This is a genomic window from Enterococcus sp. C46 (assembly GCF_040887565.1).
Taxonomy (GTDB): Bacteria; Bacillota; Bacilli; order Lactobacillales; family Enterococcaceae; genus Enterococcus_B; species Enterococcus_B lactis.
On the sequence record NZ_JBFOGA010000001.1, the window covers coordinates 517,156 to 632,498 of the forward strand.

Annotated in this window: 103 protein-coding genes, 1 tRNA gene, 2 pseudogenes and 2 riboswitches (1 of these 108 running past the window's edge); of the genes and pseudogenes, 16 read left to right on the top strand and 90 right to left on the bottom strand. The window is 38.9% G+C overall.

The features are described from left to right. The first annotated feature begins 101 nt into the window (after positions 1-101). Positions 102-371 (top strand): hypothetical protein, encoded by a 270-nt coding sequence (locus AB3I27_RS02565; protein ID WP_002289125.1) that lies wholly within the window; start codon positions 102-104, stop codon positions 369-371. A 399-nt stretch (positions 372-770) separates the two neighbouring features. Further along, positions 771-1,025, top strand: a complete 255-nt coding sequence (gene rpsT, locus AB3I27_RS02570; protein ID WP_104760414.1) for a 30S ribosomal protein S20 — start codon at positions 771-773, stop codon at positions 1,023-1,025. Positions 1,026-1,112: 87 nt separating this feature from the next. Here rpsT and holA read toward each other — a convergent pair whose 3' ends face one another. The 27 genes and pseudogenes from holA to chvE all read right to left on the bottom strand — a co-directional run bounded on the left by holA (position 1,113) and on the right by chvE (position 33,671). After that, complete coding sequence (gene holA / locus AB3I27_RS02575; protein ID WP_104760413.1) at positions 1,113-2,159, bottom strand: DNA polymerase III subunit delta; 1,047 nt, start codon at positions 2,157-2,159, stop codon at positions 1,113-1,115. A 36-nt stretch (positions 2,160-2,195) separates the two neighbouring features. Continuing rightward, a pseudogene (locus tag AB3I27_RS02580) lies at positions 2,196-4,468 on the bottom strand (DNA internalization-related competence protein ComEC/Rec2). After that, entirely contained in the window at positions 4,461-5,000 is a 540-nt protein-coding gene (locus AB3I27_RS02585; protein WP_002309439.1) for a ComE operon protein 2, read from the bottom strand. The pseudogene AB3I27_RS02580 and the gene AB3I27_RS02585 overlap by 8 nt, the downstream one beginning before the upstream one ends. A 179-nt stretch (positions 5,001-5,179) precedes the next feature. Beyond that, positions 5,180-5,758, bottom strand: coding sequence for a helix-hairpin-helix domain-containing protein (locus tag AB3I27_RS02590; protein WP_225479099.1), 579 nt, complete (start codon positions 5,756-5,758; stop codon positions 5,180-5,182). Positions 5,759-6,186: 428 nt separating this feature from the next. After that, the gene (locus AB3I27_RS02595; RefSeq protein ID WP_002309443.1) at positions 6,187-7,230 is read right to left on the bottom strand and encodes a SepM family pheromone-processing serine protease; all 1,044 of its coding nucleotides are present in this window, start codon (positions 7,228-7,230) and stop codon (positions 6,187-6,189) included. Further along, entirely contained in the window at positions 7,220-7,711 is a 492-nt protein-coding gene (coaD, locus tag AB3I27_RS02600) for a pantetheine-phosphate adenylyltransferase (RefSeq protein ID WP_002309444.1), read from the bottom strand. The genes AB3I27_RS02595 and coaD overlap by 11 nt, the downstream gene beginning before the upstream one ends. Beyond that, positions 7,711-8,268: a 16S rRNA (guanine(966)-N(2))-methyltransferase RsmD gene (gene rsmD, locus AB3I27_RS02605; protein ID WP_002309445.1), complete on the bottom strand. Its 558-nt coding sequence runs from the start codon at positions 8,266-8,268 to the stop codon at positions 7,711-7,713. The genes coaD and rsmD overlap by 1 nt, the downstream gene beginning before the upstream one ends. Before the next feature lie 130 nt (positions 8,269-8,398). After that, positions 8,399-8,737 (bottom strand): YlbG family protein, encoded by a 339-nt coding sequence (locus tag AB3I27_RS02610; RefSeq protein WP_002309446.1) that lies wholly within the window; start codon positions 8,735-8,737, stop codon positions 8,399-8,401. Further along, on the bottom strand, positions 8,727-9,167 hold the full coding sequence (locus AB3I27_RS02615) for a YlbF family regulator (RefSeq protein WP_002313826.1): 441 nt from the start codon (positions 9,165-9,167) through the stop codon (positions 8,727-8,729). Before AB3I27_RS02615 ends, AB3I27_RS02610 begins: the two co-directional genes overlap by 11 nt. Next, on the bottom strand, positions 9,148-10,272 hold the full coding sequence (locus AB3I27_RS02620) for a CAP-associated domain-containing protein (RefSeq protein WP_002309448.1): 1,125 nt from the start codon (positions 10,270-10,272) through the stop codon (positions 9,148-9,150). The genes AB3I27_RS02615 and AB3I27_RS02620 overlap by 20 nt, the downstream gene beginning before the upstream one ends. Before the next feature lie 20 nt (positions 10,273-10,292). Next, positions 10,293-13,721: a pyruvate carboxylase gene (locus AB3I27_RS02625; protein ID WP_104771526.1), complete on the bottom strand. Its 3,429-nt coding sequence runs from the start codon at positions 13,719-13,721 to the stop codon at positions 10,293-10,295. 25 nt (positions 13,722-13,746) lie between these two features. Then, positions 13,747-14,910, bottom strand: coding sequence for an FtsW/RodA/SpoVE family cell cycle protein (locus AB3I27_RS02630; RefSeq protein WP_002309450.1), 1,164 nt, complete (start codon positions 14,908-14,910; stop codon positions 13,747-13,749). Positions 14,911-14,912: 2 nt separating this feature from the next. After that, on the bottom strand, positions 14,913-15,215 hold the full coding sequence (locus AB3I27_RS02635) for a YlaN family protein (RefSeq protein ID WP_002292202.1): 303 nt from the start codon (positions 15,213-15,215) through the stop codon (positions 14,913-14,915). Positions 15,216-15,300: 85 nt separating this feature from the next. Continuing rightward, positions 15,301-17,100: a DNA helicase RecQ gene (gene recQ / locus AB3I27_RS02640; RefSeq protein WP_104771525.1), complete on the bottom strand. Its 1,800-nt coding sequence runs from the start codon at positions 17,098-17,100 to the stop codon at positions 15,301-15,303. Positions 17,101-17,358: 258 nt separating this feature from the next. After that, positions 17,359-19,188, bottom strand: coding sequence for a translational GTPase TypA (typA, locus tag AB3I27_RS02645; RefSeq protein ID WP_002292204.1), 1,830 nt, complete (start codon positions 19,186-19,188; stop codon positions 17,359-17,361). 166 nt (positions 19,189-19,354) lie between these two features. Continuing rightward, complete coding sequence (locus AB3I27_RS02650; RefSeq protein WP_002309455.1) at positions 19,355-20,122, bottom strand: inositol monophosphatase family protein; 768 nt, start codon at positions 20,120-20,122, stop codon at positions 19,355-19,357. A 5-nt stretch (positions 20,123-20,127) separates the two neighbouring features. Further along, entirely contained in the window at positions 20,128-20,403 is a 276-nt protein-coding gene (locus AB3I27_RS02655; protein ID WP_002292206.1) for a UPF0223 family protein, read from the bottom strand. 200 nt (positions 20,404-20,603) lie between these two features. Further along, on the bottom strand, positions 20,604-21,206 hold the full coding sequence (locus AB3I27_RS02660; protein ID WP_002309457.1) for a hypothetical protein: 603 nt from the start codon (positions 21,204-21,206) through the stop codon (positions 20,604-20,606). Between the two features lie 162 nt (positions 21,207-21,368). Further along, on the bottom strand, positions 21,369-22,775 hold the full coding sequence (gene lpdA, locus AB3I27_RS02665) for a dihydrolipoyl dehydrogenase (protein ID WP_002289686.1): 1,407 nt from the start codon (positions 22,773-22,775) through the stop codon (positions 21,369-21,371). Between the two features lie 7 nt (positions 22,776-22,782). Next, positions 22,783-24,426 (bottom strand): dihydrolipoyllysine-residue acetyltransferase, encoded by a 1,644-nt coding sequence (locus tag AB3I27_RS02670; RefSeq protein ID WP_002309460.1) that lies wholly within the window; start codon positions 24,424-24,426, stop codon positions 22,783-22,785. A 24-nt stretch (positions 24,427-24,450) separates the two neighbouring features. Then, complete coding sequence (locus AB3I27_RS02675) at positions 24,451-25,428, bottom strand: alpha-ketoacid dehydrogenase subunit beta (RefSeq protein ID WP_002292208.1); 978 nt, start codon at positions 25,426-25,428, stop codon at positions 24,451-24,453. Positions 25,429-25,430: 2 nt separating this feature from the next. Then, positions 25,431-26,540, bottom strand: coding sequence for a pyruvate dehydrogenase (acetyl-transferring) E1 component subunit alpha (gene pdhA, locus AB3I27_RS02680; RefSeq protein ID WP_002309462.1), 1,110 nt, complete (start codon positions 26,538-26,540; stop codon positions 25,431-25,433). A 461-nt stretch (positions 26,541-27,001) separates the two neighbouring features. Further along, positions 27,002-28,426, bottom strand: a complete 1,425-nt coding sequence (locus AB3I27_RS02685) for a PLP-dependent aminotransferase family protein (RefSeq protein WP_002320073.1) — start codon at positions 28,424-28,426, stop codon at positions 27,002-27,004. Between the two features lie 134 nt (positions 28,427-28,560). Beyond that, positions 28,561-29,538: a GMP reductase gene (gene guaC / locus AB3I27_RS02690; protein ID WP_002309467.1), complete on the bottom strand. Its 978-nt coding sequence runs from the start codon at positions 29,536-29,538 to the stop codon at positions 28,561-28,563. Between the two features lie 257 nt (positions 29,539-29,795). Continuing rightward, the gene (gene mmsB / locus AB3I27_RS02695; RefSeq protein ID WP_104760409.1) at positions 29,796-31,001 is read right to left on the bottom strand and encodes a multiple monosaccharide ABC transporter permease; all 1,206 of its coding nucleotides are present in this window, start codon (positions 30,999-31,001) and stop codon (positions 29,796-29,798) included. A gap of 1 nt (position 31,002) precedes the next feature. Continuing rightward, positions 31,003-32,529, bottom strand: coding sequence for a multiple monosaccharide ABC transporter ATP-binding protein (gene mmsA / locus AB3I27_RS02700; RefSeq protein WP_002309469.1), 1,527 nt, complete (start codon positions 32,527-32,529; stop codon positions 31,003-31,005). Between the two features lie 53 nt (positions 32,530-32,582). Beyond that, entirely contained in the window at positions 32,583-33,671 is a 1,089-nt protein-coding gene (gene chvE, locus AB3I27_RS02705; RefSeq protein WP_002309470.1) for a multiple monosaccharide ABC transporter substrate-binding protein, read from the bottom strand. Between the two features lie 219 nt (positions 33,672-33,890). On the opposite strand from chvE, the gene AB3I27_RS02710 reads away from it, so the two are divergent. Genes AB3I27_RS02710 through AB3I27_RS02720 form a run of 3 tightly spaced genes read left to right on the top strand, consistent with a single transcriptional unit; the run spans position 33,891 to position 37,930 of the window. Further along, positions 33,891-34,907: an ABC transporter substrate-binding protein gene (locus AB3I27_RS02710; protein WP_073490568.1), complete on the top strand. Its 1,017-nt coding sequence runs from the start codon at positions 33,891-33,893 to the stop codon at positions 34,905-34,907. Between the two features lie 13 nt (positions 34,908-34,920). Further along, on the top strand, positions 34,921-36,372 hold the full coding sequence (locus tag AB3I27_RS02715) for a sensor histidine kinase (RefSeq protein WP_002345067.1): 1,452 nt from the start codon (positions 34,921-34,923) through the stop codon (positions 36,370-36,372). After that, positions 36,365-37,930 (top strand): response regulator, encoded by a 1,566-nt coding sequence (locus tag AB3I27_RS02720; protein WP_104760408.1) that lies wholly within the window; start codon positions 36,365-36,367, stop codon positions 37,928-37,930. Before AB3I27_RS02715 ends, AB3I27_RS02720 begins: the two co-directional genes overlap by 8 nt. A 131-nt stretch (positions 37,931-38,061) precedes the next feature. Here the strand turns inward: AB3I27_RS02720 and AB3I27_RS02725 are convergent, their stop codons facing one another. From AB3I27_RS02725 to purC, 10 genes are all read right to left on the bottom strand, one after another. Beyond that, entirely contained in the window at positions 38,062-38,976 is a 915-nt protein-coding gene (locus AB3I27_RS02725) for an aldo/keto reductase family oxidoreductase (RefSeq protein WP_002309474.1), read from the bottom strand. A gap of 122 nt (positions 38,977-39,098) precedes the next feature. Continuing rightward, entirely contained in the window at positions 39,099-40,373 is a 1,275-nt protein-coding gene (gene purD, locus AB3I27_RS02730) for a phosphoribosylamine--glycine ligase (RefSeq protein ID WP_002309475.1), read from the bottom strand. 15 nt (positions 40,374-40,388) lie between these two features. Continuing rightward, positions 40,389-41,924, bottom strand: coding sequence for a bifunctional phosphoribosylaminoimidazolecarboxamide formyltransferase/IMP cyclohydrolase (gene purH / locus AB3I27_RS02735; RefSeq protein ID WP_104760406.1), 1,536 nt, complete (start codon positions 41,922-41,924; stop codon positions 40,389-40,391). Continuing rightward, positions 41,921-42,499: a phosphoribosylglycinamide formyltransferase gene (gene purN / locus AB3I27_RS02740; RefSeq protein WP_104760405.1), complete on the bottom strand. Its 579-nt coding sequence runs from the start codon at positions 42,497-42,499 to the stop codon at positions 41,921-41,923. Before purN ends, purH begins: the two co-directional genes overlap by 4 nt. Then, positions 42,496-43,548: a phosphoribosylformylglycinamidine cyclo-ligase gene (gene purM, locus AB3I27_RS02745; RefSeq protein ID WP_002309480.1), complete on the bottom strand. Its 1,053-nt coding sequence runs from the start codon at positions 43,546-43,548 to the stop codon at positions 42,496-42,498. The genes purN and purM overlap by 4 nt, the downstream gene beginning before the upstream one ends. 22 nt (positions 43,549-43,570) lie before the next feature. Beyond that, a complete protein-coding gene (purF, locus tag AB3I27_RS02750; RefSeq protein WP_002309482.1) occupies positions 43,571-45,010 on the bottom strand; it encodes an amidophosphoribosyltransferase in 1,440 nt (479 codons plus the stop codon). Then, on the bottom strand, positions 44,995-47,217 hold the full coding sequence (gene purL / locus AB3I27_RS02755; RefSeq protein ID WP_368022894.1) for a phosphoribosylformylglycinamidine synthase subunit PurL: 2,223 nt from the start codon (positions 47,215-47,217) through the stop codon (positions 44,995-44,997). Before purL ends, purF begins: the two co-directional genes overlap by 16 nt. Continuing rightward, positions 47,218-47,889, bottom strand: coding sequence for a phosphoribosylformylglycinamidine synthase subunit PurQ (purQ, locus tag AB3I27_RS02760; RefSeq protein WP_002335014.1), 672 nt, complete (start codon positions 47,887-47,889; stop codon positions 47,218-47,220). It lies immediately after the preceding gene. Between the two features lies 1 nt (position 47,890). Further along, positions 47,891-48,145 carry a phosphoribosylformylglycinamidine synthase subunit PurS gene (purS, locus tag AB3I27_RS02765; protein ID WP_002309490.1) on the bottom strand — a complete coding sequence of 85 codons (255 nt, stop codon included), beginning with the start codon at positions 48,143-48,145 and terminating at the stop codon, positions 47,891-47,893. Continuing rightward, entirely contained in the window at positions 48,145-48,873 is a 729-nt protein-coding gene (gene purC, locus AB3I27_RS02770) for a phosphoribosylaminoimidazolesuccinocarboxamide synthase (protein ID WP_002313847.1), read from the bottom strand. The genes purS and purC overlap by 1 nt, the downstream gene beginning before the upstream one ends. A 255-nt stretch (positions 48,874-49,128) precedes the next feature. On the opposite strand from purC, the gene AB3I27_RS02775 reads away from it, so the two are divergent. Then, positions 49,129-49,506: a hypothetical protein gene (locus tag AB3I27_RS02775; RefSeq protein WP_002309492.1), complete on the top strand. Its 378-nt coding sequence runs from the start codon at positions 49,129-49,131 to the stop codon at positions 49,504-49,506. 157 nt (positions 49,507-49,663) lie between these two features. Here the strand turns inward: AB3I27_RS02775 and purB are convergent, their stop codons facing one another. The 14 genes from purB to AB3I27_RS02845 all read right to left on the bottom strand — a co-directional run bounded on the left by purB (position 49,664) and on the right by AB3I27_RS02845 (position 63,616). Further along, positions 49,664-50,959 carry an adenylosuccinate lyase gene (purB, locus tag AB3I27_RS02780; protein ID WP_368022895.1) on the bottom strand — a complete coding sequence of 432 codons (1,296 nt, stop codon included), beginning with the start codon at positions 50,957-50,959 and terminating at the stop codon, positions 49,664-49,666. A 12-nt stretch (positions 50,960-50,971) separates the two neighbouring features. Continuing rightward, positions 50,972-52,096, bottom strand: coding sequence for a 5-(carboxyamino)imidazole ribonucleotide synthase (gene purK / locus AB3I27_RS02785; protein WP_002309493.1), 1,125 nt, complete (start codon positions 52,094-52,096; stop codon positions 50,972-50,974). Further along, positions 52,089-52,577: a 5-(carboxyamino)imidazole ribonucleotide mutase gene (purE, locus tag AB3I27_RS02790; RefSeq protein ID WP_002309494.1), complete on the bottom strand. Its 489-nt coding sequence runs from the start codon at positions 52,575-52,577 to the stop codon at positions 52,089-52,091. The genes purK and purE overlap by 8 nt, the downstream gene beginning before the upstream one ends. A 233-nt stretch (positions 52,578-52,810) precedes the next feature. Beyond that, positions 52,811-54,118, bottom strand: a complete 1,308-nt coding sequence (locus tag AB3I27_RS02795; RefSeq protein WP_002292241.1) for a nucleobase:cation symporter-2 family protein — start codon at positions 54,116-54,118, stop codon at positions 52,811-52,813. A 2-nt stretch (positions 54,119-54,120) separates the two neighbouring features. Next, on the bottom strand, positions 54,121-54,702 hold the full coding sequence (locus AB3I27_RS02800) for a xanthine phosphoribosyltransferase (protein WP_002292242.1): 582 nt from the start codon (positions 54,700-54,702) through the stop codon (positions 54,121-54,123). Between the two features lie 114 nt (positions 54,703-54,816). Then, positions 54,817-54,914, bottom strand: a riboswitch (purine riboswitch). 356 nt (positions 54,915-55,270) lie between these two features. Next, the gene (locus tag AB3I27_RS02805; protein ID WP_368022896.1) at positions 55,271-56,563 is read right to left on the bottom strand and encodes a Gfo/Idh/MocA family protein; all 1,293 of its coding nucleotides are present in this window, start codon (positions 56,561-56,563) and stop codon (positions 55,271-55,273) included. Further along, positions 56,560-57,183 carry a hypothetical protein gene (locus tag AB3I27_RS02810; RefSeq protein ID WP_104760402.1) on the bottom strand — a complete coding sequence of 208 codons (624 nt, stop codon included), beginning with the start codon at positions 57,181-57,183 and terminating at the stop codon, positions 56,560-56,562. The genes AB3I27_RS02805 and AB3I27_RS02810 overlap by 4 nt, the downstream gene beginning before the upstream one ends. 2 nt (positions 57,184-57,185) lie before the next feature. Further along, complete coding sequence (locus AB3I27_RS02815) at positions 57,186-58,022, bottom strand: carbohydrate ABC transporter permease (RefSeq protein WP_002292245.1); 837 nt, start codon at positions 58,020-58,022, stop codon at positions 57,186-57,188. A 16-nt stretch (positions 58,023-58,038) separates the two neighbouring features. Next, positions 58,039-58,926 carry a carbohydrate ABC transporter permease gene (locus tag AB3I27_RS02820; RefSeq protein WP_002313850.1) on the bottom strand — a complete coding sequence of 296 codons (888 nt, stop codon included), beginning with the start codon at positions 58,924-58,926 and terminating at the stop codon, positions 58,039-58,041. A gap of 15 nt (positions 58,927-58,941) precedes the next feature. Next, positions 58,942-60,228, bottom strand: a complete 1,287-nt coding sequence (locus AB3I27_RS02825; RefSeq protein WP_002309499.1) for an ABC transporter substrate-binding protein — start codon at positions 60,226-60,228, stop codon at positions 58,942-58,944. 682 nt (positions 60,229-60,910) lie between these two features. Then, positions 60,911-61,594, bottom strand: coding sequence for a hypothetical protein (locus tag AB3I27_RS02830; protein WP_002316196.1), 684 nt, complete (start codon positions 61,592-61,594; stop codon positions 60,911-60,913). A 17-nt stretch (positions 61,595-61,611) separates the two neighbouring features. Next, on the bottom strand, positions 61,612-62,229 hold the full coding sequence (locus tag AB3I27_RS02835; RefSeq protein ID WP_002309502.1) for a glycoside hydrolase family 73 protein: 618 nt from the start codon (positions 62,227-62,229) through the stop codon (positions 61,612-61,614). 9 nt (positions 62,230-62,238) lie between these two features. Then, on the bottom strand, positions 62,239-63,063 hold the full coding sequence (locus AB3I27_RS02840) for a D-alanyl-D-alanine carboxypeptidase family protein (RefSeq protein ID WP_002344160.1): 825 nt from the start codon (positions 63,061-63,063) through the stop codon (positions 62,239-62,241). After that, on the bottom strand, positions 63,056-63,616 hold the full coding sequence (locus AB3I27_RS02845) for a hypothetical protein (RefSeq protein ID WP_002293272.1): 561 nt from the start codon (positions 63,614-63,616) through the stop codon (positions 63,056-63,058). The genes AB3I27_RS02840 and AB3I27_RS02845 overlap by 8 nt, the downstream gene beginning before the upstream one ends. 173 nt (positions 63,617-63,789) lie before the next feature. Between AB3I27_RS02845 and AB3I27_RS02850 the strand changes: the two genes are divergently transcribed. After that, positions 63,790-64,746: a Gfo/Idh/MocA family protein gene (locus AB3I27_RS02850; RefSeq protein ID WP_368022897.1), complete on the top strand. Its 957-nt coding sequence runs from the start codon at positions 63,790-63,792 to the stop codon at positions 64,744-64,746. 294 nt (positions 64,747-65,040) lie between these two features. Here the strand turns inward: AB3I27_RS02850 and AB3I27_RS02855 are convergent, their stop codons facing one another. Further along, positions 65,041-65,997, bottom strand: coding sequence for an aromatic acid exporter family protein (locus tag AB3I27_RS02855; RefSeq protein WP_002313853.1), 957 nt, complete (start codon positions 65,995-65,997; stop codon positions 65,041-65,043). A 104-nt stretch (positions 65,998-66,101) separates the two neighbouring features. Here AB3I27_RS02855 and AB3I27_RS02860 point away from each other — a divergent pair, with 104 nt between their 5' ends. After that, positions 66,102-66,704 carry an aromatic acid exporter family protein gene (locus AB3I27_RS02860; RefSeq protein ID WP_002292924.1) on the top strand — a complete coding sequence of 201 codons (603 nt, stop codon included), beginning with the start codon at positions 66,102-66,104 and terminating at the stop codon, positions 66,702-66,704. Positions 66,705-66,789: 85 nt separating this feature from the next. On the opposite strand, the gene AB3I27_RS02865 is transcribed toward AB3I27_RS02860, so the two are convergent. Further along, complete coding sequence (locus AB3I27_RS02865) at positions 66,790-68,289, bottom strand: flotillin family protein (RefSeq protein ID WP_104760401.1); 1,500 nt, start codon at positions 68,287-68,289, stop codon at positions 66,790-66,792. A 15-nt stretch (positions 68,290-68,304) separates the two neighbouring features. After that, positions 68,305-68,829, bottom strand: a complete 525-nt coding sequence (locus AB3I27_RS02870; protein ID WP_002292922.1) for an NfeD family protein — start codon at positions 68,827-68,829, stop codon at positions 68,305-68,307. Between the two features lie 175 nt (positions 68,830-69,004). Between AB3I27_RS02870 and AB3I27_RS02875 the strand changes: the two genes are divergently transcribed. Together AB3I27_RS02875 and AB3I27_RS02880 are read left to right on the top strand one after the other, a co-directional pair. Continuing rightward, entirely contained in the window at positions 69,005-70,648 is a 1,644-nt protein-coding gene (locus tag AB3I27_RS02875) for an ATP-binding protein (RefSeq protein WP_368022898.1), read from the top strand. Further along, entirely contained in the window at positions 70,623-71,339 is a 717-nt protein-coding gene (locus AB3I27_RS02880) for a response regulator (protein ID WP_104760399.1), read from the top strand. The genes AB3I27_RS02875 and AB3I27_RS02880 overlap by 26 nt, the downstream gene beginning before the upstream one ends. Before the next feature lie 229 nt (positions 71,340-71,568). On the opposite strand, the gene AB3I27_RS02885 is transcribed toward AB3I27_RS02880, so the two are convergent. From AB3I27_RS02885 to AB3I27_RS02910, 6 genes are all read right to left on the bottom strand, one after another. After that, complete coding sequence (locus AB3I27_RS02885) at positions 71,569-72,588, bottom strand: 2-hydroxyacid dehydrogenase (protein WP_002309512.1); 1,020 nt, start codon at positions 72,586-72,588, stop codon at positions 71,569-71,571. A 21-nt stretch (positions 72,589-72,609) separates the two neighbouring features. Continuing rightward, positions 72,610-73,665, bottom strand: a complete 1,056-nt coding sequence (locus AB3I27_RS02890) for an AEC family transporter (protein ID WP_086307342.1) — start codon at positions 73,663-73,665, stop codon at positions 72,610-72,612. Between the two features lie 219 nt (positions 73,666-73,884). Beyond that, entirely contained in the window at positions 73,885-75,033 is a 1,149-nt protein-coding gene (gene nagA / locus AB3I27_RS02895; RefSeq protein WP_002292705.1) for an N-acetylglucosamine-6-phosphate deacetylase, read from the bottom strand. Between the two features lie 75 nt (positions 75,034-75,108). Beyond that, the gene (locus AB3I27_RS02900) at positions 75,109-75,945 is read right to left on the bottom strand and encodes a helix-turn-helix domain-containing protein (protein WP_002292704.1); all 837 of its coding nucleotides are present in this window, start codon (positions 75,943-75,945) and stop codon (positions 75,109-75,111) included. Positions 75,946-76,131: 186 nt separating this feature from the next. After that, positions 76,132-77,349, bottom strand: coding sequence for a pyridoxal phosphate-dependent aminotransferase (locus AB3I27_RS02905; protein WP_002309514.1), 1,218 nt, complete (start codon positions 77,347-77,349; stop codon positions 76,132-76,134). A gap of 149 nt (positions 77,350-77,498) precedes the next feature. Further along, positions 77,499-77,660: a hypothetical protein gene (locus tag AB3I27_RS02910; protein WP_002335007.1), complete on the bottom strand. Its 162-nt coding sequence runs from the start codon at positions 77,658-77,660 to the stop codon at positions 77,499-77,501. Between the two features lie 136 nt (positions 77,661-77,796). Here AB3I27_RS02910 and AB3I27_RS02915 point away from each other — a divergent pair. After that, positions 77,797-77,880 (top strand) — tRNA-Leu (locus tag AB3I27_RS02915). A gap of 73 nt (positions 77,881-77,953) precedes the next feature. Here AB3I27_RS02915 and AB3I27_RS02920 read toward each other — a convergent pair. Both AB3I27_RS02920 and AB3I27_RS02925 read right to left on the bottom strand, forming a co-directional pair. After that, positions 77,954-78,226 carry a hypothetical protein gene (locus AB3I27_RS02920; protein WP_002313858.1) on the bottom strand — a complete coding sequence of 91 codons (273 nt, stop codon included), beginning with the start codon at positions 78,224-78,226 and terminating at the stop codon, positions 77,954-77,956. Positions 78,227-78,435: 209 nt separating this feature from the next. After that, a complete protein-coding gene (locus AB3I27_RS02925) occupies positions 78,436-79,128 on the bottom strand; it encodes a hypothetical protein (RefSeq protein WP_002309519.1) in 693 nt (230 codons plus the stop codon). Between the two features lie 394 nt (positions 79,129-79,522). Between AB3I27_RS02925 and AB3I27_RS02930 the strand changes: the two genes are divergently transcribed. Beyond that, positions 79,523-80,149 carry a LysM peptidoglycan-binding domain-containing protein gene (locus AB3I27_RS02930; protein ID WP_002310878.1) on the top strand — a complete coding sequence of 209 codons (627 nt, stop codon included), beginning with the start codon at positions 79,523-79,525 and terminating at the stop codon, positions 80,147-80,149. Positions 80,150-80,232: 83 nt separating this feature from the next. Here the strand turns inward: AB3I27_RS02930 and AB3I27_RS02935 are convergent, their stop codons facing one another. The 8 genes from AB3I27_RS02935 to AB3I27_RS02970 all read right to left on the bottom strand — a co-directional run bounded on the left by AB3I27_RS02935 (position 80,233) and on the right by AB3I27_RS02970 (position 88,197). Then, complete coding sequence (locus AB3I27_RS02935; RefSeq protein ID WP_002319981.1) at positions 80,233-80,955, bottom strand: TatD family hydrolase; 723 nt, start codon at positions 80,953-80,955, stop codon at positions 80,233-80,235. A 1-nt stretch (position 80,956) separates the two neighbouring features. Continuing rightward, a complete protein-coding gene (locus AB3I27_RS02940) occupies positions 80,957-81,682 on the bottom strand; it encodes an ABC transporter ATP-binding protein (protein WP_002344152.1) in 726 nt (241 codons plus the stop codon). Between the two features lie 11 nt (positions 81,683-81,693). Next, positions 81,694-82,686 (bottom strand): ABC transporter substrate-binding protein, encoded by a 993-nt coding sequence (locus tag AB3I27_RS02945; RefSeq protein WP_002309523.1) that lies wholly within the window; start codon positions 82,684-82,686, stop codon positions 81,694-81,696. Between the two features lie 14 nt (positions 82,687-82,700). Further along, positions 82,701-83,444, bottom strand: a complete 744-nt coding sequence (locus tag AB3I27_RS02950; RefSeq protein WP_002309524.1) for an ABC transporter permease — start codon at positions 83,442-83,444, stop codon at positions 82,701-82,703. 73 nt (positions 83,445-83,517) lie between these two features. Continuing rightward, positions 83,518-83,622: riboswitch (TPP riboswitch) on the bottom strand. Between the two features lie 62 nt (positions 83,623-83,684). Then, positions 83,685-85,007: an NAD(P)/FAD-dependent oxidoreductase gene (locus tag AB3I27_RS02955; protein ID WP_002344150.1), complete on the bottom strand. Its 1,323-nt coding sequence runs from the start codon at positions 85,005-85,007 to the stop codon at positions 83,685-83,687. Then, positions 84,994-85,959: an ABC transporter ATP-binding protein gene (locus tag AB3I27_RS02960; protein ID WP_104760293.1), complete on the bottom strand. Its 966-nt coding sequence runs from the start codon at positions 85,957-85,959 to the stop codon at positions 84,994-84,996. The genes AB3I27_RS02955 and AB3I27_RS02960 overlap by 14 nt, the downstream gene beginning before the upstream one ends. Next, positions 85,956-87,494, bottom strand: coding sequence for an ABC transporter permease/substrate-binding protein (locus tag AB3I27_RS02965; protein WP_002319985.1), 1,539 nt, complete (start codon positions 87,492-87,494; stop codon positions 85,956-85,958). The genes AB3I27_RS02960 and AB3I27_RS02965 overlap by 4 nt, the downstream gene beginning before the upstream one ends. Before the next feature lie 415 nt (positions 87,495-87,909). Then, complete coding sequence (locus AB3I27_RS02970) at positions 87,910-88,197, bottom strand: hypothetical protein (RefSeq protein ID WP_002309528.1); 288 nt, start codon at positions 88,195-88,197, stop codon at positions 87,910-87,912. Positions 88,198-88,329: 132 nt separating this feature from the next. On the opposite strand from AB3I27_RS02970, the gene AB3I27_RS02975 reads away from it, so the two are divergent. Further along, positions 88,330-88,998, top strand: coding sequence for a YitT family protein (locus tag AB3I27_RS02975; RefSeq protein ID WP_104760294.1), 669 nt, complete (start codon positions 88,330-88,332; stop codon positions 88,996-88,998). A 288-nt stretch (positions 88,999-89,286) separates the two neighbouring features. Here the strand turns inward: AB3I27_RS02975 and AB3I27_RS02980 are convergent, their stop codons facing one another. The 4 genes from AB3I27_RS02980 to AB3I27_RS02995 form a co-directional block, all read right to left on the bottom strand. Continuing rightward, a complete protein-coding gene (locus AB3I27_RS02980; RefSeq protein WP_002345901.1) occupies positions 89,287-90,027 on the bottom strand; it encodes a hypothetical protein in 741 nt (246 codons plus the stop codon). 129 nt (positions 90,028-90,156) lie between these two features. Next, complete coding sequence (locus AB3I27_RS02985) at positions 90,157-91,104, bottom strand: LacI family DNA-binding transcriptional regulator (RefSeq protein WP_002309535.1); 948 nt, start codon at positions 91,102-91,104, stop codon at positions 90,157-90,159. Positions 91,105-91,239: 135 nt separating this feature from the next. Further along, positions 91,240-91,998: an alpha/beta fold hydrolase gene (locus AB3I27_RS02990; protein ID WP_002309537.1), complete on the bottom strand. Its 759-nt coding sequence runs from the start codon at positions 91,996-91,998 to the stop codon at positions 91,240-91,242. A gap of 3 nt (positions 91,999-92,001) precedes the next feature. Continuing rightward, positions 92,002-92,391: a hypothetical protein gene (locus tag AB3I27_RS02995; protein WP_002290241.1), complete on the bottom strand. Its 390-nt coding sequence runs from the start codon at positions 92,389-92,391 to the stop codon at positions 92,002-92,004. Between the two features lie 134 nt (positions 92,392-92,525). On the opposite strand from AB3I27_RS02995, the gene AB3I27_RS03000 reads away from it, so the two are divergent. Next, positions 92,526-93,068, top strand: coding sequence for a DUF2179 domain-containing protein (locus AB3I27_RS03000; RefSeq protein WP_002289260.1), 543 nt, complete (start codon positions 92,526-92,528; stop codon positions 93,066-93,068). A gap of 147 nt (positions 93,069-93,215) precedes the next feature. Further along, positions 93,216-93,848 (top strand): hypothetical protein, encoded by a 633-nt coding sequence (locus AB3I27_RS03005; protein WP_002309541.1) that lies wholly within the window; start codon positions 93,216-93,218, stop codon positions 93,846-93,848. A 429-nt stretch (positions 93,849-94,277) separates the two neighbouring features. Here the strand turns inward: AB3I27_RS03005 and AB3I27_RS03010 are convergent, their stop codons facing one another. From AB3I27_RS03010 to AB3I27_RS03040, 7 genes are all read right to left on the bottom strand, one after another. Further along, the gene (locus AB3I27_RS03010) at positions 94,278-95,159 is read right to left on the bottom strand and encodes a DUF1803 domain-containing protein (RefSeq protein WP_002309543.1); all 882 of its coding nucleotides are present in this window, start codon (positions 95,157-95,159) and stop codon (positions 94,278-94,280) included. 181 nt (positions 95,160-95,340) lie between these two features. Continuing rightward, positions 95,341-96,267, bottom strand: a complete 927-nt coding sequence (locus AB3I27_RS03015; RefSeq protein ID WP_002309544.1) for a manganese-dependent inorganic pyrophosphatase — start codon at positions 96,265-96,267, stop codon at positions 95,341-95,343. Positions 96,268-96,351: 84 nt separating this feature from the next. After that, the gene (gene pflA / locus AB3I27_RS03020) at positions 96,352-97,113 is read right to left on the bottom strand and encodes a pyruvate formate-lyase-activating protein (protein ID WP_002313865.1); all 762 of its coding nucleotides are present in this window, start codon (positions 97,111-97,113) and stop codon (positions 96,352-96,354) included. 243 nt (positions 97,114-97,356) lie between these two features. Next, positions 97,357-99,588 (bottom strand): formate C-acetyltransferase, encoded by a 2,232-nt coding sequence (gene pflB / locus AB3I27_RS03025; protein ID WP_002309546.1) that lies wholly within the window; start codon positions 99,586-99,588, stop codon positions 97,357-97,359. Between the two features lie 276 nt (positions 99,589-99,864). After that, positions 99,865-102,315, bottom strand: a complete 2,451-nt coding sequence (gene parC / locus AB3I27_RS03030; RefSeq protein WP_002316184.1) for a DNA topoisomerase IV subunit A — start codon at positions 102,313-102,315, stop codon at positions 99,865-99,867. 11 nt (positions 102,316-102,326) lie between these two features. Continuing rightward, the gene (gene parE / locus AB3I27_RS03035) at positions 102,327-104,372 is read right to left on the bottom strand and encodes a DNA topoisomerase IV subunit B (protein ID WP_002335004.1); all 2,046 of its coding nucleotides are present in this window, start codon (positions 104,370-104,372) and stop codon (positions 102,327-102,329) included. 165 nt (positions 104,373-104,537) lie between these two features. After that, positions 104,538-104,972: a CoA-binding protein gene (locus tag AB3I27_RS03040; RefSeq protein WP_002309549.1), complete on the bottom strand. Its 435-nt coding sequence runs from the start codon at positions 104,970-104,972 to the stop codon at positions 104,538-104,540. Between the two features lie 126 nt (positions 104,973-105,098). Here AB3I27_RS03040 and plsY point away from each other — a divergent pair, with 126 nt between their 5' ends. Continuing rightward, positions 105,099-105,737, top strand: coding sequence for a glycerol-3-phosphate 1-O-acyltransferase PlsY (gene plsY, locus AB3I27_RS03045; protein WP_002309550.1), 639 nt, complete (start codon positions 105,099-105,101; stop codon positions 105,735-105,737). 143 nt (positions 105,738-105,880) lie between these two features. Here plsY and AB3I27_RS03050 read toward each other — a convergent pair whose 3' ends face one another. The 9 genes and pseudogenes from AB3I27_RS03050 to AB3I27_RS03090 all read right to left on the bottom strand — a co-directional run. Continuing rightward, a complete protein-coding gene (locus AB3I27_RS03050) occupies positions 105,881-106,756 on the bottom strand; it encodes an aldose 1-epimerase family protein (protein WP_002309552.1) in 876 nt (291 codons plus the stop codon). An 80-nt stretch (positions 106,757-106,836) separates the two neighbouring features. Continuing rightward, a complete protein-coding gene (gene codY / locus AB3I27_RS03055; protein ID WP_002309554.1) occupies positions 106,837-107,628 on the bottom strand; it encodes a GTP-sensing pleiotropic transcriptional regulator CodY in 792 nt (263 codons plus the stop codon). Positions 107,629-107,643: 15 nt separating this feature from the next. Continuing rightward, positions 107,644-109,044: an ATP-dependent protease ATPase subunit HslU gene (hslU, locus tag AB3I27_RS03060; RefSeq protein WP_002313868.1), complete on the bottom strand. Its 1,401-nt coding sequence runs from the start codon at positions 109,042-109,044 to the stop codon at positions 107,644-107,646. A gap of 13 nt (positions 109,045-109,057) precedes the next feature. Further along, complete coding sequence (hslV, locus tag AB3I27_RS03065; RefSeq protein WP_002290221.1) at positions 109,058-109,606, bottom strand: HslVU peptidase proteolytic subunit; 549 nt, start codon at positions 109,604-109,606, stop codon at positions 109,058-109,060. 35 nt (positions 109,607-109,641) lie between these two features. Further along, on the bottom strand, positions 109,642-110,547 hold the full coding sequence (gene xerC / locus AB3I27_RS03070; RefSeq protein WP_002313869.1) for a tyrosine recombinase XerC: 906 nt from the start codon (positions 110,545-110,547) through the stop codon (positions 109,642-109,644). Positions 110,548-110,744: 197 nt separating this feature from the next. Continuing rightward, positions 110,745-112,120: pseudogene (gene trmFO, locus AB3I27_RS03075) on the bottom strand (FADH(2)-oxidizing methylenetetrahydrofolate--tRNA-(uracil(54)-C(5))-methyltransferase TrmFO). Continuing rightward, entirely contained in the window at positions 112,089-114,167 is a 2,079-nt protein-coding gene (gene topA, locus AB3I27_RS03080) for a type I DNA topoisomerase (RefSeq protein ID WP_002345057.1), read from the bottom strand. The pseudogene trmFO and the gene topA overlap by 32 nt, the downstream one beginning before the upstream one ends. Positions 114,168-114,288: 121 nt before the next feature. Next, positions 114,289-115,149, bottom strand: coding sequence for a DNA-processing protein DprA (gene dprA, locus AB3I27_RS03085; protein ID WP_368022899.1), 861 nt, complete (start codon positions 115,147-115,149; stop codon positions 114,289-114,291). 55 nt (positions 115,150-115,204) lie between these two features. Further along, positions 115,205-115,343, bottom strand: the 3' end of a protein-coding gene (locus AB3I27_RS03090) for a ribonuclease HII (RefSeq protein ID WP_104760296.1). Its footprint extends 629 nt past the window's final position; only the last 139 of its 768 coding nucleotides appear in the window; its start codon lies beyond the right edge, outside the window; it ends in the stop codon at positions 115,205-115,207.

Sequence of the window (115,343 nt, forward strand, 5' to 3'; positions counted from 1 at the left end):
AGTGGACAAAAGAAGGAATGATTGCATCCGCTTTAACGAATATCAAAATGGAAGAAACAGTACCTGTTTTCAGGTTACTTTGGAAAGAAAGGAAGACGCTTGTGGAAACTTTTGAAGGTCTTTTAATTGATACGTATGTTTTACAAGAACAGCCAATGATGCTGACTGGAATCAACTTGCAGCTTGAGGACCGTGTGATCAATGGACTGCTTAAAGATCGCTATTTGGCAAAGTACATCTTACGTTTGCCACTAAATAAATATGTACTGGAAGTAAGTGGCAAATGGAACCGTCGAAATCAGTTAGTCATTAAAAAAATGTTGATAAAAAATATTGATGAATATATTAAAATAATCGGTACACCAGAATAACCTTTACCGATCAAAGGTGACTGGTTATAAAATAACTGCAGTTTCTTAATAGAAAAACAAAGAACAATAGGGAATCGTATCCCTTTTCAAAAAAAACTTTGCAAACGGTTCTCTTTGTTATATAATGTCTTAGTACCAAACATTCCCATTCAATCTTTGTTTAAATAGATAAATAAAAATCTAGTTTGGTTTGACGCTATTGCCTCCCACAATAGCGTCTTTTTGATTTTTTCAGCTTGATTTATCTGTTCTTACTGATAAAAAAGTTTAAATAAAAGACTGTTAAGGAAAAAAACTTGTCATGTTCATATTGCAAAGCGCGCTGCCTTTAGGTATAATAATGAATGTTGAATTATGCGGTCACACGCGTAAGAACTTAAGTTATCGGAGGTGAAACTAATGCCAAACATTGAATCTGCAATCAAACGTGTTCGTACAAGCGAAAACGCTAATGTGAAAAATTCATCTCAAACAAGCGCTATGCGTACTGCAATCAAAAAATTTGAAGATGCTGTAGCTTCAGGTGCTGACGACGTAGATGCGTTATATAAAGAAGCTGTTAAAGCTATTGATATGGCTGAATCAAAAGGTCTAATCCACAAAAACAAAGCTAACCGCGACAAATCTCGTTTAAGCAAAAAAATCGCTAAGTAAAAGAATCGGCTTCGGCCGGTTTTTTTATTTGTCAAAAAAACCAAAAGCAACCGGTATTCTTGCATGCTTTTGGCTTCTTCTTTCTTCCTATCGATTTCTCAACAACTGCCCTGTGCGCAAAACGAAAAGTTGAAAACTTAATTCTTTTTCGATTTGCCCCGTTTTGATTTGATAATCCATTTCGACTAATTGATCAAATAATTGTACTAGCAACTGTTCATCGAATTTCCTTACTTCTTGCATGGCAAGTTTTACACGGTAAGGATGGATTTTTAATGTTTCTGCAATATTGGCCTGCTGATAGCCAATCTTTACAAGAAATTTTGTCTGTAAAAACAAACGTAATTGAGAAAGTAAAATCGCATTGATTTTGATTGTTTCCTCCCCTTGCATGACTAAATCTTCATATAAACGCAAGGCTTGTTCTGTCTTCCCTTTTAAAATATATTGGGTCATGTCAAAAATATTATGTTCCAATGTTTTAGGAACTAATTGTTCTACTTCTCGAACAGTGATCTGCTGTTGATTTTGTCCATAAAGAATTAATTTCTGTAACTCTCTCATCATTTTGGATAAATCTAAGTCAGTCAACCGCAAGAATAAATCAATGGCGTTGCGTTCCATTTTGATGGAGGAGTTCTCTAAGGTATTCATCAGATATTGACGTACTTCTTTTTCATTCAACTGTTGGACGTTGATGATGGTTGCTGTTTTTTTCAATTGTTTCGTTACTTTTTTCCGTTCATCCAACTTTTCATATGGTGCAAAAAATACTAATACAGTCGATTCTAGTGGTTCTTTCAAATAAGCTGTCAGTAAATCAGTATTTTGTTCGATCCCATTGTTTATTTTCTCACCTGTTAAAAAATATGGGTTCTCCACAAATACTAATCGTTGATCTCCGAAAAACGGCAATGTCTCTGCTTCAGCCACTACCTCCTCTAAACTTGCATTTTCCATGTCAAAACTTAAAAAATTTAAATCATCTTCGCCCTCTAATTTGATTTTTTTAACTATTTCTGCCCGAACTTGATCTTGGAGAAACTTTTCTGTTCCTAAGATCAAGTAACAAGATGCAAGTTTTTCTTTACGTATTTTTTGTAACTCTGCTTGTATACTCAAATTACTCACCACTTTCAAAATTATCCTACCATGAGAAGATGAGAATTACTAGTCTATCATTGTTTCCACTAGACCATGAGGATGAAAAACTGGATGCCAGCGATAGGTGATCATTCCTTGCTGATCGGTTCGCCATGTTCTTATCTGATTTTCTTCTAGTTCCTCCAATACTTCGCTGTGAGGGTGACCATAACGATTATTTACTCCGCAGGATATAATTCCATGTTTCGCTTCAATATGGGAAAGAAAATCCGTATTACTTGATGTGCGGCTACCGTGGTGACCTAATTTGACTACGTCGGCTTTCAAATTAGGATAAATAGAAAGCAACTGTTCTTCCATCGCTTGATTCAAATCGCCTAAAAACAAAAAACGGCTATTGTTATATTCCGTCCATAAACCAATTGAATCTTCATTTCTTCCTTCTCCCTTTTCAAAAGGGTTCAATACATAAAGATCATAATAGCCTTTGATCCTGTCGCCATGTTTGACTTCAATGATTTTAGTGCCATTTTTTTGAGCTTCTGTTAAATGCCTTCGCAACGGTTCATTTCGTCCAGCGCCCCAGCCAATATAAATTTTTTTGATGGTGAAATGCTGAGATAATGTGGACAATTCTCCCACATGATCCGTATCGTCGTGTGTCAAGATGAGTTTATCGATCACACTTATTCCCTGTCCTTTTAGGTATGGAACGATATTCCTTTCAGCAGGAGGTCGTGCAATACCTTGCGCCCACTTTTCCCTTTCAAAGGGTAACTTCCCCCCCGTATCAATCAAAATCGTTTCTTTTCGAAAAGGACTTTGCAAAAAGATACTATCTCCTTGACCAACATCGATAAAAGCGATCGTTGAAGAAAAACGTAAAAATGGCAAAGTCAATAGCATCAAAGAAAACAGACCAACATAAAACAAGAGTTTCATCGGCTGCTCGTTCAATCTATCCATACAAATCAGTAATCCGAAAATATATACCCCTGATAGCACAAGAGGTAGACGCCCTATAACAAGAGTCGATCCTGAAAACGAATCGATCATTCGTTCAAACAAGATCAGTCCCTCTTCTATCAGCAAAAGTAAGGTTCTCGGCAACCAGCGATTGAAAAGCGTCAGAAAGAACACACTAGGAAGAAAAAGAAACTTGAATACTGGTGCAACCAGTAATGTAAAAAGACTGCCTAAAAGAGGCCACTCATAAAAATGCCATACAATCAACGGCATCGTGATCATGGTAAATAGGACATGAGAAGCCGTTTTTTTCATCCAATCTCCATCAAAAGAAATCAGGATAAACAAAAAACTCATGAAAAAACTAAGCTGCCCGCCCGCATGAAAAAGAAATCGAGGATCAAATAGCAAAAGAAGCCAAAAGACAACTGCAAATAAGTCCATAGAGGAGTAACGTTTATTCAATAATTTGACTAGCAACCGCAATAAAAACAACAGACTAGCACGCAAGACAGAAATAGAACTGCCTGCAAGAGAAACATAACAGATAGTTAGCAGGCTCAACGGAATGATGCTGTCGTGCAGTGGCCATCCGATACGTCGAAACAAATAATACAGCCACCCTAAATAAAATTGGATGTGTAATCCCGATAGGCTGAATAGATGCAGCAAACCACTCTCCCTAAAAATTTCTTCTGATTCTCTGAAACCTGAATCTTTATAGCCCCATAATAAAGAATTGATATATACACTTGTTTTTTGCGGAAATTCAGATTGGACAAAAGAAATAAAAGCGCCTCTTTTTCTCTGGAGCCAATTTCGCCAATGATTTTGTATGGTGATTTTTTCGACCCTTTGAATTTGGAATCGACCAGAGATTCTATGGTTCCTGAAGTAAGCTTCTTGGTCAAAAGTATAAGGATTTCGCTTTTTTTCGGGAGAAATAAACTCGCCTTCAGCTGTCAATTCTATCCCCTTCCCTCGGAATCCAAGCCAAGTTTTCAATTCCTCTTCGGTGTTTACTTGATAAGAAAGCTGTACCTTCTGTTTACTCTCTGACAATCTTCCTTCCATTGTCAAAAAACTGCCATTCGCACGAATCGTATCTGTAGATAAAGTCACTTGCGCAGCTGTTTCTTTTTCCTCTAAAAATGAATATTCTTGTAGCTTATAAGAAACGGATACCATTATGCTACCCACAATACAGAAGTACGCGATAAAACGTCCTTCTTTTAGCGAAACCACAAAAAAATTCCGGCAAGAAACAAACGATAAATCCAATTGTCCGTATCATACAACAAACAAATAATCATCGACGTAATTGCCGGAAAAATCAACCGATTTCGAACATGCCTTTCTAAAACGCTAGACATGTTTTCCTGTTAATTCATTTTGAAGTTTTGAAAAATGCTGCGAGTCTAAAGCAACTTGGTGTACAGATATGCCTAATTGTTCAATCAACGCTTGAGCATACGGATCATTTCGATAGTCATGGAGATAATTGATTCCTTTAACACCAGCTTGCAGCAAAGCTTTTGTACAAGCTAAACATGGAAAATGCGTGACATAGATTTCCGAACCTTCCGTCGGGATACCGAGTTTCGCGCACTGTAGCAGCGCGTTCATCTCTGCATGGATCGTTCGCAAACAGTGTCCATCTACAATATAGCAGCCTTCATCTATGCAGTGGACATCTCCACTGACTGCTCCATTATAGCCGCCAGCAATGATCCGTTTTTCCCTAACAAGTGTCGCTCCTACTTCTAAACGTGTACACGTGCTGCGTAAAGATAACAATACCGCCTGAGCCATAAAATACTGGTCCCAGGGAATGCGTTTGTTTTGAGTCTTATCAGTAATTTTTTCTTTGTTCGTATCGCATGGTTTTGAAGATTTTTCTAACATGGTTACATTCCTCCGTATTTTCAAGTTGGTCAAAAAAGCACTCCATTGCTTAAACAAAATATTCTTTAAATATACCGAATCATCATGTCTGACAAAAGAGCATATGCTTCACTGCCGAAATGAAGTCCGTCATCCATTAGCCTCCATTTATTGCTCTTTTCAGTTGGTTCTGAATCATTCTATTTAATTGTAACGAAGTTTTTTAGTTTTTCAACTGTCTTTTCACCGATACCAGAGATCTCCTGCAAGTCTTCCACTTTCTGGAATGATCCGTTTTCTTCTCTAAATCGAATGATTTCTTGCGCCTTGACTGAACCGATCCCAGGAATCTGCTGGAGTTCTGAGGGACTGGCTGTATTGATATTTATTTTTGAAGGCTCGGTATCTGCTGTAGACTGTTTTCCTTCGGGGGATGCTGACTGATTAAGATGTTCCGGCGGCTCTTCACCTACAGCAGGGATATATAGGACTTGCTGATCTTCTATCTTCGCAGAAAAGTTGATTCGATCGCTATCCGCTTCTTCTAATAATCCTCCTGCGCGCTTTAGTACATCATAGACCCGTTCTTCTGAAGAAAATGAATAGATACCAGGCTCCTTCACACTTCCTTTGATATCGGTATACATAACCTTTGGACGAGCATCCTCTTCTACAGTATTTCCTTCAGGCAATTGATTTTCTTCACTGGAACTAAATGGAGAAAGTATTTCTTTTGCAGCGATTTCTTCTGGTTCTCTATGAAATAACAGATTTGACAATAAAAAACCACTGACTATACAAAAAATAAGAACTACCGTAGACATAAAAACGATTAACTTAGGGGAGGTGAGTATTTTCTTGTTGATTTTTTCTATCATTATTTCTTTTTACAAAGAATGATCAGTAAAAACCATTCATTTCTCCTTTCATTTGAAATCGAAGAAACAATGTGCTCTGACAAAATCGTCCCTTCAACATCTAATTACGTCAATTTTTTCTTTTTTTTAGCAGAAAGATATTTTGACGAAAAAAAAGGATTGTGACAGAAAATATGTCACAATCCCTTATTCAAAATAAATAGTAGTCAATTAGCTCAAAAGCTTGCATCTGCAGTAAATAAATCCAAACAAAAGAGGAGAAGCTGTTTTTGCGTAGCTATTCTTATTACTTGATACAGAGTAGCTTTTTCACAATTTTTTTAATTGGTTCATTTCATTTTCTCTAGATAGTCAAGCGCATCTTGTACTGTTTTTACTGGTACGATTTTCATAGAGGAATTCAATTTTTTGGCAGCGGCTTTTGCTTCTTCATAGTTGGTTTTTATTTCAGGATATTCTTTCTTAACATCGTCTGAGATCGTATCATCTGGTGCAAAGAAAATCTCTACACCGGCTTTATCCGCGCTTGCTACTTTTTTATCGATTCCTCCGATTCGGCCGACTTCTCCTTCGCTGTTGATCGTTCCAGTTCCGGCAATTTGCTTACCATGTCGCAAATTTTTACCAGTGACCTGTTCATAGATTTCTAAAGTGAACATCAATCCTGCTGACGGCCCACCAATAGAGCCAGAATTAATGCGAACATCTGTATCTGATTCGATCTCTGTATGATCAGTAAGTGTGATGCCTATTCCTGCCTTTTTATCTGTTGGCAACTCAATCAGATCACCAGAAGCTGTTTTTTCTTCACCATTATGCAAATAACTGATTTCGATTGTTTGTCCAACTTTTTGGCTTTTTACATAATCCATAAATGCTTCTGTACTTTGAAAGCTTTTGCCGTCTACTTTTGTTACTGTATCTCCTACTGAAAGCTTGCCAAAAAAGTTCGATGTCTTCTCTACGCTCATGACATATACGCCTTTGAATTCCATTTTATAAGGCTTGCCTGCAAGCTTCAACGCTTGTTCGATTGCTGCGTTTTGGGAAGAATCCATATAATACTGTTGCATTTGATTATATTCTTCATTTGTTGCCCCACCAGTCAATTCTTCTTTACTAATCAATTCTTCAAAGGGGGCTAGTTTAGCCTTTAGAGCCAAAAATCCGGTAGCTTGCCTGATACCGACGGATGTAAGAGAGAAAGAGCCAGAACCTTTGTCTTCTTTGTCATTGACTGTAATTAATTCTTTCAGATCAATCGTTGCTCCTGGTGATTCCACATAATATGGCAGAGGAACTACTACAAATCCGATGATCAACATTCCAAATATGATAATCAGTACTGTTTTGAACCATTGTTTAGCTTTCATTTGATTCACGCTTTCCAGCTAGAGCTTCGTTGATAACTGGCGGTAAATAACTGCTCACGTCTCCACCAAAGTGCAGTACTTCTTTTAAAATACTGGAACTGACATGGCTATATTCTGGTTTTGCCAATAAGAACACCGTTTCCAATTCCTCGTTTAGATGATGGTTCATCTGAGCGATTTCTCGTTCATATTCGAAGTCTTTGATACTCCGTATTCCTCTGACCAAGGCATCCGCGCCGATTTCTTTTGCCGTTTCCACTGTCAATTGATTTTCCTGATGTATGACTTTTACATTAGGAAGATGTGCCACAGCTTTTGCAATCAATGTCATTCTTTCTTCTGGAGGAAACAAACTGTTCTTTGAAGTATTGATAAAAACACCAATTACCACCTCATCGAATAATTTAGCCGCACGCTCCACTGTATCTAAGTGTCCTTTTGTAAAAGGATCAAAACTTCCTGGGAATAATGCACGTTTCATCATTTTCCCTCTTTTCTATAGATAGTCACAGCTGTTATGCCATAAATCTGTTTTCTTATTTGATGAAATCCAGCCACAGATTCTGGCAATTCGACTGTTTTATCCGTTTCGCATACGATAACTGCGGTTTTAGAAAAAAGTCCCAGTTCTTCCATTTTATGGATTTGATCAATGATTTTTTGTTTTGCATACGGCGGATCAAGAAACAAGTAATCAAATTGTTGTTTCTCTGTTGCTAGCCGTTCGATTGCTTTGTCCGCATCAAGTTTTATTGTGGTAAACTTCTCTGGTTCTTTCGTAATCTCGATGTTTTCTTTAATGATTTTTAGCGCTTGGTAATTTTTGTCTACGCATACTGCATGACTACAGCCTCTGGATACGGCTTCGATAGCTAAACCTCCGCTTCCTGCAAACAGATCCAATACTGTCTCTCCATCAAAATAGGGTCCAATCATATTGAATATGGATTCTTTTACTTTATCTGTAGTTGGTCTGGTATTCGCCCCTGCTAAACTTTTTAAGCGGCGTCCGCCATAATTTCCTGATATTATCCGCATCTACTCACTCCTTAGAAATGGTACTGGTACTAGTATACCAAAAAAAAGACAAAAAAATACTTGGACAATGATCAATTTTTGATAGTTGTCCAAGTTATTTTTCTATTAAAAAACTGCTCATAAGAGATTTTTAAAGATGTTCAGCTAATCGGATTTCTGTATTCAGCTCTTCGATTTCGAAACCTTCTTCTTTTAATACCGTTTTATTACCTATTTTATCAGCAAAATTCATTTCGATATCTGGTCGGTAAGAACGTTCTACGTTTCGAACAAAATGTAATTTACGGATTCGTTCTTCTGTCTCTTCAAATGTCTCTTCATTCAAGTAAAGAACGACATATTTCATTTTTCTTGAGACATAATGCAACAAGCCGAACTTTTTTAGATTCTTTAATTGTTTTAAGCTGTAGACCCATACGATCAGCCCGCGTCGTTTTATTATTTCAAATTCACTATTGTCAACTTGCATGACAATTCCCTCCGCATCCAAAGTGTTTTTTCGTTTCAAAGAACGGACTACCTGCATCTATCTTGATTTCATTAGAAACTTCTTCAGCAAGTGCTTGGACAATTTGATCCAACAGACTTTGTAACTGTGTTTCACTATACCTAAAAGCTGCGACATGCTCATTCAGATCAAGCTGTCTTTTTGCTTTTCGAAGAGCACGTTTTTTTTCACGGTAATCAGGTGCATATTCACCGTATGCCGCTACATTTTCAAACACCTTTTTCTGCGACAGGAACGCTTCTTTTAATTGGCAGACTTCTGCAGATTCTTTCATTGATTGTTTATGTTTGAAATAAGAAGCCATCGTTTTACTCTTTTTTATCATTTCAGCGACTCGGAGGCATTGATCCTCCAGTTGAAACAGCTCTTCATTAACGATCACTGCTATCACTACTTTCTCCGTTTTCTTCTTGCAATAAGACTAACATATTTTCTTTAGAAAAAGCAATGCCTAATGAATCCGTTCCCGGATCCATAAAGCGGTCATGATTATATGGATCGCTGTACCAATATAAAAACGAAAAAGTAGCGTCGATTGCTGGATGAATAAACAGTCCACTAGTATTTTCTAATTTCTGTTTACTGATTAACTTCTCCAATTCATCATTCGTCAAGGAAAATTTCGTTATCGTTTGTCCACTACCTAGCGATTTTTGCCAATCAGCCATACGTTCGTCTGACAAGATTTCTTCAGGCTTTGTCAAGAAATCATGTAGCAGCAGCCGACTGTGGTTTTGAAAGGCAAGTGGTTGGTTGTATATAGGAAGTTCGTCTTCTCTTCTAAGCATGTTTAGTAAAGTCGTACTTTTTCGTTCTTTACCGCGATTGATCGATTCCCAGTCAGCCGATTTATCTGCTTCATAATGTGGGAGACCTTCACCAAACACTTGATACGGTAAAAGTTTCAAAAGACTATCTTTATCTAAATATACAACTGAAAACAGACCGTTAGTTGTTTGATCAAAAAACAAAATAGCAAAAGTGTCGTTATCAAAAGCAATCAGTGGACGATAATTCATATCCTCTTCCATCAGTTCGATTCCAACTTCTGTGTCATGATACTCAAAAGTGAAATTAGTATAGATAGTCGTGAGCTTTGTTAGGTCCTGCATCGTCATCCCTAAATAAAACGGCGTGATATCAGCAGGTCCTGTTTGCAGTACTTTAACAGTTGTGACCATGCTATCTTGGACATTCACTTCAAAAGTGAGATGACTGGCTTTGTTTTCATAATATCTTGTTTCAAAACCAAACCCACTAGTTAATCGATCATAGGATGGTCCAAAATCTTTTTCTAGCTGTTCGATCGGTTTTCCAATATAAGTAGAAAAACCAGTTGCTTTAAGCTCCTGGTATTTCCACGTTGTCATTTGATTTGAGAGTTGTTGATCAGAGTTTTCCTTCACTTCAAGTTTTGGCGGGAACAAGACTGGTTCCATATAGAATGCCGCAATAACTAATAGCAGAATCAGCCAAAACAAACCCAGTCTTTTCATATTTCCCCACCTTTCACTTATTATTTTTCAGTCACTTCAATCAAAAGGTCGCCAGATGAAATCGTGTCTCCTGAAGATACATATACATGTGCGACTTCTCCGTCAAAACGTGCTTCGATGGCTGTTTCCATTTTCATTGCTTCAGTAATCATCAACGTGTCGCCTTTTTTGACGTTATCCCCTTTTTTCACTAATACATCAAGCACAGAACCAGACATCGTTGCTCCGATTTGTTCTCGATTTGTTGGTTCAGCTTTCAATCGAGTTTGGACCGCACTGATGATTGAATTATCTTTGATAGTGATTTCACGTCTTTGCCCATTCAAATTGAAGAACAGTACGCGATTTCCTTCGATATCGGGTTCTCCGATTTCATCTAAACGAATGATAAGCGTTTTTCCACGTTCGATTTGTACATTGATTGTTTCACCTAAACGTATCCCTTGGAAGAATGTTGGTGTATCCAGTAATGTAACATCGCCAAATTGATTGTACGCTTTTTGATAGTCCAAAAAGACTTGCGGATACATCAAATAACTTAATACTTCGTCTTGTTTTGGTTCATAGCCGATTTTTTCTGCCAATTCTTTTTTCACTTCGTTGAAATCGACTGATTTCGCCAACAGACCTGGACGTTCACTCAACGCGGGTCTGCCCTTAAGAATGATCTTTTGCAGTTTTTCAGGAAATCCGCCGACTGGTTGCCCTAGTTCTCCTTGGAAGAAAGTTACTACAGATTCAGGGAAACTTAGTGTTTCGCCTTTTTCATAGATGTCTTCTTCTGTGAGATCATTTTGGACCATGAATAGTGCCATATCTCCTACGACTTTAGATGATGGAGTTACTTTAACGATATCGCCAAACATCAAATTGACAGTATGGTACATTTGTTTGATTTCATCCCAGCGATGACCTAGTCCGACAGCTTTTGCCTGCTGCTGCAGATTCGAATACTGTCCTCCTGGCATCTCATGCATATATACTTCTGTTTCAGGAGCATTCAAGCCATTTTCAAATGGTTTGTAATACATACGCACATCTTCCCAATAATGGTTCAATTTCTGTGCATTTTCAATTGTGATTTCTGGCAGCCGTGGCCCATTGACCAGCGCATAATACAAGCTGCTCATGCTAGGCTGACTCGTGTTCCCACTCATTGCACTCATTGCTACGTCAACGATATCTACTCCTGCTTTTGAAGCAGCGGAATAAGTGATAATCCCGTTTCCACTAGTATCATGAGTATGCAGATGGATTGGCAGATCCGTCGTTTCTTTCAATTCACTAATCAAGCGATAAGCTGCTTGCGGTTTAAGCAATCCAGCCATGTCTTTGATTGCAATGATATGCGCACCCAGTTGTTCTAGTTCTTTTGCCATGTCTTTATAATACTGAACATTGTATTTTGCTCGGCTTGGATCGTTGATATCGCCAGTATAGCAGATAGCTGCCTCTGCGATTTTACCAGTATCCCGTACAGCTTGGATACTTTTTTCCATTTGAGGAGTCCAGTTCAGACTATCAAAGATTCGGAAAACATCAATCCCTTGTGCTGCTGCTTCTTTGACAAATTCCACCAGTACATTGTCAGGATAATTAGAATACCCAACGGCATTTGATCCCCTGAAAAGCATTTGCAGCAATGTATTAGGCATTAAAGAACGGATTTTTCTCAATCGTTGCCAAGGATCTTCATTCAAAAAGCGGTAAGCCACATCAAATGTTGCTCCCCCCCACATCTCACTTGAAAAGAGTTCAGGAAGACCTTCTCCCATTAAGCGTGCAATCTGCTTGAAATCCTTTGTCCGAACACGAGTTGCTAGCAGACTTTGATGGGCGTCTCTAAATGTCGTATCCGTCAACAATAAATTTTCCTGTCCTTTGATCCATTCGACCAAAGCATCGGCACCATTTGCATCTAATACGTTCTTAGCCGTTACGTAATCAGTTCTTGTGATTAGATCTTTAGGCATACGTGGTTCTTCATAAAATGGTTTTTCGCCACTTTCGATACCTGGAAAACCATTGACAGTAATTTCACCGATATATTTCATCGTTTTATTTCCGCGGTCTCGTAGTCGAGGAAATTCAAATAATGTTGCTGTACTATCGATAAAAGTTGTTTTTGCATTTCCTGATTGGAATTCAGGATGTGTGATGACATTTAGCATAAATGGAATATTTGTTTTTACTCCACGGATCCTGAATTCTTTCAAGCAACGTTCCATTTTCTGAATGGCTGTTTCAAAAGTAGCGCCATGCGTACATACTTTTACTAACAATGAATCAAAATACGGCGTCACCACATAGCCAGCGTAAGCATTCCCTACATCCAGACGTACGCCAAATCCGCCAGGTGAACGATACGTATCGATTTTTCCTGTGTCTGGTAAAAAGTTATTCAACGGGTCTTCCGTAGTGATTCGGCATTGAATAGCTGACCCATTCAATTTGATTTCTTCTTGCTGAGGCAATCCGATTTCTTTATGCAAATCTAGCCCTTGGGCAATCAATAGTTGCGTTGTCACGATATCAATATCTGTAATCATTTCTGTGATCGTATGTTCCACTTGGACGCGAGGATTGACTTCGATAAAGTAAAAATCATCTCCTTCAACAAGAAATTCTACCGTACCCGCATTGACATACCCAACATGTTTCATCAATTGGACAGCTGCCTGACAAATTTTTTGACGTTGCTGTTCGTTCATAGAGACACAAGGCGCTACTTCTACTACTTTTTGGTGGCGACGCTGAACAGAACAGTCTCTTTCGAAAAGATGGATGACGTTTCCATGTGTGTCACCAAGAATCTGTACTTCGATATGCTTAGGATTGGCGATGTATTTTTCAACATACACTTCATCGCTACCAAAGGCAGCTTTTGCTTCGCTTTTTGCACGTTCGTAACCTTCTCTTGCACTCTTTTCATCATGAGCCACACGCATTCCGCGACCTCCGCCGCCTAGAGCTGCCTTGATCATAATCGGATAACCGAATCGTTCAGCAAATTCCAATGCATCGTCTACAGAAGCGATTGGACCATCTGTACCTGGAATTGAGGCAATTCCTGCTTCGATGGCTGCAGCTTTTGCTTTGATTTTATCTCCAAAAATATCCAAATGATGCAGTTTGGGTCCAACAAAAGTGATGCCCTCTTCCTCGCACCGTTGCGCAAAATTCAAGTTTTCCGATAAAAGACCATAACCAGGATGAATGGCATCAGCCCCGCATTCTTTCGCGATCGAGATGATTCCTTCAATATCTAGGTACGCATCAATCGGTTTTTTTCCTTGTCCTACTAAATATGCTTCGTCCGCTTTAAAACGGTGTACGGAATATTCATCTTCTTCTGCATAGATTCCAACAGTTTTAATTCCTAATTCTGTACAAGCACGAAATACACGTACAGCGATTTCACCCCTGTTAGCAACTAAAACTTTTTTCATCGAACCACTCCTACATCTTTTTTTATTATAAACCTAAGCTCTTGCGTTTTTCATCCGCACTAATGTTAAGGACAAAGCCGACACAGATCGAAAGCATCAGCAAACTGGATCCTCCTTGACTTAAGAATGGGAATGTAATCCCTGTCAGAGGAATGACACCAGTGATTCCTCCCAGATTGACAAACACTTGGATCAAAAACATTGCGCCGATCCCAATGCACAAAAGCGAATTGAACGGATCTCTTGAACGAATCCCTACAAGAATAATGCGCACGATCATAAAGAATAGCAACGCTAATATCAAAATCCCCATAATCACTCCGAGCTCTTCCACTACGATTGCATAGATAAAATCGGTTTGTGCTTCTTGTAAAAATCCCTTTTTCTGGATACTGTTACCTAACCCTCTGCCAAATAACCCGCCATTGAACATGGCATAGTAGCCGTTAACTAATTGATGGCCTTTATTTAATTCATCCGAGAAAGGATTTTGGTAAATAGCAAAGCGATTATAGATATACTGTAAACGCCCAGGCAAGATTTTTCCGTTTGTAATATTGATTAGCCAGATCGTAAAAGTACTTAAACAAAAACCGCCTACTCCTACAATCAAAGTATACACATAATTGACTCCGCTGGCTAAAAGCAGAACCAAAATAATCAAAAAAATAACTGCCGCATTCCCAAAATCGGGAAGGATAGCGACCAAAGCAGTCAGTCCGATAACCATTGCAAGTGGACGTTTTACAGTCCCTAGGAAATCTTTTTGTACACTGTTTTGCCTTTTTGATAAAGTCAGAGACAGATACCAGATAGAAATAATCTTTAGGTATTCGGCAGGTTGGATCGAAAATCCTGCAATTTGAAGCCAACCTTTTGCACCATTGATTTCTTTACCGAAAAACACAACGATTAGCAGCAAAATCGTCAAAACCGCGATGGCTGCCATGATTAAACGCTGGTTTTTCAAAACATCTGTTTTCATTTTGTAGAGTAGTGCGATAGCAATCAAGCTGAGCACCCAAAAAATACTTTGGTTAATGACTGATGCGGACGGATTTTGTCCGTTTTCTAATAATAGATACGACGTAGAACTATATACCATGATCAAACCCAAAACACATAAAATCAAATAGGGAATCAAGATACTATAGTCTAATAGATGCCTTTTTTTTACTTTCTTAGGCAAGTCTATTCCTCCTTGCCAACTTCTTTTTTATCATAATTTTCTTGGTAAACCTCACTGTATAACTGATTCAATTCTCGTTCCAGCTCACTTAACATCAGCTGCCCCTCGTTTTTTTCGATTACTCCTATACGAACAGCAAACCCGACTTGCTGGGAGAAACCGTACATCTGTGTATCTACCACTTCTTCGAAGGCTTTGCATTGCGAGATACAGAGACTGTTATTTTGGTTTCGGATTAATCGTTTGATCCGTTCTGCTTCATCATTTAATACTTGGATCGCAAGTTTTTTCGACAAAGAATCCATCTGTGCTTACCTCCCGTTCTAATTCCTCAATTATAACATATTTCATTTTCATAGGGAGCAAAAAAACAGATTTAACCAGTTGTTTTTATTCATTTTTACGTAATGGTCCTTCTTGCTTATCCAGAACATTAGGATCCATATTTTTTATCCGAGATAAAAAGGCTTCTCCGTATTTATCAAGCTTGCTTTGACCAACTCCCTTTATCTGAAGCATCTCCAGTCTGCTTGATGGACGTATTCGGCTCATTTCTTTCAAGGTGGAATCTGAAAATACGACATACGGGGGGACGCCTGCTTCTGATGCTAGATCCGTTCGAAGTTCCCGCAACACTTCAAATAGTGTATCGGTCTCTTCATCCGACAGCTGCTGGACTTTCTTGGGTTCCTTTCGATAAACAGCTTCTTGTCCTTTTAATACTTGGATCCCTCTTTCTGTTACTTTCAAGATAGGATATTCTCCATTAACGGTCAGAAGATAGCCATTCGATATCAAATATTCAATCAACTGCATCGTTTCTTTTTGCGATTGATTTTTCATCAGTCCATAGGTAGATAAACGTTCAAACCCTAAGGCTCGCAGCTTTTGTTCTTTCGATCCTGCTAAGACTTTCATTAGCATCTGCTTGCCATAATTCTCCCCCATACGTTTCAAACAAGAAAGGACCATCTGTGCTTGTGTCGTTACTTCTACTATTTCTCTGTCATCTAAACAGTTACCACAACGATTGCACGGACTGCTTGTCTCGCCAAAATAGTTTAGGATGTATTGCTGAAGACAGGATTCTATATACGCGTATTCTGTCATCGCTTTTAATTTTTCATATTCTTTTTGCTTTTGCTCCTCTTCTCTTTGGGACTGCTGGATAAAAAACTTTTGGACCTGAGTATCTTGAGGAGCGAAAAGCAGGATGGCTTCACTGGAAAGACCATCTCTTCCCGCACGACCAGCTTCCTGATAGTATGCTTCTAGAGAGCCAGGGATTTGATAATGGATAACAAAACGGACATTGCTTTTATTTATGCCCATGCCGAATGCATTGGTCGCTACGATTAGCTGTAAGCGATCGTATAAAAAGGCCTCTTGCATTGCCGTTCGTTCATTCTCATTTAGGCCACCATGATATCTGCCTATAGAAAATCCAAATTTTTTAAGCAAATGATAGATTCGGTCTACTTCTTTTCTCGTCGCTGCATAAATAATACCAGATTGATTTTTGTTGATTTTCAAATACTCGACTAGATACTGTTCTTTTTTTTGGTCTTTCACTACTTGAAAGCGGAGATTTTCCCGTTCAAAACCAGTCTGGATGTGATTGCCGTCAGGGATTTTTAAAAGTCGTTTTATGTCAGCGGCTACTTGTATAGTTGCTGTAGCTGTCAGTGCAACAATAACAGGTCGATTTGGCAGTTGATTTAGCTGTTTCGCCATTTGTAAATAACTTGGACGGAAATCATGCCCCCACTGAGAGATACAATGCGCCTCGTCAATGGCAATCATACAGACGTTCCATCGATTCATCGCTTGAATGAAATCCGGCATGATAAAACGTTCTGGAGCAATATAAAGTAAACGATACTGCTGCCTATCGATTTCTTGAAAGCGCCTAGCTGTTTCGTAACCATCTAACGAGCTATTGATAAAAGTGGCGGGTATACCTAATTGATTTGCTGCATCCACCTGATCCTTCATCAGAGAGATCAAAGGGGATACAACCACAGTAAGCCCATCTAATAGTAAAGATGGAAGCTGGTAACAGATTGATTTCCCACTTCCGGTAGGCATGATCCCTAATACATTTTCCTGATCAATGACTTTCTGGATAATTTCTTTTTGACCAGGTCTAAACTTATCATAACCAAAGTATTGTTTTAATAAGTCGTTCATCTTCCCGCTCCTTTCCCTTGCCATTTTACTTCGGTTTTCACCGAAGGACAAGTCGGCCCTCTCGTGAAACATAAGTGCGATATGAAACAAAAACACGTCGGAGTTAAGTTCTTTAAAAGTCTTTAAAATGTCTTTTGGCGTATTTTCTGAATTTATGTCCATTGACAACGATGACTTCTCCACAGAAATGAGTTTGACAAAAAAAGAAACCAGCTATTTTTTATAACAAGCTGGTTTCTCTCTTCATCCTTTTACAGATTATTTTTTCTTTTTAGATGCTTTTTCACGAGCATTTTTCTCTAAAATTTGTTTTCTCAAGCGAATGCTTTCTGGTGTTACTTCGCAATATTCATCATCATTCAAGAATTCCAAAGATTCTTCCAACGTCAATTGTTTTGGTTTTTTGATGACAGATGTTTGGTCTTTAGTAGCAGACCGTACGTTTGTCATTTGTTTTGCTTTCGTGATGTTGACAGTCAAATCATTATCACGGCTGTTTTCTCCGATAATCATTCCTTCATATACTTCTGTACCTGGTTCTACGAAGACTGTACCGCGTTCTTCGATACTCATGATAGAATAGGTCGTTGCTTTACCGGTATCGATTGAAACAAGCGCACCTTGGTGACGTCCACCGATTTGACCAGGAAGCATTGGCAAATATTGATCAAAAGTATGGTTCATAATTCCGTAACCGCGTGTCATTGAAAGGAATTCAGTTGAATAACCGATCAAACCACGGGCAGGGGTCAAGAATGTCAAACGGATTTGTCCGTTTCCTGTATGGACCATATCTTGCATTTCACCTTTACGTAAGCTCAAGGATTCGATGACACTACCCATGTATTCTTCTGGTGTGTCGATTTGTACGCGTTCAAACGGTTCGCATTTTACACCGTCGATTTCTTTTTCAATAACTTCTGGACGAGATACTTGCAATTCGTATCCTTCACGACGCATGTTTTCAATCAAGATAGACAAATGCAATTCTCCACGACCAGAAACAGTCCAAGCATCTGGAGAGTTTGTTGGTTCAACTCGTAAAGATACATCTGTTTGAAGTTCTGCCATCAAACGTTCTTCAATTTTACGAGCAGTTACATATTTACCTTCTCGACCGGCAAATGGTGAATTATTAACTAAGAAAGTCATTTGCAATGTTGGTTCGTCAATGTGAAGGATAGGTAACGCATCTTGATGATCCACAGGAGTAACTGTTTCACCGACAAAGATGTCTTCCATACCTGAGACAGCAATCAAGTCTCCAGCTTTTGCTTCTTGAATCTCTAGACGTTTTAGTCCAAAGAAACCAAATAATTTCGTTACACGGAATTTCTTAACTGTTCCGTCTAATTTAATTAATGCTACTTGGTCGCCTACTTTGATTGTTCCTCTAAATACACGTCCGATTCCGATACGACCTACATAATCGTTGTAGTCAAGTAATGAAACTTGGAATTGTAATGGTTCGTCGCTATTATCGACAGGAGCAGGAATTTTTTCAATGATCGTGTCAAAAATAGGTGCCATTGTTGGTTCTTGATCTGCAGGGTCGTCTGATAAGCTTGACGTACCATTCAGTGCAGACGCATAAATCACAGGAAAGTCTAACTGATCATCATCTGCTCCCAATTCGATGAATAGTTCAAGTACTTCATCAACGACATGCTCAGGACGAGCAGAAGGTTTGTCAATCTTGTTTACGACAACGATTGGTGTGATATGTTGTTCCAATGCTTTTTTCAATACAAAACGTGTTTGAGGCATTGTTCCTTCATATGCATCTACGACCAACACGACGCCGTCAACCATTTTCATGATCCGTTCTACTTCGCCACCGAAGTCCGCGTGTCCTGGAGTATCCATGATATTTACGCGAATTCCTTTATAGTCTACAGCTGTGTTTTTGGCTAAAATCGTGATACCACGTTCTTTTTCTAGCGCATTTGAGTCCATCGCACGTTCTTGCAATTGTGTATGTGCGTCTAATGTATCTGATTGTTTTAACAGTTCATCAACTAATGTTGTTTTTCCGTGGTCAACGTGGGCAATAATTGCGACGTTACGGATATCGTTTCTATAATTCAATGTAACTAACTCCTTTTTTATTGGTTCTTTATGACAGGGCAAATTTTACTCGACTGCTAATTATAGCAGACTTTTTTCATGAAATATAGTAAAATGTTTTCATTTTTTCGAGAAAATTAATCTTTTGCCCGTTTTTATCATCTTTGTGAATGTTTTCTACCTTTTTTCAGCCTTCTTTTTTCAAAAGGTCTGCGATTTCTGCATATGCACAAGGAGTCCCTGCTAAATAGTATTCCCTTTTATCAAAGGTCAATGGAGTGCCAAAAAGACCGCTTGTTACCATACCAAACTCTTCCAATAAGACATTTCCCGCTGCATAATCCCAAGGGCTGAGGTTCGAAATGTAAGCAATATGGTTTCCTTTCAAGATTGCGGCTAGTTCAAGACCTGCACACCCGTACATACGTGTTCCCATGCTGCTTTCCGCAATCTCTCGGATTCCATATTTATTATGACCGAAAAGATAGCTATTCACACCAAGTAAGCCTTCTGATAAAGATTTATTTGCTGGTTTAGGCATTGGTCTATCATTTTTGTAAACACCTATTCCTTTTCCACCCCAAAAAAGCTCATTTCTCATGACGTCATAAATGAAACCAAGTTTTCCAACGCCGGATTCATAAACAGCGAGCATGATACAAAAATTTTCCCCTTCAATCACGAAATTCAATGTGCCATCAATAGGATCAATGATAAAGACTCTTCCATCAAGATCTGCTAGTTGATTATACCCTTCTTCTTCTGCCAATATTTTCGCCTCTGAATCATAGGAATGGATTTTTTCGATTAGAAAATTCTGGATGTTACGGTCAACATTTGTCACTAAATCCGTTCGATTTGATTTTTGCGAGATCGTTAATGTTTGTTGAGAAGATTGGATTTTCTCACCAGCTTCTTCAAGCCATGATTTGATATGATCAATCATCTGTTCCATTTATCTCACCCGTTCATTCTCAAAGTTTTGTTTGGATTTTTTTTTGCTTGCTGCACTGTACGATATAAGGAGTACCCGGAAGCTTTCTCAAATTCCCGACCCAATCGTTTTTCTTCTCCGATGGATTTGACAACTGTTTTGAACTGCTGATAGGTCTTCAAAAAAGCTTCATTGTTTATCCCTTTTTCGTTCGCACGTTCCAGATCTTCCCACATCTTCATTACAATGACCATTTCATCTGTTGTCCAGTCTAAATCAAGTGGATACTGATATTCTTGCATCTTCAACTCTCCTATTTCATATTCTTCTTTAGTGTAGCATAGGAGACGGTAATAAACCAAGAAGTAGTCGTATCACAAGTTTACATAATTAAATTATTGATAATAAAAAAAGAAATAAAAAAGGAGACTGAAAACTTACTCCTTTTTATCATTCTTATCTATTATTAAGTTTCTTCGTATTAATTCCAAAAAAACTTGATTTATCTTAGATGATCACGTGTAAGATTGCTTGTTTTTCTACTCTTGGCGAGTAATTGAGAGTTAATCACTCGGATTGTCTGGCCGTTTTTGTTTTTTTCTTCCATTTGACGTTCTGCTTTCCTTCTTAGCCTTTCTTGTACTCCATTATTTATAAAAATTTTTTCTTCATTGATAAGTTTATCAAAGCTAGGGTTCATGATTTCACGAAGGGTATGATCTTGATTTTTAGCGTATGTTTCCCATAATGTATTACTTGCTTCTATATCAGATTGTTCTCTAAGCGCTATAATCGTATTTTTTTTATACCAAATCAATTCAGAATCATCTGCAAATACTACTTGGCTTCGTTCAATTCCTTTACCTTTACGCTCAAGTACCTCGAGCAAAGAAGGTCCATCGATATTAGCATTTCGGAGCATGATAGTTTCAATCTTTGCGTATTTCTCGGAATCTGCGTCAAACAAATCAGACAAATGATCAAAGAAGCGCTCTTCAGTTCTACGAATCAATTGTCTAATCTGTTCTATTTGTGGTTGTTGATCAAGTGATAACGATGGGTCAATTTGGATGCTTGCGCCTACCTCAGTTCCTGGAATTTTCATTTCTAACTTCCTTCTTTCCCATTTGATGGATTACATTACTCAAATATTTCTGTTTATTTTTTATGATATCAGTTTATGTAATAAAAATACGTACCATTATTTTCCAGAAAAAGAAAAAAACGCAACTGATTTCTCAGTTGCGTTTCGCCTATATTATTCAAATCAAATATGAATTGGCAAGCCTAATGCTAATTCCGAAGCATCCATGACGATTTCGCCAAGAGATGGATGCGGATGAATCGTCAAGGCGATATCTTCAGCATTCATTCCTGATTCGATTGCTAAAGCTAATTCAGAAACCATATCGCTTGCACCGACTCCCCCGATTTGTGCACCAATCAGCACGTTATCTTCAATCGTCGTAACTAGACGGATGAATCCTTCTGTTTTACCAAGCGATAATGCTCGACCGTTCCCTGAAAATGGGAATTTATATGCTTTTGCTTCGATACCAGCATCTTTTGCTTCTTTGATCGTCATACCTACAGAAGCCAATTCAGGATCAGTAAAGGCTACTGCCGGCATTGCTTTATAATCTACAGCTACTTTTTTGCCAGAGATTGCTTCAGCAGCGATTTTTGCTTCATAACTGGCTTTGTGTGCTAATGCCGCCCCTGGAACGATATCACCGATGGCATAGATATTAGGTACGTTCGTACGTCCTTGTTTATCTACCGTGATCAATCCTCGTTCTCCTACTTCGACGCCTGCTTGTTCTAAGCCCATATCATCCGTATTCGGACGACGACCTACAGTGACCATCACATAATCAGCAGTAACGGATTCTTCTTTCCCATCCACTGCATATTTCACTGTCACGCTGTCGCCGTTATCGACTGCTTCTTTCGCCATTGCATTCGTTACGACTGTTACGCCTTTTTTCTTGAAATCATCTTCTACTAATTTTACTAAATCTTTTTCGTAAGTTGGTAAAATTTGTGGTGAGCCTTCAAGGATCGTTACTTCTGCTCCTAAGTTTGCGTACGCTCCGCCCAATTCGGCACCAATCACACCGCCACCGATGATCACAAATTTCTTAGGTACTTCTTTCAATGCTAATCCGCCAGTAGAATCTAACACACGTCCTCCGAACTTAAATCCTGGAATCTCGATTGGACGGGAACCTGTTGCGATGATTGCGTTATTGAACGAATAAGTTTGAGCTGAATCTGGATGAATGACGCGTAGTGTGTGATCATCTACGAAGAACGCTTCTCCTTCGATTGTTTCAACCTTATGTTTTTTTAATAGGAAACCAACACCAGAAGTCAACGTATGAACAACTTTGTTTTCTTTCCATTCTTGTGTTTTCGCAAAATCTAGTTTGACATTTTCACTAGTTACTCCAAACATTTCAGAATCTAGTGACTCTTGATAATGGTGTCCTGCAGCTATCAGTGCTTTTGAAGGAATACAGCCGACGTTCAAACAAACACCGCCAATATACTCTCTTTCAATGATTGCTACTTTTTGTCCCATTTCAGCAGCGCGGATGGCAGCTACATAGCCACCAGGTCCCGCACCGATTACAACTGTATCTAATTCTACAGCAAAATCTCCAACTACCATTTGTTTATCATCCTTCCATCATTAATAGCTCTGGATCAGCTAAAAGACGTTTGATATTATTCATTGCTTGTTGCGCAGTTGCTCCATCTACGATACGGTGATCGAAACTTAATGACAGTTTCATCACACGACCGACAACGATTTCGCCTTCAGCATTTACGATTGGTTGTTGTGCAATCGTTCCTACACCTAAAATAGCTACTTCTGGATAGTTGATGACTGGTGTAAACCAACCGCCACCTACAGATCCGATATTGCTGATCGTAATCGTTCCATTGCGCATATCTTCTGCAGATAGTTTGCCGTCATGAGCTAATTTTGCTTTCTCATTGATTTCGTCTGCAATAGCAAACATTCCTTTGCGATCTGCATCTTTCACATTTGGTACATATAGTCCGTGATCCGTATCAGTTGCAATACCGATATTGTAGTAATGTTTATAAACGATTTCTTGGTTTGCATCGTCGATAGATGCATTCAATACTGGGTATTTCTTCACAGTCGCTGTTAAAGCTTTCACGACATATGGCAAGAAAGTAAGTTTCGTACCATTTGCAGCAGCAACTTCTTTAAATCGTTTCCGGTTATCCCATAGTTTAGACACTTCTACTTCATCATGCAATGTCACGTGTGGAGCTGTATGCTTACTGTTGACCATTGCTTTAGCAATAGCTTTACGTGTTGGTGTCATTGCTACACGTTCTTCCAAATCTCCTAAGTTGGACTTGAATGGTTTTGCTGTTGCAGCTGGTTTGCTTTCTGCTGCAGCAGCTGCTTCTTTCGGCGCTGCCGCTTCTGGCGCTTCTGATTTCGCTGGTGCACTGCTTGGACCACCTGTCAAGAAGTTTTCGATGTCCTCTTTTGTTACTCTGCCACCTTTTCCAGTTGCAGTTACTTGTGAGATATCTACATCTTTTTCGCGGGCAAATTGACGAACAGATGGCATAGCCAATACACGTTTATTGGGATCGGCAGCTTCAACGACACTTGCTGAACCTGATGTTTCCACTTTTTCTTTTGGTGCTTCAGCTGATGGCGCACTAGTTGATGGTGCACCATTGTGTCCAGGAGCATCGATTTCTACTAACACGTCCCCAACATTTGCTACTGTGCCTTCTGGGACAATCACGTTTTTAACTGTCCCGGTTACGGGTGACGGGATTTCTTCTACTGATTTGTCGTTTTGAACTTCTAATAATGTATCATCTTCATTGATTGTATCTCCTGGTTTGACGAACCATTTGACGATTTCACCTTCTGCAATTCCTTCACCGATATCCGGTAACTTGAATTGGAAGACTCCTTCGCTTGACGATCCAGCTGATTCTGTATCAACAGTTGGTTCAGCAGCCGGGTTAGCTGGAGTTTGGGATTCTGCGGCTACACCACTGTCCCCTTCATTGTCTTCGTGTCCTGGTGCATCAATTTCTACCAATACATCCCCAACATTTGCTACTGTACCTTCTGGAACAATGACATTTTTAACCGTTCCTGTTACAGGTGAGGGGATTTCTTCTACTGATTTGTCGTTTTGAACTTCTAATAATGTATCATCTTCATTAATCGTATCTCCTGGTTTGACGAACCATTTGACGATTTCACCTTCTGCAATTCCTTCACCGATATCCGGCAATTTAAATTGATAAGCCATGACTTTGTTTCGTCCCTTCTTTTCTTAAAATTCCGCGATTTCTTTTACTTTGTCTTCGATATCTTTTGCGTTTGGCAACCAAACATTTTCTGCTTGACCAAACGGGAAGACTGTATCAGGTGCAGAAACTCGTCCGATTGGGGCTTCTAATGAAAGGATAGCGCGTTCTGAGATCTCAGAAACTACTTGCGCAGCAACACCCGCTTGTCGTTGTGCTTCTTGGACAACGACTACGCGACCCGTTTTTTCCACGGATTGAATGATCGTTTCTACATCTAATGGCGCAACTGTACGAAGATCAATGATTTCAACAGAGATATTTTCTTTTGCAAGATTATCTGCTGCTTTGATTGCTTCACGCACCATTGCCCCGTATGTGATAACAGATACATCTGTTCCTTCACGAGTAACTGCTGCTTTGTCCAAAGGAACTTCGTAAGCTTCATCCGGCACTTCTTCTCGGAATGAGCGATATAGTTTCATGTGTTCTAGGAAAACAACTGGATCGTTACTTCTAATAGAAGAAATCAATAGTCCTTTTGCATCGTAAGGATTTGATGGGATCACTACTCGAATACCAGGAGACTGGGCAATCAAACCTTCTAAATTATCTGAATGCAGTTCTGGTGTATGAACACCGCCACCAAATGGTGAACGGATCGTGATTGGTAGATTTCTAGTACCGCTCATTCGATATCTTGTACGAGCCATTTGAGCTACTACTTCATCCATTGCTTCGAAAATAAAACCAAAGAATTGGATTTCAGGAACTGGACGAAATCCTTCCAACGCAAGCCCAAAACTCAACCCTGCGATTCCAGATTCAGCTAAAGGAGTATCGAATACTCGGTCTTCTCCGAATTTTTCCTGCAATCCTTCAGTTGCCCGGAAAACTCCTCCGTTTTTCCCAACATCTTCACCAAAAACAACGACATTCTCGTCATTTTCTAGTTCAAGTGCTAAGGCATCGGTGATTGCTTGGATCATTGTTTTTTGTGCCATGATTATTTCGACTCCTTCGCTTCATAAATTGCAATTTGTTCTTTGATTGATTGTGGAGATACTTCGAACATGTTTTTCAAGAAATCTGAAACCTTTTGTTTTGGAACTTTGTCGGCTTCTGCGATAGCTGCTTTGATTTCTTCTTTAGTTGCTTCAATCACTTGTTCTTCTTTTTCTTCAGACCAAAGTCCTTTTTCCGTCAGATATTTACGGAAGCGGATCAATGGATCTTTTCTCTGCCATTCGTCATCTGTGTCTTTTGTACGGTAGCGTGTTGGATCGTCCCCAGATAGTGTATGGGGTCCGTAACGATAAGTCAGTGTTTCGATTAGGACTGGTCCATTTCCGCTGATCGCCCATTCCCGTGCCATTTTAGATACAGTATACACTGCAAGCGGATCCATTCCATCGACTTGAATACCTGGAATCCCAGCTGCGACAGCTTTTTGTGCAAGTGTTTTTGCTGCGGTTTGTTTTTCACGAGGTGTAGAGATCGCATACCCGTTGTTTTGGATATAAAACACAGCATTTGCATGGTAAGCGCCAGCGAAATTGATTGCTTCGTAAAAATCACCTTGTGATGAACCGCCATCACCAGTATAAGTGAAGACAACATTTTTCTTGTTGCGTTTCTTCAAACCTAATGCAACACCGGCTGCTTGTACATATTGTGCACCGATGATGATTTGTGGTGGTAGAGCTTTCAATTCTTCTGGATAAGAATTACCTGCAGCATGTCCTCTAGACCATAAAAATGCTTGGGATAAAGGTAAACCATGTTTTACTAGTTGAGGGACATCTCGATAACCTGGAAGAAGAACATCTTCTTTATCAAATGCATACGCGCTGGCCAGCTGACTTGCCTCTTGTCCTGCAGTTGGTGCAAAAAAGCCTAGGCGTCCTTGGCGGTTCAGCGCTGTGGAACGTTGGTCTAATACACGAGACCATACCATGTGAGTCATTAATTCAACGAGTTCATCATCGGATAAATCAGGTACTAAATCTTTGTTAACTACGTTTCCATCTTGATCAAGTGCTTGATATACTGGGAAATCTGCATTGACTTCATCTAGCAGTGCTTGGAAGTCGATCGGTGCTTTTTTGTTTGCCATTTGTCACACATTCCTCTCTCATCTATAAGAAAATCTCTTCATTCTGCGATTGAAACAGCGAATAAAACTGTATCACTATTTAACCGTCTTCATTAATAAATTATCATGGATTTATGAGAAATACAAGCTAAAAGCACAAATTTTCACGATGAAAGGAAATTATGTCAATCCGCATATTAACAGCTTTAGTGAATATAATCACAATTAGGAAAGCGTTTTATATTTAGGCTGTGTTTTTTCTATTTTCTAATCAAACTTACAATGATCTGTTTCTATTTAGAAACGCTGGTGTTATACAGTTTTGCTGCAACTATTTATTTTCTTAAGACATCGTGAATGGCTATACAAAGAGTGTATTTTTCTCTAATACTTTGCCTCGTCTTCTTTTTACGAAAAAAAAAGAAACAGCCGGAAATTTAAATCCCAGCTGTTATATTCTTTAATCTTTTTACTTTGTGAAATTATTCTGTTAACCACTGTTCTAAAATTTTCATCTTTGAATAAAACAACGATATGTTGGCTTCATCTAGACGACTGTAATTGATTCTGATTCCATTTATATCTTGCCCAAAAAGTAGACTTGGTGCGATTCCTAGACCCAAATCTACTACTTTTTCTGCTAGTTGGGGGTCCAGCTTTTTTCCATCCCAAGTGATCCAAGCATAATAACCACCTAAAATCGAATGAAGCTTGAAAAACGATTGAGACTCCGCCCAAATGCTTATCAGTTGGCTTTTTTCTTTCAATTTTTTTCTTACATCCAACATTTTCAAATCAATTGCTTCATCAAATACATTAGCGGCCGTGATTTGTGTAAGGATGTTCATCGAAAACTCCATCATTTCTTGCGCTTTAGCTAGTTGCGAGATAAAGGCCTCTGGTCCGATCAACCAACCGATTTTCGTTGTTTTTCCTAAAATTCTAGATAACGAACCGACATATAATACATTATCCGGATCAATCGTTCGTATAGGAAGAACTTCATCTTGGTTTAGAAATGAAAGGTCCGTAAATACATCGTCTTCAATAATTGGAAGCCGATACTGCCGACACAATTCTACTAGCTTTTCTCGTCGCTTTTGACTCATCACTTTTCCTGTAGGGTTTTGAAAATTGGGGTTGATCAGCACTGCTTTCAATTTATTTTTATGGATCGATTCTTTCAGTTTTTCTAAGTCGATCCCTTCTTCATCCATCGGTATCCCAAATAAACGCGTTCCTGAAGCTTTGAAAAGAGGTAATCGGTAAAAAAAAGAAGGTGACTCTACAGCTATCCCCTCTCCAGCAGAAAGAATCGTTTGTAAGATCAAAAAGATTGCTTGCTGACCACCACCAGTCACCAGAAGCTGGTTTAGGGAAAAGGTCAGTTCAAATTTACTTTCCAAATACTGTTTGATTTTGTTACGTAACGGAGTATAGCCTAAAAGATCCATTTCTTTTTCTTCCACTAAGATTTCTTCAAGAGAATAAGAAGGAAACTCAAAATTCGGCAAAAGCTCATCTGGCATCTCACTCGCATATAAGTCAAGGAACAATGTTCTTTGGCTCTGCTTTGCTTCTTTTATTTTTTGTTCATACCAATCCGTCTGTTCATAGCGAGGTGAGATCATTTTTCGCCAATCGATTCTTGGAACGGCGAATTTCCCCCATTCAGTCTGATTGACGAACCAACCGCTACCACGTTTACTTGTTAATACGCCAAGCTCTCTAAGTTCTTCCAATGCATGAACAACGGTGGAACGATTTACACCAAAAAATTGCCCTAGTTTTCGTTCCGATTCAAGTTGATCTCCAGGATTGATTCTTCCACTTTCGATTTCTCTCATGATCTGTTCCATGATTTGACGATAAATCGGTCCTTGTTTTTTCTCTACTTTTCCCCACATAGTCCTCTCTTTTCTGTTGTCCATTCTTTCTATTGATTTTACCGAATTTACGAGAAAAAAGAAAAGCTTTTTTTGCAAAACATAAAAAACGGAAGGTTCTGTTATGAACCTTCCGCTGATATTTTACTCATTATTTAGATCGTATCTCCATTAAAAATCGAATTTTTCACGATGACATAATCAACTTTCCGAATGGATTCCAGATCTCTTCCTCCAGCATACGAAATAGATGACTGAAGGTCTTGTTGCATTTCCACTAGTGTATCTTTCAAAGATCCTTTATGTTGGATCCAGATTTTCTTTCCTTCAACATTTCGTTTTTCACCTTTTTGGAATTCTGAAGCAGAACCAAAGTATTCTTTATATACAATTCCGTTTTCGACTTTTGTTTCGCCAGGAGATTCCTCGTGACCGGCAAACAATGAGCCAATCATAACCATTGTCGCTCCAAAACGGACAGATTTTGCAATATCGCCATGTGTTCTGATCCCACCGTCAGCGATGATCGGCTTACGAGCTGCTTTCGCACACCATCTAAGAGCGGCCAGTTGCCAGCCTCCAGTTCCAAAGCCTGTCTTGATTTTTGTAATACATACTTTTCCTGGACCAATCCCGACTTTTGTTGCATCTGCACCCGCATTTTCCAATTCACGGACGGCTTCCGGTGTACCAACATTACCGGCAATCACAAAAGTTTCAGGCAAATATTTTTTAATATGCTGGATCATATCAATAACTGAGTTAGCATGTCCATGTGCGATGTCGATAGTGATATAATCAGGATTTAGCGATTCTTCTGCCAACTTCTCTATAAAGGAATATTCCTCTTTCTTGACGCCAACACTGATTGAGGTAATCAATCCGCGCTTTTTCATTTTTTTGATAAACGGAATTCGGGCTGCTTCATCAAACCGATGCATGATATAGAAATAACCATTTTCCGCTAAGAATTCTGCAATCGTTTCATCAATAATCGTCTGCATGTTGGCAGGCACTACTGGCATTTTGAATGTATGTTTACCTAATGTGACCGTTGTATCACATTCAGAACGGCTATTTACGATACATTTATTAGGAATTAATTGAATATCTTCGTAATCAAATACTTTCATTACATTATCCTCCTGATGTTCACATCCAGCAAAACACGAACATTATTAATTTAATCAGGGCTTTTTTTAGCGCCCTATGTAATTTAACTCAATTAAGCGAAAAAATCAAGAGCAAAAAGAGAATTTATACGAATGGTAAAAAAACATACATTATTTTTAGTCTATACAAACGAAGCAATGAATGTTCGCTTTTAGCGAAAAAAAAGGCTGTGACAAATGTCTTGTCACAGTCTTTTTTCTGAATAAACGATGTTCTCCTACGTTGTCCGTTTTTTCTTGTTATACAAGTCTAATACAACGGCTAAAAGCAAGATCAACCCTTTGATCGCCTGCTGCCAATCTACCCCAACGCCTAAAATCGACATGCCATTGTTCAATACACCCATGACCAAGCCACCGACAATCGCCCCCATAATCGTTCCGATGCCGCCGGATGTCGAAGCACCGCCAAAATATACTGCCGCCATCGCATCTAGTTCCATCGAAGTACCCGCTTGAGGTGTCGCCGCATTTAACCGAGCTGCTAATACTAATCCAGCTAAAGCTGCCATGACTCCCATGTTGACGAAAACCCAGAACGTGATCCGCTTTGTTTTGATTCCTGATAGTTCAGCCGCTTTTCGATTTCCGCCCGTCGCATAAATCTGGCGACCTGCTACTGTTTTATTTGTCAAAAACCCATATGCTGCGACGATCAAACCGAGAATGATCAAAATGATCGGATATCCTTGATAAGAGGCAAGGATATAAGTTATCCCTAGTACAACGACTGCTGTAAATACCGCCTTTACCAAGAAAGCTGTTGGAGATTCCACTTCAAATAAATGATTTTTCCGACGATTTCTTGTTCGCCATTGCCCAACAACTAACACGATGGTGATGATCATTCCTAAAATCAATGTCAAGAAGTGAAGGCTACTTCCTTCGCTTAAGTCTGGTAAATAACCCGTAGACATTTTTTGGAAAACAGCTGGAAAAGGTGCCAGAGATTGGCCTCCTAGAACAACTTGTGTCAGTCCACGAAACATCAGCAATCCTGCTAAAGTCACGATAAACGCCGGTATCCCAGCATAAGCTATCCAAAAACCTTGCCATGCGCCGATCAGCCCGCCTACTGCAAGACATGTGATGACTGTCACCCACGGGTTCATTTGGCAATTGACCATCATCATGCCCGCAATTGCACCAACAAACGCCATCACTGACCCTACCGACAAATCCACATGACCTAAGAGCACAACTAATAACATCCCTGCAGCTAGTACTAATATATGACTATTTTGCAAAACAAGGTTAGTTATATTCAATGGACGCCAGAAAATACCATCTGTCATCAATTGAAACGCAATAAGTAGTCCCGCTAAAATGATCACCATGCTGTAGCGACCAAAAAGATCAGCTGCTCTACTTTTCAAATTTAGTTTTTTCTCTTTTTTATCCGTAAGATTTTTTGCTTGTTCCAACTTACCCCACCTCTTCTTTCGTCATTAATTTCATCAAGACTTCCTGATCTGCCTCTTCTCGCGAGACTTCTCCTGTAATACGTCCTTCGTTCATCGTATAGATTCGATCACACATTCCTAAGATTTCAGGAAGTTCAGAAGAGATAAGACAGACAGCTTTGCCGTTTGCTGCCATTTCTTCGATAATCGTGTAGATCTCATATTTTGCCCCAACGTCTATCCCACGGGTTGGCTCATCTAAAAAAAGAATATCGGGTTGTGTCATCAGCCACTTGGATAAAACGACTTTTTGTTGATTCCCACCACTAAGACTACTGACAATTTGATGGATGGAGTTTGTTTTTATACGCATCTTTTTCCGGAAATTTTCTGCCTCAGTTACTTCTTTTTCTTTATCTAATACTCCTTTTTGACTTATTTTATCCAAACTGCTCAGCGTCACGTTTTCCCGAATATCCATCAGCAGATTCAGTCCTAAAGATTTTCGGTCCTCCGAGACATAAGCGAGTCCGTTTGCAATGGCTGAAGGAACGGTCTTAACTGATATCTCTGCCCCTTCCTTTGATATACGTCCGGATATCTTGCTTCCATAAGAATGTCCAAATAGACTCATAGCGAATTCAGTTCTGCCCGCTCCCATCAGCCCAGCTATTCCTACAATCTCTCCTTTTTTCAAATGCAAGTTGATATGGTCGTTTATGATTCGCTCCTGATCAAGAGGGTGATAGACCGTCCAGTCTTCTACTTTAAAATAAACTTCTCCAATATCCGGTTTTCTTTCAGGATAACGATCAACTAAATCTCTGCCCACCATCCCGCGAATAATACGCTCTTCGCTGATCATTTCATTTTCTAGCGTCTCAATCGTCTGTCCATCCCGTAAAATGGTGATTCGATCTGCGATATCCACGATTTCATTCAGCTTATGTGAAATAATGATGGAGGTTACACCCTGCTCTTTCAGCTCTCGGATCAATCTCAGCAAATTCGCGCTTTCTTCTTCATTCAATGCAGCGGTAGGCTCATCCAAAATCAATAGACGGACGGATTTTGATAATGCTTTAGCTATTTCAACTAGTTGCTGTTGCCCTACGCCAATCTGGGATACTAGAAGATTCGGGTCGATAGACAAACCGACTTTGTTCAGCAATTCATACGTTTTCTTTTCTGTCAGTTCCCAATCAATCACGCCTCTTTCTGCTTGTTCATTTCCGAGAAAAATATTCTCTTTTACTGAAAGATAAGGACTTAATGCTAATTCTTGATGAATGATGACGATGCCTTTTTCTTCACTATCTTTCAAATCTTTGAATTGACACAGCTTTCCATCATAAAAGATTTCCCCGTCATAGGAGCCATATGGATACAAGCCGCTCAAGACATTCATCAATGTTGATTTTCCCGCTCCGTTTTCTCCGCACAATGCATGGATTTCCCCACGCTCAATCATCAGATTCACGCAATCTAACGCTCGGATTCCAGAAAATTTTTTGGTGATATCTGCCATTTTTAAAATACAATCCGCCATAATTCTTATCCTCTCTCTGACTTAGATCTCTTTAGTTCCTTGTTTGGTTCCTCTCAATTTTTCAGATCGGATTCTTTATAATAATCTGTGTCGATCAGCTCTGCTTGATAATTATCTTTATCGACAGATACTGTATTTGCTAAATACGTAGGAACAGTTTTCACCCCATTATCATAAGTCTCAGTATCATTGACCGGAACCTCTTCTCCATCACTGATTGCTTTGATCATTTCAATCGTATTTTTTGCTAAGATACGTGTGTCTTTAAAGATCGTTTGTGTTTGTTCCCCGGCCATGATCGATTTGACGCCAGCAACTGTCGCATCTTGTCCAGTAATCACAGGTAAAGGTTTACTTTCACTCCCATACCCCACGCCTTTTAATGACGAAATGATTCCTAAACTTATTGGATCATATGGCGACAAAACAGCATCCAATGTTTGGTCAGTATAATTTGCGCTTAACAGATTATCCATCCTTGCTTGCGCCGTAGAACCATCCCAGCGAAGCGTAGCGATTTGACTGAAACTCGTCTGTCCAGATGGCACGATCAACTGACCGTTGTCCATATATGGTTGTAAAACAGACATCACTCCGTTGTAATTAATTAGTGCATTGTTGTCGTCAGGCGAGCCACCAAATAATTCAATCGTGAATGGCCCTTTTCCTTCTTTCAATCCTAAGTGCTCTTCAATATAAGCTGCTTGCGATACACCTACTCCAAAATTATCAAAAGTCGCGTAGTAATCGACATTTTCTGAATTCATCAGTAAACGATCATAGGCGATTACCTTGATATCTGCTTCTTTTGCTTTAGCTAACACATCAGTTAAAGCTGAACCATCGATAGAAGCAATCACAAGTGTATCTACCCCTTTTGTAATCATATTTTCGATTTGCGCTACTTGATTTTCTACTTTATCTTCTCCGTATTGAAGATCTGTTTTATAACCCAGTTTTTCTAATTCTGAGACCATGTTGTTCCCATCAGCGATCCATCTTTCTGCTGATTTGGTCGGCATAGCGATTCCTACATACCCCGTACTATCATCTGCAGATCCTGAATTGCCACACGCACTTAATAGAATGCTTGCGGTCAAAATAGCGATACTCCCAAGAATCTTTCTAAATTTGTTTTTCATTTTTTATCCCCCATTCCAATTGATACACCGAGTATAGCTAATAAAGAAAGCGTTAACATTGATTTTTTTATGGGATTTACTTTAAATTTTTTAGGTGTTCTTTTTTTGTCTTGGATTTTTTTAAGTTTCTTGGATTTTTTTCGATTAATTCCTTTTGACTTTGATTTTCTCCTTTATCTGATAAGATAGTACTAACAAATCCAGATGGAGTGATCTAAAGTGAAACGTGTTTTATTTTTTTTAGCCCTTATTGTAATCGCTTACCAAATGATGGGGTGTACACCTAATACAAAGGAAGCACCTGACCCACTAGTCGTTGGTTTTTCGCAATCAGGAACGGAGAGTAGCTGGCGGAAAAAGCATACTGAATCAATTATCACTGCGCTTGAAAAAGAAGATTACCAAGTTCTCTACCGAAATGGCTACATGAATCAGGAACGGCAAATCCAAGATATACGGACGTTCATTGCCTATAAAGTGGATATGATCATTTTTACTCCTTTGCAAGAATCCGGGTGGGACTCTGTATTAAAAGAAGCAAAGCGAGCAGAGATCCCTGTCATACTTGTCGACAGACATATTCAAACGAATGATCCCGAACTTTTCGTCACCCACATCGGCCCCAGTTTCAAAGCAGAAGGAAATCGGGCGGGTTTATTTGTCAGCAATCACTTCACAAATTCAAAGAAACAGGAAATCAGAATCCTAGAACTTGCTGGTTCAGAGAACTCCACACCGACCAAGCTACGCTCCGAAGGATTTTTGGAATCAATCAATCGTAAACCAACCCTAAAAAAAGATGGAACTATTGACCATAAACCTCCAATGACTATTGTTCACCGAATTGTCGGTGATTTTATTCGGATGAAAGGAAAAGACCAGATGAAACGATATTTAGAAACAAATGATTTATCCGAAATCGATGTATTATACAGCCATAGTGATGAAATGACTCACGGTGCTTTAGCTGCGATAAAAGAAACATCAATCAAACCTGGAGAAGATTTGATCATTGTAACGATTGATGGACAAGAAGATATGATCGAGAATCTACGCTCAGGAATCGTCAATTGCGTAGTCGAGTGTAAACCTGATGTCGGCTGGTATGTAGCCAATACCGTTACTCGTTATTTTGGAAATCTTCAAACAGGAAAAACACTACCTAAAGATATTTTTATTTCCGAGACTGTCTTTTCCCAACAGAATATAGCTAACATCCCAACCAGAAATTATTGACTGGAGAAGTATCATGACAAAAAATTTAAGCATAAAACAGATTTTTGCCCAAGCAAACAAAGCCATGCTTCTATTTGCTGTTATCCCTTTGCTACTGAGCATACTGTTATATTCGCAACAGCTTTTGATTTATCAACAGACGATCGCAAATATCCAAAAAGCAGATGCAATTGCTTTGAAGGTTGATCAAAAAGTTTTGGAAAGTATGTGGGACTTGATTTCTGGCCAAGTAACCGTAGATGAGTTCAATAAGGAAAATATCCTAGAAGAACTTAGGAATGACATTCGAGAGATCAAAAATAATACCAATACACTTAAAGAAATTAGTACGTTAGATGTATCGTTACGTACGATCGATACATTGGAAGATTATCAAACTGAGCTCATTCATCATATCTTGGCAGAAGATTTTATGGATACCAATGAACAGATCATCAATCAGGTAGATTCTGTCACTCAACTACTGTCAGATATTTTACAGGACTTTGTTCGTGTGGAAATCGACTTAGCAAGTCAAAAAAATACGACGCTTGTCCGCTCACTCATTTTATTAACAATAGTAGAATTGGGGGTTCTTAGTACTATTTTTTTCTATGCGAAAAAGAATCGTCGCTTTTTAGAACAAAAGGTCCAAGAGCCGATCAATCAGCTGATCACAATGTCCGAACAGCTTTCTTCAGGAAATCTTGGATTTCGTTTAAACATGCCAGAAACACAAGAACTACAGACACTTACCGCTAGTATGAACAAAATGGCGGAAGAACTAAACCAGTCTTTACGGGAAAACGCTTTGAAACAATACCATTTAGCACAAAGTGAAGTTCGTGTATTGCAAGCTCAGATTACTCCCCATTTTATTTATAACAGTTTGGATGCCATCATTTCTTTGATCGAACAAGACTGCTTTGAAGAAGCTCTGACTATGACCCATGCACTTTCCGGCTTTTTTCGTACGTCTTTAAGCAAAGGACAAGACTGGATTCCTCTTGAAAAGGAAATCAGCCATATCAATGATTATTTGGTCATTTTAAAAATAAGATATAGACATATGCTTGACTATAAGATCGATATACCAGAAACACTTTTTCCTGTTTCTATTTTAAAGATGATTTTGCAACCATTGATCGAAAATGCTGTGTACCATGGAACAAAGTATGTTCGTCACAAAGGATTTATTCGTATTACTGCATGCAAAATCGACGAAATGATCCAATTCAAAGTCATAGACAACGGTATTGGCATTCCTGCAGAAAAACTAGCAGAAATACGTAAAGAGTTAGCCAAAGGGATCGATTCAGATTTCAGTATCGGCTACGGGCTTTACAACGTAAACAAGCGTCTCCTTCTCTATTACGGAAATAATCAAAAACCTATCACGATTGACAGCAAATACCGAGAAGGGACAACTGTCACACTGACGATTCCTATATCTCCCAAAACAATTGGAGGAAACAAATATGTATAAAGTTTTTATCATCGAAGACGAATACCTCATTCGCAATAACTTACGGGAACAAATAACTGCCCTTGGTTCATATTATCCAATCACATATGTCGGGGAAGCTGGAGATGGTGAGATGGCACTGTCTTCGATTATCGACTTACAGCCCGATATCATTCTGACTGATATCCAAATGCCATTCATGGACGGTTTGACTTTTTCAAAAGAAGCAAGGAAACTGCTTCCTTGGACTCGCCTCATATTTATTAGCGGATTCGACGATTTCGATTATATGAAAGGGGCAATCCAAGTACAGGCAGATGATTATCTACTTAAACCAATTAAAAGCAACGAATTGAAACAAGCAATAGAAAAAGCAGTGACTGCTTTAGACTTGCAGCAAAAAGAAACGCTCCCTTCTTCTGACCTTGTTTTCGAATTGAAAAAAAATCATTTCTTGAACGGTTTGTTCAAAGGCTCACTTACAATCAGTGAAACATTGAAACTTGCTGAATCTTTCAATCGCTCTTTAGCAGGGAAAAAAATGACCGTATTATTAGCAGCAAACCAAGTCAGTACAGACTTTGAAGATTACGCTCATCTCAGTGATTATTTGAAGTTTTTATTTAGGGAGAATCAACAAGTGATTTTTTCTGCTGTTTCCTCGCGATTCATTAAATTTTTAATAGTTGATCCTCTTGAAGAAAATGTAATCGAGACCAGTTATCAGGTAGCCCAAACGTTGGTCCATGAATTAGAGAAGGGACAAAAAAATAATTTTTCTGTCGCCATCGGTCCTGTCGCAGAAAGAATCAGCGAATTACCTGCATCTTTCGAGATCACGCAGATGATACTTGAAACTGCCAGTTCCCTTAAAGATCAAATTATCAGCTATGAGGATTTGATTAAAGAAGCGAAACTTCCAGTTGATTCTGTCTTTTACTTTGATCTCTCACTTGATTTGTCTTCATTATCGAAAAACGAAGTATCTAAGTACATCGAACACTTGACGAAACCACAAGGCACACCAACTCGAACACGATTATATCGTTTATTTGTCTTGACTAAGCTACTCCAGCATGTCTGCCTGAAAGAAAAGGAAATCCCGCAAGAAATGGTTCATTGCACATCCACCAGTCAACGCTTAGCAATCAGCGCCGACGATTCGCTTTACCGTTCGACTGTTTATATGTTCATTTCTTTCTTAACTGCTCTGCCCTCACAGCCTTCAAGGAACAAATATCAGCCAATTTTGAACCATGCATTGGATTTTATCAAAGAAAATTTTACCGATCCAGATACGTCCTTAACTTGGGTCGCTCAACAAGTTGCATTAAGCCCCTCTCATTTCAGTACGATTTTTTCTCAATCGTTTAACCAAACATTCATCGATTATCTGACAGAACAAAGAATCGAATTAGCAAAAAAATTATTACAGCAATCAGACTATCGTATCTCAGATATTGCTTTTGAGATTGGTTATAATGACCCTAACTATTTCAGTTATTTATTTAAGAAAAAACAAGGGATTTCCCCAAAAGAATATCGGACACAGATTTTCCTTGAAAACAAAAATAAATAATAAATAAAATCCGTACAGTGATACTCTTTCCCGTTGTAATTAAAAAAAGACGGAATATCTCGAAGCTGAAAATAGCTTTCAAGATATTCCGCCTTTTTAATTGATCGCACCGTTCACCTGCATGACAACTTTTAAGGTAAAATGTTTCCAGCAGCACGGTACAATTCGTACCAATCTTCCCGAGACATATTAATTTCTGATGCTTGAGCGATTTCCTTGATTCGCCCTACGTTCATCGTACCGGCGATTACTTGCATATTGGCTGGATGGCGCAAAATCCAAGCAGAAGCCAAGCCAGTTGGTGTCGTTTGATATTTAGCTGCTAGTTCTTCTAATGTTTGGTTTAATTCAGGAAATTTTTCGTTCCCGATAAATACACCTTCAAAAAATCCATACTGGTATGGCGACCACGCTTGGATCGTCATATCATGCAAACGGGAATAATCAAGTACACTACCATCATGGTCGATACTTGCTTCATCTGTCATATTGACATGAATCCCTTGATCGATCATTCCAGTATGTTTCAAGCCAAATTGCAGCTGATTAGCTACTAATGGTTGACGAACATATTTTTTCAGCAATTCGATTTGCATTGGTTTTTGATTGCTGACACCAAAATAACGGACTTTACCTGATCGTTCCAATTCATCAAATGCTTCAGCTACCTCTTCTGGTTCTACCAATGTATCTGGACGATGAAGAAGTAAAGCATCCACATAATCCATTTTCAGACGGGTCAAACTTTTTTCCACAGATTCAATGATATGTTTTTTAGAAAAATCAAACATCACACCTGGAACGATTCCACATTTTGTTTGAATAAAAAGATCTTCTCGTTTGATTGATGTTTTTGCTAGAGCATCTGCAAAGATTTCTTCACATTCACCGTTCCCATAAATATCTGCATGGTCAAAAAAATCAATGCCGTTTTCATAAGCTGTCTCAATCACTTTTACTGGATCTTCCGCATTGTTGATACGCATACAGCCTAAGATCACTGCAGCTACTTTCTGGTCAGAAGTACCTAATTGAATTTTTTTCATCTGAACTCCTCCTTATTTATATACACAACAAAAGTGTACCACACTCTTTATGAAAAGGCTTCACTAAAATCGACACTTCCGACTATATTTGTTGTATTTTTTTATAAATGGAAGCAGCTGATTTACTTCACGACCAGTTCGCTATTGGCAGCTTTTTCTCCAATATCTGTACGATAAAATGTTCCATCTGTCGTTTTATCCATTAACGCGGTGTAGATTTTTTCCTGTGCTTCTTTGATCGTCTCACCATATGCTTCTACTAAATAAAGACGACCTCCTGCTCCAACTAGTTTGCCGTTATTTGAGGAAACTCCAGCATAGTAAACAGAAAGCTCTTCTTCCAGAAAATCTGGTAGAACCATTCCTGTCTCATATTCTTCGGGGTAACCGGCAGCTGCCACCACAACACCTACATTGTATCCTTCTTGCTGCCACTTTAACTCTACTGCACGATTCTCTAATAAATCATCGATTACTTGCGCAAAGTCACTCTTCAACCGAGAAAGAACGACTTGCGTTTCAGGATCACCGAAACGAGCATTAAATTCGATCACTTTTGGTCCTTCCTTCGTAGCAATCAAACCCGCATATAAAACACCCGTGAAAGAGCGTCCTAGTTCTTTCATTCCTAAAGCCGCTGGTTTCAAAACTTCTTCCACAGCTTTTTCAATCATCTTTTTTGGAATTTGCGGTACTGGTGAATAAGCTCCCATCCCCCCTGTATTTGGCCCTTTATCGTTATCAAATGCCCGCTTATGATCTTGCGAAATGACCATCGGATACACCTTGGTATCACGGACAAACGCCAAAAGGGAGAATTCTTCTCCTGCCAAAAACTCTTCTACGACGATTTTTTTGCTGCTGTTCCCAAATCGATGCTGGTTCAACATTTGTTCTGCCGCATCCAGCGCTTCCTTCACTGTTGTAGCCACGACTACACCTTTTCCAGCTGCTAAGCCATCCGCTTTCACTACGATTGGCGCACCGTTTTCTTTGATATACGCTGCTGCTTTTTCGTAACATTCAAAACTTCTGGATTTAGCTGTCGGGATTTGATACGTCTCCATCAATTGTTTAGCAAAACTTTTCGAACCTTCAATCAGAGCTGCTGCTTTTGTCGGACCGAAGATTTTCAATCCTTCCGCCATAAAATCATCGACGATTCCATTTAATAAAGGAACTTCAGGACCAACGATACTCCAATCAATAGCCTCTTTCTTAACAAAATGAATTAATGCTGAATGATCTTGATCACTGATAGCGACACAATTGATGCCATCCTTTGCCATTCCAGGATTTCCTGGCGCACAATACACAGTATCCACCTTCGGACTGTCTAAAAGTTTTTTACTTATTGCATGTTCACGACCACCTGCACCGATCACCAAAATGTTCATTTATCCGACTCCTCTCTAATGTCTAAAATGCCGAACATCAGTAAAGACCATTGCTAGATCGTATTTATTCGCCATATCAATAGAATCTTGATCTTTGATACTTCCGCCTGGCTGAATGATTGCTTTTATACCATGTTTGGCTGCATATTCAACTGAATCATCCATTGGGAAATAAGCATCGCTAGCTAAAACTACACCTTCCATTTTCTCTTGCGCTTGTTCAATCGCAATTTTTACTGAACCGACTCGATTCATCTGCCCGGCTCCGATTCCTACTGTCTGACGTTCGTTTGCCACCACGATCGCATTAGATTTCACATGTTTGACAGCTTTCCAAGCAAACGCCAATGCTTTTACTTCTGCTGGAGTTGGCTTACGTTTTGTCACGACTTTCCACGCTTCTTCGTTTTCCATTGCCAGATCTTGATCTTGTACAAGAAGTCCACCTAAGACTGAGACCGTTTCTTCTCGATTTTGACTTTCTTCTTGCGCAAAGTCTATTGTCAGTAATCGGATGTTTTTCTTTTTTTGCAGTAATTCCAAAGCTTCTTGTGTATAAGAAGGGGCAATAATGATTTCTAGAAACAGCTTATGCATCTGTTCTGCTGTTGGCAGATCTACTTCTCGATTCAAAACGATGATCCCACCAAAGATTGAAACAGGATCTGCTTCATATGCTGCTTCCCACGCTTCTAAAATCGTAGATGCTGACCCAATACCGCAAGGATTCATGTGTTTCAAGGCGACTACCGTTGGCTCGTCATATTCCTTCATGATCCGTAACGCAGCATCCGCATCACGGATATTATTATAAGAAAGTTCTTTCCCATGGAGTTGTTTTGCTGCTGCGATCGAATATTTTTCCAGAAGAGCGGACTGATAAAAGGCAGCGGCTTGATGACTATTTTCACCGTAACGAAGCGTTTGTTTTCGTTCATACGTAAGTGTCAATTTTTCCGGTTCTTTTTCTTCCACCCAATCCGTTAAGTATTGAGCGATCAGTGCATCATATGCAGCAGTATGACGAAAGACTTTTGCCGCTAGTTTTTGTCTGAAAGAAAGTGAAGTATTCCCATACTGACGTAATTCTGAAAGTACCTCTTCATAGTCAGATGGATCAACAACAGCGGTGACAAATTCATGGTTTTTTGCTGCACTACGGAGCATACTAGGACCACCGATATCAATGTTTTCAATAGCTTCTGCTATTTCGACATCTTGTTTCATAATCGTTTCTTTGAAAGGATATAAATTGACACAAACAAAGTCGATTGGTTGGATATTTTCCGTCTCCATTGCCTCCATGTGGCTAGGGAGATCGCGTCTTCCTAAAAGACCACCATGGATTTTAGGATGAAGTGTTTTGACACGACCATCCATCATTTCAGGAAACCCTGTCACTTCTTCGATCGAAAGCGTTTTGATTCCAGCTTGATCCAATGCATGCTTTGTTCCTCCTGTTGAAATGATTTCTACTCCTTGTTCAATCAAACCTTGGGCAAATGCTACAATCCCAGTTTTATCTGATACACTGATCAATGCTCTTGTCATTTCAGATAGCCTCCATTTTCAATAATTTCACTAATCACTTCTGGATAGATTCGATGTTCTACTCTATGGATTTTTTCTTCTAAAGAATCGAACGTGTCCTCCTGTTCGATCCTCACTTTTTCCTGTCGGATGATTGGTCCAGTATCTACACCTTGGTCGGTATAATGAATTGTGACACCCGTTTCTTTTACTCCAGCTTCAAATGCATCACGAATGCCATGCAAACCAGGGAATGCAGGTAAAAGAGATGGATGGATATTGATGATTCTTTTATCATAATTTTCCAGCAATACTGGTCCAATGATTCGCATGTATCCAGCTAGTACAATCAAATCGATCTTTTTTTCTTTCAATTTATGCAAAATCGCTTCTTCATACTCTTTTTTGGATTCAAATTCTTTAGGTGAAAAACAATCTGCCGGTACATCCAATGCGACTGCACGTTTCAAAACATATGCTGCAGGCTGATCACAAAACAACCAGTCAATCGAAGCTTCCAATCCTTTTTTTGATAAATAATCGGCTAGCGCTTGAAAGTTGCTTCCGTTTCCAGAAGCAAAAACAGCGATTCTCATCGTTCTTCTCCTGTAAACACCACACGATGTTTTTCTTTGGCGATCACTTTCCCGATTTCATAAACTTTTTCGCCAGCTTGCTCAATCTCGTGTACGATTTCTTTTACTTTTGCTTCCTCGACTGCTAAGACCATCCCAATGCCCATATTGAATATTTCATACATCTCCATCATAGGAATCTCACCATATTTTTGTAAACAGCCGAAGATCGGAAGAATCGGCCATGTGCCAAGTTTGATTTCAGCAGCCATAGATTCTGGTAACATTCGCGGGATATTTTCTACAAACCCTCCACCGGTGATATGTGCAGCTCCTTTGATTTTCTTTTCTTTGATTAGGGGAAGCAAGGAAGAAACATAGATTTTCGTTGGTTCAAGTAATACTTCGCCAAGTGTTTTTTTCAATTCTGGCAGTTTTGATGATAAAGAAAACTGCTGCTGCTCAAAGAAAATTTTGCGAACAAGAGAGTACCCATTTGAATGGATTCCGCTAGATGCTATTCCAAGCAACACGTCTCCTGGGTTGATTGTTTCTCCTGTCAATAATTGAGATTTTTCAGCTATCCCTACAGCAAATCCGGCTAGATCATAATCATTTCCAGAGTACATACCGGGCATTTCAGCTGTCTCTCCGCCAATCAGTGCCATATTTCCTTGAACACACCCATCCGCTACACCTTTTACTACATTTTCTAAACGTGTCGGATCATTTTTCCCCGTTGCTAAGTAGTCTAAGAAATACAACGGCTCTGCGCCTTGTGCTAAGATATCATTGACACACATCGCTACGCAGTCAATTCCGATCGTGTCGTGTTTGTCCGCTTCGATTGCTACTGCTAATTTCGTCCCTACACCATCGGTCCCCGAAACAAGGACTGGCTCTTTTAATTGAAAGACCGATAAATCGAAACAGCCGCCGAATCCTCCTATAGCGCCCATCACACCTAATCGTTCCGTTTTTTTGACATGCTTCTTGATCCGTTCTACTACTTCATATCCAGCTTCGACATCTACGCCAGCTTTTGCGTATGCATTTGCCATTGGCTTCATATGCTCCCTTCTTGATCTGCTTTTAAAAGAACGATACTTTTTCTTTTAGTGATTCCTGATATTTTTCTTCATAGTCATATAACGGTGTCGGATAATCTCCGTTGAAATAAGCCATACACAATCCTGAATACGGGGCATCTTTTTCCAGACCGATCGATTCGATTAGACCCTCTTCACTTAAAAAACCTAAAGAATCGGCACCGATACATTCTTTGATTTCATCAATCGTATGATTGGCCGCAATGAGTTCTTTACGCGTTTGAATATCAATCCCATAAAAACATGGATATTTCAAAGGAGGAGAAGCAATCCTCACATGTACTTCTTTTGCTCCTGCTTCTTTCAAAAGATGGACGATCCGTCTGCTTGTCGTGCCCCGAACGATCGAATCATCAACCATGATCACCTTTTTCCCTTCCACTACCCCGCGTACAGCAGATAATTTCATTCGGACACCTTGCTCTCTTAGCTCTGGCGTCGGCTGGATAAATGTTCGGGCAATGTATTGATTTTTTACTAATCCAATTTCATAAGGGATACCGCTAGCTTCTGCATAACCACTTGCGGCTGACAAAGAAGAATTAGGTACACCAACGACCATGTCTGCTTTTACTGGCGATTCTTTCGCTAAATTCCGTCCCATATTTTTCCGGGCAGTATGCACATTGATCCCTGCGATATTTGAATCCGGTCTGGCAAAATAGATATATTCCATCGAACAAATAGAAAGCTGCGTGTCCTTCGTAAAGCAATCAATCTGGATTCCTTCGTCATTGATGATCACTATCTCACCAGGCTGGACATCTCTTATAAAACGTGCCCCAATAACTTCTAATGCACAAGTTTCCGAGGCAATCACGTATGCTCCGTTTTTCATTTGTCCGATTGCTAATGGACGAAAACCATTCGGGTCCAAAGCGGCAATCATTGCCGTTTCCGTCATTAATAAATAGGCAAAGCCACCTTTGACTTCATTTAAAGCACTTTTCAATTTATTTAAAAAATCTGTTTCTTCACTTCGTCGGATCAAATGCATCAATATCTCCGTATCGGAGTTGGAATGGAAGATTGCCCCATTTTCCTCTAACTCTTTTCTAAGGGAGCGAGCATTGATCAAGTTACCATTATGCGCTAAGCCGATCGACTGATCATGAAATTTGAATAGAAAAGGCTGAATATTGTCCACACTTCCATTGCCTGCTGTTGCATAACGTACATGTCCGATTGCAGCTTCTCCTGTTAACTGCTGCAATTTTCTTTGATCTTTGAATACCTCAGAAAGTAGACCCAGATCTCGATGACCCATGAGTTTCCCTCGATCATTGGACACGATACCCGCACCTTCTTGTCCTCGATGCTGAAGACTATGGAGCCCGAAGTATGCCACACTAGCGGCGTCTGGATGACCCCAAACACCGAAGATTCCGCATTCTTCATTTAAACTCTTCACTTCATAAGACATACGATTGCATCCTCCCAGCACTTTCTTGCTACTGCTGTTTCTATTTTGATTTGACTGTCAGTTGCTGATATTTCGATTATCGCTTCATCCGTCACCTTACCTGCTAAAACAGCAGCATCTCCCATCATTTCTTCGAATCGTGTCTGGTTTTCCGGTGCAACTGTCAATACAAACCTTGATTGAGTTTCTGCAAACAATTGAGCAGAGGGCAAGCCAAACTGCACAGATAAACCTAACTGATATTTGAAAGCTGATTCTGCCAGTGCAATTGCCAAACCACCTTCTGAACAGTCATGGGCACTTTCAATCAATCCATTTTGGATGGCTGTCAATACTAACTCCTGGTTTTTCTTTTCAACGGCTAGATCAAAGTTTCGAATCACCCCTTCGATTCTTCCAAGCTGCATCTTTTGTAATTCACTGCCATCAAAATCTGCAAACGTCTTGCCTAATATATAGATTAGATCCCCTGATTTTTTGAATTCTTGAGTAGTGATATGTTCATGTTCCTCGATCAATCCGACCATACCGATCATCGGTGTTGGATAGATTGCTTGACCGTCCGTTTCATTATATAAAGAGACATTTCCTGAAATAACAGGAGTTCCTAACGTTTCACACGCAGCAGCAATGCCGTCAGCTGAAGTCGATAATTCCCAAAAAACTTCTGGTTTATCAGGAGAACCATAGTTCAGGCAGTCGGTGATCGCCAAGGGTCTACCACCGCTAGCAATGATATTTCTAGCTGCTTCTGCCACTGCTATTTGTCCTCCGACTTTTGGATCCAAATAGAGATAGCGAGCATTGCAGTCTGTGGTCATCGCTAATGCTTTATTCGTCCCTCTGACTCTCATCACAGCCGCATCACTTCCTGGACAGACCACTGTATTGGTTTGTACTTGTGAATCATAAGTTTCGTAGATTGAACGTTTCGAAGCAATCGTCGGTTGTTGCAACAGATCAAGCAATACTTGTCCAGGTTCTTCAATAACCGGCTGATAAGGAGCCAACTGCTGAAAATCTGCGATTCGAGCTGGTTCTTTCATCTCTTTATGATAGACTGGCGCATCTTCAGCCAGCGCATCGACTGGCAGATTCGCTACTTCTTTCCCTTGATGATATAGACGATATTGCCCGTCGTCTGTTACTTTACCGATAGTGACTGCATCTAGATCATACTTCTGAAATAGTTCTTGGATTTTTTCCTCCTCTCCTGATTTGACACAAATCAACATCCGTTCTTGTGATTCGGATAGCATCATTTCATAAGGCGTCATTCCAGTTTCTCTTTGTGGGACTTCGTCTAATGTCAATATAAGTCCTGAACCAGCTTTTGAAGCCATTTCCGCACTAGATGAAACAAGTCCTGCTGCTCCCATATCCTGTATACCTACTAGAGAATCCGAATGATGCAAGATTAATTCCAAACACGCTTCAAGCAGTAGCTTTTCCATAAAAGGATCCCCTACTTGTACAGCAGAACGTTGCTGTTCTTCTTCTTGACTAAATTCTTCTGAGGCAAAAGTTGCGCCGTGGATGCCGTCGCGACCTGTTTTTGCTCCTACATACATGATCGAATTGCCGACACCAGCAGCTTGCCCTTTCTGGATATCTTTGTGTTCAATCAAACCTACACACATTGCATTGACTAATGGATTTCCTTCATAACAAGGATCAAATGCAATTTCGCCACCTACAGTCGGTATGCCGATACAATTGCCGTATCCGCCGATACCTGCAACTACTTCTTCTAGTAAATATTTTGTTCTTGGATTATCTAATTCGCCGAATCTCAATGAATCTAGCAACGCAATTGGATGAGCACCCATGCTGAAAATATCTCTGATGATTCCGCCAACTCCTGTCGCAGCTCCTTCATAAGGCTCCACGGCTGAGGGATGGTTGTGACTTTCTGCTTTGAAGACAACTGCTAGTCCATCACCGATGTCGACGATGCCTGCGCCTTCTCCAGGGCCTTGCAAGACATGAGGTCCACTAGTAGGAAATTTGCGTAGAACCGGTTTAGAATTTTTATAGGAACAATGTTCGCTCCACATAACAGAAAACAGTCCAGTTTCCGTATAATTAGGCATTCTTCCTAAGATATCTTCTTCGATTATTCGATATTCTTCATCAGTCAATCCCCATTCGGCATAGATTTTTTTTTTCTTGATCTCTTCAGCTGTCGGTTCATTCAATGTTTTCATCTATACGGTCACCTTTCCGAAGTTTTTTAAAATGGAAGCAAAGAATCGTTTCCCATCTTCTGATCCTAGCAAGTCTTCTACTGCACGTTCTGGATGAGGCATCATTCCTAACACATTCCCCGCTTTATTCGTAATCCCTGCAATGTTTTCCACGCTGCCGTTGATGTTGTCATTATAAGTAAAGACGATCTGATTATTTTCCTTTAGGTCTTCAAGTGTTTCTTCGTCACAGAAATAATTTCCTTCCCCATGAGCAACTGGAAGAGAGATTATTTCATCTGCTTCATATTCTGAAGTAAAGGCCGTCTTAGGATTGACTTTCAATGGTACAGTTTTACAAATAAAATGCAAAGACTCATTTCGTCTCAGTACACCTGGCAACAGTCCAGCTTCTGTCAATATCTGGAATCCATTACATGTACCGAATACGGGTTTCCCTTCTTCAGCAAAACGAACCACTTCTTCCATGATTGTAGAAAACCGAGCAATCGCACCACATCTCAAATAGTCACCATAGGAGAATCCTCCCGGCAGTAAAACCCCATCAAATCCTTCTAAAGAGGACTCATCATGCCGTACAAATTCGGCATCAGCGCCCATGATCTCGCGAACTGCCCATAACATATCTGCGTCACAATTTGAACCTGGAAAAACGATGACCGCAAATTTCATGTTATACTTCCTCCATTTTTTTGATTTCATATCGGTATGTTTCCATATTTACATTTGCAAGCAACTTATCACAAATCGTTTCAATCACTGTATCGATTGGTTCTTCTGTATCAGCAAGTTGTATCTCAAAGTATTTTCCGATACGGATATCTTCGATTGTTTCATATCCCATACGATGGACTGCTTTTTTTACTGCTTCTCCTTGAGGATCTAATACTGAATCTTTATAGGTTACATAAACTTTTACGAAATACATCATACTCGCTCCTTTTCTTCAGTTAGTTCCGATAGACGGTTATATACTTCTTGATAGACTGGAATCAGATTACCTAAGCCTCTGCGGTAAACGTCTTTGTCCATATGTTCATTCGTATGTTCATCCCATAATCGGCAAGTATCCGGTGTTACTTCGTCCGCAAGTAATATTTTTTCATTCGACCGACCAAACTCTAGCTTGAAATCTACTAAAACCAGACCAACCTTAGCGAATAATTCGATCAAAATTTTATTGATAGCTAATGCTTGGGTTTTCAGCTCACTGATTTCTTCCGGCTTTGCCAGTTGCAAGTAATAGATATGCTCTTCATTGACAAACGGATCATCCAACTGATCATCCTTATAGTAGAATTCAACGATTGGCTTGATTAATTTTTTGCCTTCAGGAACACCTAGACGTTTTGAGAAACTTCCTGCTGCAATATTTCGGATCACCACTTCCAGAGGGATGATTTGTACTTTTTTTACTAATTGTTCGGTTTTAGATAATTGTTCAATAAAATGATTTTTTATTCCTCGCTGGGTCAGATAGCGGAAAATCGTACTTGTGATTTGATTATTCAATTCTCCTTTCCCACTTATCTGATCTTTCCTCGCGCCATTCAACGCAGTCGCCTGATCTAAGTATTCTACCCAAATCAAGTTTTCATCAGAGGTAAGATATAATTTTTTGGCTTTCCCTTCGTACAGAAGTTCTTTTTTCTCCATGTCCGACTCTCCTTTTTATTTACATTCAAAGCAAATACAACGATTTTTGTTCGTGTTTTCACTTTGAATTTTAACAATCATCTTTTTAGAAATCAATATAAATATGTACATTAAAGGCATTAGATTCTTTTAATGTTCGTGTTTTGTTGTAAGTACAAAATCCCCCTCATCAACAAGCGTTTACATTTATATATAATGATGGTATATTAAAATTAACTAAAAATTTGGATAACTGGATCGAGGAGGCACTTGCCGATGGAAGATGCAATAAAACAAGGTCAGCTTTTTTTATCAGAGTTAACGGCTGAAGAACGTTCCTGTCTATATAATGATTTGTTGTCGATCAAAGACGTTTATTTATGCAATAAAGATACTAGTTTTTATACCTTTCGGAAAATCCGCCGAGCAGCTAAGCGTTGCGCTGAATGCCGTAAAAGGACTTTTCGTTATCGAACAGAACACAAAGGCGAACTTTTAATCAGTCAGATCCACGAGCAGAAACTTTTCAAAAATCACTATCGTATCCAGATCTTATTTAATGGACAAGAGATGGAATATACTTTTCTCGAAAATTTGCTGCAACATCTCCATAACCAGCATTTTAGTTATAATAGCCAAGCCATTTACGCTTAATTCCTCTATTTTTTGTATATAAAGAGGTAGTCGCTTTATTCCTATCATTGATAAGAAAACATAATAAACTAAAAGAAGCAGAACCGCTAACGGATCTGCTTCTTTTTTGGTTATTTTTGCTATTCTATTCTAATTAAATTTTGCAACTCACTCTTCTTTATTCCAAACCTACTCGTTTGAATATCACGTCAACGTTTTTCAAATGATGATGATAATCAAAGGCATCGTCTATTTCTTCTTTAGATAAGACCGATGTGATGGTCGGATCTTCTTCTAACAGCGGGCGGAACTGAACTTGGTTGTCCCAAGCATACGCAGTTTTTGGCTGAACAAGATCATAAGCTTCTTCTCTTGTCATTCCCTTATCGATCAATTTCAGCATAACGCGTTGGCTATAAATCAAACCAAATGTTGCAGACATATTCCGCTTCATGTTTTCAGGAAAGACCGTTAGATTTTTAACGATATTGCCAAAACGATTTAACATGTAATTCAATAAAATCGTGGTATCAGGCAAGATGATTCGCTCTGCTGAAGAATGAGAAATATCTCTTTCATGCCATAATGTGACATTTTCATAGGCAGTGACCATGTGTCCGCGCACCACTCTGGCTAGACCAGCCATATTTTCTGAACCGATTGGATTCCTTTTGTGTGGCATAGCAGAAGAACCTTTTTGACCTTTCGCAAAAAACTCTTCTACTTCACGTGTTTCAGACTTTTGCAATCCGCGTATCTCTGTTGCAAAGCGTTCAATACTTGTAGCAATAAGCGCCATCGCTGAGAAATATTCAGCATGTAGATCCCGAGGGAGAACTTGAGTAGAGATTTCTTGCGGACGGATTCCCAATTGTTTACATACATACTCTTCAATAAATGGCGGGATATTTGCGAACGTCCCCACTGCTCCTGAGATTTTTCCTACTTCTACTCCTTTTGCCGCATGTTCGAATCGTTCGATGTTCCGTTTCATTTCTGAATACCATGTGGCAAGTTTCAATCCAAAAGTAGTTGGTTCAGCATGGACACCGTGTGTTCGACCCATCATCACTGTATATTTGTGTTCTTTTGCTTTTTCGCCAATGATTTCTGTAAAACGTTTCAGGTCTTCCCGTAATATATCATTTGCTTGCTTGATGAGATAGCCATAAGCAGTATCTACGACATCCGTACTTGTTAGACCATAATGGACCCATTTTCTTTCTTCTCCCAATGTTTCAGAAACTGCTCGTGTAAAAGCAACGACATCATGGCGTGTTGATTTTTCGATTTCCAAGATCCGATCGATATCAAATGATGCATGTTCACGGATTTTTTTCACATCTTCTTGTGGGATTTCACCAAGTTCTGCCCAAGCTTCATCTGCTAAAATCTCGACTTCGAGCCACGCACGGTATTTGTTCTCTTCCGTCCAGATATTCCCCATTTCAGGGCGTGTATAACGTTCTAACATGTTTTTTCTCCTCTAATCCCAAATATTCGTTTGTTTGATTTCTTCCAGCGTTTGCTGGATGTCTTCTGTCAAGATAGTGATATGTCCCATCTTGCGACCTTTTTTCGCTTGTTTTTTTCCATAGAAATGGAATTGCCAGTCTGGCTTATTCTCAATCAAGCGATAGCTTTCCAACAGTTGTTCTCCCAAAACATTGACCATCACTGCATTGCTTGTCAGACGCACTTTTTCTCCTAATGGCCAGCCGCAAATACCTCGAATATGGGCATCGAACTGACTCATAGAACAAGCTTCGATAGAATAATGCCCAGAATTGTGAGGACGAGGGGCTAATTCATTCACATATAACCCGCCTGTTTTTGTTAAGAACATTTCTACCCCTAGAGCACCTGAAAGACTTACTGCTTCTGCAATCACACGGGCAATACGCTCAGCCTCCTCGATCACATCCTGATCAATCGCAGCTGGAGCAATCGTTTCGTGCAGAATGTTGTTTCGATGGATATTTTCCACGACCGGAAAAGTTGTGAAATCTCCTTGTCCATTTCCTGCTACCATGATCGAAATCTCTTTTTCAAATGGGATCCAAGCTTCTAAAACACAGGTTCCTTCTCTTAAAAGATCCATTGCAGGGGCCAAGTCTGCACGACTTTTCAAAACATACTGCCCCTTGCCATCATAACCGCCTCGAGTGGTTTTCAAAACGCAGGGATAACCGATCCCGTCAATCGCATCTTGGATATCTGTCGGACTGACGATCGTTGCATAAGGAGCAATCACGATGTTGTTCGTTTCCAAAAAAGATTTTTCCAATAGGCGGTCTTGCGTAATCGCAAGCAAGTCTGTCCCTTGAGGAATAAATGACATGGGTAAGATCGCATTTAGCGCCTCTACACTGACATTTTCAAATTCATAGGTAATGACATCTGTTCTTCTAGCAAGCTCTTTCAGCGCAAAGGTGTCATCATAGACACTTTCAATGTGCCAATCTGCAACTTGTGCGGCTGGACAATCACTTACAGGATCCAGCACACCTACTTTAAAGCCCATTTCTTTTGCACTAATCGCCATCATACGACCTAATTGACCGCCGCCGACGATCCCGATCGTTGAACCAGGCAACAAAGGTTTAACCAAGTTGATCACTACTTTCTATAACAGTTTTAGCCAACATTGAACGTCTTTCAGCCAATTTAGCCTCCAATTCTAAATCATACATGGAAAGCATCTGTATCGCAAGTAGTCCAGCATTAATTGCTCCAGCTTTTCCGATTGCCGTAGTAGCCACAGGCACGCCTCCAGGCATTTGAACAATCGACAGAAGCGAATCTAAACCATTTAATGTTCGTGATTGGACCGGTACGCCGATAACCGGCAAAGTTGTTTTTGCCGCAACCATCCCCGGTAGATGGGCGGCTCCACCTGCTCCTGCAATAATGATTTTGATTCCTTTTTCTCGAGCGCCTTGTGCATATTCAAACATCAAATCTGGTGTGCGATGAGCAGAAACGACTTTTTTTTCATAAGACACACCGAATTCTTCCAATATTTGACATGCTTCTTTCATTGTTTCCCAATCTGAAGTACTCCCCATGATCACAGAGATTTTTGCTGTCATTGTTTTTCCTCCCAGTTTTTCTACATCCATATTTTAACAATCGTATTTTTTGATGTCAAAGAAATTTCGAATATTGATAAAGAAAACCATTTTATTGTTCGTGTTTATCCAATACATAAAAAAGGACGTGACAAAAGTGATGTCACATCCTTTTTTTAGTATAAATGGTATTCAAACAGCTGACCCTCGATATTCACTCAAAACGCTGGTTTCGCAACTTTTCTTTTACTTCATTATTTTTTGAAGGCTTCTTCTACTATTTCTTCATCTTTTTTTAAACCATTAAAGATCAGATTCAATATGATAGCCGTAATACTACTCATTACGATGCCATTGCCAGTGAACATTTGCAATGTTTGAGGCATTTGACTGAATAGTGTCGGCGTAATATTGAAACCTAGCCCAAATCCAACAGAAACAGCAACAATCAATAGATTTTTATCATTACTGAAATCAACTTCCAACAGCATACGGATTCCTTGGACTGCCACCATCCCGAACATGACTAACATTCCTCCACCAAGTACCGGCTCAGGAATGATTTGTGCTAACGCACCAATTTTAGGGAATAATCCTAAAACAATCAAGAAGAACGCAGAGAAGTAAATAGGTTTTCTCGTTTTGATTCCCGAAAGTTGAACCAATCCGACATTTTGAGAAAAGCCTGTGTAAGGGAATGTATTGAAAATACCGCCTAAGATAACGGCAAGTCCTTCTGCACGATATCCTTTTTTCAATTCTTCTTCTCCAACATTCTTTCCAGTAATGTCCCCAAGCGCAAAATATACACCCGTTGATTCTACCATACTGACCATAGAAATGATGATCATCAGTAAAATCGACCATACATCAAAAGTTGGCTTACCAAAATAAAAGGGTTGTGGGACATGGAACAATGGTGCATCTCCAATCGCACTCAGATCGATCATTCCCATGAAAGCAGCTAAGATGCTTCCACCGACTAAACCAATCAATACCGCGATGGAACGAATGAACCCTTTTGCCAACATTTGCACACCTACAATGAGGAGAATCGTCACAAATGCAAGTAGTAGATTTGTTTTGTCACCAAAATCAGCCGCTGTTGCATTACCGCCACCCATTTTTTCAATTGCTACTGGAATCAATGTCAAACCAATAACGGTGATAACCGTTCCTGTTACTAAAGGCGGGAATAATTTCTTGATTTTAGAAAAGATACCTGAAACTAACACAACAAAGATACCTGAAGCGATAATAGATCCATAAATAGCTCCTACTCCTTCATTAGTTCCGATCAAGATCAGCGGAGCTACTGCTTGGATCGCACATCCTAAAACAACAGGCAAGCCAATTCCGAAAAATCGGTTAACGGTCAATTGCAATAATGTTGCTAATCCACACATAAAGATATCAATTGAAATCAAGTAAGTCATCTGTTCTTGATTAAAGCCTAGTCCTGTACCGATCAAAAGAGGCACCGCTACTGCTCCTGCATACATCGCTAACAGATGCTGCAGCCCTAAAACCGCGGCTTTTCCATTTTGTGTTTCTTTTTCCACGATTATGCGTCCTCCTCAAGAAACTCAACTTGTCCATTCGTCAAGGAAGCGATACGTGCAAGAGAAACGACTCTCAATCCCATTTCTTCAAGCAACTGACGTCCATCTTGGAAAGACTTTTCAATGACGATCCCAATTCCTTCTACTTGAGCTCCAGCTTGCTGGCATAATTCAATCAATCCTTTTGCCGCTTGTCCGTTTGCCAAGAAATCGTCAATAATCAATACTTTATCTTCTGAAGACAAGAATTTACGAGAAATAGAAATCGTACTTGTCACTTGTTTCGTAAAAGAATAAACAGAAGCCGTCAATAATTCTTCATCCATCGTCAAGCTTTTGGCTTTTCTGGCGAAGATCATTGGAACACCTAATTCTTTTGCAGCAAATAAAGCTGGTGCGATCCCAGAAGCTTCAATGGTCACAACTTTCGTGATTCCTTGTTCTTTAAATACTTCTGCAAACCGTTGCCCCATTTGTTCCATCAATACAGGGTCTACTTGGTGAGTGACGAAACTGTCGACTTTTAGTACGCCCTCGCCTAATATACGTCCGTCTTTTTGAATACGTTCAACTAATTCTTTCACTTTATTTGCTCCTTTATCATTTATTAATACCAAAAAACCGCTTTTGTGCAAAAACCTACTATGTTTCTGTTAAAGAAAAACACCCTCCACTTTATCATAAGAAAAGAAGGGTGAAATAGCCAATCTTTTACTTATAGTCCAGCATTTACGGTACTGGCTAGAAACTGTCATCCATATTATGACGATATATAAGTAGGTATGTAAAACTAATAATAGTGTAAAATCATTTTCTTGCAACTGTTTTGCACGTGAAGGCAGTTTGACATATTTGAATAAAGAATGTTGTTTCAAATATTGAAAATAGTCTAACACTACTTTCTGAAACTGACAACGTGGTTTACTTATTTTTTTGTAAAATCTAATGTTTTTTAATGCATTACTCTTTTTTGTTCGGGTTTAAATAGTTATTTTTATTTTCACTTATCCAAAAATTCTATTTCACACAAAAAGGATTGTGAAAAAAAACGTGTCACAACCCCTTTTTCGAATAAATAGTGTTCCAAAGACAATCTACGGCAATAGCGCACAGATTTATAACGTACAGGAAATAATTTTCGTAAATTCCTTCTTATTCCTTGAAGTTGACAAGTTCGTCAATCGCCACTGCTTTTCCTGAAGCAATAGAGTGATTCGCTGCGATTCCTGTCAAAATCGACAGGATACCATCTACGTGAGTTGCTGCTCGATTCCACGGATCTTCTTCCTTTACTTCGCCAAATAGATCATCCAACAAACGTGGATCTCCTCCGCCATGTCCACCTGCTTCTTGTTCAACGATTACCTCATAGGGTTTACCGAACATCGGATAGACCTGGATGGATTGAAGAACGGCTGCTCCCTCATCTTTTTTATCTCCACCAGCGTTGATATAGGACTTTTCGATCACTTTCATTTCGATCCGTCCTTTGCTGCCATTAAAAGAAACATTGAATCCTTCCCACGGCATATACGCATTTAGCGAATACGTCAATATCGTACCGGTCTCGTATTTGACCGTCACTCCTAACGTATCTTCAATAGAAATATCATCGGAAAATACACTGCGATCACGAATGTATCCACTGTCTTCTTCTGCTTCCAAATACATTTCTCGTAATTCCTCATTGGCTGATAGATCTATAGCAAATGGATCATTTTTGGCTAGTTCGCTTCCATAGCATCGACTGTAAAATGTTTCTACTCCGCGTTTTTCCGCATTATGCATTCCATAAAAATTCAATCCACCAAATGCGAATACCTTTTTTGGCTGGCTACTCAACCAAAAGTTCACCAGATCAAAATGATGGGTAGATTTGTGCACGAGAAGTCCGCCACTATTGTGTTTATTTCGATGCCATCTTCTGAAATAATCTGCCCCGTGCTGCGTATTCAGCAACCATTCAAAGTGGATAGAGAAAACATCGCCGATTATGTCTTTTTCCAGCAGTTCCTTTATCTTCGTGTGATATGGCGCATAACGATAATTGAAAGTGACTCGCAGATTCCTTCTCGTTTGTTTTTGGACAGTTATTATTTCTTGCGCTTTTTCCTCATCAATAGTCAGAGGTTTTTCGCAAATAACATCATACCCTTTTCTCATTGCACGAATGATATAATCATGATGAGTTCGATCTACTGACGTGATAATGACTTCATCTGGCCGTACATCATCCAGTAGCTGTTCAAATTGCGATGGCATACATGTCTTTACTTTCTTCTGTCCATACTTATTCACAAGTACTCGATTTGCATAATCCATTCTTGTTTGAGACACATCACAAAAACCGACCAGTTCACAAGTTCGATGATACGTAGAGGCAATTGCCCCATAAAAAAAGCGCGCTCTTCCGCCAAGACCGACTTGTACATATTTTTTCTTCATTTGAACTCATTCTCCTTTTCTTTTAACCAGCATGCTGTGACAAACGGCAGTCCGGGATACAACAATGCAGTAAGTAACAGATCATATTGTATACACCAAAACAGCCCATACAAAAGACAAAAATACCACAGAAACCCTTTGACGTTTTTTGACAACAGCCAGATATTTCTTTTGATCAAATAAATAAGACTATCTGCTTTTTCTTCTTTGCAGACATCAATTAGCGTACTAAAAAAACCATGGGATACAAAAAGCAACAGACACAATAGAAAAGGAATCAGATACCAAGCATCAGCCTTTTCTATGAACAAATACCAATCAGCTGCAAAAATAAGAACGAACAGCTGAAACAACGCAACAATGAAACATGACCTTTTGATTTTTTCTTTCCGCCAACCTACCTTCCTTTCCGCCAAATAATGGGCAGATAGATAATAAGCAGGATACATCATCAAAAAATAAATCAGATAGACAACATGAGCAGAAAGCGTTAATCCTAAAGTGAAAAAACATCCTAGGAAAAAAGCAAAAAGACCATGACTGATAAGACTGGTTAAAAAAATCCGACAGAAATAGTAGTTGATCTTGTAAAGAAACATCTCCTCTATTGGCTTTATCATCTTCAGCCTTTCAAGCCGCTTGTACTGATTCCTTGGACGAGATATTTATTGAAGAATAAGAAAATCAAAAAAACCGGCAGCAGAGACAGCGTAGACATCGCAAACATACTGGCGTAAGTCGTGCTAGATCCAGCATCTGCAAATAATTTGATGGCAATCGATACGGTATAAGATCTCGGCTTGTTCAAATAGATCAGCGGTCCCATAAAATCATCCCATTTCCAATAAAACTGGATAATGATCGTGGTGATGATCGAAGGTTTTAGCAAAGGAAAAATAATTTTGGTAAAGACACTATATTTGCTGCATCCGTCAATAATCGCAGATTCATCTAACTCTTTAGGGATGCCGACCATGAATTGCATGATCTGATAAATAAAAAATGCTTGTCCAAAAAAGTGCGGTAAAATCAGCGGCACATACGTACCAACCAAATTTAGCCGATTGTAAATAATAAACTGCGGAATCAAAATCACTTGTGCAGGAATCATCATCGTTACTAACATGACGACGAACCAAAACCTTTTTCCTTTGAAATCGATCCTCGATAATGCGTAAGCAATACAAGTCGAGCTCAGCACTGTCCCAATCGTTGATACCGCAGAAATGACAAACGAATTCTTAAAGAACGTGAAAAATGAGATTCCAGCAAAACCTGCCCATCCTTCTGCGTAATTTTCCCATCGAAAAGTTTCTGGAATCAAATTCAGTGAACCACTCAGAATCTCTTGATCCGTTTTAAAAGAACCTGCAATCATCCACAAGACTGGATAAATCATGACTAGACCTAATAGCAAAATAAACCCGTACTGGAACCATTTCATTACTGTTTTATTCATTTTTTCCTCCCCCCGTTCACACAACGACCCATTTTTTTGATGATTTAAAAATCAGAAAGGTGACAGCACCCATGATCAACAGCATGATCCACGAAATAGCACTAGCATACCCCATAGAATTAAAAGAGAATGCTTGGTTATACACATAAAGAGCATAAAAGTTCGTGGCATCATTCGGACCACCTTGGGTAATGATGAACGCTTGCGTGAAAGTCATAAACGCTGCAATCGTCTGCATGACTAAGTTATACAAAATGATTGGCGAAAGAAGAGGTAGCGTGATCTTGTAAAACGACTGCCATTTATTCGCTCCATCGATCTCTGCCGCTTCATAATACGAGGCTGGGATCTCTTTGATACCTGCAGCAAAGATGATCATTGCCGAACCGAATTGCCAAGCAGACATCAAAACAAGAGGGATCATGACCAATTTTTGATCGCCAAACCAGGAAAGTGCTGGTGCGCCTAGGCGTTCTAGAAAAATATTCACTAATCCATTTTTAGAAAATAATTCTCGCCACACTAGAGCAATAGAAATACTGCCGCCAATCAAACTAGGTACATAATACAAAGAACGAAAGAAAGTCGTCCCTTTGATATTTCTCGTTAAAAGATAAGCAATCAATAGACCAAAGATCAGTTTCACAGGCACAGAGGCGAATACATAGAGAAAAGTGACTCGGATGGAGTTCAAAAAACGAGCATCACTTAGCATTTTTATATAATTATCCAAGCCGATCCATGAGACTGGATTCCCCAGCCGATAATCGGTAAACGAATAATAAAGAGACAAGATCATCGGTATTACCGTTATCAATAGAAATCCTAGAATAAATGGAGAAGCAAATACGTAACCGACCACGTTATCTTGATTCATGAATCGTTTTAGTTTTTCTTTTTTAATGCTTTCCTCCTGTTACTATTCCAGAACGTTTGAAGCAAACTCATAAAAACTCTCTGCTGCTTCTTCTGCCGTCATTTCTTCATAGATAACTTTTTCTACTAAAAGATTGTATTGATCTTGGATTTCTGGATTTAAAGCGCTATCAAAAACATTTACTTCACCGTTGTCCATATCGGATATCATTTCTAAATAGTCGAATGTCGCTTGTAAAGTTGTATCATCTGTCTGAGCGAGTTGTTCTCGAATATTGGACATGATTGGTACACCGCGTTCTCCTTTTAAAATCTCATTGGCTTCTTCACTGTTTTGGAAGAAATCAATAAATTTAGCCGCTTCTTCTTTGTGTGCTGAATTTTTTGCCATACTCAGCATTTGCGAAGAACGTAATGGAATACCAGATTCTCCATCTGCTTTTCTGCGAGGAGGATTAATCAATCGAATTTCCATATCTTCAGGAGCGCCTGACAAAATTTCTGTCAACTGGTTACTTGATAGAAAAACCATCGCTGCTTCGCTATCTCTAACTGCCTGAAAAGACAGATCTGTCGTACTTGCAGCTCCACCACCCGGTTCTGGATGGGCACCTTTGTCTACCAGATTTTTACGCAGCTGGAAAAAATCTGTTAAATAATCCGGATTTTCGAATCCCAAACTGTTAGATAAATCCTCCTGATTATAAAAATTCAATCCTTTCTCAACTTGCGGTATTTGAATAATACAGCCAGCTATAAAATCTTCGAACCTTGAAATAGCATAAATCCCTAATTCTTCAGTAATTTGATAGCTGATTTGTTCAAATTCTTCCCATGTCCAATTGGAAGCAGGTTCAGGGATACCTAATTGTTCAAATATATTTTTATTGTAAGCAATCGCAAACGAGTTCACCCCGTTGGACAGTCCAACTAATTGCCCGTCGTAAATCGTCGTTGCCAAATAGGATTCATCCGCATTAGAAACATCAATTATCCCTTTTTCCACATATTCATCTAATGGTTCAATCTGATTGATGTATTGAGGAAATTGATTATTTAATTGAAAAATATCCCAGATATCATTTGATGCTGCTAGCGTACCTAATTTTGTGTAATATCCTTCATAATCATAGAATTCATACTCGATCGTCACATGAGGATTTTTTTCTTCGTAAAGCTCGATTACTTTTACCGTTGCATCGTGTCGAACTTGTGAACCCCACCAAGCCATGTTCAACGTGATTTTTTCGTCGTCCTCTTCTTGCCCACAAGCCGTCAAGAATAATAATATAACACTTAATGCTAAGATGATTCTCATTTTTTTCTTCATTTCCTACACCTCTACTTCCATTGACATTTTTCAATATACTGTATTCTTATACAGTATATATTTATAAAATCCTCTTTTTTAAAGGCGAATAAAAACCAAGGCTTGCCTTTTTGTTCTGCCTAGGATGAACAACTAAATACTTTCAAGGAAAATTAGATGGTGCTGATTTTTTTCCATTGCTACAAATACTTCTTGCTTCAATGATGGGAGGATAATTGCGCAAAGAAAAAGGATATCAGACAACCGTCCAATATCCTTGACATAGCTAAATAAGCGTGCCACTCTGCGTATATTATTCCCTAAAAAATCAGAAAAAATAACTAGTAATTCTGTATGAAATTAGGTACAATATACACGTTGATGCACAAGCATTGACTATGGCAACTTGATTGGTCAGTTCCCGCTGACTTTTCAAGCCCCGGTGATTTAGCTGCTACTAAATTGCCGGGTGCCTTTTTTAGTTTTTATTCGTTTTTCATTCTATAGAAAGCGCTTCAATAAATCAAGACATTTTTTTGTTAGAATGCTAATAATAACAAAAGATTTTAACTATTCTTATGTACATTACAGATAAAAAAACAAAAAAATTTCTCTTTTTTTGAATTCTGAACAAATAGTACTGGAGTACAAAAGACGAGGAAGAGCCACTATCTGCTCTTCCTCGTCTTTTGATTCTCACCTGTTATTCATGATTCTTTTTCTCAGTTTCCCGATATTTTTCCATTTTACGACTAAAAAGCTCTCCGCTACTTGGCGGCGTATACGTGATGGCATTTGCTCCTGCTTGAATGGTCTCAGCAATACTTTCTTCCGTTGGACCGCCCGTCGCAATGATAGGAAGTTCAGGATACTTTTTACGAAAATGACGTACTGCTTCTACAGTTTCTTTTCCCGCACTGATATTGATAATCGAAATACCAGCTGCTAACTTTTCATCAATTTCCGTATATTTCGATGTTACCGTACTGATAACTGGGATATCAACTACTCGACAAACTTCTTTCACTGTCTCTAAAGGCGTAGGACCATTCAAAACAACCCCTAAAGAACCTTGCGCTTCTGCAAACATGCTCATGTAAGAAGAACGAGCACCTTGTGTCAATCCGCCTCCTACACCGGAAAAAACTGGAATATCAGCTGCCTCAATGATACTTTTAGTAATTGCTGGATGTGGTGTAAAAGGATACACAGCAATTACTGCATTTGCATTTGTATTTCGTATGATTGCGATATCCGTAGTAAAGATGATCGAACGAATCAATTTTCCAAATATCTTGATCCCGCTTGCTTCTAAAATGATTTCCGGTACTCTTACGATATCTTTTCTCAATTCCGTCATGATTTCCGGCGTAAATTGTTCTGCCATCAGCCACTTCTCCTTTGCTATCTCCGGTCATACTGATTCAACTGGTACGTCTCGATGACCTGGATGATTTTTTGCGCATAACCGGGGTCTGTCGCATAACCTGCCTCTTGCAATGCTTGTGCGGCTTCCTGATAATTGGTGGCCGTAATCACTTTTTCATACAGTGCAGGATTCCAATCTACTCCTTGGACGAACAGTTGTGTATGGTCATCCATGGACTGTTCCCATGAATCATACACTTTGAAGTCTCCTTGGATAGTTATCCATTCTTCATTAACAAATTCCTTTGTTTCCAGGCTTACTTTCTTCTGATCCCCATAAGCCTTGATCCCGAAAAGATTATTGTATTTGCTAGCCAAGGTACTTTTTCCCCAATTCGATTCTAATATAGCTTGTCCTAAAATGATACTAGGAAGCACTCCATAACCATCTTGTAGTTCTTGGGCATGTGGAACAAGCCGTTCAATAAATTGCTGATGGGATTGCGCTTCATTTTCTTGCTGATTATCAGTAAAAGGAGAAGACAGATTCTTCAAGGAAAAAACAAAGGCTAGGAGTATCACTACTACACCGGCAACCACTGCTGGCCAACGGATGTTCTTGCGCTTTTGCTTTTTCCACTTTTTTTTCGCCATGATCAATTCCTACTTTTCATTTAATTCATTCAGATATTCTTCTAGCGTCAATTGGTGTTTGGTGATATACTCAGCATTTTCTTTACCGACATAACGTAAGTGCCAAGGTTCATATGTGATTTTAGTTATATCTTCGCGTCCTTTTGGATAACGAACGATAAATCCATACTGGGCAGCATTATCTGCGATCCATTTAGCTCCAGGCTGATCTCCGTAACTTGCATCCAATACAGTAGAAGGATAACTGTTGTACCAGTTTTGATCGACGACATCGACTGCCAGACCTGTGTGGTGTTCGCTGTATCCTGGCTCCGTAATCGTTTCTTTAGTGATTTTTGTCGCCTCCTCTTCTGATACACCTTGACGACTCATCACATCTTGGACATTTTGTTCGAAAACTTGTTGTTGGGATGATACAGACCGGTAAGCTGAGACCATAACTAACGGAAACCCAGCTGCTTCGGCAGCCTTAGCAAATGCTTCATATTCCGGAGCAATGCGTTTGTCGATCAAATATCCATTACTCAATGATGCCAATTGAGTAGACTCATCGATTTCTTTTTCTAATTTGTGATCTGGACCAACCAAAACTAGTTGCCAATCGTCTGTTTTAACATCTGGCAATTGTTTGGATGTACGATCTTGTGTTTCTTTGTCCTTTGCCTTGCTGCTTGTTGTTTGACTGTTCTTTTCTTTACTAGCAGTTGTTTTGGTACTTGTTCGTTCGACCGTTTGATTGCCGGCTTGAACATGCGCGTCATCATCGCTAAAAATAACATAGCCCATTGCTGCGATCATAATCACAACTGCTCCAAATCCTAAAAATTTATTCACTTGAAAAATCCTTTCGTTGTTCTTCACGTTCCCCGTTCGTATCATGAACGTAAGTTTCTTCCAGATTTTCATTCACCCAATCAAGAAGTTCGATTTTTTCTCCTTCAATCTGTTTTTGAACATCTGCTGGCAAACGAAAATTCAAAATATCATCATAGCCCCATTCATCATATTGAATACTTACTTTCAAGTCAAGGTATCTACCAGCCTGCTGATTGTTTTTCAAAGGGATCAGCTCGACTTTTGCTGCTTTGCTGCTTAGCCATTTTTGCGCGATACGTGTTTTAATTTGTTTATACTCTGCAACAGCAATATTTCGTTTCTCGGGAAAAATAATCGTTTGACGCAAAATCTTTTGCGTAAGCATCCATTCATAATCAGTGAAAAGATTTTTTACTTTCTGCATCGCTTCAGAAGGCAAATTTTTCTCGCCATCTTTCCATTTTTGCCATTGTTCTGGGCTGATCAGCAAGTATTCATCTAAAAAATTTTTTTCAGTTTCAAACTGTTCCAATAATACACTCATAATAAGATCAATATATACTTGATGCACGTTTATCCCCTCCTTTTAACTATTCTACTTAAGTTTTAGTCAAAAAGCACCTGTTAAATCGCTGCTTTCATTTTTTTTAATGTTTCAAGTCCTCTCCCCTTCATTCTTCGTGATTTTTGTTATAATAATAGACAGAAAAGAATCTCAATCTAACTATGAAGGAGCATTTCCAGATGAAAAAATATCAATGGGGAATCGTGGGTCTCGGTACCATCGCACATGAGTTTGCCGAAAGCTTCAATCAAGAGACAAGTGAACTAACAGCGGTTGCTTCCAGAACTTCAGAAAAAGCGGAAAAATTCGCACACCGTTACAATATTCCAAAAGCTTACGGAAGCTATCAAGAAATGTTAGACGATGCTGAAATCGACATCATATACATTGCTGTACCAAATAAACAGCATATCGACCATATCTTGGCAGCATTGGAAGCAGGCAAACACGTCTTATGCGAAAAAGCTATCACGATGAACAAAAAAGAACTAGCTGACGCTATGCGTTTAGCAGAAGAAAATAATCTGATTTTAGCAGAAGCCATGACTATCTTCAACATGCCGCTTTATCAGCAATTACGTTCAATAATGGATACAGGAAAACTAGGGGCTTTAAAAATGATCCAAGCACCTTTCGGCAGTTATAAGGAACCAGATCCAGAAAACCGATTCTTCAATCCTGAATTAGCTGGTGGAGCTCTATTGGATATCGGTACGTATGCGGTATCTTTTGCTCGTTTCTTTTTGAGTTCTCAGCCTGAAGTAGTTGCCTCTACAATGGTCCCTTTTGAAACAGGCGTAGACGAGCAATCAGTCACTATTTTGCGCAACAAAGAAAATGAACTTGCTGCTGTCAGCTTGACTTTTCAGGCAAAAATGCCAAAAGTCGGGATCGTTGCCTTTGAAAACGGCTATGTGACGATTGCTGATTATCCTCGTGCGGATCGTGCGGAGATCCTATTTACAGACGGTACGAAGGAATTCATCGAAAGCGGAAGTACTTCTGAAGCCATGAATTACGAAATAAACAATATGGTACACATGATCGAAGGTGACTTGCCAAATCGTTCTCTCTTCTTGACAAAAGATGTCATCGACATCTTGGATCAAATGCAAGTTTTATGGCAAAATATGTAATTTTAAAAGGTCGTGAAAAAGCTGGTCTGCATCAAGTAATAAGAACAGCCAAACAAAAATAGCTCCTCCTATTTTTCGTTTGGCTGGACTTATTCCAGTAGATGCAAGCTTGTTTACCAAGAGGTTGTGAGCCTGCCGTTCAGCTCCGAGTCACAAGGAGCAATTTCAAAAAACAGCTTCTCATGTTTGTTGAATATTGTGACTTGTGACCGAGGAGTTGGCAGGAGAACACCGTTTAAGGAAGAGGTTGTGAAATCAGCGCTTTGACCTAAGTATTAGCTGAATTCAAAACCTCTATTTTTTGATTTTTTGTTGGGAGAATTCTGCCTTGATTTCAATAAAACTTTTAAAAGACTGCAAAAACTGGAACAATTCTGCTCGGTCCTCGAATTCAGGGCGGCTAGTCGGCAGAGGCATTTGCCGATACAATACATAAACTTCTTCAATACGTGCTAAGATTTGTCTGCCATCATTTGACTCTGAAAATGTTTCTGCCGTATAAATCAATAAACCGTAGATATGTTTTCCATAATAAGCGGGTTGTTGGATCCGCTTTAGATTTTCCAACATGTCTTTAATCACATTGACCTGTGCTCGTCTCATAGAGAAATAAGTTTCATAGTATAGCGGCTGTCTGAGCCAGTAGTTTTCTTGATGTTCTCTGGCATCTTCTTGGCTTTCGCGAATGAATGTCAGCAAATGTTCGCATTTGATCTGCACATCTCCTTTATTTTCCGATAAAAGAAATTCTGCCATTTGTCTCAAGATATTCCGAAATTCTTTTTCGATCTGTATTTGGTTTTCCTTCAGCTGTTTCGTACGATCTGGCATATAGACATTCGCAAGCAAAGCAAATACTAATCCAATCGCCATTAAACCCGCTTCATTGCCGATCAGCTGCCAAGACATGTTTTCCTCCACTAAATAATGAGTGACCAAAACCGAATTTACGACGATTCCTTCAGTTAATTTGAAGCGAGAGGCAAGCGGAATGAACAGGAATAAAAAAAGACTGAAGCCAAAAATAGTATACCCAACAGCAAAAAAACTGAACAGCGCTGTTGCTGTAGCTAGTATAAAGGCTGCGATTCGATTCATCCCTGTACGCAATGTAGAGCGTTTTGTATTTCCCACACTCAATAATGCAATGATTCCTGCTGCTGGCCAATACAACAGCGATAAGCTACCCGCTGTGACCATCGAAAAGAAGACACTGATCACTGTTTTGACTGTTCGCATTCCTATACGCATTTACTTCCCCCTTTTTTTATTTTAATTATACTTGAATAATGAAAAACTAGCTATCAGACAAAAGTTTAGGTATGATAGTAAAAAGACCAAAAAGGAGAATCTCTATGCAATTTGGCCGTTTTCGACTAGGTATGCGTACGATCAAAAGTGCCTTAGCTGTTTTTTTATGTATCTTGTTTTTTCATTTGACTCAACGAGGAATCCCAATGATTGCTGCATTATCTGCTGTTTTTTCTTTGCGTCAGGACTTGACTACAACCGTTTCTTTTGGAAAATCTAGGATCATTGGCAACACATTAGGTGGTACACTAGCTATCATTTATTTTTTTGTCAAAAGCTATTTTCACAATGATTTTTTGGTAGAATTGATCCTGCTTCCTATTCTAGTAATTATTGTAATTGTCGTGTCAGATGGCATCAACAATAATTCTGGCATCATTTCCGCAATCGCTACGTTATTGCTGATTGCATTGAGTATCCCTCAAGGTGAATCTGCTTTGTACGCGATCCAACGAGTACTAGATACTTTTATAGGAACATTCATTGCGATTGGTATCAATTTCTTTCTTCGCCCACCTGAAACAGAAAAGAAGGAAGAACTATCAGAAGATTTGGTCGAACTCCAAAAGAAAGAACGATTGCTGCGAACAAGTTTACAAGAGATAGAAGCTAAGATCCAAAAACAAAAGAAAAATAGCGAGGACTGATTTTCTTTTGAAATAACATAAAAAATGGAGAGAAGAACTTGAAAAGTCTTCCTCCATTTTTTATTGATCGGTGAAGTGTACTACTTTATTCTTCCTTCATTGCGTGTTGTTCTGCCTCTTTTGGCGCTTCATACATATTTACTTGGCTAGTAGTCCCACGTGTCGACAAATTCTCTACGATTTCCTTCAAGTCAAGTCCTGTTGTCGCTTTTAATGTTTCTTGAGTAGTAGAAAGCAAGTTTGTGGCATAATTTGTCACTCGGTTCGCTCCACTGGTTTCTCCTGAGCTGCTTCCTGTATCGACAACAGAGATTTTTTCGATATTTCCTAGCGGCTGTGCTGCTTCGCGCATCAATTGCGGTAGCATATCGATAACCATACTCAAGACAGCTGCTTCGCCATATTCCTTGAAGGCATTGGCAATTTTTTGTTTTGCTTCGGCTTCTGCTTTTCCTTTTGCTAATGCTGCTTCTGCTTCTGCCTGTCCAGCTAACCTTGTCTTATTGGCTTCTGCTTCTGCTAGTGCTTCCACACGGAAACGTTCGGCTTCGGCTTCGGTCACTTCTTTGACTTTTTGAGCTTGTGCTTCTTGTTCTTTAGCGTAACGATCGGCATCTGCTTTTTTCTTCACTTCCGAATCATATTGCTTTTCTCGACGTGTAATTTCTTTTTCTTCCAATTCGATTTGTTTTTGACGTTCTATGATTTTGATCTGCATTTCTTGTTCGATTACTTGTTGTTGTGCTCTGGCACTTTCCAAGTTGTAGGCTTGGTCTGCTTTCGCTTTAGCAACATCTTGTTCTTGTTTGTAGGTTGCTAGTTTCAATTCTTTTTCTTTCAATGATTCTGCAATTTCTGTTTGTCGTTGTAATTCAGCTGCTTGTGATTCTTTTTCTGCTTGAGCTTTTTTGATACGCGTTTCTTTTAAAGCTTCTGCTTCTGCTATATCTGCATCTCTTTTGACTTGGGCGATTCTTGGTTTCCCTAAAGAGTCGAGATAACCATTTTTGTCTCTGACCTCTTTGATAGTGAAAGAAACAATGATCAATCCCATTTTTGCAAGGTCTACAGAAGCGACTTCTTGTACGCTTTGACTGAACTTATCACGATTTTGGTAGATTTCTTCTACAGTCATAGAACCTAGAATCGAGCGTAAGTGACCTTCCAATACTTCTCTTGCTTCATTCTCCAATTCTTCTCTAGTCTTACCTAAAAACTGTTCTGCTGCTGTAGCAATCTCTTCTACAGAAGAACCAATTTTGATGATCGAAGTACCGTCACACATCACCGGTACACCTTGTTCTGTATACACTTCTGGAGTAGAAACGTCCAATTTGCTGGATAATAGACTGATTCGATTCGAACGTTGGAAAACCGGCAAGACGAACGCTCCGCCTCCTCGCACGATTTTGATTTTGTTGTTAATTTCATCTTTGTGTACATTTTTGCTTCCTAAATAACTTCCACTGATGATCAACGCTTCATCTGGTTTTGCTGTTTGGTACTTCGCTACAAAGACGATCAGTAGCATCAGCAAAATCAACGCTGCGATTGCGATCGCGATAAAAACAATTGGTATTCCCATTTAACATACGCTCCTTTAAGCTTTTATCATGCTTTCATAAGGCATGACATAACAGATTCTTTCCTTGATCTCAATGATCAATACTTTCGTTCCCCGCTCCGCTATCTGTTCTTGGGGGCTGTAGAAACAAGCAGGACGACTGATGGAACCGGTAACACTTTTTAATTGGATTTCTCCCATGCCCCGTACAGGGATTGGTGTGATCACAACAGCTACTTGCCCTTCCAAAGTCTTTTCAGAAGACGACATCGTTGATTCGGCATGTTTCATCGGCATCAATAGATAGAAATTAAGCAAAAATACCAAAACTGTCGATATGGCTCCACTGGCAATAAATAAAAATAAAGAGGATTGATCCGTTAGACGCTCACCAAGAAAACCAAACAAACTTGTAAAAGTTAGCCAGGGTATAATAAGCATTGGATCAAGTGGGCCATCAAAATCGAAGACATCTCCAAAAATAATCAAAAGAACTGCCAACCCCGCACAAATCAGCAATGTATACCAATAAATCGTCTCAAGTGCGATTCCCCCTATCATATACACGCCTCCTTCCATTTCTACGTCTATCATACCAATGTTTGAAAATTCTGTATAGCTTCTTTCACCAATTCAAAGGTATTTATTCATAGAAAGCATCTATTTATCAATGCCAATTTGTTAATTTTTGTTTTTCATGTTAAAATTTTCACAATAAATTCTTTCGAGGTAGCCTATGTTTCCTTTCCTTAAGAAAAAACCATTAAAGCTCCAAAATACGATCATTCTTGTCGTTTGTTTCTCCACATTCGTTTCTTTGATTGTTTCTGCCATATTGATTAGGAATTTTATTCTTTCGATGAACCGATCGAGTGTGTCAGATAGAATCTCTAGTATCGCTAAAATCGTTGCCAGCGATAAACTCATCCAAAAAAAGCTTCAGACTGGTGATCCGACACATGTGATTCAAGGAATCACAAATGAAATCATGGTAGCATCGAATTTAGATTTTATTGTTGTCATGGACCCTGAAGGCATTCGATATTCTCATGCAGACCCAAGTTACATCGGTCTTCCTTTCTCAAGTCATGAAGATGTGAAAAAAGTGATTGGAGGACAAGAATTTTTCTCTGAAAAAGAAGGAATGTTAGGGTTCGGCTTCCGTTATTTCGTCCCTATTTATTATGATCAAGAGATTATTGGTGCAGTTTGTGTTGGCTTGACGAACAACACGATCGACAATCAGGTCAAAGATGGACAAAAAATGATTGTTTTTTCATTGATCATCGGGCTTATCGTAGGCATCATAGGCGCCGTTTTTCTTGCCCAAAAAATGAAAAAAGTACTGCTTGGACTTGAACCGCAAGAAATAGCGGAACAGTTAAGCGAAAAAACGATTATCGAAAATGAAGTAGATGAAGGAATACTGGCCATCTCTTCTGATAAAACTATCCTCTTGATCAATACACCTGCAAAAAATATTTTCTATCAAACAAAACGGCTGTCGGATTTCGAAGTAGGAAAAAAAATCAGCGATAATCTATATGACGTATTGTTTAAAGAGACAATCGATCATCAAACGACTGTTCGGACTCAATCCATGTATTTAAATGGGATAGAAACTATTTCTAGCGTTACACCTCTTTTTAGCAATGACCGTTTTTTAGGAGCAGTCGCAACTTTACGAAATCGATCAGAAGTAATGAAATTAATGGAGGAGCTCGGAGGGACGAAACAATATATAAACTCTATGAGAGCCCAAACTCATGAATTTATGAATAAACTTCACGTCATTTCTGGCTTGATTGACTTGGAGAAGTATGAAGAAGTCACCCATTTTATCCAACAGCTAAATCAAAATTATAAAAAAGAGATCGGTCAAGTCTCAAATCTGATCAAAGTCCCTGCGATTGCCGGTTTTTTATTAGGCAAAATAAATGAAGCCAAAGAACAATCTGTTGAAATGTTGTTAGAAAGCGATTCTTTTATCCCTAAAATGGAGATGGACGACTCCATCCATTCACTTTTGCAAGTGTTAGGGAACTTACTTGATAATGCTAAAGAAGCCGTACTTCAAATGCCTGAAAGAAACGGACAGGTTCGGCTCCATTTAAACTATGACACAGAAGCGGAAGTATTCATCGTGACCGTCTGCGATGACGGTGTCGGAATATCAGAAGAAATCTCAGAAAAAATATTTACGCTAGGTTTTTCGACGAAAGGAATCAATCGTGGATATGGGTTGAATATCATCCATTCAATTGTCAAACGTCACGGTGGGATCTTAGAATTTTCCAAACAAGCAAATGGCGGTACAATCGTCTATCTAGAATTACCAAAAAAGGAAGATCAAAATGATGACAAATGTCTTAATAATTGAAGATGATCCAATGGTTGCAGAATTGAATCGTACGTTTGTGGAAAGTATACCTAATATGAACGTAATCGAAAGTTTCAGAAATGTAGAAGAAGGAAAAAAATATTTCAGACAAAAAAACGCAGATCTGCTGTTGCTTGATGTATATATGCCTGGCGAAAGTGGTATCCATTTTTTATCTTGGCTGAGACAGCAGAGAAATGATATCCCAGTGATCTTGATAACCGCTGCAGATGATATCGAAACCATAAAAAATGTGATTCGATATGGTGCCTTAGATTATTTGATCAAACCCTTCACTTTGCAACGTTTCCAGTTGGCGATTGAAAAATACCTTGCTTTCTCTCAGACGATCCAAACGACTGAAAAAGCAGATCAGAAATTGATCGATCAAGTATTCAACCATACTACTCCCATTCACGAAGCACCTTCATTCATTGATTTGCCTAAAGGTCTGTCAAAACTGACTTTAAAAAAAATCTGTGCATCTATCCTAAAAGCAGAGACTATTTTTTCAACAAAAGAACTGGCTCAAAAAAGTGCACTTTCACGTATCTCCGTCAAGAAATATTTAAATTTTTTGGTGGAACAAGATATACTGAATGAAAGAATCAGATATTTGGAGATTGGCCGACCACTAACCTGTTATGAATTGACAAAGAAGGGGCGGAAAAAACTCACGGATTATTGTTGAGTCATCGAGTTATCTAATACTAAATAAAGGCTGTGACAAAAGTCTTGTCACAGCCTTTTTTCCGAATAAACGGTGTTCAAAAGCTTGCATCTACGGCACTAATCCCAATCAGATGAAAAATATAGAGTGCTATTTTTATCTGATTGTTCTTACTGCTTGATGCAGAGCAGCTTTTTCACAACCTCTATTTTTAAACATATTAGTATTAGTGATGAGTGCCCATGTTTCCTTACTTTAATTGACGCGCTTTAGGAAGAGATACCTCATTTTTCGTTTTTCCAGTTTCTATTATTTCGTGGAAGTTCTCGAAGCTTGTCGAAATCATATTTGACAATGCCTCATCTGTATTTGAACCTACATGAGGGGTTATAAGAACTCTAGGGTATAATTCTACTAGTTGCTGGATAGCAGGATCTGGAATCGTCTCCCATGGCTTGAAGGATCGGAAAAAGACATCTGTTTCATTTGCAAAAACATCGGTTGCAAAACCAGCTAAATGATTGCTTTTCAAAGCTCTTAAAATAGCTTCATTATCTTGAAGCTCTCCACGAGCTGTATTGATCAAGATACTGCCTCTTTTCATTTGAGCCAAAAATCCTTCATTGATCATTTGATCGTTTTCACCTGGGATGTGAGGTACATGGATACTGACGATATCGCTTTTTGCTAACAATTCTTCGAGTGAGTGAAACGTCAATACTTTTTTAGCAGCTTCTGTCTGATGGATATCATAACCGATTACTTTGGCTCCTAGCCCCTTAAACAAAACCGCTTCCGTCAATCCTATTCTGCCTGTTCCTATGATACCTACTGTGCAATTTCTGATTTCACGGCTAAACATTTGTTCATCTACTCGAAAATCTTTGAAAGATGTTCGGATCGTCGTATACGCTGTATTTCTCAAAAGCATCATGGCAAAAGTCAAAGATAATTCTGCTATAGCATTTGGCGAATATGATGGTACACGGGCTACTGTCATACCAAAATCAGCTGCCGCTTGTAGATTGATATGATTGACTCCCACAGTTCGGGTAAAAACATAGCGAATCCCATATTTCTGCATTTTTGCAAGATTGATCTCATCTGCTATACAATTTCCTCTCAGCAGTACAGCGTCATGGGCCTTAGCTGATTCAATATTGTCATGCGTCAGTAGTTCTTCATAAAGACTCAGTTCATAATGGTAAACATTCAATTGCTCAAAAAAATCGATCTCATTCGGACGAACACCATAACATGCGATTCTCATACTTTCCTCCTCCATTTCCTATTAAAACAAACCTATGCCGTGAATCATTTGCAATACAACGATCCATACAGGTGTCAGTACTACAGCAAAAATAGTTGACAGTAAGGATGCATTAGAGGCTAAAAGTGCCTCCCTATCAAAACTGATAGCATAGGCTGCTGCCACAGTTGCGGCTGGTGTAGCCATCATAATAACAATCGTTGCCAGTGCTTCAAAATTGACCGGTAGAATATTTGTTGCCGTCAAAACTGCTAAAATCACGATATTCAACGCAGGTACAAATACCACTTTGACTAAACTGTAATACCATGATGTTTTTTCAGAAGCAGCTTTTTTGAAACTTACTTCACCTAATGTTGCGCCGATTGCTAGCCATGCCAATGGCGAACTTAAACCAGCTAAATAATCCATTGGCTGAAATAGCCAAGGTGCTGTCTGGTCAATTCGCAAAAACGCTACTTGGCTTATCTCTCCTTCTGCACCTGTGATTGACACTTGTGGAAGATATCCTTGGAAAAGCCAAATGAAAAGGCCGGCAAAAGTAGCGATGATGATTGGATTAACGAACATCGCTTTGATATTTTTGGCTTCCATCTTCAAGCCACTCATTTTTATGTATCCATAAGAATACAAAAAGATCCGATAACCAATGTTGAAAATTGAGGAATACATCACGCCGACCGGTCCATAAATCGCACTGACGATTGGTGTCCCGAAAAAGGTCGTAGAACCAAAGATTGTCAGGACACGCAACGTTGATTGCTTATCCCCTTTATAACTTAAGAAAAAAGGTCTTGAAACTAGAATAAGAATAATATAAATAACTAACCCCCAAATCAACACATTAATTCCTTGCATCAAGAGTTCTGTATTGATATCTTGCATGAAAGCTCGAAATGCAAGTGCTGGTAGAGCCACTGTTAAGACAACTTTCGATAGGATTTTTCCAACAGATCCAGAAAAAATTTCCTTTTTTCTACAAATAAACCCTAATAATATAATAAAAACTGTTGATGTAATTGCACTAACAATCGACATATCCGTCAAAGTCGATCGGAAAATATCAAATAAGTTCATCTTTCCCCTCCTATTTTTGTTCATTTTTTCACAATAAAAAATGCTTTTATTTAGCTAATACGTATTAACATTTTTTATTTTATCTTTATATTGTTAACTATTGAACAATAAGGAATTAAAGAAACTTTTGAAACTTATGTAAAGTGATATTCATTAGAACACAAAAAAACCTTAAAACCAAACTTGAGAAGTTTCGTTTTAAGGTTATCTTGGATTATATTATGCGTGGAAGCGTTCCACACCATCTAGATAAGTTGCTTCCAATGTCATATCAGGGTTCAATACGATAAAGTCTGCGTCGCGTCCTTGAGCGATTTTTCCACATGTGTCATCGATTTTACAGCTGATTGCTGGAATCAGACTAGCCATCATGACTGCTTGCTCTGGTGTTGCAAGTCCCCAATCCACGACATTCTTAATTGCTTCTTTCAATTTCAAGATACTTCCAGCTAAGTTGCCAGATTCCAAACGTGCCGTTCCTTCTTTTACTACTACCGGAAATTCACCTAAATTGTAATTTCCATCAGGCATCCCACCGGCCATCATACAGTCTGTAATTAAAGCAACATGCTCATGTCCTGCTTTTTCCATTAGGATTCCTGCCGCATTTGGATGTACATGGTGTCCGTCACAAATCAATTCAGAAAAGACATGTTCTAAAGATAATAACGCACCTACCATACCTGGTTCGCGATGATTCAATCCGCGCATCCCATTGAAAGCATGGACAAACACGCTGGCACCTGCTTCAACAGCTTTTTGCGCTTCTTCTAGCGTAGCGTTACTGTGCCCTAGAGAAACAACTACTCCTTCTTCAGTCACTTGTTTGACAAACTCTTCTACACCTTGACGTTCCGGTGCTAAAGCAATTTTTTTGATCAAACCGCCTGAAGCTTCTTGCCATTCATGGAAAGTATCCAAATCAGGATCACCGAAATAACTTGGGTTTTGTGCCCCTTTGTGTTCTTCTGTGAAGAAAGGACCTTCAAAATAGATTCCTTTGATTTTAGCTCCTGGTGCTTCCTGATACATTTTGCCGATTGTCTCAGCTACATCTTTTAAACGTTCTTTGCTTGACGTCAATGTTGTTGGTAAAAATGAAGTCACTCCACAAGATAATAGACCTTCAGACATCACTTTGATACCTTCTGCATCGTTGTCCATTACATCATGATTCATATAGCCGTGAATATGTGTATCTACCAAACCAGGAGCAATCCATTTGCCGCTTTGGTCAATGATGTTGACTTCTCCCTCAGGTAGTTCTTTGGTGTATTCACCAAAAAGCCCATCGGTAATTTCAAGATAGCCTGCATTTTTGACGCCTGACGCTAAAAAGAATTTGTCAGCATAGATAAAAGTTCTCATTCTATTCTCTCCCTTTGTTTTTCTACCTCTAAAGTACTCTTATTTAGAGAAGAAGTCAAGAATGGTCTACACCATTTATAGATTTTTTGAAATTTGTTTCACAGCTTGTGCCAATCCTTCATAAAATGCTGCTCTTTCTGGTTCTTCTTTACGCTTATATATCAAGCTCTTAAGCACAAATAAATCATTGAGATAATAGTAACTATTTTTCTCTTGAGCCCAATAGATCCCTTGGTTCACCTGCTCTAGTGCTTCGTCAATTTCATTTTGATGGAATAAGAAATTTCCATAATTATAAAAAATTTGCGAAAATTCACTTTTTGATCGTTCATCAGCTGATTGATGCAGCAGTTGGATGCTTCGACTCAAATAGTAGCGGGCTTCAGCAGTTTTTCCTGCCACACCATATATTTTTCCGATACAACTAATCAGTTGTATTTCTGTGTCAGAAACATGGATTCTTTCTTTTTGGCTAGAGTAGCTTAATGCTTCTTTTAAATAATAAAGAGACTGAGAAATATTTTGACGCAACGTGAATTCACAAACACCGAGATAATAATAATATCGTTGAAAGTCAGTTGCTTGATACAGATTCTCAGAAATATCAGAAGATTTTAGTACTTGTTCTAACTTGCGATAATCACGTTTTTGGAAACAACTATCCAACAGTTCAAATAATTTATCGTTTGTCCGAGTAGTTTTTCGAGAGAGATTCATCACATGATCAATCGTTACTCCTAGCCGTTGACAAATCTGCATCATCACCAATACATTTGGCAGTTCCTCATTATTTTCGATCCGGCTTAGTACACTTTGTGAACAAATATCTTGCGAAAGCATCTTTTGCGTCATTTTTTGTTCTTTTCGAATCTCTTTAATGATCGTGCCAAAGGACTCGATTAACGTTTCCATAAGTATCCTCCCCAAAATATGCGTATTCGCATTCTATCCGTATTTTACTTTAGGAAGTCGCAAACTTCAAGAAAAGACTTGCAACTAAATAATATGACTTTAGTTATTTAAGAGATCTCCATTAGAAAGAGAGCCTCAGTATATTTGTCTGTGGCTCTCTTTCTGGAAAATTTGCTTTTTTTAAAGTCACTTTTGTCGATATGTCGCTAAAAATTCTCTCATTTTCTTAGCCGTTTGTTTCAAATCATCCATTTTAGGAAGATAGACGATCCGAAAATGATCTGGTTGGTTCCAATTGAATCCGCCACCGTGCACGAGCAGAATATGATGTTCATGTAAAAAGTCCAAGACGAATTTTTCATCATCCAAAATATTGAATCGTTTTGTATCGATTTTAGGGAATATATAAAAAGCAGCTTTTGGTTTTACAGCTGAAAGACCAGGAATATCATTGATTGCATTATAGATATATTCTCTTTGCTCATAGATCCTTCCGCCTGGCAGGAGCAGCTCATCAACACTTTGATAACCGCCAAGCGCCGTTTGGATGATTTGCTGAGACAAGACGTTAGAACACAAACGCATGGAAGACAACATATTCAGCCCTTCTATATAGCCTTTGACGTGTGATTTATCTCCGCTTAGGACCATCCAGCCGACTCGAAAGCCTGCCACACGATGAGACTTAGATAGACCATTCAGCGTAACAACGAACAAATCAGGCGCTAATGTAGCAATCGGAATATGTTCTAGGCCATCCATCACTAAGCGGTCATAGATTTCATCAGAATAAATAATCAGGTTGTTTTGTCGGGCTACTTCAACTATTTCTTCTAATAATTCTTTTGAATAAAGTGCCCCAGTAGGATTATTAGGATTGATGATGACGATCGCTTTTGTCCGACTCGTTATTTTTGATTTGATATCATCAATATCAGGATACCATTCTGCCTCTTCATCGCAAATATAATGAACAGGTGTACCTCCAGCTAAAGCAATCGAGGCAGTCCACAACGGATAGTCTGGCATTGGAACCAGTACTTCATCTCCATTATCTAGCAACCCTTGCATACACATCGTGATCAGTTCGCTGACTCCGTTTCCGGTATAGATATCATTGATCGTCACATTCGGAAAATGTTTCAGTTGGCAATATTGCTCAATTGCTTTTCTAGCAGAAAAAATTCCCTTGGAGTCTGAGTAGCCTTCCGAATCACGAGCATTCATGATCAAATCACGAATGACTTCGTTTGGTGCCTCGAATCCAAAAGGTGCGGGATTTCCTGTATTCAATTTTAAAATACTGATGCCCTCTTCTTGCATACGCTCTGCTTCTTCTAGAACAGGACCGCGAACGTCGTAACTAACACCTTCTAATTTGTTGGATTTTTCAAATTCTCTCATCACTTAGCCAATCCCTCATTTCAAAAAGTTAGAACTTTCCAAATTTTTTGTTATTTACTATTTCAATATCATACTCCATCCTAGAAAAATTTGCCACTTATTTAGGAAAAACATAAGTATCGAAAAAAACGCAGAGAAGCGCTGAGAACTTACTGGTCATGATAGTCATTCCATAGATTTGCTGCCCAATCCATTGCAATCCCACAAATAATTCCCAGCATCAACCCAAATAGAAAACGGCCAAATGCAAGGCCAATCAATATGCCTAGGATCATCCCCAGTCCTGAAAATTCTCCGTCATATTTCTCCATCTTCATAAGACCTCCCACTTTTTGAGCTTGACAACTATGTAAAACCCCGCTATCATTATTGTGTTATTATTTATGCAGACGTGATGGAACGGCAGACATGCCACTTTCTATTAGTAGGTCTGTAGTTTTATATCAGGCAGATGTGTTGGAATTGGCAGACAAGCATGATTGAGGGTCATGTGAGCGTTAGCTCGTGTGGGTTCGAGTCCCATCATCTGCATTTTTCTTTCAAAACAAGCGGCTAGGACATTTTTGTCTCAGCCGCTTTTCTTTTTCTCGTTCATTCTTTCATCTTATTGGACCTTTTTTCTTGGGTATAGACTTTTCTCATATTCTACCACAATTTTTGGTTTTCCTAACACATGATAAGATCTCACAACGAATTGCTTTCTATTATTGTAATATCCTGTAACAACTAGTTTCATCCCTTCGTCTACTTCAGCTAGGAAGTTCAAACTATGGGAAGCAATCAAACAATTGACCTCATTTAAGCTAAAACGAATCAGTGGTCTGGCGCTGACCTGCAACGTACGGATTTTATCTACTGTTCCATATTTTTTCTCCATTGCCTTCACCTCATCACCATTATACGAACATACATTCCTTTTTGTAAAGAGGAAACACTTTTTATCTTGTAATTTTTTGTCCAGCTATTTTTCTTAAAGAACATATAACTTTTCTTACAACGATGAAGGACCACTTATTAACAAAAAAGCGGCAACAGCATAAATTGCTGTCGCCGCATTGCTGATCAAGGGTTACTTATCATAAAAGATTATTTACTCAAATGTTCTTCAACGATTTGTTGAGATTTATCAGCTGTATCTTCCACTTCGCCTTTTGCTTTTTCTAACTTTTGAATATATTGTTTCAAACTTGTGTTTTCAGCAGTTGCTTCGTCTAATTTTTTTTGCGTATCTGCTAACTGAGTTTCTAAATTTTCTTTTTCTTGTGTCAGTGTTGCGATTTTTTGGTTCAAACCATTTACAGTATTTTGTAATTCTGAAAGTTTTGCTTGTGCTTCTTGTAGTCTTGCAGTCCAATTTGCATTCAATCGATTGATTTCATCATTTTTTTGGTTGATTTCGTCTAGTTTCGCATTGATTTCATTTTGTTTGCTTTGTAGTTGTGCATCCTTGCTGACTAATTGGCTTTCTAAGTTTTGTTTTTCTGCTGCCAATTGATTTTTTTGGTTTTCTAATTCATTTACTTTTGCTTGGTATTCTTGGACATCTGCCTTTGAATCTTGCAATGTCTGTTCTTTTTGTGCTAGTTGTGCGGTAAGATCTGTAATCGTTTGCTCTTTATCTGTCAACGTATGGTCAAGCTGTGTCAGATTCTCATTGATTGTATCGATATCTGTCTCTCCACCCCACAAAATAATTTCATTTGCGTAACGCGTGCCTGTAAAGCCAATTAGACATAAAAATGCAACCACGATCCCACCAACAATAATTTTCTTTTTCATTATGTAGCTCCTTCATTTAATCTTTTTACACACTAAAAGTAAGTGATTTCACATGCAATGTCAAGCACTTTTAAATTACGATTGTAATTTTAATAGAAACGCTATTAAATTCTCATTTAATCTTCCTTTTTTATGTATCTGAAAAAACTTTTCATAGAGAAAAATATACCTTAACACTTTCTTAAATATAGATGTATGGTAAAAATAAATGAAAAAAACTAGTTTTTCTTAAACGTAATCCTTTTCATTTCATAAATTACTGTGTTTATTACAAAAAACGAGGATTTGTCATAAATTGTCATGCTTCTTTTACCTATGAAATATTTTCACGTGTTAAAGTATTCCTCGTTGAACACAACAAATAAAACTTTTTAACGAATAAAGGAGATTTTTCATGACATCACTTAAAACTTTACTTTTTGGAACAACTTTGGCTGCCGGTGCTGCATTCTTCATGGGAACGACTGCTCATGCGGACGAAGCTTATACCGTTCAATCAGGTGATACTCTATCAACGATTTCTCAAAAATACGTTGGTGACAACTCCTTGATCAATGCCATTGCAGAATCAAATTCAATTTCTGACATTAACCTGATCTACTCAGGACAACAATTAACGATTCCAACAGAAGGCTCTACACAAGCAGCTGCTGAACCTCAAGCAGCCGTTCAAGAAGCACCAGTCCAAGCTGAACCTGTTCAAGCTGAACAACCTGTTGTACAAGAAACGGTTCAAACGGAAACACAAGCAGCCCCTGTTGCTGAAACACAATCTGCTACAACAGAAACAACGGCAACAAGCACGAATGCTGCAAAAGAATGGATCGCACAAAAAGAATCAAGCGGTTCTTACACAGCAACGAACGGACGTTACATCGGACGTTACCAATTAGATTCTTCTTACTTGAATGGTGATTACTCTGCTGCGAACCAAGAAAAAGTGGCAGAACAATATGTTGCTTCACGTTATGGTTCTTGGGAAGCTGCGAAAGCATTCTGGGAAGCAAACGGTTGGTACTAAGATTCATTTATTAATCGAACGGTTTACTTTTATACAAAGAAAGCCAAAAGAGGTGCGACACTAGTTGTGTCACACCTCTTTTTTTATTTACCTAATCTAATGAAACGTTCCAAGTTTTGATAAGTATTTTTCTTAACTTCTTCAACTGATAGCTCTTTGATTTCAGCGATTGTCTTTAACTGTTCTTCAAGCAGTGAGACATAATCTTTTTCTGAAAAATTATCCCCTAACGCCCACTCTGCTGCATGTAGTCCATCCGTTTCAATAAGTAAGTGATCGATTGGGACTGTTTTAGCTAGTTGCCAGACTGCTGGGTTCTTTTTCAAATCAAGACCAATGCTGAAATAACAGCCTAAATCAATATAGTCTTGTTGATAGTCCAAAGAAGAATACCAATGAATCAAATAGTGATTAGGGTAAGCTTGGATATAGCTTAAGATCTCTTTTTCGCATCCTTTTGTATGCAGTACAACAGGTTTCTTATTTATGGCTGCAAAAGCAAGCTGTTGCTCAAACACCCTTTTTTGTGTAGACAGTGGTACATTCGTCCAGATATTGTCTAACCCTATTTCACCGATGATCCTTGCTTTCTTCAAAAAAAGCTCAACATGTGCAAACGTATAGCTATCCGCTTTCCAAGGGTGGATACCGTAACTTAAGACTTGATTCTTGCTTGTTGCAAGCCGTCTGTTTTTCTCCCATTCTTCTGGCGAATCACAATTAATGATCGTCAAAATCGTGTGTTCCTGCTGAAGAAGTGCTAAACTCTGACTCCCATCTAAATGACAATGAGCATCACTTAACATCTCATTCACCTGCCAATAACTGATAAATCGTTTGCTTCAACTCTGATTGCTGCAGTAGCCATTCACGTGACCGTCGTTTTTCAGGCACTTGAATCTCAGCAATCACATGTGCCGGACGGGTGGAAAGCACAAGGATCCTGTCTGATAAATAAATTGCTTCTTCAATATCATGTGTCACGAGCAAAGTAGTTCGCTTTGCTTTTTTAGGCAGTTTCAGCATCCAGTCTTGCATCTGCCCTCTGGTCATAGCATCTAACGCTCCAAATGGTTCATCAAGAAGCAAGTAAGAAGAAGGATTCATGATTGTTCGTAACAAGGCCGTTCGCTGCTTCATCCCGCCAGATAATTGTTCCGGCAAAAAATGTTCATAGCCGTTTAACCCAAAGATATCCAGATAATCCCTTATTTGTTCTTCATTGATTGCTAGATGATTGATTTTTTGATATAACGTAACGTTTTGATAGACGCTCAGCCAAGGAAGTAACATATCTTCTTGCGGCATATAACTAAATGCTGTATGGAGACCAGTTACTTTTTGATCGTCTACTTTGATCGTTCCAGAAGTCATAGGCTGGACTCCTGTTAAAGTTTTCAGCAATGTTGACTTACCGGCTCCGCTTGGCGCGACAATCGATGTAAAAGTATCTTTAGGGATAGTGAAATGGATGTCTTCTAATATTTTCAGGTTTTCAATGACTACATTCAAGTGGCTGATTTGGATTGACACATCTATCACTCCTATTTTATAAACTGATTAGTGAATAGTTCTTTCGAAGGTACATCTTGCTTGATCAATCCGTTTTCCTGCATAAAAGCTGTATAATTGCGCCAAACTTTTTCTTCCATCAATCCCCAATTCTCAGGATCATCCGTATAATTTTTTGACAAGAATGCTTGTGATTCTTCTAAAAACGTCCATTCATTTCCTTTTGCGTATTTTTGCAACAGTTTAGCACTGTCGTTTGGATCTTTAATAGCTTCCTGATAGCCTTTTTTCGTGGCATCCATAAAAGACTGTACCAATCCTGGATCATTTTTGATCAGTTGATCATTCGTAATAATTACCGGAGTATAGTAATCTAACCGTTCATCTAATTCTTTCAATGGGATATAATTTAGTTCAATACCCGCTTCTTTTGCTTTGATCATATCCCAACCTTCAAAGTACCATTGGATATCTGAGGATTTTCCTAAGCTTTCTGGCCCTTCTCCATTGCTTCCTACCATTGTCAGTTTTGAAAAGTCACCGCCGTCTTTTTCCATCACAGCTTTTAAGACAGCTTCTTCACTTGGACTTTGCCAACCTGCATATGTTTTTCCTTCAAAATCTTTTGGTGAATGGATGTTACTGTCTGATAGGGTGGCGAATCCAGAAGTATTATGTTTGATCACTGTAGCAATTGCTTTGACTGGTATATTCTTTCCATCTGCGTGCGCATAAGTGACATCTTCTTGATAACTTATACCAAATTGTGCTTTGTCCGCACCTACTAGACCAATACTTGTCGAATTATCTCCTGGTTCGACGATTTGGACATCTAAACCAGCCTCTTTATAATAGCCTTTTTCTTTTGCTACGTAGATGCCAGTATGATTAGTATTTGGTACATAATCCAAAACAAGTGTCACTTTTTTCAAATCCTTCGTTTCTTGTTTGCTACTTGTTTCTTTTGCAGTGCCACAAGCGGATAAAAGCAACAGTAGCGGTAATAAAAGCCATAATTTTTTCATTTGATCCCCTTCTCTTAAAAAGTATAAAGCATACGGTAATACCCTTTTTTCAATAATGAACAAGCGCCATTCAGCAATAAACTCAATAAAATGACACAAATGATCGCAGCAAAAACTTTATCAATCTGGTAGCTGTTTTTTACGCGTATCATATAATACCCTAAGCCTGCTTGAGCGCTTAGCCATTCTCCAACGACTGCTCCACTGACACAATAAGTAGCGGCTACTTTTAAACCGGAAAAGAATCCGGATAAACCCGCTGGTATTTTATATATTCGATAAATCTTCCCTGTATCTGCCCCCATCGTTTTCAAAAAGATGATTTGCTCCTTCGATACTTTCCTCAATGTATCCGAAAAAGAAACTACGATCGGAAAATAGCTTATCAAGACAACAAGAATCACTTTTGGAAGCATACCGAAACCAAACCATAGGGTCAATAATGGCCCTAAAACCATGATTGGCAACATTTGAGAAATCACTAGTAATGGATAAAAAGACATTTCTAAGAACTTCCAATAATCCATTGCCAAAGCAGTAATAAAAGAAAGAACGCTAGCTATTGCCAAACCAATCACTGCTTCATTTAATGTTGTGACAGAATGGGAAAGCAATACTTGTGCATCTGCTGTTAACGCAGAAAATACAGCAGCAGGTCCGGGTAAAATAAAAGCGGGTATTTTCCAAACTAAGACAACAATCTGCCAAATAATTAAAATGAATGCCATACTGACTGCTGGATAAAGATTTTTCTTCATTTTGACGCCTCCTTTCTTCTAATATGGATAACAAAAAACGCTTGAAATGGGCACGACATAGTAACCCGCTTCAAGCGTCTGCTATGTTTCTCCCTTCACCAGTATTAACTGACAGGTTCAATGGGTCTAAGTTCACAACTTACTCTCATGTCGTCTACGACATCCCCAGAAACAGGTATTCATTTTTTAAAGTGTAGCACAAGAAGGAAAAAGCAACAAGCGCTTTAGTTATCATGCTGATTATTTCAATAAATAGGAGAGATCACTTGCCAATGTCGGATACCCCATGATATAGCTATCCAACTCTTTTTTAGTCAATTTTTGATTGATGACTAGTGTCAAATCATCAATCAATTCGTCTGCTTGCTCGCTAATCACTGCAGCACCAATCAAATAATTTTGCTGGTCGAAAGTTAATTCAGCCTTAGCAACTGGTTCATTGACGCGATGATAGGTGAACCAATTGGTAAGATCCATCTCTACCACTTGATCTGACGAAGAGGCGTGACTTTTTGTAACCCCTACTTCAGCAAGCTTAGGACTAGCGTAGACGATCGTGGGTATAATTGGATATTTGATAGGGTCGCCTGTTGCATCCGTTATCCGCTTAGCTACATAATTCCCTTCAAAAGTGGCGACTGGTGTCAATTTGGGTGTTTTCCTTGAAACAATATCTCCACACGCAAAAATTTTTGGATTGCTCGTTTGCAGATAATCATTGACCTCAATCCCGTGTTTATCAAAGACGACATTCGCTTGTTCAAGTGCTAAAGATTCTGTATTCGGCTGTCTCCCAGTCGCACAAAAAATCATATCTGCCACTAATTCCGTCTCTTTTCCGACTAAACGATATCGAGTTCCTTCCGAGATGATCTTTTGGGTTTCAACATCAAAAGCAAACTGAATACCAGATGCTTCCATTTGATGGACGGCTTCCTCTACCAAAGACGCCTCAAATTCTTTTAATGGTCGTTGATTATGATGGACAATGGTTACTTTACTCCCTGCAGCATTGGCAATCGTAGCCAGTTCAAAAGCAATATATCCGCCGCCGATAAAAATAATTTCTTTAGGCAGTACAGGCAATGATAAAAAATCTGCACTAGTCTTCAAGTATTCCTTTCCTTCCACCGGTAAGATTGTGGGTCTTTGTCCTGTTGCCAGAACAAAGTAATCTCCATGAAAAACTTCTTCATTGACTTCAATAGATGAGTCGTCTAAGAAACGAGCGGTCCCTGAAAGATGATCGATTCCAGCTTCTGCCAATTGTTTTTTTCGATTTTCTGGAACTGGATCTGTGAATGTGCGTTTGAATTTTTGGAGTTCTTCCCAATTAGCAGTTGGGATCTCGTTAAATCCTTTTCCATTCAATTGTTTTATCCGATTACGGGCTTCTACTGCACTCAACAAGACTTTTTTAGGATCACATCCACGGTTAGGACAAGTCCCGCCCCATAGATCTTCTTCGACCACTAGTACTGTTTTACCTGCTTCTTTCAATCCATAAGCAGCACTTAAGCCGCTCACACCTGAACCGATGACGATTGCCTCATATGTTTTCATTTTCTTCCTCCTCTCGACTTAAAAAAGTAAAGACTTCTTTACTTGTCAGTGAACCAATATTTTTTCCTTTTTCTACTATCACAATGTTTGGGTACACTGAAAGAAGTGAATACACTTCTTTCAGAGGCGTATCAAGGCAAACTTGTTGATGACTGTTTTTTGGTACTTCTTTTAAAAAATATCCATTGACGACTAAATCTTCGACTCGCCATTCTTTCGTCTGTTTCGGTTCATCAAAGAAATGCCGTATATATTCATTTTTAGGATTCATCAATAACTGTTCTGGTGTGTCGCATTGGATAATTTCTCCATCTTTCATAAACGCAATACGATCTCCTAGCTTGATTGCTTCTTCCATATTATGCGTAACGAAAACGATGGTCGTTCCTAGTTCTTCATGTAAAGATAAAACTAATTCTTGTAATGAATTTCTTGAAATAGGATCTAATGCGCTAAATGGCTCGTCCATCAAAATCACATCTGGGCTTGCAGCAATGGCTCGGATGATCCCGATTCGTTGCTGTTCTCCTCCAGACAACTCTCTAGGCATACGATTTCGATAAATATCAGGAGATAAGCCAACTTTTTGAAGAAGTTCATCTACACGGTCTGCTCTTTTCTGCTTTTCCCAACCTAACATTTCAGGTATGACTTCAATGTTTTGCTTGACTGTCATGGTCGGGAACAAAGCGATTTGCTGCAGCACATACCCCATATTCCACCGCATTTTCTGCAGATTATATTCATTTAACGATTTTCCTTTGAAGTAGATGTCTCCTGCTGATGGTTTAGATAATCCATTGATCATTTTCAAAGTAGTTGTTTTTCCACTACCAGAAGGCCCAACCAAAACAAAGATTTCTCCTTCTTTGATTGCAAGAGTTAGGTCATCAATGACATATTTTCCATCGTACTTTTTTTGCACATGTTTGAATTCGATTAATTTAGTCACTGATCTCCCTCCTTTAGTAATCCTTCGTTTTCCAGGAAGGTTCGTGCTACTTCTGCCGGTTTTTTCTTTTCGACATTGACTTGATAGTTCATATCGATCATTTGATTTTCTGTTATTTTTCCGCTTAATTTATTCAGCGCTTCAACGATTTCAGGATGGTCCTTGGCGAAATCTGTTTTCATCAGTGGCGCGCCTTGATAAGCTGGGAATAGCCCTTGATCATCTTCTAGAGTGACTAGATCATACTCCTTGAGTTGGCTATCTGTGGAATAAGCATCCACAATATTGACATCTCCATTATTGATTGCTTGGTAACGCAAACTTGGTTCCATGCTTTGTACACTTGAAAAATTCAATCCATATGCTTCTTGAATTCCTTTATATCCATCGGAACGATCAATAAATTCCAGTGTGAATCCCGCTTTGATCTGATTAGAAACTGCTGCTAAATCGGAAATCTTTTTAAGTTGATGCTCGTCTGCAAAAGATTTCTTGACCGCCAAGGCATACGTATTTTGATAAGCCATTGGTTTCAATAATGTCATATCGAATTGTTTGTTCAATAATTCTTCTGCTTCGTCATATGTTTTTTCTTTTGTCAAATCAGCACTTTTCATTGCTTCAGGTACCTTCACCAAGCTTTCTAGGACAGTCCCTGTGAATTCAGGATAGATATCGATTTGCCCTTGATCCAAGGCATTGAACAAAAAACTAGTCTTGCCAAAATTCGGTTTTAATTCAACTTCTGTTTTTGTGTTGTCTTCAATCAATTCTTTGTACATTTGGATCAGGATTTCAGGTTCCGCTCCTAATTTTCCAGCAATCGTGATGGTTTCATTTTTAAACAAGGCAGACTGATATAAAGAAACGCCCCCAACTAAACACACCACGGCTGCTAAAGTAATGATAGAATATCGAGGTTTCTTATGCTGCAACCAGCGAATCAATCCGCTGAATATAATGGCAAGCAAGGCAGAACTGATTGCACCAATCAATGTTAAAACTGGTGTGTTGCGGTCGATACCTAATAAAATAAATGTTCCTAATCCACCTGCTCCGATCAATGCCGCCAAAGTAGCCGTACCGATGATCAAAACTAAGGCAGTTCGGATACCTGAGATAATGACAGGCAATGCGATGGGAAGTTCTACTTTCAGCAAGCGTCTCATTCTGGACATACCAAATGCTACCGCCGCTTCTTCAATAGACGGGTCAATCTCAGCTAGACCAATGTACGTATTTTGGAAAATCGGAAGCAAAGCGTAAATAACAAGTGCAATCAATGCTGGAACAGTTCCGATCCCTACAAATGGGATAAGTAACCCTAATAAGGCAAGTGAAGGAATCGTTTGAAGCACACCCGTGATCTGCAATAAGACTTCTGCCATTTTTTTATGATTAGCTGCCCAAATTGCTAGAGGAATAGCAATCAGTGCTGCAATCAGCAAAGAAATGAGAGAAATAGACAGATGTTGAAATGCAGCTTCCAGCAACTCGCCTTTTCTTTCACTTAATGTTTGTATAAAATTATTCATGCGACCTTCCTTTCTGTTATTCTTTAAGTATAAACATTTCTTTACATTTTCCCAACTAACTTGACTTACCTTAACCCTACTAGGCGTCAGTAATTAATAAAAATATCACCTCTAAATATGCGGATAAAAAAGAATCCGAGCAACAAAATCGGATAGATTTATTGGTTCTCGTTTCTTCACAACGAACATCCAATACATCTATACGAAATGATCACTCGGAATCAACCGTATCGTTTTTCATATACAACTTTTCTTTTAAGTAAAAAGAAACAGCCAATAAAGTAGAAATCTCGTGGGGGAGAACACCTTTATTGACCTGTTCAACAAGTATTATACTGTATCATGACACTTTTTTGCCAAAAATGTAAAAAACGGTTGTTTTGGCATCATAAACGTCTTGTTTTCTTATTTTTACTTATATCACCACTTTATTTTCTATCTCTTTCACTCCATAAAGCGGAATGAGTTCTTCTTTTGACTGATAATAAACAGCTTTTTCACGGTTCTTCATCAAAAATAGAAAGATTTCTTTCATAGCAAGTGGTGCTTTGCCTTGTTCAAACACAAAGATGAATTGATACGATTCATTTATCTGGATTCTTGTCACAGGAATCAGTTTTTGGTCTTGAGCCAAAAAAACACCTTGATAATCTGTTTTTTTGGGTGATTTTGTAAGAATTGTCAATAAGTCTGCTGCTCGCATTTTTCCACTCCTTTTTGATAATTTGGAAGAAACAACCAAAAATAAATTTTTTTCATTTTCCTCTTGAAGAAAGAGTATAAGTCAGTATAATGAAGAGGTTGCTGAAAATTTTCAAAAGAAAAGAGGCTAGAAATGAAAAAATTAAATTTAATGACAGAATTGTGCGGAATCATTTTAGGCGCTGGGATCTATGGATTGGCTGTGACAGGCATCAATATTCCATCTAAACTGGCAGACGGTGGTGTTACTGGTATTGCTTTACTCTTGCATAATCTTTTTGGATTCGCGCCTTCTATCACTTCGCTGCTTTTTAATTTACCTTTACTGCTTATCTCATTGTTTCTTTTTGGAAAACACGCTTTTCTTCGGACGATCGTCGGAACATTTGCGCTGGTTGTCTTTTTACATTTATGGGAAAGCCTTCATATACATTTTGCTGTAGATAGTCTACTGATCAATAGTTTGATGACAGGGATTCTTTCTGGCATTGGTTGCGGTCTCGTCTTTCGATTTGGCGGAAGCACAGGCGGAACAGATATCATTTATCAAGCCATTGAAAAATATTTTCATATTAAGATTGGCAAAAGTCTTTTCTTGATCACTTTTGGTATTTTAGTTGTCTCCTTGCTTTATTTGGATCTCACACATTTTCTGTATACATTGCTTAGCTGTTCTATTCTATCTTATACATTGAATAAAGTGAAGTATCTGGAAATGGGACCTGTTTTGCCCCATTTGGAAGCAAAACAGACTACAGAAACATTTGAACCACTTGATCCTCTTGAACAGTTAGAGCACTAATTCTTATTTTTACTATTTTAGTTACTTTACTAAAAAATCATTATGTAAACTACAACGTATATTTTTTCAATAAAATTTTCTATAAAAATATGAAAACAAACTATTTTTGCAGACACTCTGTTAAAATAGTTTGTTTTTTACTCTTCACCCTTTCTCCTCTTGCTCACGGCAGAAAACATCAGCTAAGAAAAAAATAGGTTACGATATAATCTTTCGAGTAGAGTATAAAAAAAGAAACGCCGCAGCGTTTCCTTCTCCACTATAACATAATACAAGGTTGTATTTGTCTTATTTAAAATAGCTATTCTCTCCTAAAGAATTTCCCTGATCGTCAATCAGCCCTTGCAGTGAACGTTCTAAGATACCGTGGTTTTTTTTCGATTTTTTTTCTTCTGACTGCTTTGTTTCCCCTAATGTTTTTGTTCGATTGAACGTGCGTACAGACGGCTCATCATTTCTTTTTTCTTGATAAGGCGTTGGTTCTGTATCAAACAACAGATAAGAGTCATCTGTTTTTTTCATTGATTCGATCAAATGCTCTTCAGAAATTTTACTTTCTCTAGGGTCTGGAATAATGGATGCAGGTACATATTTAGGAACAAAATAAGAACGTTCCCGTACCTTTGTGTCCACAGATGAATTTCTCATAGTATTTCGAGACTCTGTCCTCGTTTCACTTTGCCTGACAGGACGAGGAGACTCACCAAAAAGTTTTTTCCGTCCAGTCGACGTGAGTTCTGATTGATGATGTCCAGTATAATCCGGTAATTTTTCTTTATGTTTTTCCAAATTTTCCTTGCGCGGAGCTGACTTCAATCCATTTGTTGCACGGCGCTTGCGTCGGACCTGTTCAGTGTTTGTGTTCGTGAAATGGAATTCGTTCATTTGTTCAAACGGGTGCTGATTCTGTTCAGTCAAAAGATCTTCCTGCCCGTCAAATAATACCCGCTTCTTCTCGCTGGTTAATTTTACGCCTAACTCGTCATCGTACGCAGGAAAACGGAAATGTTTTCGTCTGATTTCTTTCATTCAAACCATCCTTCTCAAAAATGGAACTTTTCTCAATAATAGCACAGATTTTTTGTTTTCAGTAGCAATGCGCTGATTATTTTAAGAAAATAGCGATGAATTTCATAAATATATAAAAAGTAACGAGGCTTAATTTGTCGTTTCTCTGATAACTAGTTCAGGGAAAAAGCGACGATAACCTTGACTTGCCCCTTTCTCTTCTATTTTTTTCAGCAACATTTCCCCGCATACTTCCCCCATACGGATAATATCTTGCTTGATCGTTGTCAATTTAGGCGAACTGATTTGGTCTAAAAACACGCCATCAAAGCCGATTACACCAAATTCTTCCGGCAAGCGCCCACCAGCATTTACAATTCCTCTTACCGCTCCTAGTGCCAGTCGATCTGAGCTGCATACAAAACAAGTTTTATCGGTGAAACCTGCCCAGTTTTCTATCATATATCTTTCTACTTCTGTCGAATGATTTGGAAATCGCAAGATCTTACTTGGAAGATCAGCTTCCTTCATCACAGATAAGTAACCAGCTTCCCTTGAAAGCTCAAACGATTCGTCCACTTCAATCCCGATATAAATAATTGTTTGGTAATCTCTTTCTAAGGCATATTGCGTTGCTTTTGCTGTACCATATTCATTATCGCTGTCTACATAGTCATATCCTTCACAATTTTCTCCAAACAAAACAACTGGTTTTTCCAAGCGGTCAATCCAATCGAAGTCTTTTTTTCTGACACCTGTGATGATGTATCCATCACAAGAACCGACATCGAATGCGTCATTTGTAACTAGTTGGAGAGAATAATGCGCTTTTCCGATCCGTTTAGCGATCCCCATCAGCAAATTCATGTAGTAGGGCTCGGTTGTGTCGATTTCTTCCAGTATAAATAATTTGATGATCTGTGACCGATTCGTGACAAGTGCTTTTGCAGCAATATTTGGGCGGTAATCCAATTCAGCCATTGCGGAGAAAACTAGCTCTTTCAATTCATCCGTCACCTGTTCCGGATGATTGATGACTCGAGAAACCGTCATTTTTGAAACATTGGCACGTTTTGCAACATCTGCTAAAGTGGGCATGCTCTCTTCCTTTCTAACATGTTGTCGTTCTTATTACCAATTATACCAAATTTTCCTAACAGGGTTCATTATAGCCCAAAAGAAAAATCAGAAAATCTCCTATCCTCCTTAAGTGATTTCCCGATTCAGCTATTTCTATTTTTTTATCAAATTCTTTGCTAAAAAAGCGGAAGCTTCCTCCATCAGTGGTATTTGTACCATGTGTCGCTGTGTTTTGGAGGAACGAAAAACAATTTCTTTTCCGTAAGGCTCAGGCCGGTTTTTCTCTACAAATCTTTCCGTTTGTATATAAGGGATCTTTTCATCTGCTTGTCCATGCCAAAAGAACAGAGGGCGTCCAGCTAGCTTTTCCGGTTGCAATGATAAATCATAACTCTTGACCCACGAGATCAAATCAAAATAGTCTTTTGGCAAGATATAGTTGTATTCTGACGCTCGTCTCGCGATTTCTTTCCCATATTCCAGAAGCGCAGGAGATCCCATCAAACATACACCTGCTGCTATATGAGGATGCTTAGCTAACAACGCGCATGTTGTCATTCCGCCCATCGAAACCCCACCAACTGCAAGCCGATCATGTAAAAGATCTCTTTTTTCTAAATGCTTGATAAGCGTGTCAAACTCAAACAAGTTCCCGTAGATACTATCCCAAAATGTATAAGATGGAATAGAAGAAACTGGCTGTTTTCGTTCCCCATGATTCATCGCATCTGGCAGGATCACGCGAATACCTTGCTGTGCAATTTTCCTTCCTTGTGTCAAAACTAACTCCTTACTTGTCTGCCATCCGTGATAATAGATGACAACGGGAATCCGTTCTTCTCTTAATTCTTTCAGGACAACTTCTAACACTGGAATTTGATTGACAGAACGTTTCAATATAATTGGATTCAATGGCTACTCACCTATTTTCATTAAATTTCCTGATCGCCATAGCAACCATGATCCGACAGTCGTCTGGAACAGGTTCAGTATACCAAATAATATAAATGCAGGACTGAATGGCTCAGGAAATAAGAATAGGGAACAAAGCCCCACCACTCCTAATGCTAGCGAAAGGAGAGGATAAATAGAGAAATTCAAAAAACTGGCAACGCTACCGAAAATATTACCAATAAATAGTATCAAAAAGAAAAAAACGCTTAGAATCAAACCATCTGTCAGCGACATCTGAAAAACAATGTTCTCTACATCAATTGGCTGTTGAATTGCATAGACACCTAAGTATATACTGAGAAGGAGACTGAGCACGTGACTGGCACAAAATACTCGATTGACCGTTTTCATTTTAATCACCTAACCTATCTTTATAATTCTATTATAATCATTTTATCATTTTTTGGTACCAATAAAGTTTCAATTTTTCTTCACTTGCGATTTTTTTTGATATTGTTGTTATACAAATGAAAGGAGTTTTACAAATGATTGATCCTAAAATGTTAGGGATGATCTTCCTCATCAATTTTGCTTATATCACTTTGAACACGTTACGTTTTATGCTAACAATGAAAGGCTACCGGCTGATTGCTCCACTTGTCAGTATGGTTGAGATCACGATCTATATCGTAGGGCTATCTCTTGTATTGGATCGTTTAGATAATCCGCTGAATTTATTTGTCTATGCGTTAGGTTACGCAGTAGGTATCAGTGTTGGGATTTTGATTGAAGACAAGCTGGCATTAGGATACATCATGGTCACAACGATTTTGCCAGCAAATAGCGCGGAAGATAAAAGTTTGCCTGGTATACTGAGAGAACACGGTTACGGTGTAACACAGACTTCTGCAATGGGTCTAGAAGGCGAGCGACTGGTCCTAGAAATACTTTCTCCTAGAAAAAGCGAACGTGAACTGTATCGCCTGATCAAAGAAATTGAAGAGCGTGCTTTCATCATCTCATATGAACCAAAATATATTTCAGGTGGTTTTTGGACTAAAAAAGTAAGAAAAAGACAAGGAAAATAACTCACAAACTAAAAAGCTGTCGAACATATAAATTAAATTTTAGATGTTCGACAGTTTTTATTTATTATTTTGATTAAAAAACATCGACATATACTCATTGATTTGTTATTATACTTTATATACTTATCAATTTAATTTGGAGATATTATGGAAATTCAACGTAAAACAACTAATTTTTTACATTTAGGCTCTTTTTTTGCAACTTTGACGATTTTATTTTTTCTATGTTATTCGTACGTTAAGACCTCACATGCGCCTTCTAGTGCATTAGGCTGGTTGCTTTTAGATCATTCTGATATTACAGAAACAGAAGAAAATCCGTTTTTTTTAATTTTATCTTCTCTATGCGCCTTGATGTTTTCTGTGTATTTCAGTGCCTATTTTTTTCATCGACATCCTGGTAAGTTAAATGAAGCTTCAGGTGTATTGATTGCATTTAAAACGTTTTCTTTTTTAGCTATCCTTTTTTATTCGTTTAATCACAATACGCTTTTCTTCTTTATCATGAATGGTTTAGTCGTGATTTTATCTATTTTCACTTATTTTATTTTTTCACTCATTTTTAGCCAAATGAGATGTCCGCTCTTCTTTCGATTAGTTCCTGTCACATGTTTTATCTACAGCTTGTTTTCCTTTTTTGTCCTTGCTTTGATACCATTGGCCAACCCTTCGACGATCCAAGTCGCAGGAAATCTGTTGGATATGCTCTTCATCGTCAGTCTAGGTGTATTTATGTGGCAAAGAAAAAAGAAACAAAATAAAAAGCATTTTGAAGCCTGACTACGACGACTTCATAAATGCTTTTTTAATTTTAAACACTTCAATCTAAAAGAATAACCCAAGATTGGATAGATGATTAATAATGACTTACCATTCGTTTCTGAGTGATTCTGGATCACCAAATGAACTTCCTAATCTAATCGCTAGTTCTTCCCTTAGAATGCCATACTTGACTGAATCATAATATTAATTATTTAAAAATCTAACTTTTCTTATGACCCCTTCCTTTGTCATTCCACATTTCTCACCAATTTTTTGCATTCCTTTATTTCCATACCATGTAGTGAATCCAATATGTGGTAGATAGGCAAAATACTCCAATAATTCTTTTAACTATAAAAGAAGAGAAAGACTCCTCTTGCAAGAATCAGCATAATTTTAGCTTACTGCTCTCTTAGATTCTTCTCACCAAAGCTGTTCTATATTGTTCTATATTGCTCCATATTCTTTGATATAAGAAAATGCATGCGGCATAAATTTTTTGCTCAACTCAGAAAAGATTTGTCGTTTAAGAAAGGCCGTTTCCTCCATTGTCAATGAAGGATCCAATGTTGGAAATTCAATCTCAGGATTGTTTTTTTCGACAATAGGCAATGCTAGTGTAAATGATTCTTCTTCCTTTATGGTATCCGTCACAAGTAATGACTGATGGAAAATACTAGGCCGACGATTTTTATATTTATTTTTACGTATCCTGTCAACGATAACTTCTATTTGATCAAAAAAGTACGCTTCATTTACATCTCCAATAAGTTCGGCTAATTCTTTGAATGCCTTCGTTACAGGAAGCTGATTCTTTTGTATAAAAAAATAATTAGCCAACGTAAGCGGGAAGTGTTCTTTAGAGGAAAGTGTAATAAAACGGTACTTCTGATTTCCTGCAGTCGTTCTCAGCAATTCTGTCTCTCGGCTGTTTCTTACTCCATAAAAATATGCTTCTTTTCGTTCATCTTCAAAACAATACGCCCAAATAACTTCTCCCATCGCTAATTTTTGTTCAGCAACAGAGAGTCTCTTCAATTGGTCGGCTATGGTTTCAGCAGCCGAAGTGACTTGTTGCAAGTAATCGTTGGGATCAAATACTGGAAAGTTCAAATGATATCTTCGCTCTTCTCTCTTGATTAATCCTGCATCGATCAACAGATCAAGAAAATGAGAAAATTTGTTTTGCGGAAATTCTTTTTTCAATTCTCTTAGAATCGTTTCTTTTTCTCGATGTTCATATAGATAATCGGTCAATAAAGAAAAAAGCGGATCACCGGTCAGTTTTTGATAAAAATTTTCCTTATTTTTTGAATAATAATAGTTCATATATGTTCTCTTTTCTATCCATTTTATTTTACTTAAAAGACTTTTACATAAAAAGGAGGAAGAACAAGAGTCATGTTTGACTGTTATTCTCCTCCACTTCTTAGACTTTTAGTATGTTCTGTGTTTCTTTTTATTCAATCGCTTATCCCATTCACTTTGAATGCTTCATCCTACCATTTGATTAGCTGAATACAGCCGTCAACTGAGGTACGACTTGTTTTTTACGTGAAACGACACCTTTAAGCAAAGCTCGGTTATTGGTCAAAGTTGTTTGGAAAGCTTCTTCTACTTTTTCTTTACCTTTACCAGCAACAAGTAATTCTGAATCGCTGTCTAAGATATTTGTGACAACTAATACGAATAAATCGTAGCCATTTGCTTTCATTTCTTCTTCCATCGCTGCTTCTAGTTCTGCTTGTCGATCCATCACTTCATTCAGATCCACTGTATTGACTTGAGCGATACGCACATTGGAACTGCCCATTGGGAAACTTTTTGCATCCAAATCAAGAAGAACCGCAGCTGATTTATCACTTAGATTCGTTCCGGCTTTCAACATTTCAAGACCATAGGCAGTTAGATCTACTTCAGCGATTGCTGCAAGTTCCTTTGCAGCTGCTTCGTCTTCAGGTGTACATGTTGGCGATTTGAACAACAATGTATCTGAAATGATAGCTGAAAGCATAATCCCAGCAATTTCTTTAGGGATCGTTACTTGGTTTTCTTTATATAGTTTTAAAATGATCGTACTTGTACATCCAACTGGTTCTGCACGATAGTACAATGGATTAGCTGTTTCAAAGTTTGCAATACGATGGTGGTCTACTACAGCCAAAATATTTACTTCGCTGATATCTGAAATACTTTGTTGGAATTCATTATGATCCACAAGCATGACATCTGCATTTTCTGCTTTAGCTGACTCTACTACTCGTGGTGCAGATAATTGAAAGTGGTCTAATGCGTATTGTGTTTCTTCATTAGGTGTACCTAGAGCAACTGCTTCTGTTTCGTTACCTAATTCATTTTGCAAGTGTGAAAAGGCAATGGCTGCCCCAATTGCATCTGTATCTGGATTTTGGTGACCAAAAACTATAATTTTTGACATGTCATTCGCTCCTTTGTGATTTCTCCTATTTAATAATAGCAAAAAAACGGAAAGAAGCAATACTTAACTTCTTTCCGATGCGTTCTATCGCGTTAAATATTTTGTATACTCTTCTGTATGAAGCAATCGTTTAGCATTTTCGACACGTTCTTTTGTAGGTGGTTCGATTCCTTCTAATGGATATTTCAAACCAAGTGTTTCCCACTTGTATTTTCCCATCGTATGATAAGGAAGGATCTCTACTCTATCTACATTTGACAAGGTTTGGATAAAGTTGTCTAGTCGGATCAAATATTCATCATAATCACTTCGCTCAGGAACTAATACATGGCGAATCCAAACCGGTTTGTTAATTTTTGACAAATATTGAGCCATTTCTAGAATATTTTCATTGTCCCAATGCGTTAGTTTTTTATGCTCTTCATTATCGATGTGTTTGATATCAAATAACAGTAAGTCTGTATACTTCATCAATTCTTGAAAACGAGAGAAGAAGGGGTCTTCATACGTAAAAGGTTTTCCGCATGTATCCAATGTAGTATGCATTTTCCGCTCTTTTGCTTTTTTAAATAGTTCGATCAAAAAATCGATCTGCAATAGAGGCTCTCCACCACTAACAGTAATACCACCTTTATCTCCCCAGTAAGGTCTGAAGCGTTCCGCCTTATCTAAAAGTTCATCTGCTGAGTACTCTTTCCCTCCGCCAATATTCCAAGTATCAGGATTGTGACAGAATTGGCAACGCATGCGGCATCCTTGCATAAACACGACAAAGCGCAGTCCAGGACCGTCTACTGAACCGAAAGTTTCGATAGAATGAACATAGCCGATTGTTTTTTCTTCCATTTAAATTCACATCTTTTCTTTGATTTCATTTTAAGTACAAGTTAGCTGTCGAAGCGAAGCTTTTTGAACAAAATTTTTCGCAATCACCGCTTCGTTATGTGTAAAATTTACAGGGACGGAACATACATGTCCTGCCCCTGTAAATCGTGTCTTTCAAATAAGCATACTGATCATTCGATTATGATGCGAAGGATATCTAACGATCTTTCGGCACTGAGTCGAAAGGCTGTTTCACAAACTTTTTTACATTCTGTCGTGTGAAGTTCTCATCAAGACATCTAGTTGTTGTTCTCTTGTCAAGTCACGGAATTTAACTGCATAACCAGATACCCGGATCGTCAAGTTCGGATATTTCATTGGATTTTCCATTGCATCACGCAATAGATCATTACTGAATACATTGACATTCAAATGATAAGCCCCTTTTGAGAAGTATCCGTCTAAGACATTACGCAAGTTTTCGATTCTTGTATCTTGTTCTTTTCCAAGACCAGAAGGATTGATTGTTTGGGTATTTGAAATTCCATCCAATGCACAACCGTAATTCATTTTAGCTGTTGAGTTCAGGCTGGCTAATAACCCACTTTGTTCTGCATTGTAACTTGGGTTTGCTCCTGGCGCAAGTGGTTTTCCAGCTTCACGGCCATCAGGAGTATTTCCTGTATTTTTACCGTAAACAACATTTGAAGTAATCGTCAATAATGAAGTTGTTGGTTTTGAGTTGCGGTAAGTTTTATGACGTTTGATTTGTCCCATGAAGTATTCCAAGATCCATGAAACTAATTCATCTGCACGGTCATCATCATTTCCATATTTAGGGAAATCGCCATCTACTTCAAAATCAACTGCTATTCCTTTTTCATTACGGATTGCTTTTACTTTTGCATATTTGATGGCTGACAAGCTGTCTGCCGCATGAGAGATTCCAGCAATACCTGTAGCAAATGTGCGTTGCAAGTCAGAATCCATCAAGGCAAGCTGAGCTGCTTCATAAGAATACTTATCATGCATGTAATGAATGATGTTCAACGTATTGACATATAGTTCTGCTAACCAATCCATCATATTCATGAAGTTATGTTTCACTTCTTCAAAATCTAGTACTTCTGATGTGATCGGACGATATTCTGGTCCAACTTGGGCGCCAGTCACTTCATCGACCCCGCCATTGATAGCATATAATAGTGTTTTAGCCAAGTTAGCACGAGCACCAAAGAACTGCATGTCTTTTCCAACAACTGTTCCTGATACACAGCAAGCAATCGCACAATCATCAGAACCCCATTGTTCACGAAGCTGATTGTCATTTTCAAACTGAATCGAAGAACTTTCAATAGCGATTCGGCTCGCATATGTTCTGAATCCTTCTGGAAGGTGTTCAGAGTACAAAACAGTCAAGTTTGGTTCTGGTGAAGGTCCCATATTTGTCAATGTGTGAAGCAGACGGAAATCATTCTTCGTCACTAACGAACGACCATCTAAGCCCATACCAGCAATGGATAAAGTAGCCCAGATAGGGAATCCTGAGAATAATTGGTTGTATTCAGGTGTACGCGCGAATTTGACCATACGTAATTTCATTACTAAGTGATCGATCAATTCTTGCGCTTCTTTTTCTGTGATTACTCCATTATCCAAATCACGTTGGATATAGATATCAAGGAATGCTGAGATACGTCCGATTGACATCGCAGCGCCATTTTGTGATTTGATTGCTGCTAAATAACCGAAGTATAACCATTGGACAGCTTCTTTTGCATTTGCAGCTGGTTTAGAGATATCATAGCCGTATTTTGCAGCCATTTCTTTCATTTGTGCTAATGCACGATATTGTTCAGTGATTTCTTCACGTAAACGAATCACTTCTTCACTCATCGTATGATAACCAGTCATATCATGATCTTTTTTCTTTTGTTCCATCAAATAGTCGATTCCATACAATGCCACACGACGATAGTCGCCGATGATACGTCCACGACCGTAAGCGTCTGGAAGCCCTGTAATGATTTTGTTTTTACGAGCTGCACGCATTTCAGCAGTATAAGCATCAAACACCCCTTGATTATGTGTTTTGCGCCAGTCAGTGAAAATATGTGTTAATTCATCGTTTGGTGTATAGCCATTGCTTTTCAGCGCATTGTTAGCCATATTGATTCCACCGAACGGCATGAATGCTTGTTTCAAAGGTTTGTCTGTCTGTAGACCGACGATTTTTTCCAAATCTTTATCCAAATAGCCTGCATCGTGAGAAGTAATGGTTGATACGATTTCTGTGTCCATATCATAGACACCGTTACGTTCGAATTGGATATCATTCAGCTTTTGCAATTCATCCCATAATTTTTCTGTTGCTTCTGTTGGACCTTCCAAAAAGCTGTCATCACCGCGATATTCAGTGTAGTTGTTTTGAATAAAGTCTCTAGTGTCTACGCCTTCTTTCCATTTGGTACCTTTAAATCCATTCCATTGCTCCATTGTATGGACCTCCTAAATTTCTGTTTTATGTAACAGTTTTTACGTGATTAGTATAACACAGCACCTTATCTTTGCAAGGGTTTTCTTGTTTTTTATTTAACAATTTTTATGTTTTATCTATGTATATTGCAAGTAACGTTGATTTACCAATATTTAAGCATTGTGAACACTTTCATCTTTTTTTGCAAACGTATAAGGATTTATTAAAAATGAATGAAAAAGAGGGGCCATCTGTATTAATACAGATGGCCCCTCTTCACTAAAATACCATAACAGTTATGATTCAATGAAAATCTCAGGAGCATCGATAACTTCGATGACTTCTCCACCTTTTTTCTCGTCCATAGCAAACGAACCATTCGATGTTCGATCACCTATAGGAAAATCCGTTGGATCAATCGTTATCTGTTGTCCTTTTTGATTCATCAAGGTTATTTCTTTTGATCTTCCTTCCGACATATAGATAATACGGTGCGGATTTTTTTTCAGCTCACGCATGACCGTCACTCCCCGCTTCGCACGTGACGTTTGGCTGATTTCTTGAGCAAGCATGCGTTTCACGGCTCCTCGCTGAGTAACGATTACGATTGGCGTATCTCCGTCTGCTAACACAAGCAGCCCATTGACAATCCTATCTCCATCTTTCAAATTCATAGACTTCACTCCAGCTGCCTTTGCTCCAACAACGGGAACATCTGTTAAAGGATAGCGCAAGCCCATTCCTTGATGCGTTACTAAGAACACATCTAAGCCTGGCTGATCTTCTTTCAGATATACAGCAATAAGTTCATCTTCTTCCGCCTTTAGCTTCATACAGCTGAGCGGACGGCTCTTATAGGTGCGCCATGGTTCGAACTCTGTCATTCGTGTTTGCTTGATCAATCCATTCTTGCTGATGAATACAAATGTTTTTTCTGCTTGGATTTTTTGATATGGGAAAACAGCTAAGATCGATTCATCTACAGACAGATTGGAGATTGTTTGAGAAATGTGTTCGCCAGCATCTTTCCATTTCAAATCGGGTAGTTCATGAACAGGACGGTAGATCACATTTGCTTTATTCGTAATCAGAAGAACATGGTCCAATGTGCTCAATTCACCTGAGTACAGCAAGTAATCGCCTTCTCGCATCCCGATTTCTTCTGGTTTCGAAGCACTATAAGAACGAAGGCTTGTTCGCTTCACATAGCCTTCTCGCGTCACACTGACGATTACGTCTTCTTGCGCCACTAAAACTTGCGTATCGATTTTGATTTCTTCGATTTCGTCTTGGATTGTCGTCAGACGAGCGGAAGAGTAATTTTTTTTCACTTCTCGCAATTCTTTTTTCATAACAGAGAAAAGTTCTTTGTCGTTTGAAAGGATTTTATTCAACTCTGTGATTTGTGCAATCAAGCTTTCGGCTTCCTTTTGAAGCTCTGTGATATCTGTGTTCGTCAAACGGTATAGTTGCAATGTGACGATTGCTTCTGCTTGTTCTTCTGTAAATTGGAAAACATCGACTAAATTCTTTTTAGCATCTTTTTTGTCTTTACTTTCACGAATCGTTGCGATTACTTCATCCAGAATCGATAAAGCTTTCATCAGGCCTTCCACGATATGCTGTCTTTTTTGAGCTTTGGCTAAATCGAATTGGCTGCGTTTTGTTATGACTTGCTTTCGATGCTCGATATAACTTCTTAAAATGTCTTTCAGTCCAACTTGGTGCGGAGTCATATGATCGATAGCGACCATATTGAAATTGTAATTGATCTGTAGCTCAGTGTTTTTGAACAAATAATTCAAAATTCCTTGAGCATTGGCATCTTTTTTCAATTCAACGACAATTTGCAGACCAGTTCGATCACTTTCATCTCGTACTTCAGCTATTCCATCGATTTTCTTATTCAAACGGATCTCATCCATTTTTTTCACCAACGTCGCTTTATTTACTTCATATGGGATTTCAGTGATCACGATTTGCTGTTTATTGCCCTTCATTGCTTCTATCTTTGTTTTCGAACGAAGAATAACTTTTCCTCGCCCTGTTTCATAAGCTTTTTTGATTTCATCTTTCCCTTGCAAGATCCCTCCTGTTGGAAAGTCAGGTCCAGGAATATATTCCATCAATTTTTCAAGGCTCGCTTGTGGATGATCGATCATATAGATTGTGCCGTCGATCACTTCAGCTAAGTTATGAGTCGGGATTTCTGTCGCATATCCAGCAGATATACCTGTCGATCCATTGACTAGAAGGTTTGGGTATCGAGCTGGAAGGACTGTTGGTTCTTTTTCTGTATCATCAAAATTCCACACGAGATCGACTGTTTCTTTTTCGATATCTGCTAGCATCTCTCCACTTAACTTGGATAATCTGGCTTCAGTATAACGCATCGCAGCAGGTGGATCACCGTCCATACTCCCATTATTCCCGTGCATTTCGATCAGTACTTCCCGCAACTTCCAATCTTGGCTCATGCGGACCATCGCTTCATAAATACTGCTGTCACCATGAGGATGATAATTTCCCATGATATTTCCGACAGATTTTGCTGATTTACGGAATCCTTTGTCATACGTATTGCCATCTTTGTTCATGGCAAATAATATCCGGCGTTGCACTGGTTTCAATCCATCACGGATATCAGGCAGTGCACGTTCTTGTATAATATATTTGGAATAACGTCCGAAGCGGTCACCCATCACTTCTTCTAAAGTTAATTCTTGTACTTCTTGTCGATTTTCCATCAGGTGACCTCCTATTCTACTTCAAATAACTGATTGTCTTCTTTTTTATCTGCTCGTTCTTCATCTAATAATTCATTAGAAACTGAAGGAGAGATTTCAGTATCCTCTTTTTTATCTAAGATACTGCCATCTTCTTCCAACGTAAATTGTACGTGATTTTCGATCCATTTTCTTCGAGGTTCTACTTTGTCACCCATTAGTGTGGTTACTCGACGCTCAGCTTGCGCAGCATCGTCGATACGGACGCGAATCAACGTACGGGAAGTTGGATCCATCGTTGTTTCCCACAATTGTTCCGCATTCATCTCTCCAAGTCCTTTATATCGCTGTAGCATATATCCTTTGCCGACTTTTTTAATCATTGCTGCCAATTCGTCATCTGTCCACGCATATTCAATGACTTGCTTCTTCCCTTGTCCTTTGGATACTTTATATAAAGGCGGTAACGCGATATATACTTTCCCAGCTTCAATCAGCGGTTTCATATAACGATAAAAGAAAGTAAGCAGTAATACTTGAATATGGGCGCCGTCTGTATCCGCATCGGTCATGATGATTACTTTGTCGTAATTACAGTCTTCGATAGAAAATTCAGGGCCGACTCCTGCACCAATCGTATAGATCATCGTATTGATTTCTTCATTTTTCAAGATATCTTGCATTTTTGCTTTTTCGGTATTGATGACTTTTCCTCGTAAAGGTAGAATTGCTTGGAACTTTCTGTCTCTTCCTTGTTTAGCAGATCCGCCGGCAGAATCCCCTTCGACTAAATACAATTCATTTTTCTTAGGATTTCGGGATTGTGCGGGTGTCAATTTTCCTGAAAGAAGAGATTCGCCTTTTTTACGCTTCTTTCCATTTCGGCTTTCTTCTCTGGCTTTACGTGCTGCTTCTCTCGCTTCTCTCGCTTTGATTGCTTTACGGACCAACATCTGGCTCATTTCGCTATTTTCCTGCAAATAAAAGCCCATTTGTTCACTGATGACGTTATCTACTACGGTTCGAGCAACTGGCGTACCAAGTTTTTCTTTCGTTTGACCTTCAAATTGCAGAAGATTTTCAGGTACACGGATAGAGAGAACAGCAGCTAATCCTTCTCTGAAATCACTACCTTCCAGATTCTTGTCCCGTTCTTTCAGCAAGCCGACTTTTCTCGCATATTCGTTATAAGATTTCGTCATTGCCGCTTTCATTCCAGCTTCATGGGTTCCACCATCTTTTGTTCGAACATTATTGACAAAAGATAAGACATTTTCTGAATACCCGTCATTGTATTGATAAGCGACCTCTACTTCGATACCTTCTTTTTCTCCTGAAAAATAAACGACCGGTGTCAATGTATCTTTTTCTTCATTCAGGTAATCAACAAATTCTTTGATTCCTTCTTCATAATGGAAAACTTCCTTGACTGGTTCTTCTCCCCGAAGATCAGAAAGTGAGATTTTAACGCCTTTTAGAAGAAAGGCAGATTCTCTTAACCGTTCGGCTAAAATTTCATATGAAAATTTTGTTGTACTGAATATTGTATCGTCTGGTAAAAAATGGACAATCGTCCCATTTGCTTTTTTTGTTTTTCCTATCTTTTTCAACGTACCGTCAGGTTTACCGCCGTTTTTAAATTTCTGCTGATACTCTACGCCATCTCTAACGATTGTTACAGTCAGCCATTTCGATAAGGCATTTACCACACTGGCTCCTACACCGTGAAGCCCACCAGAAGTTTTGTATCCTCCTTGACCAAACTTTCCGCCAGCATGCAGCACAGTAAAAATCACTTCAACTGTTGGGATACCGGAAGCATGCATCCCTACAGGCATCCCACGTCCGCTATCTGCAACAGTTATACTATTGTCTTCATGGATGGTCACATCAATCTCACTGCCATATCCTGATAATGCTTCATCAACTGCATTATCGACGATTTCATAGACTAAATGATGCAAGCCTCGGCTGTCAGTGGATCCAATGTACATCCCTGGTCTTTTTCTAACTGCCTCTAATCCTTCCAATACTTGGATGGACGAGTCATTATATTCGTTGTTTACTTTTTTTGCCAAGGCAAACGCTCCTTCAATAATACTTTGCGGCAAAACCGCACCACGATTATCATACTAGAAAAGGTCGTGAAAAAAAAGAGGTTAGATGAGAAATCAATTTTAATTATCTCCTAACCGCTTTTTCGACATTCCTCTCTATCGATCATCTCTTCTTTGTGGTCATTTTTATTTTTGGTTTTCTTTCAACTTACCAAGTTCAATCTTGATACAGCGATCCATTACGACGTCTGTGCGTCCTGCTTTTCTTAGCATCTCATCTGCTTCTTCGTTTTCGATCCCTAGTTGTGCCCAAAACACTTTAGCATCGGTTTTCAAAAAATCAGCTGCTACTTCAGGTAAAAATTCGCTCCGTCTAAATACATCTACGATATCGATTGAATCATCGATTTCTGTTAAATTTGCATAGACTTTCTCTCCTAGAATTTCTTCACCAGCCAATAATGGATTTACTGGTATGATTTTATATCCATTGTCTTGCAATACCTGTGCAACCATGTAACTTGTTCGCTCTGGTTTATTGCTCAAGCCTACGATGGCAATATTTTTTGCTTCTTTCAAATAGTTAAAAATCGTTTCTTGTGTTGGATTTTTTATAGACATTTCTGTCACCCCTTGCTTTTCTTTTTATTTCATCTATTATACTTCTATCTTTCATTTTTTCAATTGTTCCTGTTACCTATTCATGCTAAAATAAAGGATAGTTTTCAACTTGAGAGAGGGTAAAAAATGAAATTGATCTTATTACTTATTTTAGCATATCTTTTAGGTTCTATTCCTTCCGGCGTCTGGATTGGCAAATTGTTTTTCAAAAAAGATATCCGGCAACATGGGAGCGGTAATACTGGAACCACCAATACATTTCGGGTATTAGGCAAAACCGCCGGGATTGTTGTCCTTCTTATGGATATTTTAAAGGGTACATTGGCTACTTGTCTGCCGATGATTTTTCACCTTTCTGGGATTAACCCTCTTTGGTTTGGGGTATGTGCGATTCTTGGTCATACATTTCCGATATTTGCTGGGTTTAAAGGAGGAAAAGCTGTTGCGACAAGTGCAGGAATGCTTTTAGGATTTAATCCTGTATTTTTTGTTTATTCCTGTATCATTTTTATCGTTAGTCTATTTTGTACAAGTATGGTGAGTTTGAGCAGTATGATCAGTGCAGCGTTGATCACTTTCTCCACGATCGTCCTTCCTTATGTAGCTCCTGTGATTTTGGCTAAGCCCAATTGGTTGCTGACGATCATTGCCTTTTTAGTCTCTTCCTTTATCTTCTATCGTCATAAAGACAATATCAAGCGTATCAGAAACCATACGGAAAGTCGAATCCCATTTGGTTTGAACAGCAGCAAGAAAAAATCCTGACATTTTTTCAGTCCAAAGAGATAAAACAGGAGTGTGACATGGATTTGTCACACTCCCTTTTTTCGAACAAACGGTATTTCAGAAGCTGACCACTTCTGTCACAACCTCTTATTACTTGATGTAGAATAGCTTTTTACACCCTCTTACTTCACTGTGATCGAATATTTTGTCTTGAAGATTTCATGGGCACCTAGTTGATTGATTCCTACTTTTTCCATCAAGTTTCCACTGCTATTCACCGTGTCAGCAATTCCACACCATGGTTCGATACACACGAAAGGGGCTTCTTTTGGATAAGGAGACCAGATTCCTACATAAGGCATATCTTTATAGCTTAAAGTTATGCTATGGTAAGATTTTTCACTCCGAATGGCGTACGCATTTAGTCCTCTTGTTTCAAAAACCAATGCATCTTGATCAAAAAGTTCACGATTCAAAGCCAGATTCGTATTTGTCTGTCCTAACGTCTTTTGTTCCATATCAATGAATGGGCCTTTTAAAGGTAGGCGTAATCTTGATTTCAATGGAGAAAATGCTAGATAAAAGTCTTCGAATGACAATCCTTCTTCAAGAGGTACATTGAAAGCAGGATGTCCACCGATAGAAAAGAACATTTCTTCTTCACCTGTATTTGCTACTTGGTAATGGACCGTGATACCGTCTCCTCCTAATTCATAACTAATCACTAATTCAAAATCAAAAGGATATTTTTCTAATGTCTCCGGTGTACTCCGCAAGATGAAACTAGCCATTTCTTGTCCATGTTCAATGACTTCAAAATCCATATCTCGGGCAAATCCATGTTGTCCCATTTGATATGTTTTCCCTTGGTAAACATACTGGTCATCTTTTAAACGTCCAACAAAAGGGAATAAAACTGGTGCATGTCTGCCCCAATACGCTGGATCACCTTGCCAGATATACTCTAAACCGTGTTCTTTTGATTTTAAACTGATCAATTCCGCACCGTGTTCAGCGATTTCAGCGATCAGCTGGTCATTTTGAATAATAACAGTCATTGCCATTCCTCCAACTTCGACTTACTTTTTAAAATGGGAAGGCTGGAGCAAACATCTGTATCCGCCCCAGTCCCTTGTTTCTAATAACTATGTTTTGCTAATTCTTCTTTAAAACGGGAATTCAATACTTTTAAATAAGTTCCCTTCATGCCTAACGAGCGAGATTCAATGATTCCAGCTGATTCCAATTTTCGTAAAGCATTGACGATCACAGAACGAGTGATTCCGATGCTATCGGCGATATTAGAAGCAGTCAAACGTCCTTCATCTCCATCCAACGCTTCAAAAATGGCTTGTACAGCCTTTAACTCGCTGTAAGACAATGTGTTGATTGCCATTTGAACAGCCGTCGCACTCCGTACATCAGCTTCGATACTTCGAGACTTCTGATAAAGGATCTGCATACCGACAACCGTAGCTCCATATTCTGCTAAGACGAGATCGTCATCTGCAAACGATTGTTCCATGCGAGACAAAATGATCGTCCCCAGACGTTCGCCAGCTCCAAAGATTGGAACGACAGTCGTCAAACCAAATGGGTATTTTTCTCTTGACTCTACCGGAAACGCAGTGATATCACTTGTAATCGGGATATTAGCTTCAGTTTTCATCAGCTGTGCCACTGTATCAGTGTAAGATTCAGGAAATTGTTTCTCAACAAACATTGTTTTGATTCGTTCATTATTCACATCGTGGCGTTCATTGTAACCTAGTAATACTCCGTCACTTCCTATGATATAGGTGTTGCTGTCAAGAATACCACCTAATGTGACAGCCATTTTATCGTAAGGCAAATCTGCTTGCATGTCAAAAGTATTCTTTTGCTGCAAAAGTGTGTTTATCTTGCGAGTTTTCGTTAGCAAGTCTGTCATTGTCGTCCTCCGATTTTATAAAATATAGCGACTTAAATCTTCATTTGCCGCAATTGAGCCAAGTTTGTCATCAACGTATGCTTCTGTGATCGTTATTTCACCCATTTGCATATCTGGTGCTTCAAATAATAGGTCTTCTAATAATTTTTCCAAAATAGTGTGCAGTCTACGTGCACCGATATTATCTGTGTCACGATTGACATCGAAAGCAATTTGAGCGATCCGTTCAATTGCTTCTTTTGTAAATGTAACTGACACATTTTCTGTACCAATCAATGCTACATATTGTTTTATCAAAGCATTATTCGGTTCAGTCAGAATTTTCACAAAATCTTCAGCTGTCAAATCATCTAATTCTACCCGTATTGGGAAGCGTCCTTGAAGTTCTGGAATTAGATCACTTGGTTTAGACAAATGGAAAGCTCCTGAAGCAATGAATAGGACGTGATCTGTTTGAATGATCCCGTATTTTGTGTTTACTTGTGAACCTTCGACAATTGGCAATATGTCTCTTTGGACGCCTTCTCTGGATACTTCTCCAGATTGCTGTGATTTAGAAGTAATCTTATCGATTTCATCGATAAAGATAATCCCACTTTCTTCCGCTAATTTGATTGCCTCACTATGGATATCAGCATCCTTGACTAGTTTTGCTGATTCTTCTTTGATTAATAACTCTAAAGCTTCTTTGACTGTTACCGTCCGTTCCACTTTTTTCTTCGGTGTTAGAGCACCTAACGTTTCATTTAGGTCGATCCCCATTTGCTCCAATCCATTGTTCATCATTGGTGCAGGTTTCTTTTGATCTTCGACTTCAATGGTTACTTCACGATTGTCCAGTAATCCCTTTTGTAGTTGTTCCAAAATTGTACGGCGGTTGATCCGAATATCTTCTGTCACTTCTTCTTGTGGTTCAGCATTGTTTTGCTGACTAGCATTAAAAAGATTCATCATTTGTTCAAATTGATTAGTGGATTGTTTCTGTTCTTTTTTTATACCAGGCACTAAGATTTTTACCAAACGTTTTTCAGCATTTTTTTTAGCACTTGTGTATACACGGCTGTATTGCTCTTTTTCTACGATTTGGATCGCATTTTCCACTAAATCCCGGACCATTGATTCTACATCTCTTCCAACATAACCGACTTCAGTAAATTTTGTTGCTTCGACTTTGACAAATGGTGCATTGACGATTTTGGCCAAGCGTCGCGCGATTTCTGTTTTACCGACCCCTGTAGGTCCGATCATCAGCATATTTTTGGGTGTAATATCTTGTTGCATTTTTTCATCTAACTGCAAACGGCGGTAGCGGTTACGCAAAGCGACGGCAACAGATTTTTTTGCTGCATGCTGTCCTACGATGTACTCGTCTAATTCACTTACGATTTGTCTTGGTGTTTGTTTCAATTCATACATATTTACTCACCTCTTACAGTTCTTCTACGATAATATTATGATTAGTAAAGATACAGATGTCTGCGGCAATATTTAACGCATTTTCTGCAATTTCTTTCGCACTCATGTCATTTTGAGCATAATTTTTCATTGCTCGGGCTGCGGCCAATGCAAAATTCCCGCCTGATCCGATAGCTAAGATGCCATCATCTGGCGTAATCACTTCTCCTGTACCTGAAACAAGAAGCATTTCTTTCTCATTCATTACGATCAGCATCGCTTCAAGTTTTTGCATAGATTGCTGTGTCCGCCATTCTTGAGCTAATTCAACAGCCGCACGTTGCAGATTTCCATTGTATTCGTTCAATTTGCCTTCAAATTTTTCTTCTAAAGTAAACGCATCTGCGACACTTCCGGCGAAACCTACAACAACCTCTCCATTGTAGATACGTCGTACTTTCTTTGCTGTACCTTTCATGACAACAGATTCACCCATTGTTACTTGGCCATCTCCAGCCATGGCAAATTTTCCGTCTTTTTCGACAGCACAGATTGTGGTTGAATGAAATGGTGATTCGACCATGTTTGTTTCCTCCTAAATTTGTTCTTTTCCTTATTTTACGCTCTTGGATGGAATGAACGATAGTTTTTTTGTAGACTTTCTTTTGTTACATGGGCATAGATCTGGGTAGTTGATAAATTGGCATGTCCTAACAATTCTTGGACTGTCCGCAAATCTGCCCCATTATTTAATAAATGAGTGGCGAATGTATGGCGCAGCATGTGGGGATGGATATCGCTATCCAAGCTGCTTTTTTTGATGATCTGATTCAAGACATATTCAATACCAGTAGGCGTGATTGGTTTTCCATGATGATTCACAAAAACAATATCATGCTCTTCGTGGTATTTTGTCATCAATACCTGACGGCCTTCTGTGAAATATTCTTGTAGAGCATCTTGGGCAAAAGAACCTAGCGGCGCGTATCTCTCCTTGTTTCCTTTACCATGAATCAACATGACCTCTGAATCAAAATCAATGTCTGATACCAACAGATTACTACACTCGCTTAAACGGATACCAGATCCGTAAAGGACTTCCAGCAAAGCGCGGTTCCTCAAATCTAGAGGACTGTCTCCTGCTACGCTGTCAAAAAGTGCTTGCATTTCATTTTCATAAAAAAAGCGTGGCAATCTCAAATTTTTCTTTTTGAGATGAACGTAAGAAAATGGATTTTCTTTTATCACTTCTTCTTTGAGAAGGTACTGATAAAACGAACGTAGGCTAGCTATCTTGCGACTGATAGAGTTTCTGCTATAGCTGGGGCGATGATCAGCTAATGCACTCAAATAGACACGAACCGTAAAGTATTCCGCCTTCAGCAGATCAGCGTCTCCAGATTCCTCCAAGAAATGTTTAAAATGGAGAATATCTTCTTCATATGCTTCTTTCGTTTTTTCTGAATATCCTCTTTCGACAATCAAATAACGCAAAAATTTTTGTTCCCACGTGGCTTCCGTCATTTTCTCACCTTCCTTTTGTCCCAGAGAATAATTTAGCACAGCGTCTACAAAAAGACAAATAAATTGTCAGAATTTAACCAATATTTCTAAGTTTGTTCACAATTAATGCAATTCCTCACATTTTGTTTGAGAAATCCTTAAGGAAAACGCAAGAAAAAGAGCGAGACTATCCGTCTCACCCTCTTCATCGAGTTTGCTCACTCATTTGGGACTGCTGTTTTTCTAATTCTTTTTTTATTGTCTCATTAGCTTTTAAAGCACGTTGGGCAATTGCTTCATATCTTGCTTTTTTGTCTCGAATGCGTTCCGGCAATTCAGGAAATAGACCGTAGTTGGCATTCATTGGTTGGAAATGTTTTCCTTCCGCATGAGTAATGTAATAAGCCATGCTTCCAATAGCTGTTTCTTGTGGAAACTCGACTGGTTCCATTTCTTTTGCTAAGCGTGCCGCATTGATTCCAGCAAGTAATCCACTTGCTGCACTTTCAACATAGCCTTCTACACCAGTCATTTGACCTGCAAAGAACAAATCTTCGCGTTTCGTTGATTGATACGTCGGTTTCAGTAATTCTGGCGAATTCATAAAGCTATTTCGGTGCATAACACCATAGCGAACGAATTCAGCATTTTCCAATCCAGGAATCATCCGGAAAACACGTTTTTGCTCGCCCCATTTCAAGTGAGTTTGGAAGCCCACGATGTTGTATAAAGAAGCTGCAGCATTGTCTTGACGTAGCTGGATAACAGCATAAGGACGTTTGCCAGTTTTAGGATCTTCCAGCCCAACTGGTTTCATAGGACCAAAAAGCATTGTTTTGAAACCACGCTGTGCCATTACTTCGATTGGCATACATCCTTCAAAATATTTTTCTTTTTCAAAAGATTTAAGTTCTGCCACTTCGGCATTGATTAGTGCCTCATGGAAAGCTTTGAATTCCTCTTCTGTCATCGGACAGTTCAAGTAAGCTGCTTCTCCTTTGTCATAGCGGGACTTCAAATATACTTTATCCATATCGATCGTAGCTTTGTCTACGATCGGTGCAGCTGCGTCGTAGAAATAAAAACCATCTGAACCATTGAATGCTTTGATACTTTCTGCCAATGGATGAGAAGTCAACGGTCCTGTTGCTACTACGGTGATTCCTTCTGGTATTTCAGTAATTTCTTCGTTTATCACTGTTACTAATGGATGCTCTTTGACTTTTCGGGTAATCGTTTCAGAAAAAGAATCTCGGTCAACAGCTAAAGCACCACCAGCTGGCACTGCTGTTTCATCTGCCGAAGTGATTACTACTGAATTCAATCGTCGCATTTCTTCTTTCAATAATCCTACTGCGTTAGCCAAACTATTTCCTCTTAGTGAATTGGAACATACTAGTTCAGCAAAATTACTTGTGTGATGCGCCTCAGTCGATTTGACTGGACGCATTTCATATAAACGGACAGGTACTCCTGCTTGTGCGATCTGCCAAGCAGCTTCACTTCCGGCAAGTCCTGCTCCAACAACATTTACCATTTTCAATGAAAGAACCTCTTTTCTATTATTTTTGGATGTCTTCTTCGTAGTCTCCATTTACACAGACTACTTGTTTGCCACCTTTGACTTTCTTCTCAACCAGATATCCATCACATTTTGGACAATTTCTGCCCACTGGTTTATCCCAAGAAGTGAATTCACATTCTGGAAAACGAGAACAACCGTAGAACAGTCTGTTTTTCTTAGATTTTCGTTCGATAACTTGCCCTTCATGACATACTGGACAAGTCACACCGATTTCTTTTACGATTGGTTTGGTATTCCGACAATCAGGAAAATTGCTACAAGCATAAAACTTCCCGTATTTCCCTAATTTTATCACCATCGGATGTCCACAGACATCACAATCGAATCCTGCTGGTTCATCTTTGATTTGGATTTTTTCGATTTTTTCTTCCGCATTCGTCAGTTCTTTTTCAAACGGTTTATAGAAACGATCGACTACTTTGACCCACGCTTCCGTGCCTTCTTCGATTTTATCCAAATCTCCTTCCATTTCTGCTGTGAAATGGACATCGACGATTTGAGGGAAAAATTCACAGATCAGCGAATTGACAATCTCTCCTAATTCTGTCGGCTCAAATCTTTTTTGTGTCAATTTTACATAGTAGCGTCTTTGGATCGTATCAAGTGTTGGTGCATAAGTGGAAGGTCGCCCTACCCCGTTTTCTTCTAGTGCACGAATCAACGTAGCCTCACTGAAACGTGCAGGTGGTTGAGTAAAATGCTGTTTTGGTTCAATATCAACAGATTGGACGACATCGCCTTCTTCAAGTTCTGGAAGAATGTTTTCTTTCTCTTCTTTGCCGTCGTCTCTACCTTCCACATACACTTGCATGAATCCTTTGAATTTGATTTTTGAACCGTTCGCAATGAAGATCACACCATTTTGTTCTAATGTTACTTTCATTGTATCTAAAATAGCCGGCGTCATCTGACTAGCCACAAAACGTGACCAGATCAATGTATAAAGTTTCAATTGATCTTTATCTAAATATTGTTTGAGTTCTTCTGGTGTACGAAGCACACTCGTTGGACGCACAGCTTCATGGGCATCTTGTGCGCCTTGAGCATTTTTGATCTTTCGGTGATCATGTCTAGAAAATTCTTTTCCATACGTATCTTCAATAAATGCTGCGGCCTCTGCTTTTGCTGTATCGGCAATCCGGGTAGAATCAGTACGCATGTATGTAATCAAGCCGACTGTTCCTTGTTTACCCAAAGTGATTCCTTCATATAATTGTTGTGCTACCATCATGGTTTTTCTTGTTCGAAAGTTTAATTTACGGGCAGCTTCCTGTTGCAGGCTACTTGTAGTGAAAGGATTCGCAGGGTTTCTTTTGCGCTCTTTCTTTTCTACTTTTTTTACTTCGAAGTCTGTTCCATCAATTCTAGCAGTGACTTCTTTTACACTTTGTGCATCTGGTAACTTCTTTTTCTTACCGTCGATTCCCCAGAAATTTGCTTTGAATTTCTTGCGAGCTTTTTTAAAATTACCGTCGATGCTCCAATATTCTTCTGGAACAAATTCTCGAATCTCTTTTTCACGGTCAATAATAATTTTTAAAGCGACAGATTGGACACGTCCTGCACTTAACCCTTTCTTGACTTTGCGCCAAAGAATAGGGCTGATCGAATAACCAACGATTCTGTCTAAGGTACGACGAGCTTGCTGTGCATCTACTAAATCTACATCGATTGTTCTTGGTTCCTTAAAGGCTGCTTTGACTGCATCTTTTGTGATTTCATTGAAGACCACCCGATTTTTTTCTTTCAGATCCAACCCAAGTAGGTACGCTAAATGCCAAGCAATTGCTTCTCCTTCTCTATCCGGGTCACTTGCCAAGTAAACTTTTTGAGCTTTTTTTGCTGCGGCTTTCAGGCTTTTGATGACATCGCCTTTTCCGCGTATAGAAATATAATGGGGTTCATAATTGTTTTCAAAATCGATACCCATTTTACTTTTCGGTAAATCTCTTATATGACCAACACTGGCCATTACTTTATAGTTTCGTCCAAGATATTTCTCAATCGTCTTGGCTTTTGCAGGTGATTCTACAATCACTAAATATTTATACGCCATTACTGAATGGACTCCTTTCCATTGTCGTGTTCCTACTATTAAAAGAGGATTCATACAAATCGTAGCTAATCATATCCATTCAGAAAACGTTTGTCAAGAAAAGCAAATGAAAAGTATGGTGTTATTCTTTAAATTCTGCCAAGATATCTTCACCCGAAATCGTGCAAACTGCACCGTCTTGGATCAAATGATGACATCCGGCAGAATGTTCTGTTAAAATATTTCCTGGAACAGAAAAAACTGTTCTTCCAAGATCCAATGCTTGCTGTGCTGTTATCAGAGAGCCGCTTTTTTTCTTGGCTTCAAAGACACATGTTCCTTTAGACAAAGCTGCGATAATACGATTTCTCATTGGAAAACGATGCTTTTTCGGGCCGGATTGAGGAGGATATTCACTCAAAAGAAGATGATCATTTGCAATCACCTCTTGCAGGTCACGATTTTCAGCAGGATAGACTTGCTCTATCCCTGTTCCAATGACCGCGATTGTCCGTCCACCATGAGAGATTGCTGCTTGGTGACTGTAGGTATCTATCCCTTTCGCGCAGCCACTGACGATTACATATCCAGCTTCTACCACTGGTTTTAGTAAATAATACACTGTTTTTTTTTTGGCTAAAGCAGAAGTACGTCTTCCACCAACAACGCTTAACATATTACAAGAAAGTAAAGATAGGTCACCACTGTAAAACAGGACAATTGGCGGATAGGTCAAGTGAAGCAACTGAGGGGGATAGTTGGGATCAAAGCAAGTAATAAACGACTGTTTCAATTGGATTTTGCCCCAATTATCGTGAATTTCATGCCAACTTGTACGGAACAGCTCCCGATGTGCGGTGATTTTTCCTATCTTAACGACGTCTTCAAATCCGATTTCTTTGTAAGGATACTGCATCATCCAGTTAGCAAGTGCCCATTTCCCTTGGCTACTAATTCCTTTTGCATAAGCAAGTTTCAATAAATTCTCTTCTATTTGATACATCATAAAACCGCCTTTCGTCTCTCTTTCTAATAAGATACGTAAAAGCGGCTGTTTTTTATTGTAAATATTTTTTTACAGGTGCAAAACTTTTGCGATGGATTGGCGTAATCCCTTGTCTTTCAAGTCCTTCTAAATGTTCCTTTGTTCCATAGCCTGCATTATGCGAGAAACCATACCCAGGATAAAGCACGTCA

What these genes read in the sequence shown, in the direction of transcription:
- pdhA (WP_002309462.1), bottom strand. Translation starts at nt 26,540, where the DNA reads ATGGCAAACAAAAAAGCACCGATCGACTTCCAAGCACTGCTAGATGAA.
- AB3I27_RS02890 (WP_086307342.1), bottom strand. Translation starts at nt 73,665, where the DNA reads ATGAACTTATTTGATATTTTCCGATCGACTTTGACGGATATGTCGATT.
- AB3I27_RS02950 (WP_002309524.1), bottom strand. Translation starts at nt 83,444, where the DNA reads ATGAAGAAAAATCTTTATCCAGCAGTCAGTATGGCATTCATTTTAATT.
- AB3I27_RS02835 (WP_002309502.1), bottom strand. Translation starts at nt 62,229, where the DNA reads ATGGCGAAAAAAAAGTGGAAAAAGCAAAAGCGCAAGAACATCCGTTGG.
- AB3I27_RS03040 (WP_002309549.1), bottom strand. Translation starts at nt 104,972, where the DNA reads ATGTCTATAAAAAATCCAACACAAGAAACGATTTTTAACTATTTGAAA.
- AB3I27_RS02925 (WP_002309519.1), bottom strand. Translation starts at nt 79,128, where the DNA reads ATGAAAAAGAAAATTATTGTTGGTGGGATCGTGGTTGCATTTTTATGT.
- AB3I27_RS02965 (WP_002319985.1), bottom strand. Translation starts at nt 87,494, where the DNA reads ATGAATAATTTTATACAAACATTAAGTGAAAGAAAAGGCGAGTTGCTG.
- AB3I27_RS02855 (WP_002313853.1), bottom strand. Translation starts at nt 65,997, where the DNA reads ATGCGTATAGGAATGCGAACAGTCAAAACAGTGATCAGTGTCTTCTTT.
- chvE (WP_002309470.1), bottom strand. Translation starts at nt 33,671, where the DNA reads ATGAAAAACAAATTTAGAAAGATTCTTGGGAGTATCGCTATTTTGACC.
- AB3I27_RS02625 (WP_104771526.1), bottom strand. Translation starts at nt 13,721, where the DNA reads ATGAAAAAAGTTTTAGTTGCTAACAGGGGTGAAATCGCTGTACGTGTA.
- AB3I27_RS02685 (WP_002320073.1), bottom strand. Translation starts at nt 28,426, where the DNA reads ATGTGGGGAAAAGTAGAGAAAAAACAAGGACCGATTTATCGTCAAATC.
- AB3I27_RS03010 (WP_002309543.1), bottom strand. Translation starts at nt 95,159, where the DNA reads ATGAACTATTATTATTCAAAAAATAAGGAAAATTTTTATCAAAAACTG.
- purQ (WP_002335014.1), bottom strand. Translation starts at nt 47,889, where the DNA reads ATGAAATTTGCGGTCATCGTTTTTCCAGGTTCAAATTGTGACGCAGAT.
- AB3I27_RS02975 (WP_104760294.1), top strand. Translation starts at nt 88,330, where the DNA reads ATGAAAAAATTAAATTTAATGACAGAATTGTGCGGAATCATTTTAGGC.
- AB3I27_RS03005 (WP_002309541.1), top strand. Translation starts at nt 93,216, where the DNA reads ATGGAAATTCAACGTAAAACAACTAATTTTTTACATTTAGGCTCTTTT.
- AB3I27_RS02995 (WP_002290241.1), bottom strand. Translation starts at nt 92,391, where the DNA reads ATGAAAACGGTCAATCGAGTATTTTGTGCCAGTCACGTGCTCAGTCTC.
- AB3I27_RS02935 (WP_002319981.1), bottom strand. Translation starts at nt 80,955, where the DNA reads ATGTTAAGTGATGCTCATTGTCATTTAGATGGGAGTCAGAGTTTAGCA.
- AB3I27_RS02720 (WP_104760408.1), top strand. Translation starts at nt 36,365, where the DNA reads ATGTATAAAGTTTTTATCATCGAAGACGAATACCTCATTCGCAATAAC.
- AB3I27_RS02655 (WP_002292206.1), bottom strand. Translation starts at nt 20,403, where the DNA reads ATGCAAGAATATCAGTATCCACTTGATTTAGACTGGACAACAGATGAA.
- AB3I27_RS02805 (WP_368022896.1), bottom strand. Translation starts at nt 56,563, where the DNA reads ATGAAGAAAAAATATGTACAAGTCGGTCTTGGCGGAAGAGCGCGCTTT.
- AB3I27_RS02815 (WP_002292245.1), bottom strand. Translation starts at nt 58,022, where the DNA reads ATGAATAAAACAGTAATGAAATGGTTCCAGTACGGGTTTATTTTGCTA.
- purD (WP_002309475.1), bottom strand. Translation starts at nt 40,373, where the DNA reads ATGAACATTTTGGTGATCGGTGCAGGTGGTCGTGAACATGCAATAAGT.
- AB3I27_RS02875 (WP_368022898.1), top strand. Translation starts at nt 69,005, where the DNA reads ATGTTTCCTTTCCTTAAGAAAAAACCATTAAAGCTCCAAAATACGATC.
- AB3I27_RS02910 (WP_002335007.1), bottom strand. Translation starts at nt 77,660, where the DNA reads ATGGAGAAATATGACGGAGAATTTTCAGGACTGGGGATGATCCTAGGC.
- AB3I27_RS02905 (WP_002309514.1), bottom strand. Translation starts at nt 77,349, where the DNA reads ATGAGAGAATTTGAAAAATCCAACAAATTAGAAGGTGTTAGTTACGAC.
- AB3I27_RS02825 (WP_002309499.1), bottom strand. Translation starts at nt 60,228, where the DNA reads ATGAAGAAAAAAATGAGAATCATCTTAGCATTAAGTGTTATATTATTA.
- dprA (WP_368022899.1), bottom strand. Translation starts at nt 115,149, where the DNA reads ATGTATCAAATAGAAGAGAATTTATTGAAACTTGCTTATGCAAAAGGA.
- AB3I27_RS02595 (WP_002309443.1), bottom strand. Translation starts at nt 7,230, where the DNA reads ATGAAAGCTAAACAATGGTTCAAAACAGTACTGATTATCATATTTGGA.
- hslV (WP_002290221.1), bottom strand. Translation starts at nt 109,606, where the DNA reads ATGGTCGAATCACCATTTCATTCAACCACAATCTGTGCTGTCGAAAAA.
- AB3I27_RS02775 (WP_002309492.1), top strand. Translation starts at nt 49,129, where the DNA reads ATGGAAGATGCAATAAAACAAGGTCAGCTTTTTTTATCAGAGTTAACG.
- AB3I27_RS02810 (WP_104760402.1), bottom strand. Translation starts at nt 57,183, where the DNA reads ATGATAAAGCCAATAGAGGAGATGTTTCTTTACAAGATCAACTACTAT.
- purS (WP_002309490.1), bottom strand. Translation starts at nt 48,145, where the DNA reads ATGTATTTCGTAAAAGTTTATGTAACCTATAAAGATTCAGTATTAGAT.
- AB3I27_RS02635 (WP_002292202.1), bottom strand. Translation starts at nt 15,215, where the DNA reads ATGGATTCTTTGTCGAAAAAACTTGCGATCCAAGTATTAAATGATGAA.
- pflB (WP_002309546.1), bottom strand. Translation starts at nt 99,588, where the DNA reads ATGGAGCAATGGAATGGATTTAAAGGTACCAAATGGAAAGAAGGCGTA.
- AB3I27_RS03000 (WP_002289260.1), top strand. Translation starts at nt 92,526, where the DNA reads ATGATTGATCCTAAAATGTTAGGGATGATCTTCCTCATCAATTTTGCT.
- AB3I27_RS02670 (WP_002309460.1), bottom strand. Translation starts at nt 24,426, where the DNA reads ATGGCTTATCAATTTAAATTGCCGGATATCGGTGAAGGAATTGCAGAA.
- AB3I27_RS02660 (WP_002309457.1), bottom strand. Translation starts at nt 21,206, where the DNA reads ATGAAAATTCCAGGAACTGAGGTAGGCGCAAGCATCCAAATTGACCCA.
- codY (WP_002309554.1), bottom strand. Translation starts at nt 107,628, where the DNA reads ATGACAGACTTGCTAACGAAAACTCGCAAGATAAACACACTTTTGCAG.
- AB3I27_RS02585 (WP_002309439.1), bottom strand. Translation starts at nt 5,000, where the DNA reads ATGTTAGAAAAATCTTCAAAACCATGCGATACGAACAAAGAAAAAATT.
- AB3I27_RS02650 (WP_002309455.1), bottom strand. Translation starts at nt 20,122, where the DNA reads ATGGAACAGATGATTGATCATATCAAATCATGGCTTGAAGAAGCTGGT.
- AB3I27_RS02880 (WP_104760399.1), top strand. Translation starts at nt 70,623, where the DNA reads ATGATGACAAATGTCTTAATAATTGAAGATGATCCAATGGTTGCAGAA.
- purM (WP_002309480.1), bottom strand. Translation starts at nt 43,548, where the DNA reads ATGAAGCCAATGGCAAATGCATACGCAAAAGCTGGCGTAGATGTCGAA.
- AB3I27_RS02675 (WP_002292208.1), bottom strand. Translation starts at nt 25,428, where the DNA reads ATGGCACAAAAAACAATGATCCAAGCAATCACCGATGCCTTAGCACTT.
- coaD (WP_002309444.1), bottom strand. Translation starts at nt 7,711, where the DNA reads ATGAAACGTGCATTATTCCCAGGAAGTTTTGATCCTTTTACAAAAGGA.
- purE (WP_002309494.1), bottom strand. Translation starts at nt 52,577, where the DNA reads ATGACAGCAAAAATCTCTGTGATCATGGGGAGTACTTCAGATTGGGAA.
- parC (WP_002316184.1), bottom strand. Translation starts at nt 102,315, where the DNA reads ATGGAAAATCGACAAGAAGTACAAGAATTAACTTTAGAAGAAGTGATG.
- mmsA (WP_002309469.1), bottom strand. Translation starts at nt 32,529, where the DNA reads ATGGCGGATTGTATTTTAAAAATGGCAGATATCACCAAAAAATTTTCT.
- AB3I27_RS02870 (WP_002292922.1), bottom strand. Translation starts at nt 68,829, where the DNA reads ATGATAGGGGGAATCGCACTTGAGACGATTTATTGGTATACATTGCTG.
- plsY (WP_002309550.1), top strand. Translation starts at nt 105,099, where the DNA reads ATGAAATTGATCTTATTACTTATTTTAGCATATCTTTTAGGTTCTATT.
- purL (WP_368022894.1), bottom strand. Translation starts at nt 47,217, where the DNA reads ATGAAAACATTGAATGAACCGACAGCTGAAGAGATCAAGAAAAAAAAA.
- AB3I27_RS02980 (WP_002345901.1), bottom strand. Translation starts at nt 90,027, where the DNA reads ATGAAAGAAATCAGACGAAAACATTTCCGTTTTCCTGCGTACGATGAC.
- AB3I27_RS02985 (WP_002309535.1), bottom strand. Translation starts at nt 91,104, where the DNA reads ATGCCCACTTTAGCAGATGTTGCAAAACGTGCCAATGTTTCAAAAATG.
- AB3I27_RS02725 (WP_002309474.1), bottom strand. Translation starts at nt 38,976, where the DNA reads ATGAAAAAAATTCAATTAGGTACTTCTGACCAGAAAGTAGCTGCAGTG.
- recQ (WP_104771525.1), bottom strand. Translation starts at nt 17,100, where the DNA reads ATGAACGACTTATTAAAACAATACTTTGGTTATGATAAGTTTAGACCT.
- AB3I27_RS02885 (WP_002309512.1), bottom strand. Translation starts at nt 72,588, where the DNA reads ATGAGAATCGCATGTTATGGTGTTCGTCCGAATGAGATCGATTTTTTT.
- AB3I27_RS02920 (WP_002313858.1), bottom strand. Translation starts at nt 78,226, where the DNA reads ATGGAGAAAAAATATGGAACAGTAGATAAAATCCGTACGTTGCAGGTC.
- purF (WP_002309482.1), bottom strand. Translation starts at nt 45,010, where the DNA reads ATGTCTTATGAAGTGAAGAGTTTAAATGAAGAATGCGGAATCTTCGGT.
- rpsT (WP_104760414.1), top strand. Translation starts at nt 771, where the DNA reads ATGCCAAACATTGAATCTGCAATCAAACGTGTTCGTACAAGCGAAAAC.
- guaC (WP_002309467.1), bottom strand. Translation starts at nt 29,538, where the DNA reads ATGAAAGTATTTGATTACGAAGATATTCAATTAATTCCTAATAAATGT.
- AB3I27_RS02970 (WP_002309528.1), bottom strand. Translation starts at nt 88,197, where the DNA reads ATGCGAGCAGCAGACTTATTGACAATTCTTACAAAATCACCCAAAAAA.
- AB3I27_RS02715 (WP_002345067.1), top strand. Translation starts at nt 34,921, where the DNA reads ATGACAAAAAATTTAAGCATAAAACAGATTTTTGCCCAAGCAAACAAA.
- rsmD (WP_002309445.1), bottom strand. Translation starts at nt 8,268, where the DNA reads ATGCGGATAATATCAGGAAATTATGGCGGACGCCGCTTAAAAAGTTTA.
- AB3I27_RS03050 (WP_002309552.1), bottom strand. Translation starts at nt 106,756, where the DNA reads ATGACTGTTATTATTCAAAATGACCAGCTGATCGCTGAAATCGCTGAA.
- AB3I27_RS02830 (WP_002316196.1), bottom strand. Translation starts at nt 61,594, where the DNA reads ATGGCAGAACAATTTACGCCGGAAATCATGACGGAATTGAGAAAAGAT.
- AB3I27_RS02860 (WP_002292924.1), top strand. Translation starts at nt 66,102, where the DNA reads ATGCAATTTGGCCGTTTTCGACTAGGTATGCGTACGATCAAAAGTGCC.
- AB3I27_RS02955 (WP_002344150.1), bottom strand. Translation starts at nt 85,007, where the DNA reads ATGAAAACATATGAGGCAATCGTCATCGGTTCAGGTGTGAGCGGCTTA.
- purH (WP_104760406.1), bottom strand. Translation starts at nt 41,924, where the DNA reads ATGACAAGAGCATTGATCAGTGTATCAGATAAAACTGGGATTGTAGCA.
- AB3I27_RS02850 (WP_368022897.1), top strand. Translation starts at nt 63,790, where the DNA reads ATGAAAAAATATCAATGGGGAATCGTGGGTCTCGGTACCATCGCACAT.
- AB3I27_RS03015 (WP_002309544.1), bottom strand. Translation starts at nt 96,267, where the DNA reads ATGTCAAAAATTATAGTTTTTGGTCACCAAAATCCAGATACAGATGCA.
- pflA (WP_002313865.1), bottom strand. Translation starts at nt 97,113, where the DNA reads ATGGAAGAAAAAACAATCGGCTATGTTCATTCTATCGAAACTTTCGGT.
- AB3I27_RS02610 (WP_002309446.1), bottom strand. Translation starts at nt 8,737, where the DNA reads ATGCAAGTTGACAATAGTGAATTTGAAATAATAAAACGACGCGGGCTG.
- purB (WP_368022895.1), bottom strand. Translation starts at nt 50,959, where the DNA reads ATGTTAGAACGTTATACACGCCCTGAAATGGGGAATATCTGGACGGAA.
- AB3I27_RS02930 (WP_002310878.1), top strand. Translation starts at nt 79,523, where the DNA reads ATGACATCACTTAAAACTTTACTTTTTGGAACAACTTTGGCTGCCGGT.
- xerC (WP_002313869.1), bottom strand. Translation starts at nt 110,547, where the DNA reads ATGACGGAAGCCACGTGGGAACAAAAATTTTTGCGTTATTTGATTGTC.
- AB3I27_RS02620 (WP_002309448.1), bottom strand. Translation starts at nt 10,272, where the DNA reads ATGAAAAGACTGGGTTTGTTTTGGCTGATTCTGCTATTAGTTATTGCG.
- AB3I27_RS02900 (WP_002292704.1), bottom strand. Translation starts at nt 75,945, where the DNA reads ATGGAAACGTTAATCGAGTCCTTTGGCACGATCATTAAAGAGATTCGA.
- purN (WP_104760405.1), bottom strand. Translation starts at nt 42,499, where the DNA reads ATGAGAATCGCTGTTTTTGCTTCTGGAAACGGAAGCAACTTTCAAGCG.
- purC (WP_002313847.1), bottom strand. Translation starts at nt 48,873, where the DNA reads ATGGAGAAAAAAGAACTTCTGTACGAAGGGAAAGCCAAAAAATTATAT.
- nagA (WP_002292705.1), bottom strand. Translation starts at nt 75,033, where the DNA reads ATGAGAACTTTTATCTATGCTGACAAATTCTTTTTAGCGTCAGGCGTC.
- AB3I27_RS02865 (WP_104760401.1), bottom strand. Translation starts at nt 68,289, where the DNA reads ATGGGAATACCAATTGTTTTTATCGCGATCGCAATCGCAGCGTTGATT.
- topA (WP_002345057.1), bottom strand. Translation starts at nt 114,167, where the DNA reads ATGGCGTATAAATATTTAGTGATTGTAGAATCACCTGCAAAAGCCAAG.
- hslU (WP_002313868.1), bottom strand. Translation starts at nt 109,044, where the DNA reads ATGTATGAATTGAAACAAACACCAAGACAAATCGTAAGTGAATTAGAC.
- lpdA (WP_002289686.1), bottom strand. Translation starts at nt 22,775, where the DNA reads ATGGTAGTTGGAGATTTTGCTGTAGAATTAGATACAGTTGTAATCGGT.
- AB3I27_RS02945 (WP_002309523.1), bottom strand. Translation starts at nt 82,686, where the DNA reads ATGAAAAAATTATGGCTTTTATTACCGCTACTGTTGCTTTTATCCGCT.